Below are 115,343 nucleotides of genomic sequence, written 5' to 3' on the forward strand. Positions count from 1 at the left end.
TTTACGAATCAAACCTTCGGGACTACGGCGTGAAATATCTTTCGCGCTAAAGACCTGGCTAATATCGACACCACGGAAGAAGGTGCGTACATAATCATTGGCCGGATTATTCAGGATTTCATCTGGCGTGCCGACCTGGACCACTTCACCGTTTTGCATAATGGCAATTCTGTCGCCAATACGCATGGCTTCGTCGAGGTCATGCGATATAAAGACCACGGTACGTTGATGCTTCGCCTGTAGTTTTACCAGTTCATCCTGCATCTCAGTACGAATTAATGGATCGAGGGCTGAGAAGGCCTCATCCATTAATAAGATGTCAGGGTTAATGGCTAATGCGCGGGCGAGGCCTACACGCTGGCGCATCCCCCCGGAAAGTTCATCCGGGTAGCCGTGAGCATAATTCTCCAGACCAACCTGGCGCAGCGCATCTAACGCTTTTTCACGACGTTCATCCGCACCAACACCGGCTAATTCCATGCCGAATGCCGTATTGTCGAGAACCGTCATGTGCGGCATCAGGGCAAAGGACTGGAACACCATCGCAATCTTTTTTCTGCGCACCTCGCGAAGCTCAGCATCGGATATCCGGGCGATGTCTACGCCGTCAATCAATACCTGCCCGCGGGTGGGTTCAATCAGGCGATTGAGAAGGCGTACCATTGTGGATTTACCCGAACCGGATAATCCCATGATGACAAATATCTCGCCTTCTTCAATGGCCAGACTGGCGTTCTTAACGCCAAGCGATAGCCCCGTTTTATCCAGAATCTGCTCTTTTGAAAGTCCTTTTTCAATATATTTGAAGGCTCTCTGGGGATGCTCTCCAAATATCTTATAGAGATTTTTAACTTCTAATTTAATTGCCATGCAATAGAATGATTCCTGTTATTTGTTTATATCGATATATTACCTGATGGAAATAGTGACCTTTTTCTACCCTAACATACTGAGAATCTGAGACAACCCTGAATTTGGTTGTGGCATGAATATTGCCAAAGGCCAAGTGGCGGGACTTCCCGTGATATAAGGGCTGAGCGCGAATGTGAACGGGTTAATATTTTTTGTAAATGGCAATGAAAAATCGCCTGAATTGCTGGAATGCAGGCGAATAATGCGGCTGATATTGAGTGTAGATCACACAATTATATTTGCACGACAAAAGTGTGATCCTGTTAAAATATTTCCGCGAAAAATGTACGGTATTTTCCGTGAAAATGAGTGCTAGAAATTCCAGTCGTCATCTTCGGTTTCGACCGCTTTTCCCATCACATAAGATGAGCCGGAACCCGAGAAGAAATCGTGGTTTTCGTCAGCGTTGGGCGACAGTGCGGCAAGGATTGCCGGGTTAACCTCCGCCATTTCAGGCGGGAATAGCGCCTCATATCCCAAATTCATTAATGCCTTATTGGCGTTGTAACAAAGGAAGGCTTTGACGTCATCCACCCAGCCGGTTTCTGCATACAACTCTTCAGTATAACGCGCTTCGTTATCATACAATTCCATCAGCAGGTCAAAGGCAAAATTCTTTAACTCCTCGCGTGCGGATTCGGAAATATGCTCCAGACCTTTTTGATATTTATAACCAATGTAATACCCATGAACCGCTTCATCACGAATGATCAGACGAATGAGATCGGCGGTATTGGTCAATTTGCCGCGGCTGGAAAAATACATTGGCAACCAGAAGCCAGAATAGAACAGGAAGGATTCCAGAAACACGCTGGCTATTTTTTTCTTCAGCGGTTCGTCGCTGGCGTAATGTGTCAAAACGATCTGCGCTTTGCGCTGGAGTGGGGTATTTTCTTCACTCCAGGCGTAGGCAGCATCCACGTCTTTGGTCTGGCAAAGGGTAGAGAATATAGAGCTGTATGAACGGGCGTGCACCGCCTCCATAAAGCTGATATTCGACAGCACCGCCTCTTCATGCGGCGTTAACGAATCAGCCATTAACGCTGGTGCTCCGGCAACATTCTGAATGGTGTCGAGCAGCGTCAGCCCGGTAAAAACGCGGATTGTTAGCTGCTGTTCGGCGGCGTTCAACGTTTGCCAGGCCGGAATGTCATTGGAGAGCGGGACCTTTTCCGGGAGCCAGAAGTTACTGGTCAGACGGTTCCATACCTCAAGATCTTTATCATCCTCAATCTTGTTCCAGTTGATGGCGCTCACGCGGGATAATGTCATTTTCTCCTCCTTACAGCGCGCATGACACGCAGCCTTCGATTTCGGTGCCTTCCAGCGCCAGCTGGCGTAGTCGGATGTAGTACAGGGATTTGATGCCCTTACGCCAGGCGTAAATCTGCGCTTTATTGATATCGCGCGTGGTGGCGGTATCGGGGAAAAAGAGCGTCAGTGAAAGCCCCTGATCGACATGGCGCGTTGCTTCTGCGTAGGTATCAATGATTTTTTGTGGACCAATCTCGTAGGCATCCTGATACAAGGCCAAATTCTCATTGGTCATAAACGGGGCAGGGTAGTAAACGCGCCCGGTTTTGCCCTCTTTGCGAATCTCCACTTTCGACACGATCGGGTGAATGCTTGACGTGGCATGATTGATGTAAGAGATAGAACCAGTGGGGGGAATCGCCTGTAAATTCTGGTTATAAATGCCGTAGCGCATCACATCTTCACGCAGCTGTGACCACATCTCGCGCGTCGGCAGCGTAATGCCGCTGGCGGCAAACAGCGTGCGAACCTTGTCGGTTTTTGGCTGCCAGTCGCCCTGCAGATACTGGTTAAAATATTCGCCGCTGGCGTAGCGCGACTGTTTGAATCCGGCAAAGGTTTGACCGCGCTCGCGGGCGATCTTCATTGACGTATTCAGCGCATGCCAGGTGATGGTATAGAAATAGAGATTGGTGAAATCCAGCCCTTCCGGCGAACCGTAGGCGATCCCTTCCCGCGCCAGATACCCGTGCAGATTCATCTGCCCAAGACCAATCGCGTGCGACGCGCCGTTTCCGGCCTCAATCGAGGGCACGCTGCGGATATGGCTCATGTCCGAAACGGCGGTTAAGCCACGAACCGCCGTTTCCACGGTACGACCAAAATCGGGTGAATCCATGGTATGGGCAATGTTTAACGAGCCGAGATTGCAGGAAATATCGTGCCCGGTCTGCGCGTAATTGAGATTTTCATCGTAGGTGGAGGCACTGTTAACCTGCAAAATCTCCGAGCACAGGTTGCTCATATTGATCCGACCTGCAATCGGATTGGCGCGATTCACCGTATCTTCAAACATGATGTAAGGATAGCCAGACTCAAACTGGATCTCGGCCAGCCGCTGGAAGAAATCGCGGGCGTTAATGAATTTTTTGCGTACACGTTCGTCGGCAACCAGTTCGTCATACCGCTCACTCACGGCGATATCACCGAAAGGTTTGCCGTAAATCCGTTCCACGTCATACGGTGAGAACAGCGCCATTCGGGCATTTTCTTTCGCCAGTTGAAAGGTAACATCCGGGATCACCACGCCAAGCGAGAGCGTTTTGATGCGGATTTTCTCGTCGGCGTTTTCGCGCTTGGTATCGAGAAAACGTAAAATATCCGGATGGTGTGCGTGCAGATACACCGCCCCCGCACCCTGACGTGCCCCGAGTTGATTCGCATAAGAAAACGCATCTTCCAGCATTTTCATTACCGGTATCACCCCAGATGACTGGTTCTCAATACGCTTAATGGGCGCACCTGCCTCGCGCAGGTTGGAGAGCAAAAATGCCACGCCGCCGCCGCGTTTGGAGAGCTGAAGTGCGGAGTTGACTGCCCGACCAATAGACTCCATGTTGTCTTCAATACGCAACAGGAAGCAGGAGACCAGCTCACCGCGTTGCTGTTTGCCGCAGTTTAAAAAGGTTGGTGTGGCGGGCTGAAAGCGCCCGGAGAGCATTTCATCGGTCAGCTGCATCGCGAGCGCTTCATCGCCCTGCGCCAGCGTGAGCGCCACCATCGTGACCCGATCCTCAAAGTCTTCGAGATAGCGCTTACCGTCGAACGTTTTCAGCGTATAGCTGGTGTAGAACTTCCATGCGCCGAGGAACGTCTGGAAACGGAATCCGCTGGCGTGGGCGTGATCGAATAGCTTCAGCACGAACGCGCGATCGTAGCGGGCTAACACGCTGGCATCGTAATAGCCTTCATCCACCAACGTTTCCAGGCGCTCCTGCTGGCTGGCAAACGCCACCGAGTTTGGGCGGACGTGGGTGGCAAAGAAGGCCTCCACCGCCTGATGGTCTTTGTCGAACTGAATGCGCCCGGCTTTATCGTACAGATTCAGCATGGCGTTCAGGGCGTGATAATCCAGCGTTGGCTGCATTACACGTTCTGCGGTTGTCGTTGCCAAAATTCGCTCACTCCTTTTCGAACGTTGTCGATATCGCTTTGGGTGCCCATCAGCTCAAAGCGATAGAGCCACGGCACGCCGCATTTTTGTGAGATGACATCACCCGCGCGACCGTAGGCGTCACCGAAATTACGATTGCCGGAGGCGATCACTCCACGGATTAACGCCCGGTTGTGCGTATCGTTTAAAAAGCGGATCACCTGTCTTGGGACCGCGCCAGCAGTGCCGCCGCCGCCGTAGGACGGCACGATTAATATGTAAGGTTCGTCTACCCGGATCCGCTCGCGTTCGTTAAGCGGAATGCGGATGGCTGGCAGCCCCAGACGCTGCATAAAGCGGTGCGTATTTTCGGAGCTGCTGGAGAAGTAGACGAGCTGACTCATGCGCTGGCCACACGGTGTTCCGGATGCAGACGGTTGATCATGTCCGGGCGAAACCCTGACCAACTGGTTTCACCCGCGACCACGACAGGTAGCTGGCGAAACCCTTGATCGCGCAGGCTATCAGCCAAATCGGGTTGTGAATCGACGTTTACCATCTCAAAGTCAAAACCACGGCTTTCCATTGCCCGTTTGGTGGCGTGGCACTGAACACAGTTATTGCGAGTGTAAATAATAATACGCATGATTCGTATTTCCATTTAAAAATAAAGGATCGGCGCGATGAAGGGCATCGGGTTGTGTGTGTCCTGATAGGAAAGATACTAGATGTAGTTTTAAAAAGATTCAACCATACAAGATATGGGAATTTTAGATTGATGATGAGCGGGGTGATGAGCGTGGCGGGGGAAGTTGTATGTACCATCGCAGGTTGCCGGATGGCGACGCGTCGCGTCTAATCCGGCCTACCGGAAAGTACTTCCTTGGCCGGATAAGGCATTTATGCCGCCATCCGGCAGCGCAGAATCACATGCGCATCCCCACCGCCAGACGGTTAAAGCAGTTCATCAGACTAATGGCAAATGTCAGGTCGCTAATTTCTTTCGCGCTGAAATGGTCTAGCAGCGGCAGATAAACGTCATCTTCGGCGTGAGTAGTGGCAATCTGGGTGACCGATTCGGCCCACGCCAGCGCCGCACGTTCCTGTTCGCTGAAGTGGTGACTCACCCGCCAGCCTGCCAGTGCGTCCAGTTTGGCCTGCGCAACACCGGATTTGCGCAGTGCTTTACTGTGCATTTCCAGACAAAAGGCGCAGCCGTTGATTTGCGAGACCCGCAGGTAAATCAGCTCCGTCAATGTAGGTTCCAGCGCGCAGTTTTCCAGCGCTTGGCTTGCCTGAACCAGAGCGTTATAGATTTCAGGACTGAGTTCGTAATAGGGCTGGCGTAACATTGTCATGGTATTTCTCCTCGTTTGGATGACCCGCAATGTAGCACTATAATGGACTGCAACAGAGAGCCATATTGTTACCAAAAAAGCAGACCATAAATGCCACGTTATCAGCAAATCGCCCGTCAGTTAAAAAACGCAATTGAGAAAGGTGAACTCAAGCCCGGTACCAGATTGCCCTCCAGCCGGACCTGGGCCCAGGAGCTGGGAGTATCACGCTCGACGGTGGAAAATGCCTATGCAGAGCTGGTGGCGCAGGGCTGGCTCGCGCGGCGTGGACAGGTAGGGACGTTTGTCAGTGAGCAACTGCGACCAGAAAGGGCGCCTGCATCGCCTGCCATCTTCGCCGGAGAAAATCCCAGACCGCAACCTTTTCAGATGGGATTACCCGCACTCGATCTTTTTCCGCGTGAAGTCTGGGCTCGGGTGATGGGACGGCGTTTACGCACCCAAACGCGTTTTGATCTGGCGGTGGGCGATGTATGTGGTGAACGGGTGTTACGCCAGGCAATTGTTGATTATCTGCGCGTTTCACGCAGCATTGAATGCCAGCCAGAGCAGATTTTTATCACTTCAGGCTATGCGGCATCAATGACGTTAATCCTGCGCGCTCTGGCGCATCCCGGTGAGGGAATGTGGGTCGAAGATCCCGGTTTTCCGCTGATCCGGCCCGTGGTGGCTCAGGAACGCATTGAGTTGATGCCGGTAGTGGTGGATGCCGATGGTCTGGATGTCAGCGCCGGGATCCGCGACTACCCGCAGGCGCGTTTTGTACTGCTCACTCCCGCTCATCAAAGCCCTCTGGGGGTAGCACTGTCTTTGGACCGTCGCCACCAGTTGCTGGAGTGGGCGACTCGTGCGCAGGCGTGGGTAATCGAAGATGACTATGACAGTGAATTTCGTTACCACGGTAAGCCGTTGCCGCCGCTAAAAAGTCTGGATGCGCCTCAGCGGGTGATTTATGCCGGAACGTTCAGCAAATCGATGTTTCCGGCTTTGCGTACGGCATGGCTGGTGGTGCCTCTGACCCAGGTTGAACGCTTTCGCCAACAAGCGGCGCTAACGGCCTGTAGCGTTCCGGTTCTATGGCAGCAAACGCTGGCGGATTTCATGCGAGACGGCCACTTCTGGCGACACTTAAAACGTATGCGACAGCATTATGCCGAACGACGACAATGGATGGAAAACGCCCTGACCGAACAAGGATTTAGCGTCATTCCTCAGGAAGGTGGGATTCAACTGGTGATGAGTGTAGACGGAGATGATACTGCGCTGGTGCGCAAAGCGAATCAGGCCGGGTTAGCGGTTCAGGCGCTAAGCCGCTGGCGAATAACGTCAGAAGGAAAGGGGGGAATATTGCTGTCATTTACCAATATCAGCTCGGCGGAAATGGCGCAACAGGCGGCCTACCAACTGCGGTTGGCGCTGACATAAATCTGTACGTTACTTAAGATATTCGTCTCATCGTGTTCACTCGTTTATGGACTTTTCTGAAAGCGTTGCTAATGCTGAATCAGGTAAGGTAAGCCCGCAGTAAAAGATAACGAGGAAAATAATATGTATTTACGACCTGATGAGGTGGCGCGCGTACTTGAAAAAGTGGGCTTTACCGTTGATGTAGTGACGCAGAAAACGTACGGCTATCGGCGTGGCGAAAATTATGTGTATGTTAATCGTGAAGCTCGCATGGGGCGTACCGCATTAATTATCCATCCCACGTTGAAAGAGCGTAGCTCTTCGCTGGCGGAACCGGCAACGGATATTAAAACTTGCGATCATTACCAGCAATTCCCGCTGTATTTAGCCGGAGAGACTCATGAGCATTATGGTATTCCGCACGGCTTTAGCTCGCGTATTGCGCTTGAACGTTATCTGAGCGGGCTGTTTGGCGACGTTAATTCTAACTAATAACGCGACTGGCAGTGCCAGTCGCGAAGAAGCGTGTCAGGCTTTAGCCTGATGATAGCTGCTGACCTTAAACAAGCGGCGGCAATAATCAAGAAAGTAGCCATAGACAGCGCCCATCAGCATTGACACCACGATGTTCGAACTTACTGCAGCCGTAATCTGATGCCAGTCTGCGCCAACCGTCAGCAGAATAATCACATACACCGGCGACTGGAAGGTGACATAAGCCAGCACATCCGCCAGATTTTTTGCCCATCCTGCCTGCGTGGCTTTACGGGCCGCGCGCATGAACAAATCACGATACATGCCGTATGGCCACGCGATCAGTATGTTGACAGGGATAGCGACTAATCTGGAATACAGCGACTGTTCGAAGCTCATTCCAGAAAGGAATATTTCGATCAACATGTTCACGACAGAACAATAAACAACCATCGCGAACGTGTCTGCTACTGCATGACGCAAGCGTGACTGCGGAGAGAACATGTTAATGCTCCTTGTAAAAAGGGGAAAAAAGGTTTTGAATACCTTAACTGCTAGTGATTTGTCTTGCTGCTTTCGCGTTTTAATAGGATATCTGCCTGGATAATAACTAGCAACTAGCTGAAAATTTTTATTTATTGTCTTTTTGTCGATAAAATGCTCTGTAATGGTTTGTTTTTTGTTCGTTTTGGTGTTTTCGTTGCTGTGTTAATTAAAGTCTTTTTAGATCAAAGAGTTATTGTTGCTTGTTTTTCTGAATTTTTTGCGCTCCTTTTCTGAATGTTGACTGATGTGCAATATGTATACTCGTTGGTTCCACGAGATGCCGTGGCTTGTTTCTTAAGTGACGCGCTGAGATACCTTGCAGGTATATTCAAAGCTGCAATCAGGGTAATAGAATATATTGTCTGGGCGATAGCAGAATGGATGCTATAAATATCAGAGTTGGCTATTTGTTTAATGATAAACGAATAAATTAGACTGGAAATATAATAATTGGTTGCATACAATATTTAGCGTAATACCGTTTTTATGTTTTACGTTAAAGAGGTTTTGTTAATATGAGTTCAATGTTAAAAAACTTAAATAATATCCGCTCGCTGCGTGCAATGGCTCGTGAATTTTCCGTTGATGTACTGGAAGATATGCTTGAAAAATTCAGAGTAGTGACCAAAGAACGGCGCGATGAAGAAGAACACCTACAGCGCCAACGTGCGGAACAGCAGGCAAAAATTAATGCCTTGCTGGCGCAGATGCAGGCAGACGGGATCAGCCCGGAGGAGCTGCTGAGCATAACACCTGCGACGGCACGTTCAGTTAAAAAACGCCAACCGCGCCCGGCGAAATATCGTTTTATCGATCTCAATGGTGAAACGAAAACATGGACCGGACAAGGTCGCACACCGAAGCCAATTGCCCAGGCGCTGGCTGCCGGTAAATCTCTTGATGACTTTTTGATCTAATTGCGAAGGCGGTGAGGAGATCCTCACCGCTTATTTTCAGCAAACGCCGAAATCACCCTCTTCGGTATATCGCGTGACATCAGCTGCTTTCAGCGTGAATTTATCACCGCTTTCATTACTGGCTTGTACCGCCACAATTTGATCGTCATTGACTTCAACAACCTTCAGTTTTGGACCGCCCATACGCGGTTGAACCAGATCGCCAGGTTTAAACATAATGTTGCGCTCCTTTATTTATCATTTATCGCAGAACTCACCATAGATCACGTCAACCGGCGGGTACAGTGCTGTTTCAATGATTACCGCTTAATGAGTACGTCGGTTCCAGGGCATGATGTCCAGTAATCGCGCCATACCGCAAAAGCCGGTTACGCCAGCGAGTATCAGCCCGGCGCCCACAAAACCGCTCAGCAAGAAGAAGGCGCTGCTAACGCTATAGCCCAGAATAACGCCGAGTAGGGCAAGGCTGCCTGCGGCTATCTGCACCTGACGCATCAGCGGTAACGGTTGTGAACTGTCTTTCGCCACCGGCAACCCCGCGGCTTTCCAGCCGTCAATTCCACCTTCCAGCAACCAGACCTGCGCGGGTGCGGCGATGGCGCTCAGTTTTGTTGCCGCATTTTGTGTACGTTTGCCTGACTGGCAGTGAAAAATCACCTGCTCGGCGCGTAAATTCGCTGGCAGCGATCCCTGCTCAAGCGCGGGTAATGGCGCCAGATGTGCCTCAGGAATATGCTCGTGCAGATACTCGTCAGCATCGCGGATATCAATCAGTTTTGTACCCTGCGCGACCAGTGTCTGCGCCTCGCGTGGGGAAATCTTCCCAATAGTCATGATGGCTCCTTATGGGCAATACAGTGTTTTTAATGTGGCGATCAGCGAATTCACGGCCGCATTTTTAATGGAGTAGAGGATGCGCTGGGCATCGCGCTGGCTTTCTATCAGACCTTCTTCACGCATACGCGCCAGATGCTGGGAAGTGGCGGAAGGACTAAGGCCGGTAACACGGGCTAACTCACCCGCGCTGGTACCGGGTGAACCACAGAGCATGCACAAAATCAGCAACCGTTTCGGGTTACTCATCGCTTTTAGCAGGGCGGCAGCCTGTTCAGCGCTGGCCTGGAGTTGTTCAAGTTCAGTCATATGTATTTAAGTGTTGTCTAAATTAAGTATATTCTAAAATAAACGGCCAACGTACGCCAGCGTAAAGAGCGTAAAGGAGGGTAAAACAGCAGGGCGAGACGGGAGGAGTTAGCTACACTGATTAATCTTAGAGATAAAATCTCTTTTTAAACAATGATTAATTTTTGCTTGTAGGGAGTGTGTATGGGTTTCTGGAGAATCGTTTTTACTATTATTCTGCCCCCGCTTGGCGTGCTGCTGGGGAAGGGATTCGGCTGGGCATTTATCCTCAATATCGTTCTGACGCTGCTGGGCTACATTCCTGGTTTGATCCATGCCTTCTGGATACAGACGCGTAATTAATTCCTTTCTACTACGGCGCTTCGGCGCCGTTTTCTTTGTGTCCCTTTCTCCTCTGCTACACTTTTGGGTGTTGATTGTTAATTACCGAGGTGGATATGGGACTCTTCAATTTCGTAAAAGATGCAGGTGAAAAACTGTGGGATGCGGTCACTGGAAACCATGACACAGCCGATCTGGCAAAAAGAGTGCAGGAACACCTGAACAAAACCGGCATCCCTGATGCGGATAAAGTGGACGTGCAAATTAATGAAGGCAAAGCCACTGTTTCTGGTGATGGATTAAGTCAGGAAGCGAAAGAAAAAATTCTGATCGCGATTGGTAATATCTCTGGTATCGCCAGCGTAGATGATCAGGTTAAAACTTCTGCACCCGCGAGCGAAAGCCAGTTTTATACCGTGAAATCAGGGGATACCCTGAGCGCTATTGCCAAACAGGTTTACGGTAATGCCAACCTGTATAACCAGATATTTGAAGCGAATAAACCAATGCTGAAAAGCCCGGATAAAATCTATCCTGGGCAGGTTTTACGTATTCCGGAACAGTAATATTATTCAGGCTTATTGCGTCAGCAATTTACCGCTCATAGCCTGTTGAATAATCGGAATCGGCGTCAGCAAGTGCTGGCGCATTAATTCGCTGGCGCGCGCGGCATCACGTGCCAGAATCACTTCGGTCAGCGTCTTGTGCTGATCGTGTTTGTCTTCCAGCATTTCAACCGACAGTACCGTTTTACGCAGCCAGATAAACCGGTAGCGCGCCGCCAGAGAAAACAGCCGTTCACGCATTTGCAGCAGATATTGTGAACCACAGCCGGCGACAATCGCCGAGTGAAACGCCTGATGGCGCTGATCCCACTCGTCGAGCATCTGTTCGCTGGCATCAATGGCTTCAAGCTTACTGAGCATATGCGCGCGCGCCAGAATTTCAGCTTCCCAGGCGTCGTCGCCGCGTTCAATGGCCAGCGCGACCAGCATGGCTTCCATATTGGCGCGGGCATCGAAAATATCGAGCAACTCCTGCTCTGACATCGGGGCGACACGATACCCTTTCTGATTAACCACCGTCACTAACCGCTCGGCAACTAACTGCGAAAGCGCTTCGCGCAGCGGTCCCACGCCTAGCTCATAGCGTGAGGTTAGCAGACTCATACGCAGTTTTTCATCAGGCTGATACACACCGCGGATGATGTCGTTCTTCAGCCAGCGGTATCCATCAATGGCCGTCGGTTGGGGAATGGCGGTCATGGTCATACTCCTGAAAGGATTTCCCGGCCTGCGCCGGGAACAGGTTTAATGCGTATTTTGCAATGGTGCTTTTTGCCACGATAGCAGTTTTTTCCAGCGTGACATAATGGGCACGGTGCAAATAATTCCTATGGCTAACAACCCGGTAGAGATAACTTCCAGCTGTTGGGCCGGGCGAAACAGCATGACCACCAACACAAAGATAATAAACGCGATGACCAGCCAGGTAAGCCACGGATAGAGCCACATTTTCAGTTTAATTTCACCGCCTCGCGCCAGCAGGATTTTGCGCATCCGCAGTTGAGAAACGGCAATGACCAGATACACCAGCAGCGCGATGGCACCGGAGCTGTCGATCAGGAATTTAAATACCTTGGCCGGGGCGTAATAGTTGACGATGACGGTGAGGAACGCAGCACCTGTCGACAGTAACACCGCCACATAAGGCGTTTTGCTGCGGTTCGTTTTACCCATAAAGGCGGGGGCATCGCCACGGCGGCTAAGGGAGTAGAGCATACGCGATGACGTATACAGTGCGGAGTTAAGACAGCTGGTCACCGACAGTAAAATGACGCAGTCCATGATCAATTTCGCGTGCGGGATATGCAGTAGCTCCAGCACCGAGCGATAAGAACCGACTTCTTTCAGGCCCGGCATGTTCCACGGGATCAGCGCCACCACCACAAAAATAGAGCACAGATAGAAGATAGAGATACGCCAGATAACCGAGTTGGTGGCGCGAACGATATGTTTATCCGGGGTATCGGATTCGGCGGCGGCGATGGTAACTATCTCTGCGCCCATAAAGGAGAACATGGTGATTAACATCGCGCTGATCACGGCGCCAAAACCGTTGGGCATAAAGCCGCCCTGATCCCACAGGCGTGAAACTCCGCTAACCTCGGCATAAGGGTAGAAACCGCTAATCGCCGCCGCACCGAGGGTAATAAACGCCAGAATGGCAACCACTTTGCACAGCGCCAGCCAGAACTCGAACTCACCGTAATTTTTGACGCTCAGCAAATTACTGCCGGTTAACGCCAGCGTGATAACCAGAGAAAACAGCCAGATAGGAATACCTGGTACCCAGGAGTGCAGAATGATGGCGGCGATATTCGCTTCCAGAGGGATAACTAACACCCAGAACCACCAGTACAGCCAGCCGATGGTATAACCTGCCCACGGGCCAATGGCCTTATCGGCGTAAGTGGAAAAAGAACCGGTATCCGGGGTGGCAACGGCCATTTCGGCCAGCATGCGCATAATCATCACCACCAGCAATCCGGCGAACAGATAGGCTAATAATACTGCGGGACCGGCTTCTGCAATCGCCACACTTGAACCGACGAACAGACTTGCGCCGATTACCCCGGCAATAGACAGCATGGTGACGTGGCGTGATTTCAGCCCGCCCCCTAAATCATGTGATTGTGACACTTGCCCCATCTTTAAACCTCGTTATTGTTATTGACGTCGCTTCCTGCACCTTACCCGTAGGCCCGGTAAGCGTAGCGCCACCGGGCATCACAACATTGCCGGATGGCAGCGCTTGCGCTTTATCCGGCCTACAATTTCCCGTTTTTATTCGGGGGTTTAACCCTGCTTTGCCTCGGCAAAACACTGGGCGATAATGTCCAGCCCCTGGCGGATTTGCGCATCTTCAATAGTCAGCGGGACAAGAATGCGCAGCACGTTGTAGTAAGGTCCGCAGGAGAGCAGGATCAGTCCTTTCTCGCGTGCACGCGCCACCACTTCCGCAGTCAGTTTGGCGTCTGGTTTCGTGTGGTCGCCGTTTTCGAACAGTTCGATAGCAATCATCGCGCCCAGCCCGCGTACGTCGCCAATCTCGCGATGGGTTTCCGCGATAGCCAGCAGGCCTTCGCGCAGGGTTTGTCCCAGCTCGTTGGCTTTTTGCAGCAGATTTTCCTGTTCAAAAATGTTCAGTACCGCCAGCGCGGCGGCGCAGGCAATTGGGTTACCGGCATAGGTACCGCCCAGACCGCCCGGTGGGATTGCGTCCATGACTTCGGCGCGTCCGGTCACGCCCGCCAGCGGGAAGCCTCCGGCGATGGATTTGGCGAAGGTGGTGAGATCGGGCGCAACGCCCATCTGCTCCATGGCAAACAGCGTACCGGTACGGCCCGCACCGCTCTGTACTTCATCGGCAATCAGCATGATCCCGTGTTCGTCACAAATGGCGCGCAGCCGTTGCATAAAGGAAGGAGAGGCTGCGTAAAAGCCACCTTCGCCCTGAACGGGTTCAATCACGATGGCGGCGACGTCTTCTGGCGCGGCATCGTTTTTGAAAATGCGGTGAATGCTGGCGATAGCATCATCTTCACTGATGCCGTGCAGAGGGCAAGGATAAAGCGCGCGATACACGTGGCCCGGCATCAGCCCCATTCCGGCGGAGTACGGATTGACTTTCCCGGTCAGTGACAGGGTGTAGTGGGTACGACCGTGGTAAGCGCCGCTAAAGGCGATAGTCCCCGTACGCTTGGTGGCGGCGCGGGCGATTTTCACCGCGTTTTCTACCGCTTCAGAACCGGTGGTCACCAGCAGGGTTTTCTTGGCGAAATCACCCGGCACTTTCTTATTCATGATTTCACACAGCTCCAGGTACGGCTCATAGGCCAGCACCTGGAAACAGGTATGGGACAGCTTTTTCAACTGCGCTTCTACCGCAGAGACGATCTGCGGATGCAGGTGACCGGTGTTCAGCACCGCAATACCGCCAGCAAAGTCGAGGAATTCCCGGCCTTCAACGTCCCAGACCCGACAGTTTTCTGCCCGCTCGGCAAAAATAGGGTGGATCTGTCCTACGCCACGGGGAACGGCGTTGCTGCGACGTTGCATAAGTTCTTTGTTGGTGCTCATCAGGTGTTCTCCAGTATTTGTTTTATTAAAGGCCGATGCACATATATTTGATTTCTAAGTAGTCTTCGATGCCGTATTTCGATCCTTCACGGCCAAGACCGGAGGCTTTTATCCCCCCAAACGGGGCGACTTCGTTGGAGATAATGCCGGTGTTAATCCCGACGATGCCGTACTCCAGCGCTTCGCCAACGCGGAAGACGCGGCTTAAATCACGGGCGTAGAAATAGGCGGCCAGACCAAACTCGGTGTCGTTGGCCTGAGCGATGACGTCAGCTTCGTCTTTAAAACGAAACAGCGGAGCCAGCGGGCCGAAGGTTTCCTCTTTGGCGACCTTCGCGTTATCAGGCACATCTACCAGAATGGTGGGCTGGAAGAAGTTACCGCCGAGCGCATGAGGTTTACCGCCCGCGATAATGCGTGCGCCTTTATCCAGAGCGTCGGCGATGTGTTCCTGCACTTTGGCAACCGCTTTCTCGTCGATCAGCGGTCCGGTGGTGACGTCAGGTTGCAGACCATCGCCGAGATGCAGCTTGCTCACCGCCTGCTGGAGTTTTTCAGCAAAGCGCTCATACACGCCGTCCTGCACGTACAGGCGGTTGGCGCAGACGCAGGTTTGACCAGCGTTACGGAACTTCGATGCCAGCGCGCCTTCCACGGCTTTATCAAGATCGGCATCGTCAAAGACGATAAACGGCGCATTGCCGCCCAGCTCCAGCGATACTTTTTTGATGTCTTTGGCGCATTGCTGCATTAACTGACGGCCGATTTCGGTCGAGCCGGTAAATGACAGCTTGCGTACCAGCGGGTTGCCTGTTAGCTCGTTGCCGACCGCGCTCGCAGAACCAGTCACCACGCTGAAAACGCCAGCCGGGATCCCGGCGCGATTAGCCAGTTCTGCCAGCGCCAGTGCGGAGTAGGGGGTCTGGCTGGCGGGTTTAAGCACCATCGTACAGCCTGCTGCCAGCGCCGGACCGGCTTTACGGGTGATCATCGCTGAGGGGAAGTTCCACGGCGTAATCGCGGCGGTAACGCCGATCGGCTGCTTAATGACGATCAGGCGTTTATCAGCCTGATGGCCAGGGATCGTATCGCCATAGATGCGTTTGCCCTCTTCGGCAAACCACTCAATAAATGAGGCTGCATAGGTGATTTCGCCTTTGGCCTCCGCCAGCGGTTTACCCTGTTCCAGGGTCATCAAGCGGGCGAGATCGTCCTGATGCTCAATCATCAGGTTGAACCAGCGGCGCAGGATATTGGCTCGCTCTTTGGCGGTCAGCGCACGCCAGGCCGGCAGGGCGCGGTTAGCGGCGTTAATCGCTTCGCGGGTTTCATCTGCCCCCATTTTAGGTACGCTACCCAATTGCTGACCGTTGGCGGGATTGGTCACCGCGATGGTCTCGCCGCTGTTGGCGTCACGCCAGTTGCCGTCGATCAGTGCCTGCTGGCGAAATAAGGTTGGATCGTTAAGTTGCATGATTGCTTCCTGTCTTAATCGGTTTAACGGGTAAATGCGGCGTGTAATGTCTCCACGCTACGTGCCGCACGCAGCGTGCGTCCGGGGTTACTCTGGTTCTCCAGCAGCGCATGAACTTTGCTGACAATATGTGCGCCGATAGGGATTGCCGACGTTGCTGCCGGAGAAGGGGCGTTACAGGTGTGAATTGAGCGTGGCGTGGTGACAAACAGAAAATCGTCGATAAGCTTGCCATCAGGTGATACCGCCTGTGCCCGTACGCCCGCAGGCCACGGTTGCAGATCCTTAAGCGTCAGGCTCGGGCAGTACTTTTGTACCAGCCGCAGATAACCGCTTTTGCATAGCGAATTCTTCATTTCGCCAAGCCCTGAGCGCAGGTTGTTTTGCAGCACGCGGCGAATACCAGAAGAGCCGAGGATCTCCAGCGTATCGCTGAGCGAGAAGTCACGTTTACGATAGCCTTCACGTTTAAATGCCAGTACCGCGTTGGGGCCGACGGTGACGCTGCCGTCAATCATCCGGGTCAGATGAACGCCGAGAAACGGCATCGCCGGGTCGGGGATGGGGTAGATCAAATGGTTAACTATCTGATTATGTTCTGGCGCCAGGCGGAAATATTCGCCCCGGAACGGACAGATGATAAAGCCAGGTTCAACGCCGAGCATTTTTACCAGTCGGTCCGCCATCAGGCCAGAACAGCTAATCAGCGTCGCGCCTTCATATTCCTGGCCCTGACGGGTACGGACAATCACGCCCGCGGCATGTTCTTTCAGCGCGCTGACCTCGGCGTTGTAAATAATCTCACCGCCTTTAGCCTGGAAAATCTTCGCCATCGCGGCGGTGACTTCGCGGTAGCTGACAATCCCGCTCGACGGGACAAAAATGCCGCCCAGTCCGGTGATATTGGGTTCACGCTCGCGAAGTTCCTGCGCATTCAGCCATTCGCGCTCCAGACCGTTAGCGGCGGTGCGATCCCAAAGCGCGCGCATGCGCTCCATTTCCAGAGCGGAGGTGGCAACCAGCATTTTTCCGCAGACGTCGTAGCGGATGCCGTTTTGGTCGCAAAAGGCTTTTGTGGCGCGATTTCCGGCCAGGCAAAATTGTGCCTTCAGGCTGCCGGGGGTGTAATAGACCCCGGCATGAATGACGCCGCTGTTGTGGCCTGTCTGGTGGCAGGCCGGGCCGGACTCTTTTTCCAGTAGCGCGATTTTGGCGTCCGGATAGACATCAATCAGTTGCATGGCGGTCGACATGCCGATAATGCCGCCGCCAATAATCACAAAATCATACATCCGCTTTTCCTTCGCGCTTACTGATGGGTCTGGTAGTGGTTGGTCGCGTACGCAAAATAACCACGCTGGCGCATCAGTTCGCGGCGCAAGTCCGGATGCGAAGTGAAACGATCGCGCCCGTGCAGCCAGAACAGGTTGTTGATCAGCAGGAATTTACCCACTGAAACCGGAACGGAAATAATGCTCTTGCTGGTTTCCAGCGCATCGGACAGGTCGCTCAGCCAGACGCCTTCTTCATAGTCTTTTGGCTGGACGAACTGGTCGATGTAGCGCATTACCGGGCGGCCCTGCTGGTCAACGTCAAATACCGGATGGAACACTTCCTGACTGACGTTTTTGCTTGGCGGTGCGGCAAAGCGCATGGCGCGACGTGCCAGAGGATGGGTAAAGTACTGCTCCAGATGCTCCCAGTCGTCGAGGTGCAGCAGCAGCGAGTTACCGCCGGTCATGTTCTGCTCGTCGATCTTCATCATCAGCACGTAATCGGTGATTTCTTCGAGGTAGGTTCCGTCGTTGTGCAATTCCATTACTCGGTGAGGCTGGCGCAGATAGCTGTCTGAGTTATCGACGTTTTTCACCACAAAACGTGCGTAATATTGACCGCTCATCGCATCAAAATTAGAGCGTCCGATGAGGTGCGCTACCGCCGTTGCCAGCTTGACCATCTCTTCCGCCTGCGCCACGTCGTCTACGCCAACGGCATTGATTAGCAGTGCGCCTTCGGCACGATCGAGCAGGGTTTTCAGCAGCAGGGGCTGTAACTGATTGCCGCACAGGTCGTCGAGGATCTTGCCCACTTTGAAGCGCAAGAAGGATTTGTATTCCAGCGCCTGAACCGGCCACTGCGCGACGGCCTGCAGAAATTGCTCAGTGGTCTCAGCAGAAAAAGTCAGCTCCAGCAGGCGTGGGGATTGGGCTGACGGTTTCAGCGTGAAACCGCTGTAGTGCTGGGCTGGATCTTCAGCGTTCGGTTTTACGGCAGTCAGTGCGTTCATCAAATCGTTCCTCTCAGTAGATTGTCAGGGAGATATGGCGCAGCTCGTTTCGTAGCCATAAATTAAAAATATCTACATTTTTGAAAAACGCGCACAGAATGAGCTTGTTTGTTTATTATTTGTGATCAAAAGCAACAATTATTTAACATTATGAAGGGTGTGGGTTAATGCGAGGAAAAAGATAAAGTATTTTAAAACAGTGGGTTAATCACGCTGCCGTTGGTGATGTGTCAACGGCAGCGGCAAAGTCAGTAACCGACTTTATAAATACGCCCGGTTTGGATGCCTTCCACACTGCGGCGGTAGGCGTTGGCGACGGTGGTGGCGGGCACGCTTTCAAAGCCCGGGAAGAAACTGTCGTATGCTTCGGCGGACTCACTCAGCACGGTCGGACTTATCAGGTTAATGCGTTGACCATGGCCTAGTTCACAGGCCGCGGCGCGAACAAATCCTTCCAGCCCGGCATTGATCGTTGCGGCGTTTGTCCCCTGGGCGATGGGCTCGTGGGCGATAATGCCGCTAATTAACGTTATCGATCCGCCATCATTCAGGAAATGCTGCCCGGTTAATGCCAGGCGTATCTGGCCTAATAGTTTATCCTGAAGCCCCTGATTAAAGTCCTGGTCGGTCATTGTCGACAGCGGCCCAAAGAACAGATTACCGGTGGCGGAAACGATCGCATCTACCCGACCGACTTTTTCAAACAAGGCCTCGACACTCTCCTGCGAGGTGATATCGACCTGGTAATCACCCTGAGTGCGACCCACGCGGACCACCTCATGTTTACGGCTCAATGCTTGCGTAACTGCGCGACCCACTGTACCACTGGCACCAATAATGACGATTTTCATAACCACCTCCGCAATAGTGTGAGCCGCTATTCTTTAATGAAAATGAAATCAGATAAACTGGCTAAAAGTTAGATGATTACTAACCAGGGGTTTGTAATATGGATAAACTGCGCGGCATGGAAACGTTTGTCGCCGTGGTGGAGAGTGGGAGCTTTACTTCTGCGGCGACGAGGCTCGAGATGTCTGCGGTGATGGTGGGAAAATATATCACCCAACTGGAAGCGCAGCTCGGCACGCGTTTGCTGGAGCGCAATACGCGCCGCCAGAGTCTGACCGATGCCGGACGCGTCTATTTTGAAGAAGCCCGTCGCGTGCTGGAGCAGGTATCGATAGCCGAACGTTCGGTAGAGCGTCTGCGGCTGGCACCTGCGGGGACGCTGCGCATTAGCGCGCCCACTTCTTTTGGCGCTTGCGTGATCTCGCCGCTGGCCGCTGCGTTTTTACAGACCTGGCCAGAGGTGCGTATTGAACTGGATCTCACCAACCGGATGGTTGATCTGGTGAATGAAGGTGTCGATCTGGCGATCCGCATTGGCGATATCCATCAGACTGACGTGGTGGCGAAATACCTGTGTCCCTACCGTATGGCAATTTGTGCTTCGCCAGATTATCTTGCTCGCCATGGCACCCCCCGGACGCCCGCGGATCTGGTGGATCATCTGTGCCTGTCTCATACCGTGTGGACGGCTCGAAACGAGTGGATACTGCCTGGCGTGACGGGGGAGGTCAGATGGAAGCGCGATGCGATCCTGCGCTGTAACGATGGTCATGGCCTGCGTATGGCGGCAGTAGCGGGGGCTGGGCTGTTATTGCAACCTGAGGTGCTGCTGGCGCAAGAACTGGCTACGGGGAAATTGATTCGGATCCTGGAAGGGTTTACGCCGCAGCCGCGGCCAATTCATTTGCTGTGGCGACAGGATTTGCGTCCGTTGCCTAAGCTGACACGGTTTGTTGAGCATGTGCTGGAAGGAACGCAGGGGCTGCGCGGAAAATAAAAATGCCGGATGGCGTTGCACTTATCCGGCCTACAACCGAGCCAAATTGTAGGCCGGATAGGGCGCAATAGCGCCGCCATCCGGCATATTATTAACCGATATCCACCTGCGGTTTGCTGTTGCGTTTACGGATCATGCGCAGCACCGGCGGGACCACGATAACCAGTACCGCCATCACCAGCAGCACTTTCGCCACGCCGCTGGCCCACAGAATATCCATACTGCCGTTACTGATAGACAACGCCCGGCGCAGGTTCTGCTCCAGCATTTCCCCGAGAACGAAGCCCAGAATCAATGGCGACATTGGGAAGTGCATTTTACGCAGGATGTAGCCCAGCACGCCGAGGGCGACCATCAATACCAAATCGAAGGTGGTGCTGTGAACGGCGTACACGCCAACCGCGGAAACTGCCGCGATAGCCGGTACCAAAAACCACAGCGGGATGGTCAGCATGCGGGTAAACAGACCGATCAGCGGAATGTTCATCACCAGCAGCATTACGTTAGCAATCAGCAGCGCTGCAATCAGCCCCCAAACGATATCCGGCTGCTCGGTAAACATGGCTGGACCCGGGGTGATGTTGTACAGCGTCAGCGCGCCCATCATCACCGCCGTAGTACCGGAGCCCGGCACGCCGAGCGTCAGCATCGGAATAAAAGAGCCACAAGCCGAGGCGTTATTGGCGGCTTCTGGCGCCGCTACGCCACGAATATCCCCCTTGCCAAAGCTGTCGCTGTTGCCGCTGAGCTTTTTCTCGGTCATGTAGGTGATGGCACTGGCAATGGTGGCGCCAGCGCCAGGCAGAACGCCGACGAAAAAGCCGATCACTGATGAACGCAGGGTGGCCCCTACGCACTGTGCGCCTTCTTTGGCGTTGAACAACATGCGGCCCGTTTTACGCACCAGCGTCTGGCCACTGCTGGTATGTTCCAGCATTAACAGTATTTCAGAGACAGAGAACAGCCCAATCACCACCACGATAAACTGCACACCGTCAGAGAGATGGACACTGTCAAAAGTAAAGCGATAAACCCCGGTGTTGGCGTCTACGCCGACGGTCGCAAGTCCGAGACCGATAAGCGCTGCCAGAAATGATTTCAGCGGATTTTGCGCCATCATGCTGCCGAGACAGGCAATGGCGAAAACCATTAAGGCAAAGTATTCCGCCGGACCGAAGGCCAGCGACCATTGGGCTAACGCCGGGGCAAACAGAATGATGCCACCGATGGCGATAAGCGAACCAAAGAAAGAGCTGACCGCCGAGATAGAGAGCGCCACGCCGCCGCGTCCTTGCTGCGCCATCGGGTAACCATCCAGCGCGGTCATAATCGCCGCCGCATCGCCAGGAACATTCAGCAGAATGGAGGAGATGCGCCCGCCATATTCACAGCCTATGTAGACTGTAGCCAGCAGGATCAGCGCGGATTCTGCGGGCAGATGCAGCGCAAAGGCCAACGGCAGCAGAATCGCCACGCCGTTGATCGGCCCAAGGCCAGGCAACAAACCCACAATGGTGCCGACAAAACAGCCTATCAAGGCGATGACCAGGTTTTCCGGCGTCATTGCCACCGCGAAACCCTGAGAAAGATAAATCCAGGTATCCATCGTTTCTCCGTTAACCCAGCCAGGCGCCGAGTGGTAAGGTGACGTCAAGCAGTCGGTCGAAGGCAAACCACAGCAGAATGCCGAGCACCGCGCCGGAAATACCCGCAGCCGGGATGGTTGCGCCGAACAGCATGCCAATCACCACGGTGAGAATGGCGGTGGCGATGGGAAAACCGAGCCACTCAAAACCCCAGGCGTACATCAACAGAACAATGACCATCGTCAGCAGCTTTTGCAGCACGTGGCGACGGGGCCAACTGATGGTGTCCGGATGGCGCAACAGCAGCGCCACGGCGCAGACCAGCATCAGACTGATAATGCCAAGCGGGAAGGGACGCGGCCCTACGGGTTCATAGCTGTATTCGCTGCTGATTTGCCAGGCCACGAACAGCCCGGCTATGCAGAGCAACAGCCAGATACCTGCGAAAATACGATCGCTCATCATCTTTGCCTCTGCGTTTACTTCGCCAGACCGAAGGCTTTCGCCTGCTCACGATAATCCGTGACCTGCTTTTTCACGTAGTCGTCGAGCTGTTTGCCGCTCATGTTGAACTCAAACAGACCGCGCAGATCGCGCTGCTTTTTAAACTCATCGGTCTGCTGGAGTTTGTTAAAGGCATCAACCCACCACTGATACTCGGCGTCGCTGACTTTTGGCCCAACGTAGAAGCCACGAATGATAGGCCACACGAGGTCATAACCCTGCTCTTTAGCGGTTGGTACGTTGGCTAACTGGCCCGGCAGGCGTTCATCAGAGAACACTGCGAGCACGCGGATTTTGTCGCCGCTGAGGTAAGGCACCATCTCACTAAGATCGCCGGAAACCACCTGTACGTGATTTCCCATCAATGCGGTAACCGGTTCGCCACCGCCTTCAAAGGCCACGTAGCGCATCTTGTGCGGATCGACATTGGCTTTTTGCGCCAGCAGCGCCGACTTCATCCAGTCCTGGCTACCGATAGAGGCGCCAGCACCAATGACCACGCTGTTGGGATCTTTTTCCATGGCTGTCAGCAGATCTTTCAGCGTCTTCCATGGCGCGTCCTGACGTACGGCAATCATGCCGTAATCGGTACCCACACTGGCCAGCCAGCGGACATCATCCACGCCGTAGCGACCAAACTTGCCCTGTGACAGATTCAGCAAGGAGCCGCCGGAGAAGGCCACCACGGTGCCTGCTTCAGCCGGGCGTTGGGCAACAATCGCGTTATAGGCCACAGCGCCAACGCCGCCGGGCATGTATGTCACGCGCATCGGTTTTTCGATAGCGCCGGTTTCCATCAAACTCACCTGAATCAGCTTACAGGTGAGATCGAAACCACCGCCGGGTTTAGCAGGGGCGATACATTCAGTGCGCGACGGCGCTTGTTCCGCCAGTACAGAGGTACTCATCAGTAAAATGCTTGCAGTAAGGGTACGAAATAACTGTTTTTTCATTGTTTATCCTCACACCGGAAAACCGGATTTTCAGGTACGGAAGAAGATTTTTTTGATTATGTGAGCCGATGTGTAGCAGTTCGGTTGCGTGATTGTTAAAACATTAACCTTTCAATTCCCTTTCAATGCGGCAGAAACTTTACAGGATGTGATATGCGTCTCTTATTAGCGGAAGATAACCGTGAGTTAGCTCACTGGCTGGAGAAAGCGCTAGTGCAAAACGGTTTTGCCGTTGACTGCGTGTTTGATGGCCTGGCAGCCGACCATCTTTTACATAGCGAAACGTATGCGCTGGCGGTGCTGGACATCAATATGCCGGGGCTGGATGGCCTGGAAGTCGTTCAGCGGCTGCGCAAACGCGGGCAGACGCTTCCTGTCCTGCTGCTGACGGCGCGTAGCGCGGTGGCCGATAGGGTGAAAGGGTTGAACGTCGGAGCCGATGATTATCTGGCAAAGCCGTTTGAAATCGAGGAACTGGATGCCCGGCTGCGGGCCTTGCTGCGTCGCAGTGCGGGACAGGTGCAAGGCATACAGCAACTGGGGGAGCTGGCGTTTCACGATGAAGGCTATTTTCTGTTGCAGGGGCAGCCGTTGGCGCTCACGCCACGTGAACAGGCGCTGTTGACGGTGCTGATGTACCGTCGGTTGCGACCGGTTTCACGTCAGCAGTTGTTTGAGCAGGTCTTCAGCCTGAGTGATGAGGTTAGTCCCGAAAGCATTGAGCTGTATATCCATCGCTTACGTAAAAAGCTACAGGGAAGCGATGTGCGTATTGCTACGCTGCGTGGTCTGGGCTATGTGCTGGAGCGTAGCGATGAAGTGGGTTAAACCCCAATCGTTGTACCTGCAACTGCTGATGTTTCTGGGCCTGCCGCTAATGTTGCTGTGGGGACTATCGGCATTTAACAGCTATGTCAGTGCGCTACAAGCGGCGACCCAGGCGTATGACCGGACGCTGCTTTCATCCGCCAGGACCGTCTCCGAGCGGCTGGTGGTGCGCAATAAACAGCTTGAAGTGAACGTGCCATGGGTGGTGCTGGACAGCTTTGAACTGAATATGAACGACCGACTGTATTACAAAGTGGTTGATCCGGCGGGGAAGGTTATCTCGGGTTATGACGATTTACCGGCGATGCCGCCTGCTACCTCGCGCACGCGGCTTTATCCGGCGCTGGCATGGTTTTATCACACCGAATATCGCGGTGAGGCAATCCGCGTGGCACGTCTTCTGCAGCCCGTCAACGAAGGCGGCATTGTCGGCATGGCGGAGATTTATGTTGCTGAAACGCTGCAATCGCGGCGTTATCTGGCGCGACAGCTGCTGTTTTCCTCGTGGGTTTCGCAAGGGCTGCTGGTGCTACTGACTCTGGTGCTGGTTGGCTGGCTGCTGCGCCGGGTGCTACGCCCGATGCGCCAGCTGTCATCGCTGATGGTGCGTCGTGAGCCAGGCCTGCTGACGCCGCTGCCGGAGCTGCTGCCATGGTCGGAAACCCGTCTGCTGATTGTGGCATTCAACCGTTATCTGGACCGACTTCGCGGTCTGATCTCTCGCCAGGAGCGCTTCAGCGCGGATGCTTCCCATCAGCTCAAAACGCCGTTGGCGGTACTGAAAACTCAGGCATCGGTGGCTCTCGCCAGCGCCGAACCGCGGCAATGGTATGAGAGTTTACAAGCCATGAGTAGCACGCTCGATAATACCATTCAACTGACGGAGAGGCTGTTGCAGCTGTCTGCGGTGAAGCGCAAAGAGCAGGGGGAAAGGCATTTCTCGCCGGTTAATCTGTATGAGGTGGTGCAAACCAGCTGTTTTACCCGACTGGCGCAGTCGCGTAGTAAAGGGATCGATCTGGGCTATGAAGGGGAACAGGACGCGGTGTGGGTCGAGGGAGATGAAGTGCTGCTCGGTGAACTGTGTGGGAATCTGCTGGATAACGCACTGAAATACACGCCGTCGCAGGGGATGGTGACCGCCCGGCTGCAACGAGAAGGAGAGGCCGTGGTGCTGGTAGTCGAAGATAGCGGGCCGGGCATAGATGAGCAGATGGTTCATCAGGCTCTGCTACCGTTTCATCGTCTTGATAACGTAGGCAATCTCCCAGGCGCCGGGATCGGCCTGGCGCTGGTCAATGATATTGCTCGTCTGCATCGCACGCATCCTCAGCTAACGCGTAGTGAGACATTAGGTGGGCTGAGGGTTCGGGTACGCTTTTTAAGCGTTACCGTATGAGGTATTCATGGCGATGATATTTGTTGTTTAATTATAATAAAAAGTAATTAATTGTATTATTAATATCATTTGAAATGTTGTCGTAAGGCAGCTGTTTTTTATTTTAATTACGGTATTAAACAGCAACTCTAAGGTGATTCAACGTCACTGAAACAATACTTTTGTGCAATTTATCATACATAAAACACTTTTTCATAGACCATGAGATGTTATCTGTCAATAGCGAAAATGTTGTTAAAGGTTATCTTTTTTGCTGAGGTAGATAAAACTTCTATTGATGTCATCTGCATTAAAATCATATAGATACGATTTCACTGGGGGGTGTTGTCACAGTAATGAGTATTATTTTTTACATTTACTGACAATGTACCATTGCGTTTTTTAGACTTGTGATATAATTAGCAACATGAAATGAGAAAAAAACAATTAAAGATCAATAAATAATGGGCTGAGATATGCTTAAAAAATCGCTAAAGATTAGCAGCCAGGGATATCCAGTCTTTTTAAAACTGGTCGATTTCATTGTTATCAATGTGACGTTAATTTTTAGCGCCCATCTGCTGGGTTTGGTGCCCTTTAACACCATTGCCATTTTGAGTCTTCTCTTCTCAATCTTTTTCTTGCTGTTTGCTGAATACATTAAAATGTACCAGCAAAAGATTAAGACGATCGGTTTACGTAATCAAAAGCGCTTGGTTTTTTGTACGCTGCTGGCGATTTTTTTTAACGAACTGGTCAGTATGACGGTGGCTGAACCTGAGTCACTGGGCTACTTAGACAGACTGCCTTCCCCTTTTTATTCAGCCATTATTTACTGGTACTTCATTCCATTACCTTTTCTTTACTACATTCGTTTTTTTATTTTTAAGTATTCAACGAAAAAGAGTATCCGTGTGGCGATTATTGGTCTGACCGACAATGGTCTGGCCGCAGAAACCGCTCTAATGAATGAATACGCCAATATCACATTAGATCTGGCCTTTTATGATGAGCGCGCCTTATCTCGCTGTGGCGATGTCGTTGATAAGGTTAAAAGCCCCTTTCGTGGTCCGGTGATCAATCTGGTCGAGGAAGCCAAGAAGGGAAACATAGACGAAATCTATATTGCTTTACCGATGGTTGCTTTACATCGCATTCGTCACTTTTTGGCCATGATGTCAGACACCACCGTAGATACCTATATTGTTCCTGACTTTTATACCTACAGTAACAACATGTCCAAGTTACGCTCCATCCACAATCTGCAAACTATCGGTATTTTCAGTTCACCGTTCGAAGGGGCTGGCTCGTTTATTAAGCGGGCGGAAGATTTGGTTCTTGGCAGCATCATTATGGTGATGATTTCCTCCCTGATGCTGGCGATTGCCATTGGTATCAAACTCACGTCCCGTGGGCCGGTTTTTTTCAAACAGGACCGCTATGGCTTGAGTGGGCAAAAAATTAAGGTCTGGAAATTTCGTTCTATGCGCGTCATGGAGAATTCCGATACGGTTATTCAGGCCACTAAAAACGATCCGCGGGTAACCAAATTCGGGAGCTTTTTGCGCCGCACTTCGCTGGATGAACTTCCGCAATTTATTAATGTTTTGCAGGGAAGTATGTCGATTGTCGGTCCCAGACCTCATGCGGTTACGCATAATGAGCAGTACCGCAAACAGGTCGAAAATTACATGATTCGCCATAAAGTTAAGCCAGGGATCACTGGGCTTGCGCAGATCAACGGATTCCGCGGGGAGATCGATGCGCTTTATAAGATGGAAAAAAGGGTTCAGTACGATATTGAGTACATTCAAAACTGGTCGTTATGGCTGGATATAAAAATTATTATTAAAACTATTTTCAAAGGATTTGTCGGTAAGAATGCATACTAAATTACTCGTTATTACCGGAATCGTGATATCGCAGTCCGCATGGGCTGATTTAACACCGAAATCACACATTGGCTTTGCGGGGATAGACTTCCAGGGCAAGGTCGCTGTGGACTACGGTTATAATGATAACGTGTCTTATCAGCCACATAGCAGTGATGCTATCGGTTCCTCGTTTCAGAGTGCGGCGCCCGTTCTGAGTATGATTGGAGAGCGTGGTCAGGATAAGTATTTGCTGATGTACTCCGGGGATTATCGTAACTACTCAAGCGATTCTGCTGATAACTACAACGATCATTTTTTCCGTTTTAACGGTGCCTGGCGGTATGGGCTCAAGCATGGCTTAACCCTCAATCTGGAGGATTCGCTTGGGCATGAATCCCGCGGCCGTGGTATCACTGAGGGTTTTTTACCGAGCCAGTTTGAACAGTATGGGATTAAATCTCCGCTGACGACGAATTTTATCAATAGTGAATTGCGCTACAGCTACGGTGCACCTGATGGTCGCGGCAAAGCGGAACTGGCGTTGTTATACAAAAAACTGACTTTCGGTAACACTTCTGATGTTCAGGACAGTAGTGAAGACTTCTACAATTATATTCAGGAACAGGAATGGCATGAAAATAGCCTGATAGCGGAAGTTTTTGACCAATACTCATCCAGAACGCGATTTCGCTATAGCTTTATTACTAACCAGCGTCGTTATGATAACAACTCAGAAAAAGACACTAATGAGTATTATTTGCTGTATGGCCTGAAGTCGCAGTTGACGGGGAAAACCAATGTCGACATGAATATTTCATGGCTGTATAAAACATTTGAAAACAACGCAAACTCGCATGATTTTAATGGTCTAAACTGGGACATAAAAGCGGAGTGGAAGCCGTTACAGCAGTCTGTTTTCACGGCCCACTCTGCGCAAAGCATTAAAGACCCATCGGAAGTTGGGGGATATATTTTAGTGACCCAGTATGGCCTTTCTTACCAGCATTTCTGGTTAGGCACTCGTTTTTCTACTTTATTGGACTACTCATTCACTTCGGAAGACTATAAAAAACAGAACAAGGATCGACATGATAAAGATGGCGTGTTTAGCGTCACCATGAGCTATGACTACACACCGTCGGTTAATTTTGAGATTAAATATCAGATAGATACATTAAATTCGAATAAGGATACTGACTCGTTTTATATCGGTCCCAACGACAATCAGGAAGTCATTAGAACGTTGGGTTATGATAATTCTATGATTATGCTTAAAGCTAAGGTTCAGATCTAAAATGAAAATAATAGAACTGTGCGCGGTTTTGCTATTCAGTATCCTGTTGGTCGGATGCACAGCGTCCAGCCCGCGATTAATGGACGATCCTGCTACTGTTCAGCAGGATTACCGACTTGGGGCGGGGGATACGGTCAATATCGCTGTTCATGGTCAACCCGATATGACGATGCGGTTTATTTTGGATAAGAGCGGGGAAATTAATTTCCCGTTTGTTGGTGCTCTTAAATTACAAGATAAAACCGTTGATCAAGTGACTAAAGAATTAACTCAACGCCTGACCGGAGATTATTTTACATCTCCAATGGTGACGGTGAGTATTGCTGAGTTCCGCAAATACTATGTTTCAGGTGAGGTAAAAAGTCCAAATGGCTTCGCTTATGAGCCAGGGCTTACCGTCGAGAAATCTATTGCGCAGGCGGGTGGATTTACAGATCGTGCTGACCGAAAAGATATCAACATTCGCCTGTCAGGGAGCAATCAGCTGCTTGAGAATGTCGATTTAACGCACTCTGTTCATCCTGGGGATGTCGTGATTATTGGCATGGGGTTCTTCTGACGATGAAACTATCAATAGTGGAAAACGGCAAAAAACGAGAAAGCAGTGTCGAATTCTCCCGCTTTGCCAAAGAGCTGAAAAAGAACGCCTGGAAAATCGCGCTGGCCGGTATCGTTGCCGGGGTCGTCGCATATCCGTTAATCAGCATGATGTCTTCAAAGTATGTTTCAACGGCGACGGTGCTGATTAAGGCGCAGGCTGATAACGTTTCTCCGTTTCCACAGGTTGATGGTTTCGATTCAACACGCAGTGGTTACTACGAAACACAATATGCGTTGATGCATTCACGTATTGTGCTGGAGCAAGCCGTACGTGATATGAAGCTGGATGAAAACCCGGAGTTTACCGGGGAAAAAGCCGGTGCTCAGGGGGCTGATAGCAATGAAAGTCGGCAACTGAGAATGGAGCAAGCGCTGAAAACGTTATCGAAAAACCTGAATGTCATCGGTATTCGCACGACGAACCTGGCTTCCATTACCTATGAATCAACTTCGCCTCAGGTTGCGGCTGATATTGCCAACGGCGTCGCGCAGGCTTTCATCAACTATACGGTGGAGCAGAAACGTCTGAAGGTGGAGAAAGCTCGCGAACTGAATTTTGAAAAAATGGAAGAGATTCAGAAGTCGATAGCTAAGCAAAAAGACGAGATGGACAGCTATCTGAAAAATGCCGGGCTGCTGACCTTCCGCGGTATCGATGGTTTTGAAACCGAGCAGTTAAGTATCGTAACTAATCGCCTGGCCGATGCGACCCAGCGTCGGGTTGCCGCTGAATCCGTCTATAACGAGGTGAACGGGGGAGGTAAGTCCCTTGAGAGCGTTATCTCGCTGCCTTCGGTCTCTAACCACGCTCAGATCCAGGATTTGCGCATCGCGTTGATTCAGGCGCAACGAACGTTGTCCGAACAGCGTAAAGTCTATGGGCCAAAAAATCCCGCCATTTTAAAAGCAGAAGCCGATGTTCAGTCGATCCAAAGCCAGACCGGGCGGGTATTGGGCGAGCTGAAAGTCGGTTTACGTCAGCAATATCTGGCGGCGCTGGCGGACGAAAAAAACTATCAACAGCAAGTGATTGAGCAGAAAGAGATCTTCCAGAAAATGGCGTCAAAACGGGATGCCTGGAACAGTCAAAAGCTGTCGTTAGATAAAATGGAAGACCTGTATAAATCGCTTTATCAACGTACTCAGGAGTTGTCGCTGTCCGGCGTGAATGCCGATGCGGTGTTATACGACCCTGCGGTACCCGCGTTAAAACCGGCGAAACCGAATAAATCTTTATTGTTGCTGATGGTGGTCATGCTGGTGGTGGTGTTCAGCATCATGTATTTCATTGTCAAAGCGGCAATGGATAACTCAATCGGTACCCTCAGTCGCATGAAAAAACGGCTCAATGTTGTTCCGTTGGGTGAAATTCGTCGTTTTAGCGGAACCTCAGGGCGCGCACAGGTGCGGGACATGATCATGAAGAACCCGCTTAATGCCGATATTGTGCACGGTATCCGTACCCGGATTATGCTGGATAATCGACCTTTACAGACGCTCGCTATGGCGTCGACGGAGCACGGCGATGGGCGTTCTTTGTTGGCGAATCTGTTAGCGAACTCTTTTAGTTTCGACCAGAAAACACTGCTTATTGATGCAGATTTCTTTAACACTGGTGGGCTCACATCCGAGCTGGCGTCAGCTACATCCGCAGGCTTAGCGGAACTGCTGCGCGGGGAGACAGAGCTTGAACAGGCGAGGATCAAACTCAGTGATAACCTCGACTTTATTCCACACGGCAAGAACACCATCTCATCTTTACTGATGCTGTCGTCGGAGCATGTTGAACTCTTAATGCGCGAGTTGAAATCGCATTATCAGCGCATCATTATTGATGTTGCTGCCGTGAACCAGAGCCAGGATGTTCAACTGATCAAACGTGCCGTCGATGGCGTTGTTTTCATTGTGAAAGCCGGGGCGGGGTCCGCGGGACAAATAGCCAACGCGCTGGATAAGATCGAGGAAAATAACGGCGTGGTGATTGGTGCGGTGCTCAATGCAGTTGAAGAAAAGGATCTTGAGACACAAGAGGGTCTGCGTTCACTGAACTTCAGTACCGATCAACTGATGGCAACGCCAGGCCGCGTATGAGTCTACTGAAGAGCGCTTCCACAATAGCCGGTTCATCAGTCATCTCGCAGTTGATTGGTGCACTGTCTATTTGGTTGATTTCACACAAGTACGATATGGCTGAAGTGGGGCTTTATGCGCTCAACTACAGCATCGCCGTGGTGGGCGCTCAGGTGTGTACCTTTGCATCACAGCTGTTAATTCCTAAACAGCAGGATGACGAACTGGTGCAGAATGTTGTGTTTTGCCTGATCCAAAGCACGATCATTGCCTTACCGTACGCTGTGCTGACCGCGTGGCTGTTTCACCAGAACATTCTGTTCCTCTATTTACTGACGCTGGCAACGGCGTGGGTTTTAATCTCGGAAAACCTGTCACTACGCACGGCTAACTTTCGTTTTCTGATCTTCCAGCGCATTTCTGTTTCTGTGGTCGTTGTACTTTCCGTCCTTCTTACGCACCATGTACAGCTGTTTTATTGGTCGTGGGCCTGCGCGACGATGGTGCTGACCATAAGCTGTATTTTGCATTCGTTTGATATTCGTTCGGTGGCGGCCAGACATCTGCGACCCGCCAGTAATTGGCATTTTTTCAAACAGAATATTCATCACATTACCAAAGTGGGCAGCGCGGAAGTGCTGGCGATGGCCAGCAGCAATTTGCCTATTATGCTGATTAACTTTTGGTTCTCGGCGCTGACGGCGGGTTATTTTTCCGTGGTTAGCCGCTTTTGCCTTGCTCCGGTGGTGATCATCGGGAATGCGGTGCGCAATACTATTTTTTCCAAATGGTCTATCGACTTCAGAAATAATACCTTTAACTATCAAGAGTATACCAAGGTACGTATGCTATTGCTGGTACTAGGGGTTATCTGTACCCTTGGGGTTTTTATTTTCTATCCGATTGTGATGCGCCTCGGTTTTAGCGAAGACTGGATAAACTCCATTGAGACGTCACGCTACATGTTGCCCTATTTATTCCCGGCGCTGGCGATAAGCCCTCTGACGGTGATAGAGCTTATTTTTGGTTCCCATCGCTATTTTCTGCGTATCCAACTGGAACAGCTGGCGATTGTACTCTTCGCTTTTGTTGTGACGCCCTATTTTTATAAAGATTATGCAACGTCGGTCATCTTGTTTTCTTCACTGACATTTATTCGCTACGCCTTCATTTATCTGAAAATGAATAAGCGAGCCAATCTCCTGAAAGACAAGCCGGTGATACTATGACGCTGAATACCGGATACTATTTACAGGTTTATACCTTTGTCACGCTGATCCTGTGTGGCCTGGTGCAATACTTTACCGGCATGCAGTCAGTGCTGTGGATACCTTTTTTCCTGACCCTGTTGATGGTGGGATTATTGGTGATGCAGACGCGTGATGGCTCCTTACATCTGGATGCCCAGGAGACGATTGTCCTGGCGTTGTACTTTTCGTTTCTGGTGCTGGCTGGAGCATCGACGCTGATTCAGGGCGGGATCACCGTAGCGATTGTGGCATTTAAAAACGAAATTGCGCTGTCGCTGGTGATGATCTGTTTGCTGCTTGGCTTTTGCCGGGAATCACAGATTTACCGCGCAACGCGCTATCTGTATTGGGTGTTTTACGCACAGATTCCGGTAATGATATATCAGGTTTTACTGGTTGTTCCCCAGCGCGTTGCGGTGCGCGGCGAAGATGAGAAATGGGACTCCGTGGTTGGCACGTTTGGCGGTGACCCTATGGGAGGCGGGAATACTGCCGCAATGGGTTTGTTTTGCCTGTTAATTATGTTGTTAAAAGTCTCCGAATATAAGCATGGGCTCACCACGTTCAAGTCCATGGCGCTGCATATTGTTCTCGGTATCGGGTTATGCATCATTGGTGAAGTGAAGTTTGTCATCCTGCTATCGCCTATATTCCTGGCGTGGGTGTGGCTTTCACCGAGCTACGTCAAAGACGTTAGTAAGGTCAATCTGAAGACGTTGTTGGTTATTGTGGCGGGAATGCTGTTGCTTATTAGCCTGTCGATTGTGATCCTCGCGTACTATTATTCTACGGCGTTCGGCGGCGATCCGTCGAAAAGCTCGTTAAGTATTTTTATCGACTCCTTAAGCTATATCTTTGATCCGAACTATATTATGTCTACCGGTGAATTAGGGCGCTTTACGACGTTCCTGTTCTGGTTGAAAAATAACGATCTGTGGGGGCTTTCAGGAACGTTATTTGGCTACGGTCTCAATGCAACTAACAGTGGTAGTACGGTGTCGCCGGGCTTTTTGAATATTATCTACAACTTAATTCTCGACTCGACTTCCCTGAGTATGCTGCTGTGGGAAGTTGGGGTGATCGGCACGTTACTCTTTATTAGCTTATTCATTTATATCCTGAAAGTTTGTCAGCCAAAGCCATTACTGACGCTTGAACAACTGGACCAGCAGGATCTCCAGTTATTGAGCTTTGCACCGGCGTTTAACGCTTTTGCTATCAGTTGCTTAATTAGCTTACCTTACAGCCAGATACTGATGATTACACCGATGTTACAATTCCTGTTCTATTTATCACTAGGATCAAGTTTAGTGATTCGTCGAACCGTCCTTCGCTGTGTAGGGTAATTGTATGGACCAAAAACCGTTTATTTCAGTGAGTATTAAAACACTCAATGAATCTGAATGTATTGAGAAAACGATCGACAGTATTCGCCGGCAGCTTGTTGATTATCCGCATAAAATTATAGTGGCAGATAGTCTGTCAACGGATAACACCCAACAGCTTGCTATCGATAAAGGGGCGACCGTGGTGTCCTTAACTAACCCAGACGATCGCTGCTGCGGCGTCGGGCATCAGTTAGGTTATCTGTATAGTGAAGGGGAATATCTGCTACTGATGGACGGCGACATGGAGCTGGAAGAGGGCTTTGTGGATCAGGCCGTCGCGTTTTTGCAGGCTGAGCCGGAATATGCAGGCGTTGCGGGAACCGTTGAAATGGACGATGCTGTTAACTATGAATTTAAATCGCGTAAGCAGCGTATTAATAAAATTTATCCGCTCGGAGATAGTGACCATTTAGGCGGTGGCGGGTTATATCGCCGATCTGCAATTGAAAAAATTGGTTATCTTACCAACCGTAATTTGCATGCTTATGAAGAAGCCGAACTGGGCCTGCGTTTGCGCGATGCGGGTTATAAACTGCGTCGTCTGAATATTCCGTATTTTATTCATACTTCCCATACTATGCCGACCTTTCAGATGCTCAAACACCGCTGGAAAAGCGGATACTATCAGGCTCCGGGCGAGCTTTTACGTTGTGCCTGGGGAAAACCTTATTTCGGCAAAGCGTTAAAAATGGTCAGGAACGAAGCGATTTTTTCTGTTTATCTGATTGCTTTGTTCATTGCGGCGGTGACCTTCAATCTCGAACTTTTCGACATTGCCTTTTTGCCGTTGCTTGCGTTTATTGTCCTGAAAACCGTGCAGAATCGATCGTTATTGAACGGATTGCAGAGCGTAATGAACCTGGCCGTGCTTTCAGCCGGGCTGGTTAAAGGCTTGACTAAACCAGTACGCGATCCGTTGACTCCGCCTGACAGTAAAATCATTCATGAATAACTAAGGCTGGCGCAATGAAAGTTTTATTAGTGAATAAGTTTTTTTTCATTAAAGGCGGCGCGGAAACGGTTTATTTTCAAGAGCGCGATATGCTGAAACAGGCCGGAGTGCAGGTTATTGATTTCTCTATGCTTCATGAGAATAATTTCCCCTCGGACTATACGGATCATTTCGTCAGTAATGTGGACTACCACAAAGCGAGCAATCTGCTGGGTGGTATCAAAACGGCGGTTAACTTTATTCATAATTCGCAGGCCTGCAAAAAAATGCTGGCGTTATTAGAAAAAGAGCGCCCGGATATTGTCCACTTTCACAACATCTACCATCAGTTAACACCGGCGTTGATTAAAGTTGCGCGCAATTTTGGCTGCAAAACGGTGCTGACTGCGCATGACTATAAGATTGTGTGCCCCGCGTATTCCATGCTGCGCGACGGCAAAGTGTGTGATTCCTGTATTACCGGAACGGTTTTCAATGCCTTCAGGTATCGTTGTCAGGAAGGTTCAGCCTCAAAAAGTTTACTGCTCTCCCTGGAGGCAACCTGGCAGTACATTGCACAAAACTATCAGGCACTGGATGTGATTGTTTCACCAAGCGTTTTTTTACGCGGTGTCTTGCTGCGTACGCTGCCGAATTCGCGCATTGATGTCATCGTCAATGGCGTTGATGACAGCCGTCCCCTGGCCGAAGTAAGCGATGAGGGCTATATGCTGTACTTTGGCCGTCTGAGCCGTGAAAAGGGCGTGGCAACGTTGTTGGCAGCGCATAAAAAAATGCAGAACAAAGCGCCGCTGAAAGTTGTAGGGCACGGTCCGTTGCATGATGAATTAGCCGCCAAATACCCTGATGTTGAGTTTTTAGGTTATGTGCAACAAGGGGAAGCCCTCGACAACCTTATTAAGCATGCGCGAGCGGTGATCCTGCCTTCAGAATGCTATGAAAACTGTTCTATGGCGATATTAGAAGCGATGTCCTTAGGCAAGCCGGTTATCGGATCGCGCATCGGCGGTATACCAGAACAAATTCGTGACGGTATCGAAGGGATTTTATTCGAACCGGGCAATGCGCAGGAGTTAGCCAATGCGATGGATGCCCTGGCCGACTCGCCAGAGAAAGCGAGGAATATGGGTTTACATGGCCGTGCGCGGTTGAGTGAAAAATATGCGCTGAGTAAACATATGGATACCCTACAGGCGCTGTATAAAGAACTGCTGAGCAGGCCATAGTATGAGTAAAAAAATAACGGTTTTTGGAACGCGTGGTATTCCCGATGTATTGGGCGGTGTGGAGACACACTGTCAGAATCTATATCCTGCCATTAAGCAGCAGTTCGACGTGGATATTTGCGTGATTGCTCGCTCGCCATATGTAAATTACAAACGATCGGTATATAAAAAAGTCGAAACCTACGCGCTGTGGGCACCCAAAAAGCGCTCGCTGGAAGCGATTGTCCATTCCGTTATAGCGGCGTTTAGGACACGTATCGACCATTCAGATATTGTGCATGTCCATGCTATCGGCCCTGGCCTTGTGATCCCACTCTTACGCGTGATGGGTAAGAAGGTGGTTTTTACCCACCATGGGCCCGATTACGATCGCCAGAAATGGGGATTTGTAGCCAAAAAAATATTGTTGCTGGGTGAGCGTTGGGCGGTGAGATATGCCAACGAGGTGATTGTGATTTCTGACGTTATTAATCAACTGATCCAGAAAAAACACGGTCGCTATGATGCGCATTTAATTCACAATGGCGTGAACGAGCCGCGGTTATTATCACAGCTCACCATCGACAATACGCTCTCCCGCTTTGGACTGCAGCCGAAAAACTACCTCGTGGTGGTTGGGCGGTTTGTGGAAGAAAAAGGGATGCATGATGCCATCGCCGCTTATCAACACAGTGGTTTGACCATGCCGTTAGTGTTAATTGGCGATGCGGATCATCCGACCGAATACAGCGTGCGCCTCAAAAAGCTTGCCGCCGACACGCCAGGTGTTGTGATGACTGGTTTTTTACGTGGTGACGAACTTCAGGCGGTGTTTTCGCAGGCTAAATTGTTTGTGATGCCCTCATACCATGAAGGATTGCCCATTGCGCTGCTGGAGGCAATGTCATTTTCTCTTCCGGCCATCGTCAGTGATATTCCGGCTAACCTTGAAGTTCAACTGCCCGCCGAGGCCTATTTTAAGGTGGGAGATGTAACCGGTCTGGCTGAAAAATTAGGCCAAGGGGCAACAGCAAATAGCGTGGACTATGGTGTATATTTGCAAAACTACAATTGGCATGAAATCGCCAAAAAGACGGTTAACGTCTACCACTCCATTGATAAAGATATAGGTTAATTTTGACCAGTCCTCAAAATCGTCCTCCTGCCATCGAACGGTTTTACGCTCACCTTGATGAGCGGATAGCGGAGGAATTGACCCCTGAACAAAAAGAAGGGGTGGAAAAAGCGCTCCTTGCTACAACCCTGACTTCGCGGCATCAGATCGATATTCGCAGAAGCTTTCCTTTTTTCAGTAAGCGTTATTATCTGGTTTTTTTATTTGGCAGAGATTTACGCCGCCAGCATCGCCAGGAATCAACCCTGTCGAGAATGTTACTCACTTTTTTGCTGCTGATTGCCGTGCTATTCGTCACCTGCTGCATATTGCTGACGCTGTATATGATCAAATCCGCGTTAGGTATTGATGTGTTCCAAAATTTTCACGTAGGTATCTGGGACTGGTGGTTAAGCCTGAAAGACCGCTAGCGTTAACAAATTGGTGGAGGACGTCATTGCGATGAAGCGTAAATGGGTTTGTGCGTTGTTGAGCATGTTTTTCCCGCTGACGGTTATGGCCGCATTGACGACCGTCACCCCCAAAGGATTGACGGGCCCGTTAACCAATCCGGGGATTGGCGTGGCAAGTTTTCATCAGGGATACGGTGAAACGCTGGGGCTGGCGGACTATCCCAATACCGGATTTGAATACGAGCGTTTTTACTGGCGGGATCTGGAGCCAGTCGAAGGCCAGTACAATTTTGCGTTGGTGGATGATGCCTTCAAATACGCGGCGGCACATCGTCCTGCGATGAATGTCGGGTTACGATTTATGGCGCTTGCCGACCCGGCGGATGGCACTAAAATTCCCGACTGGCTAATTAAAAAAGGCGTAAAAGGAACCTGGACGTCTGATAATAAGACGTTTATACCGGATTTAGACGATCCTCTGTTTATTCAATACAGCCAGCGTCTGTTGAACGCATTTGGTAAGCGCTACGATGGTAATGAGAATCTCGCGTTTGTTGATATTGGCATGGTGGGGTCGTGGGGAGAATGGCATAACAGCAACTTCCCGAACCTGAAGCCATTACTGGAGCGATACACCACGGCGCAACTGGATCGCTACGTCGCGATGCACTTTTCTGCTTTCCCGGTGACACCAAAAATAATGTTGATAAGCGGCGGTCAAAGTCTGGCGAATGCGGTGGCGCGTGGGGCTGGGTGGCGTGCGGACTGTTGGGGGGACCTGCGCGTATTTTCGGACACCTGGAACCATATGGCTGATGATTACCCGCAGCGATTGCTGGCTGCGCAGCAGAGTTATTCAGGGTTCAACGACGTCTGGAAACGTGCGCCGGTGAGTCTGGAGATCTGCTCGTATATGCAGGACTGGAAGAACACCTTTCACTATACACGTGCTGAAGTGCAGGGGATTTTTGACTGGGCGGTCAAGCAGCACGCCAGTACCATTAACCTGAAATCGAGAACGATACCCAGCGACTATCGACCGATTGTCGACGATGCGCTGACCAAATTGGGCTATCGATTTCGCCTTGCGTCCCTGAGCCATGAGTCCGTGTGGGACAGCGGACAAACGCTGACATTAAACAGTACCTGGTACAATGAGGGTGTCGCACCGATTTATCTGCCTTACATGCTGGCATTCCGGGTCGTAGACAGCGCCAATAAGGTGGTGGCACAGGGGAATTCCGCGGAGGATATTCGCCGCTGGCTCCCCGGTAAGTATCAAGTCAGTTATGCGTTATCTATGCCAGGCCGACTGGCGAAAGGGCAATATGCGATTGAGGTTGCGATGCTGGATAAATCCGGTTTCGCGAGAATCAACTTTGCCAATGAAGGGAAGCAGAGCAACGGCTGGTACCAGGTATCAACAATAACGGTACGCTAGTCAGACACAGCAGCGAGCCTGACGGTCAGGCTCGCTGCTGAGAACATTAAATTTGATACCCATTCGGGTTATTTTTTTGCCAGTTCCAGGTGTCACGCATCATTTCATCAAGGTTATAGATGGCCTTCCAACCTAGCTCTTTGTATGCCAGCGATGGGTCAGACCAACATTCGGCAATATCTCCGGGTCTTCTGGCGACAAACTGATAATTAATTTTTGTCTGTGCCGCTTTTTCAAATGCCTCAATGAGGTCAAGTACGGAATACCCGACTCCAGTACCGAGATTAATCACTTTGTAAGCCGCGCCTTTGTTCTGGCAATCAAGTGCGGCTAAATGACCGGTCGCCAGATCCATGACGTGAATATAATCACGCACACCGGTACCATCAGGGGTTGGATAATCATTACCGTACACCGACACGGTTTCCAGCTTACCAATCGCGACCTGGGAAATATACGGAACCAGGTTATTAGGGATACCGTTAGGATCTTCACCAATCCGACCTGATGGATGGGCGCCAACCGGGTTGAAATAGCGCAGGCAGGTAATGCGAAAATCGGGTTGTGCACGTGAGAAATCGGCCAGAATTTGTTCGACCATCAACTTAGACGTGCCGTACGGATTAGTGGTACCACCCGTGCGCGATTGCTCGCTCAGCGGCACGCTTTCTGGATTACCATATACCGTGGCAGATGAGCTAAAAATGAAACGATTAACGCCAGCGGCCAGCATCTCATCCAGTAAAACCAGCGTTCCGGTAACGTTGTTTTCATAGTAGGCGAGGGGCTCTTTTATCGACTCTGAAACCGATTTGAGTCCCGCAAAATGAATGACATCGGTGATGTTATGGTCGGCGAAAATGTTTTTTAATGCCTGCCTGTCGAGAACATCGGCGATATAGACAATGGGCTCTCTTCCGGTGAGTTCCGCGACCCTGTCCAGCGAGATTCTGCTGGCGTTCGCCAGATTATCGATGACTACGACATCATCGCCTCTTTCCAGTAGCGTTAACACAGTATGTGAACCAATATAACCTGCACCACCAGTGACAAGAATTGCCATACAGACTCCAGAAAAATGCTATAAACCCGAGCGATTTTCTACCAATGCCACCCGAGGATCCAGTGAATCAGTTATTTTGCCGGGTAAGGTAAGTGTTTCTGTATTTTATCATACATTTATATGATATTTTTTTAAAGATTGCCAACAGACTGAACTTATTAATTTTTGTATCATAAACAATATAGTTATTTGAGAAGTTCAGCGTGTGGACGCCATCACTGTGGTTGATCGACGAATTGATTTGTTCGATCAGAGCTTCAGCAAAATTAGCGTCATTCAGCGTCACTAATTCTTTGATATAGATTGATTTTCCATAAGTTTCAGGCGTGCATTCCTGAGTAAGGAAGTATATTTTGTTATCAACATGATAAGGGGCACCCGCTCCCCGATGATGAGGATTGCTCACCTTCAACGCCGGGGTAATCCGCTGCCATTGTCCATAAATATGATCTGTCGAATGAATAATTATTTCGTTATCCATCGTGGTGGACAACAGATAACAGGTTTCATTAATTGAGATAAATACGTTGTCGGTTAATTTGGTATCAGAGATTAAAACTTTAACTTGCTTCCAGCGTGCAGGGAACTCAATTGACTGAAACAGTATTACCTCTTTTCTTTCTGAAGACTCGGGGATCATGAACAGTTGATCGTTGATATGTATCAGATAAGGGAAAGACAAATGACACTTTAAGTCGTCAAAGCCTTCAAGCCTAATATCTTCAAGTTCAACCAGATCACGGTCAAGAACGCGACATCGTAGCGTGCCTTTTGAGTTACGAAAGCTAAAAGCTTCATAGAAAACATACAGTTTATCGTCTTTTTCAATCAGAAAAGGATCGGCCTGAAATGTATATTTCTTTTTTAACTGCTGCGCAGTGGAATTGCTTAATATCTCCAGAGTGTTGTCGGGGAATAAGTGTGTACCATTATCCTTAATAAGCATGATATCCCACGACTCATGATAAAATATCATATTTATTATTTTTTTTATTTTTGCTTGCATTCGTACCGGCTCCTTTTTATCGCCTGCACCATGTATGAACAGCTGTCTGTACTCTGTGCATGAGACCTGTCGCAATATTTTATAATATGTGCGAAATCCGATGTAGGAACACCAGTAGCTATTTTAAAGCTAGTCGCAAGTCTGTGCTTTGTCTATAGCACAAAAGTAGGTAAAAGCTATCCAGAGCATCCTTGCTCCAGTGGGGGAATTACTCGAAATGCACCTGCGGGTTATCTGCAAGGGAAACGTAGGTTTTGCTGTTTTTATCCAGGGTACGGATTTCACCGCTTTCGATGTCATACACCCAACCGTGCAGACGAAGCGCATTATTGCGCAGCCCAACCGCGACACAAGGATGCGTTTTAATGTTGTTAAGCTGTGCGATAACGTTTTCTTCCACCATGGCGTTAACTTTATCTATTGGGTTATCCCAGGTTTTTTTATCGACCACGGCTTTCGCGGCATCGGCATAGTGCAGCCAGTGAGCGACAGCGGGCATTGGATCCAGGGGCTGGCTATCGGCAATGGCTTTCATTGCGCCACAATTAGAGTGACCGCAGATGACGATATCCGTTACGCCAAGTGCGACAACCGCGTATTCGATGGTTGCGGATACACCACCCGGTTCCGGACCAAATGACGGTACGATATTACCGGCGTTGCGGATAACGAAAAGCTGTCCTGGATCTTGCTGAGTAACGAGTTCTGGTACCAGACGGCTATCGGAACAGGAGATGAAAAGTGCCTTAGGATTCTGGCTGGATGCCAGGCTGCGGAAGAGTTCCTTGCGTTGAGGGAAAATCTCTTTTTGGAAGTTGAGGAAGCCCTCGATGATATGTTGCATAGCAGTGTCTCTTGTCTCTGTTTAAGCAGGTTATGATGAAGATCACACTTTCCAGTTTAACACCAGCCGACAGAAGGGAAAGACTTTATAGCAGTTCAGCAACATCTTTGGATAATTTTGCCCCACCGTGGCAGGGCAAATCGTGTGATATACGCTATGCGTTCTGCCATTTCTGGTATGCCGCTTTTAGCCTGTTCATCGCGTCTACCAGTACCGGGCGCGGGCAGCCAACGTTGAGTCTCATGTGCCCCTCTCCACCGGGACCGTATTGCGCCCCAGGTGACAGGCCAAGCCTGGCGTCATGCACAAAAAAAGCGCTTAGCTGCTCATCGCTGAGATCCATTTTTTCCGCATTCAGAAATAACAGATACGACGCGCCGCCATACACTATTGAGATCAAAGGACAGTGCTTTTCAATTTCACTTTTCACAAACGCTACATTGTCGGCCAGATAGGCCAATAATTTCTGGTGCCAGTCGGCGCAATGGGTAAAAGCGCTATAAATGGCCGCCTGCTGCAATGAATGCGTCTCGGCAAGGTAGCAGTTATCCAGAAAGTGGTAGAACTGATGGCGTAATTCATCATTCTTAATAATGGCGATTCCGCCCTGGATCGCCGCCGTATTGAAGGTCTTGCTGATGGAAGTAAGCACGATTGACCGACTATCTGGCGCTTCATCAACAGTAAAAAACGGCAAATGGCGCTTTCCTGGCAGGGTTAAATCACTGTGCACTTCATCAGACAGAATGATGACGCCAGCCTGCTGGCAATAGTGGCTTATTTTTTCCAACGTTTCCCGCGACCACACCATTCCACCTGGATTATGCGGTGAAGGGAACAAAAACATTTTGCACTGCTTGAGTTTCTCTCTGAAATCATGCCAGTCAAATTCATAGTGCCCGTTTTTCTCAATGAGGCGCGTCTGAATCAAATTCCTACCGCTGGTGTTTACCAGATTAGGATAGGGATCATAGATTGGCGTACAGGTTAAAATATTATCGCCTGGACGGGTAAGCGCCATTAAAGAGAGTACGATAGTTTTTATAACACCGGGAATAAAATGTAACCAGTGTGCCTTGATATCGGCATCATACTGTTGTGCATACCAATGAATAACAGATTCTTTCCATTGTGGATAATCCAGGTTATAGCCTTGCACAGGCTGCGACACCACCGAACGCAGCGTGCTCATGATTGGCTCTGGTGTCGCAAAATCCATATCTGCAATCCACAGCGGTAATACATCGGTGGTACCGTACATCTGTTGTAATTGCCCGTATTTACGACAATTAACATCCCTTGTGACAATATCATCAAACAAAGACATTGTTGACTCCTGGAAAGTCTCTGAAAATAGTGTAAGCAACGCAAAAGCGAAGAATGTTTATGTATATCTAATGGATATATTTAATTTACCCTGGTGATAGCTAATATTTAGCTATTTAGTAGTCTATGATTTTTGCTCAACCATATTCTCAGTGGCTTCATTGGGCTCATATTTAGCAATGCCAATACCGGTTGCCGCCCACAGTAGGGCAAAGATGACACCGCTGTAACAGAGGATTGCCCAGGGCAAGTAATCAAGCGTGGCAACGCCCAGCATAGTGGCGCAGTAAACGCCTGAGGCAGACCATGGGATAATCGGTTCGACAACGGTTCCGGCATCTTCAGTGGTTCGCGAGAGGTTTTTTGCCGCAAGACCTCGCTTTTTGTACTCCTCTTTAAAGGCATCACCGCACAGCAGTAACGGTAAGGTCCCATTTGCCGTGCAGGCACAGATGGTAAATGTCGTCACAATCGTGGTAGCCACCAGGCGGAATGTGGATTTAACGCCTTTTGTCAGTGCGTTTATCACGGTGTGCAGAGAGCCTGTCGCACTCATTGCCCCGGCAAAGCTGAAGGCGCTGAAAACGGTAACGAAGCTGCTAAACATTGAAATAGCGCCGCCTCGCTCCAGTAAGCGGGAAACATCGGAAGACAGTGTCGGCAGATTATCTCCGGTAAGCATTGCGAGCTTAAAGCCACTGACCACGGATTCGCCGACAGAGGATGCCGTGAATTGCTGAAAGACTAACGCCAAAATCATTGAGACTATCGTAGATAAAAAGAGCATCGGAATGGGCGGTCTTTTTGACAGTGAGCCATATAAAACGATGATCGGCGGGAGTAGCAGCAGAATATTAAAGTGATAAATCTGACCAATAGAATTCATTAAGTTGGTGATATTTTCTGGCGCGCTGGACGAGGCATCAATGCCCATGCCCATATAGCTGTAAACGACGCAGCAAATAATAAAACCCGGGCCGGTAGTCCACAGCAGGTGGCCGATATGCGAGTACAGGTTTACCCCGGCAGCCAGTGCAGCCATGTTGGTTGAATCAGAAACCGGTGAGAGCTTATCACCAAACCAGCAGCCTGAAACAATAGCACCAGCGGCAATGGGCAGCGAGACATTCAGACCAATCGCTACGCCAATCATGGCAATACCAACGGTCCCTATAGAACCCCAGGAGGTACCGGTGCATACTGAGATCAGTGCTCCCAGCATAAATGCCGAAATATAGAAATATTGAGGGTTAATCCACTTCAGACCATAATAAATCATCATTGGAATAGTACCTGACACCATCCATGCGCCAATTAAGAAACCGATACTGGCGACGATTAATATGACCGGCAGCGCTTCAGATATTTTATTGCAAATAGATTGTAGAATGTCATCCCACGTGTAGCCGTGAGCGATGGCGATAAACGAGGCGGCTGCCGTTCCCATCAGGATCATGGGTTCAGCACGAATATTGAAGATAAAATATCCGATGCTAATCCCGCCCAGCATAACTACCATGGGTAAAACTGACCAAAAGAAAGACAATGGCTTTCTGTTGTTGGGGGTACAGTTATTTAATTCCATAATTTCATCCCAATCATTAATGGTTGAACACGTCAAATAAATACCTGCTACAGGTCACTCATGTCTGAGTAACATAGTTGCCAGAGTTCATGGCTGAACCCTATTTTATTAACTGTTGCAGATTATCTTTTTTGACCTGCTATTCTGGTACTTATATTTTAGTAGTAAGGTAAGAGAACGTTTGTTGAATAAATTACCCCTCGGCATAAGGTGAATGATGTCGGCGTTGTTGACTCAATTTTCGATACTGCTGTGGCGGCATGCCGACGTATTTATGGAACGAACTGTAAAATCGACTGCTGGAGCGAAAACCTGCAATTGTAGCGATATCCAGAATTGTTTTATCCGTATCACTGAGTAAAGCCCGCACATGGTTGATGCGCATCGCGGTAATATACTGTTTCATCGTCAGTTGCATCACCCGATGAAAAATACCCATCGCATAATTGGGATTGAGCTTAACGTGTTCGGCAATAGCATCAACCGTAAGCTGTTTGTCGCAGTTGGCGGCAATAAACTCCAGCATCTGGCTGACGTAAAACTGTGAATGCCGTGAAATACTGTTTTTCTGGGTGCGCGACGTTTTGTTACCCAGTACCGGCCGCCAGCCAGCGAGGCTAAAGCGCTTGAGCATCAGCGCGATTTCATCAATGGCTAACTGGCGAATTTGTTCGTTATCGCTATTGAGTTCATTCTGCCAACGCCGTACTTCAAACGCGCTCAGCTGCTGTGAAGCCAACGAAGTAATCACCATCCCGTGGGTTACGTGATTAATCAGCTCCCTGTCCAGCGGCCAGGATAAAAACAGATGCATCGGTAAGTTGAAGATGGCCATCTGTTTACAGTGTCCGGCATCCGTGAGTTGATGGGGAGTACAGGCCCAGAACAAGGTGATAAAACCCTGTTTGCTCTTCACCACTTCGTCATTAAAAAGATACTCCACATCACCATCAAATGGCACGTTCACCTCAACCTGGCCATGCCAGTGGCTGTAGGTCATAGCCAGCGGCGCCCGCAGTTCGACATCCATACGCTGATACTCGGAATAGAGCGCCAGCGGACTTCGCGACTTTTTCTCATAGCTACGACACATATGAGGGTCGAGCGGCAGCTGCGGGGTACTTTTTGCCATTATGGTTGGGTTCCTGGATAGTGATTCCGGCCATGGGGTAACGCCAAAGCATGAACATAGCTTAACCGAAAAAAAACGTCGTTTTCTCTCCATTTTCGCGAAGTTATTCCCAAAAACTCAGATCCTGTGCCTGTCGCTTGCCGATCTGAGATAGCGGGAATGGCGAGCTGTAATCTCAAAAACGCTCAATCTGGGGAGCCCATGGCAAAGCAACATCCTTAACGTGGCCAGGCAGTATGCCGTCAGATACGGTCTAACGGGCTATAAGTCACTGCCTCCAGGTATTGCCAAAAATCTGGCGCGAGGAAAACCGCTTCCTCCGGGGATCGCCAGGAAGAGCGTTCCGCCATCAATGTTGAATCAACTTCCGTATTACCCGGGCTATGAATGGCAGGTTATTGGCGATAATCTGGTGCTGATTGCACTGAGCACGGCGATTGTCACCGCTGTTATTAATGGTGTGTTTGATTAAGTTTCAACACCATGTCCAGACGAAAGGCCATGTTATTAACATGGCCTTTTTGTTGTGCATAATTCACTAAGGATCACCTGCATAATCAAAGAATTATATTTTGCACATTTCCCAGTTAATATCTGATAGTTCCGACATGGATCACAATCGCAGTTAAATGAGTTGGCTTGCCGTTGGAGCATCTCCATTATGTGCCTTTTCTTAACAAGGATTACGTTTTATGAACATTCGGCCTCTCCTCGCCTTCACTTTCATCGGAATATTGTGGGGTGCGGGATCTTCACAGGGACAAGCAAAAGAGTGGAATAAAGAACCTGTGGCTGTTTTACAGCAGGGTGCTGAGGCGGGAGATGCGCAGGCGCAGTTTGTGCTTGCAACCGTGTACTTAAAAGGTAAAGAGGTAGAGCAGAATTTCAGTAAAGGCAGCGAGTGGCTGACCAAATCGGCTGAGCAGGGTAATGCGAGTGCTCAGCATCTGCTTGCACTGATGTACTACGAGGGCAAAGGCGGCCTGAAAGATGACAAGAAAGCGGCCGAATGGTTTAGCAAAGCGGCGGCCCAGGGGAATGTCGATGCCCAATACTATCTCGGTGTGCTGTATTTCGAAGGTAAGGGCGTGCAGCAGAATGACAAGAAAGCTGTTGAATGGCTGACCCGTGCGGCTGAGCAGGGCAATCTCGATGCGCGTTATCTGCTCGCCTTAGTCTACTTTGATGGTGAGGGCGCGCGCTGGTATGACGGTAAGGTCATTGAGTGGTTTGACAACGAAGTCGGAAAAGGCAATAAGCAGGCCCTAGAGTGGTTAAGCATTGCTGCCGAGCGCGGAAACTATCATGCCATTGAGTGGCTCCATCGTGCGGTTGAGAAGGGCAATCCTGACGCAAAGCGTTTCCTTGAAAGTAAGGCGTCGCTATTAGAGGGCTACAACACCGTTAAGTCATTGAGTAAAGCGGCTGAACGAGGGGATGCCAAAGCGCAGGGATTACTGGGCAGAAAGTACTTTGAAGGTGATGGTGTCGGTCTGGATACTGACAAAGCTTTCGCGCTGTTTAAACAGTCCGCCAGCAAAGGGGACGCGCTGGGCCAGAGCATGCTCGGCGCGATGTATTACCTTGGCGAGGGGGTTGGCGTGGCTCAGGACCACAAAAAAGCGTTTGAGCTGTTTAATCAGGCTGCTCTTCAAGGGGATATGCTGGCCCAGGGCATGCTTGGCATGATGTACGCAAAAGGAGAGGGAACGGTCCAGGACAGTAAAAAAGCGGTGGAGTGGCTGGATAAAGCCGCGGCCCAGGGAGATGCAGGCTCGCAGAAAGATCTTGGCTTGATGTATTTAGAAGGTAATGGCGTCGCTCAGGATGATAAAAAAGCCGCTGAGTGGTTTGAACAGGCCGCAAGAAAGGGAAATGCGGAAGCTCAGGGGATGCTGGGAACCATGTACCTTGAAGGCAAAGGGGTAACTCAGGATTATGCTCAGGCGTATATCTGGAGTGCGGTGGCCTTTGCTAATGGGAATTCTGATGCACAAAATGGACTGGATATCGCGCAGAAGAACCTGAATCCGACAGCCCTGAAAGAAGCTGACGACAAGGCCAGACGCTATTTCGAGCAGCATCGAAATCAATCGGCCCTGTAACGCGCTCGGTTGCACAGTATGGTTTTACGTGAGCCTCTTCGTTAAGAGGGGGAGGCTCACAAACCGTACAGTTTTATTTTTCTATAGAGCGTGGCAATGCTGATCCCCAGTTCTGTCGCGGCTTGTTTTTTCCCCTCAACGCTTGAGCCGAATCGCTGGATGACGTTTTCGATAGCTTCCCTTTCCGCCTGTTTTCCTTTGCTGGCAAGCTGACGGGGTTGCGCGGTCATCGTCGTTTTTCTACCGTCAGCGGCGGTGAGCAGGTAAGGGGGAAGATGGCTGGCGTTGATCCCGGCGGCTTCTCCGCGCATCACAAAAATGTATTCGATCACGTTGCGTAATTCACGAATGTTGCCCGGCCAGTGCCAGGCATAAAGGCGGTTAATAACGTCATCAGGCAGTTTTTGCGGTGGTCGCTGGTAACTGACCGAGAACTCATCGGCAAAATACTGTGCGAGGACCGCGATATCAGCCCGGCGTTCACGCAGGGAAGGAAGTACCAGAGGGACCACGTTCAGCCGATAGAAAAGATCTTCGCGAAACTGATTATTCTCCACCATCGCATTAATGTTTTTGTTAGTTGCAGCAATAATGCGCACATCAATATTGATGGTGTTATTAGAGCCAACGCGGGTGATCGCCTTTTCCTGCAAGACCCTGAGCAGCTTGGCCTGCAGATGCAACGGCATATCGCCAATTTCATCCAGAAACAGGCTGCCGCCGTTGGCCAGTTCAAATTTTCCCATTCGTCCTTTGGGATCGGCCCCGCTGAATGCGCCACGAACATAACCAAACAGTTCGCTTTCCAGCAGTTGTTCGGGGATAGCCGCGCAGTTGATTGTCACGAAAGGCGCGGCTTTACGTGGACTGCTTTGGTGAATGGCAAAAGCCACGACCTCCTTCCCCGAACCACTTTCCCCGGTGATGAGCACGCTGGCGTAACTGTTGGCGATTTTACCGATGGTGCTTCTGAGTTGCTCCATTGAGGGAGAGTGACCAATCAGTCGCACCTGCATGTCGGACTCATAAGGGGATGGAGTAAGGTTACTCAGGTAGTCGTGTGCATCACGAAAGATAACCATGGTTAAGCGATCGTTATCCTGTGAGGAGAGCGAAATTTGTTTGCACAGTACATGATGTTTCTGACCTTCAAGCGTCAGCCACGCTTCTTCATCGCCATACAGGCTATCCCCGGTTGTTTCAATGGTCAGTGGTAATCCCTGAACCTCACGGTTGAGGATGCGATCGGCTGAATGATTGGCATGCCAGATAAGACCCTTGCCATCAATTGCCACCACGCCGCGGTCCATAGCATCGATCAGACGCCGAAATGCGCCAAGCGTTTCCTGCGCGCGTAAACGCTCCAGGCATTCAAAGACCTTACTGGAGATCATTACGGCAATTTGCTCAATAAAGGTGACAAATTTATCAATCTGGCTCAGTAACGTGTCACGCTGTGCCTGGGTTGAGCAAATAATCCCGATCACGCCAATCACGCGATTATTGAGAAAAATGGGTGCGTTCAAATCCAGCATTTCAGAACAGTAGTGGTGTTTTTCACATAACTGGCACAGCGGATGCTCGCCGGGATTTTTGATCAGTACCGTTTCTCGCACCTGCAAAACGTGACGATAGATGTAGCCATTTTTGGCCACGTTCTCATTGAGCATATGCCGATATTTCCCGGTACCCGCGATGCGCATTAAATATTCATCAATGATTTCAACGTCCGTGCCCGTTATGCCAGAAATAGCATCGGCATAATTGCATATATCATCCTGAATATTGCTGAGTACTGAAATCATGGTACTTCTCCGGCAGTGTGTCGCATTTCTCAAGGAAAATGATAAATAGGCGAAGCAATGCAAAAATGATTTGCGAAAAATCAATATATCACGCTGTTTTTGGATGTTTTTCTTATTTTATCTTCAGCGATCACACTATTTATCAATAATGAGAATTTATCAAAATGAGGCGATAAACTGACGCAGTGATATTTTTTGGTGTCAATTTTTATTTCTATTTAATTTATTGAAATTAAAGCCTTTATTAAAATATCCATAAGAATTTACTCGGTTAATAAAAAGCTGGTAAGCATTTTGCTCTATTGCCAATACCGATAACGGAAATATCTCTGTATTGCACCGATTACAGGGAATGAAATACCAGGACAATGAGGTTTTATGATGCAGGAAAACTTATCATTTTTTATTAACCAGACACCGTTTACCGAACATCCGAACGCGCCGTTGGCACCGTTTAGCCGCCAGGAACTGGTAAAAGCGTTGAATTTTCATCGGTCTATTCCGGGTTACGCGCCGACGCCGCTGTATACGCTACCGGCGCTTTCACAAAAACTGGGCGTAAAAAATATCTACCTCAAAGATGAATCTCAGCGTTTTGGCCTGAAAGCCTTTAAAGCGCTGGGTGGCTCCTATGCGATGGCGTGCCATATCGCTGAATTAGTTGGTAAGGATATCAGCGAACTGCCGTTTGACGTGATGACCAGCGAAGAGGTACGCCACGATCTGCAAACCGTCACGTTTGCCACCACTACTGATGGCAACCACGGTCGCGGCGTGGCATGGATGGCGCGCCAACTGAAGCAAAACGCCGTGGTGTATATGCCGAAGGGCTCTTCGCAGCAACGTCTGACCTCTATCCGTAACGAAGGCGCTACCGCTGAGATCGTCGATATGAACTATGACGATGCGGTTCGTATGACCGCAGAACAGGCCGAAAAGTATGGCTGGATTGTGGTGCAGGATACCGCGTGGGAAGGATACGAAAAGATCCCGCAGTGGATTATGCAGGGCTACGGCACGCTAATGCTGGAGGCGATAGATCAGCTGCATCAGGTTGCGCCGACGCACATTTTTGTGCAGGCAGGCGTCGGCTCGTTTGCCGGAATGGTTCAGGGAATGGTGACGGCAGCCTGGGGGGAGAATCGCCCGAAAGTGATCGTCGCCGAAGCGTTAATTGCCGATTGCCTCTACCGCTCAGCCCGTTCGAAAGAGGGGGATGCCATTGCGGTGGGCGGTGATTTACAAACCGTGATGGCCGGTCTCGCCTGCGGTGAGGCGAACAGTATCGGCTGGAAACTGCTGCGCGATTATGCCAACGCATTTGCCTCCTGTCCTGATGAAGTTGCAGCGTTGGGCATGCGCATGTTGGGCAACCCGCTGGCAGGTGATCCACAGATTATTTCGGGTGAGTCAGGTGCGGTTACTACCGGTCTGCTGGCGCTGCTGATGACCTCGCCTGAACTGGCGCAAACGCGTGAGCAACTGGGGTTGGATGCGCACTCTCGTGTGCTGTTAGTCAGCACCGAAGGGGATACCGACCCGCAACAATATCTGGATATTGTCTGGGGCGGTCAGTACCCGGGCATCAACAAATAATTCCCTGATTGAGAGATATAACGGAGAAACCCATGTTATCTGCAAACCGCATTGAAGAAGTCATTAAAAATTGTCAGGCGCTGATCCAACAAAAAAGTTATTCCGGTCAGGAAGGGGAAGTGGTTAATGCCATAAAAACAATGATGCAGCATTACCAATTCGATGACATCCACGTTGATAAGTACGGCAACATTGTTGGCGGCATTGTCGGCAACCAGCCGGGGAAAACGCTGGTTCTCGATGGACATATCGATACCGTGCCGGTGAATGAAGAGAAGTGGTCCCGCAACCCATACGGCGGCGATATTGAAGATGGCAAAATTTATGGTCGCGGCACAACAGACATGAAAGGCGCCGTGGCGGCGATGATCTCCGCCGTGGGCTTTTTCGGTCAGGACAATCAGCGAAATTTTGCCGGGAAAATCTACGTTGCGTGCATCGTGCATGAAGAGTGTTTTGAAGGTATTGCTGCCCGCCTGGTCAGCGAGCGCTATAAGCCAGACTACGTGATCATCGGTGAAGCTTCCGAGTTAAACCTGAAAATTGGTCAGCGTGGCCGCGCTGAGATTGTGGTCGAAACCTTTGGTAAGCCCGCGCACTCCGCTAACCCACAGGCGGGGATTAACGCGGTGTACAAAATGGCGCAATTGATCGACAAAATTCGCACGATCACGCCGCCGACGCATCCGGTTCTGGGGCCTGGCATTCTGGAACTGACCGACATTAAATCTTCGCCGTACCCGGGAGCCTCGGTGGTACCGGATTACTGTCGCGCAACCTACGATCGCCGTTTGCTGGTGGGTGAAACCAAAGAAAGCGTGATTGCTCCGCTGGAAAATGCGCTTGCTGAACTTATTGCTCAGGATCCGCAGTTTAAGGCCCGAGTGTCCTACGCGGTGGGTCAGGAGTCTTGCTATACCGGCGCCACGATTGAGGGAGAGCGTTTCTTCCCCGGCTGGGTGTACGACGAGTCCGACGAATTTGTGCAGGCAGCGTTAGTGGGCATTCGCGAGGCTGGCTTTAATCCAACCATTACGCAGTACTCATTTTGTACCAACGGTAGCCACTATGCGGGCGAAGCGGGAATCAAAACCATCGGCTTCGGTCCTTCACGAGAAAACCTGGCACACACCATTGATGAGTATATCGAGATCGATCAGTTAACCGGCTCGGCCAGCGGCTATTACAGCATCATCCAGACACTCTATCGCCAATAAAAATAAAGATAACCACCTCTTACCTTACAGGCGGTGTCGCTCAGCAGCACCGCCATGGAGAATAACGATGAAAACCATTTTCAAAAACGGAAATGTAATCGATGGGACAGGCAGTGAAGGCAGAATTGCCGATGTGATGGTTGATGAAGGACGTATTGTCGAAATCGGTCAAATTGAAGTTGGCATCAATGAACAGGTAATTGATGCAACAGGAAAAATTATTTGCCCTGGCTTTATTGATACCCATACGCACTCTGACCTGTCGGCCATTATTAACCCCGCGCTGTCGGCAAAAATTCGTCAGGGTATCACCACCGAACTGTTGGGCCAGGATGGCGTCGCCTTAGCACCGCTACCTGAAGAATATATTCCAGCCTGGCGTAAAAATATCGCCGGGCTGGACGGTGACACCGACAAAATTGACTGGAAGTATAAAAATACAGACGGTTATCTCAATCTGCTGGCATCACGTCATCCGGCGACAAACCTCGCGTATTTAGTTCCTCATGGCAACGTGCGCATGGAAGCGATGGGTCTGGATGGGCGTCCTTCGACCCGTGAAGATGTGGCGAAGATGTGTGAAGTCCTTGAGCGGGAGCTAAAGGCTGGGGCATTTGGACTTTCCACTGGACTTATCTATATGCCTTGCGCCTTTGGTGATACTGCCGAAATGATTGAACTGTGTAAGGTCACGGCGAAATATGACGGGATCTTTGTGGTGCATCAGCGCAGTGAAGCTGACGATATTATCAACTCAACCCAGGAACTGATTGATATCGCCAAAGCCACCGGCGTCTGGCTACATATTTCGCATATGAAGGTTTGCGGCAAGAAAAACTGGGGGCTGATCGACCAGATGCTGGGCATGCTGGAACAGGCGCAGGAAGAGGGAATTCGTATCTCTTTCGACCAGTATCCGTATGTGGCGGGCAGCACGATGCTTGGCGTGATCCTGCCGCCCTGGGTTCACTCCGGTGGTACGGACAAATTACTTGAGCGTCTCGCCTCGCCCGAACTGCGCGCCAAAATGATTGATGATATTCAGCAGGGTATTCCTGGCTGGGATAACTTTATCGATTTTGCCGGCTTGGACCAGATTTTTGTCACCAGCGTGAAAACGGCAAAAAATCAGGATGCTGTCGGTTTGAACCTCGTCCAGTTGGGCGAGCTGCGCGGAAAAGATCCGTATAACGCCACCTTCGATCTGCTCTTTGAAGAGGAAAACGCCGTGGGGATGGTCGACTTCTACGGTACCGAAGAGCACGTGATTAAGTTTCTCTGTCGACCTGAGCAAAACGTCTGTACCGACGGCTTAATGGGGGCTGGCAAACCGCACCCGCGCGTGTTTGGCGCATTCCCTCGCGTACTCGGTAAATATGTCCGTGAAGAGGGATGTCTGAGCTGGGAAGCGGCAATCCGCAAGATGACGGGGAAACCTGCTGAAGTATTGGGTTTGCAGGATCGCGGACTGCTGAAGGTAGGTTATGCAGCGGATATTGTGATGTTCGATCCGAACACAATTACGGATAAAGGCACTTTTGTGGAACCCAATCAGTACCCGGAAGGGATTGAAATTGTCATGGTTAATGGGCGCATTGCCTTAATCAATGGCACGGAAAGTTATGCCTGTAGCGGTACGGTTATTAGAAAACAATATTAATAAATAACGCTAAACACGCATGGATCTATCGCGACTATTTATGGCCGCGGTAGATCACTACACCCTAAGGACATCACAATGAACCTACAAACGTCTTTACCTTCAGGTAAACCCAAGACCTGGAAAGCAAGATATACCGTCCTGACCCTGATCTGGCTGGCGTGGCTGCTCTCTTTTCTCGACAGAATGGTGATGAGCGTTTCGCTCCCTTATATTGGCAAAGATTTAAATCTTGATACGACTCAACAAGGTTTAATTATTAGCGCCTTTTTTATTGGTTATGCTGCGTTTCAAATTCCCGGTGGATTACTGGCGGATAAATTTGGCTCGCGCAAAATCATGGCCATTGGTATTGCATGGTGGTCTGTGTTCACCAGCTTAACCGGCGCTGTGCTGACGCTGCCGCTGATGTTAGCAGTACGATTCTTCTTTGGTATCGGTGAGGGATGTTTCCCGTCGGCCTCATGGAAGATGATATCAACCTATTTCCCGTCGAAAGAGCGTGGTCGCGCCACGGCGATTCAGTCAACGGTTAACACCTTAGGCCCAGCGCTGGCGGTAGTTGTGGCGGCAAGCATCATCGGGGCATTTGGCTGGCACATGGTTTTTATCGTGCTGGGTATTCCCGGTCTGTTTATCGCGGCAGGTATCTACTTATTTACGCGTGACAACCCGAAAGATCACCCTGCCATTACGCAGCAAGACCTGGCGGAGCTGGCTGCTGACGATCAGGGGAGCCTGCAAAACACCAGCGCTATCGCGTTTAAAGACGTACTCAAAATGCCAGTGCTCTGGCAAATGGCCAGTATCTGGTTTTTATTTGATATCACCTTTTGGGGTTTTTCAACCTGGCTACCAAGCTACCTGATTACCGTACGAGAGTTTTCTCTGGCAAAGACCGGTGTCATGGCGGCCATTCCCTTCCTGTTCGGGGCAGGCGGAACATTATTAGGCGGTTATTGCTCGGACAAATTCAAACCCCAGCGTAAAACGCTGTATGTCGTAACCTCTGTTATTGCCGCGGGATTCCTGTATCTGACTTTCAGCGTGAGCAGTGCAGATATGGCGGTGGTTTATCAGTGTGTCTCAGCCCTGTTCATGTTCTTTGCCATGGCGACGTTCTGGGGCATTCTGATGGATACGATCCCGAGCAACATCATGGGGCGGGCATCCGGTATTGTTAACTTTGGCGGCCAGATGGCAGGAGTTGTATCAGCGCCCATCATCGGCTGGCTTATCCAAAGCAGCGGCGGAAGCTATAACAGCGCCTTTATCTTTATGATTGCTGCACTGTTGTGCTCAGCTGTCGTTACACTGACAGTCAAAAGCTCGCAGGCAGTGGGAGCGTTGCCCAGTAAAGCCTGATTAATGCCTCTCTTGTGGCTCTGTTGTTCCAGAGCCACATTAAGGATGACGGAAATAAGTGATTAAGAGCCTATCCCATTAGGCTCTTAGTGGAAACTCAGGAATCGGTTTGAAAGAAATGCAGAGGATCTTTTAATCGTTTTCTCTAAGGAAAACAGTATAGGATTTTGTAAACTACAAAAATGAGATGTTTTGTTATCTCTTTTATCTATAACAGGAAAGGGGTAAAAAACCTTATTTTTAGGGAAGCATTCTGTATAAATGCTCATATGGTTTAATACTTCGCTGTTCAATGGTTTGGCCTTGTTACATATCTCGTTGGCGAATGCGCTGCATTTGCTGCAATTACAACGACATGCAGAATAGTCAGTCGAGATGAGGGAATCATTATTGCCAATGTTAAATCCTAGCTTTCCTCGCCGGATATAAGCATCCATTATTCCACTGGCTTCATATTTTAGCAGTAATCCCTCCCGTTCACTCCGCGTTAAAGATGGCGATAATATATAACTCAGCAATAAGGTGGTTCTTTCATTTATGGATGGATATAGATTTAACTTGTTGATCTGTTTCGTCTTAATGATGAAATAGGACGCGATGACAAAGCCAAGGCATCGAGCGGTACTCATCTGCAGATCCCAGCTGTCTTTTTGTACGGTATATTCGTAAGTTACAGGCATGAGTGAATGTTCGTACGCTAGAAAGTCGGCAATAAACTCCATGGTCCTGATATACGGAAGTTGGTTGCCATTCATCTTGATGTATTGATGCTGGCAACACATCAAATGAACCAATTCATGAAAGAAAACGAAGTTCATAAAAGAGCGGGCGGTGTTAAGAGATACCTCTACTGAATGTATGTCAACGCGATTGGCTATAATACATAGCGCTGTATCGGCTAAGGCTGTGTGTTTAAATATGGAGGCAAGATCGAGACTGATGTTTAAGTTGTATGTTCCTGCAACAATAATTACCCATGAATAGAATCTGTGATTAATTGCAATATATGCAATATCTTCGTGGATAACTATCTGGATTAATGGTTCATTTTCGTTCACAAAACCCCATACGGTTTTGTTCACCGGGATGAGTGAGTCTTTACCCAGCCAGGCTTCGATCATCAAATCCAACTCAGTAAATGAGTACCATGTAATATCGGTATCAATATTTTCAGGTGAACACCAGGATTGATAAGGCCATGCGTCAGGCATTGTGTCAGGGAATGCAACATTGTTTAATGATTCTCGTATTTGATTCATTTTGCTATACGCCATCAATCAATTGCTTTGCTTACTACCAGAAGAGAAGCGTAACTTGCTGTTCTGGTAACCTATTTTTCTCCTTAGAATGTGAAAGTGGTGCTTTTAACGTTGGCCGGTTTTTCTTCCCGCCAGGTTGTGCCAGTGTACGATCCTTCTGGATTTACAGTTTCTCCAAAATTCAGGTTAGTAAAATTGTTATCACCCGAAAGTATGAAAAAATGCTCTATCTTATTTTTTTAGCAGCGCATCGATGTAACCTGGGAAATTTGAAATGCGCTGTTTCTGCTTTATTTAAGCATAAAGACAAGTGTAGGATAATTTCATATAGAAATAAAATTAACAAAGAACTGTCGTAGGCAACGTATTGAAAATAATATTTGTTTTTAATGTAAAGTTGCTGGCATAGAAATGTGCATAGGAATGTCCAACGTAAACGGCTATTTGATGGCGGCTTTCCACCATGCCATCCTAACGGGAGGTTCGTCAGATGAGGGGCATTTTCCGTATTTTTACGGTTCTAATGCTTACTACGCTATTGATATTAATAACTTTGTTAAGAATGAACCCTAATAAATGAAAGACCTGTCCTACATGTGTAGGAATTTTCCTTTACGTTGTGTTAATGATTTGATATTTACAAAGGTTCAAGGTTTAATTTTTGTAAATTAAAATGTTACTTTTATGATTTATTCATTCGAATTATGAAAAAATAATAAAATATACGCGTGGCTATGCTAGAATTTTCCTCTTAAAGTCTTGCGTTTATAAAACATAATATTGAAGACTCATCTGCTCTATAGCCATCGCCTCTCTTTATTTATCGGGATTCTTATACGCAATGAACGCGATAATCGTTGACGATCACCCATTGGCTCGCATTGCCATCCGCAACTTACTCGATACCAATGGTATCGCTGTGACCACCGAACTCGACAGTGGGGATCAAGTGGTTCAAACCGTTGAAAAAACTAAACCGGAGCTGTTGATTATCGATGTGGATATTCCGGGTATCAGTGGCATCGAAGTGCTGGAGCAACTGAGAAAGCGGCACTATGCTGGTGTAATCATTATCATTTCAGCCAAAAATGAATTTTTTTACGGCAAACGTAGCGCCGAATACGGTGCTAACGGATTTGTGAGTAAAAAAGAAGGTATGAATAATATTCTTGCCGCAATTGAAGCAGCAAAAAATGGCTATAGCTATTTTCCCTTTTCCCTTGAGCACTTTACTGGTTCATCCGTCAGCGAGCAGGATAAGCTTGATACGTTGTCGAACCAGGAAATGAGAGTATTGCGTTATATCCTTAATGGCATGGATTACAGCACAATTGCCAGCAAAATGAATATCAGTAATAAAACGGTAAGTACCTATAAAAGCCGGTTGATGGAGAAATTAGATTGTTCATCATTAATGGAAATTTATGATTATGCGCAGAGAAATAAAATAGGATAGAGTAATGCTGGAACGCTTTTTTATTTTTTTGATGGTCATCTTTACCATCGGGTTGTCTACGGGTGTAAGCTCAGCTCGGCAAGTTGAGCTAAAAAGTAACTATAATACCTCAGTGCAAAATATCGGCTTGAACAGGGAAGAAACAAACTGGTTAGCGCATAAAAAAACCTTGGTTGTTGGCACCTGGTTACCGGAAGTCTCCCCCATTGTTTATCAAAATAGCGGTGAATATTATCGGGGCGTCAACGCGGATTACCTTGCGTTAATGCAAAAGAACCTCAATCTAAAAATCATTATAAAGCAGTATGATAATGAGCAAGAGGCGCTGGCCGCGCTCGCCAATAACGATGTTGATACGCTGATAACCCAACTGTCCCGACGCCAGGATGTTGGTGGAAATCTGTTGCGCACTTCGGCATTGCTGACCACGTGGCCGACGCTTGTAACATCGCTAAAAAACACTATGCTGCCGCTGACCTCGAACCATCAGGTTAGCGTCGCGTGTGTGCGGGATTGTCCTTTTCTCGATGTTATCCAGGGGGCTTTTCCTGAGGCTAAAGTCTCATTTTATGACGACGAGTATCAGGCTATGGCGTCGGTAGTGAATGGCGATAACCAATATTATATTGGTAACAATATCACCAGCAGTCATTGTATCTCTCGATACTTCTCACAATCACTGGTTATTACGCACTACTTTGATAAGCAAGAACAATATAATTATTTTGTCGTTAACGAAGATCAGCCTGTATTAAGAAATATTCTTGATGGTTTCATTACGTCAATCAGTAATGAAATTCATATGCAAGTCATGCAGAACTGGCTGAACCGCGGCAACCTTGCCTATCTGAATGCGCCTATTCCTTTCACCGATCAGGAAAAAGCGTGGTTGAAGAAAAAGCATGTTATCCGCATTTTAATCAACCCAGATTACTCGCCCTATACGCTGGTCGATCGCAGTGGTGAGTTACGCGGTATTATTGGTGATTTGCTGAATATTATTCATCTGCAAACGGGGCTCGATTTTGAACCCATTTTAGCTAGCTCCAAAAGTGAGCAGACAAAGCAAATAAGCGGCGAACAGTGGGATATGTATCCCACTATCACGCTAACTCATCAAAACCCGAGCAATTCGGCCTTTAGCGATCCGCTGATGAATGTGGCATTTGTGATGATCACTTCCCGTGAGGAAACCGCCGAATCGCTACTGGAGAAGCCGATACGCATTGCTTTGCCTGCCGGGCATGTGCTGGAAAGCGAGCTGAAGCAACGCTATCCGCAGGCCACCTGGGTGAATGCGGATACTGGCAGTGTTGCGATGGCCATGGTCAAGGAGGGCAGCGTTGATGCGGCAATCGCTACCGAATTGTCGGCAAGATTTATGGTCGATCATTACTACCAGAAAAATATGCACTTTTTTAGGCTTACAGATATGCCTGGTGCGTCGGTAAGTTTTGCAATCTCTCCCCGCGAGCCGATGTTGAAGTCTGTTATGGATAAAGCGCTACAGGCCATACCGCCACGTGAAATTTTGCAGATGACGGAGAGGTGGTCGAAAATTTCCAATACGCAGGTCGATTTCTGGAGTCGATATAGCAAACAGTTCTATCAACTGGGGATATTCGCGCTGCTGCTGATAGCAATTAGCCTGATCTGGGGGATCTCACTCTCCCGTGAGGTAAATAAAAGGAAACAATCGCAGCGGCTACTGGAAGAGCAGCTTCATCTCAAAGAAGCATTATCTCAAGAACTGGAAAACGAAAAGAATAAAGCGATTGAAGCAACCAAGGCCAAAAGTCGCTTTCTGGCGAGTATGAGCCATGAATTACGTACTCCGGTAAGTTCGATTGTTGGCTTTGTGGAATTACTGTCGAGTTCAGAACTCAGCCCGGCACAGCGAAAAGAGGCGATTGCCCTTACCGGGGCGACGGCCCAGTCATTGCTTGGACTGATCGGTAAGATTCTGGATGTGGATAAGATTGAGTCTGGTAAATACCAGGTTGTTCCTCAATGGACGGATCTCTCGCAGCTCATTGAATTGCAGTGCCACTCTTTCGATGCCTTAGCCAGACAGAAAGGCATTACGCTTGCCTGCGTTAGCCAGTTGCCGGCGAACGAGCGGGTATTTGTCGATCAGCAGGCTTTGCGGCAAATTCTCACCAACTTGGTGGGTAATGCGTTGAAGTTTACCGAGCAGGGCAGCATTCATGTGACGGCCCGTTTGATGCCTGAGGGGGAGAATCACGGTACCCTGACTATTGCCATTAGCGACACCGGTTGCGGGATTAGTGAAGAGGAGCAGGCGGGGCTGTTTCAGCGTTACGCTCAGGGACGCTGCGGGCGCCAACAAACCGGTTCTGGTCTGGGGTTATTTATCTGCAAAGAACTGGTGACGTTGATGGGCGGGACGCTGGAGTTGATGAGCGTCCCGTTGCAAGGAACCACGTTTACCATAACGCTGCCGGTTGAAACGGCTCGTCAGTCGATTGTATCGGATGGCGATGCGCCCGGTACTCTGTTACCGCTTCCGTGTCTGTCTATTTTGATAGCTGACGATAATCCAACCAATCGCCTGCTGCTCAAGCGACAGTTGAATGCCATTGGCTACAGCGTGGATGAAGCGTGTGATGGGGAGGAAGCAGAAGCCAAACTGGCGAAGAAATCGTACGATCTGCTGATAACCGATGTAAATATGCCGAAAAAAGACGGGTTTGATCTTGCGGCTTCGCTACGTCGTCAACAGCCGAATTTACAAATATGGGGACTGACGGCCAGCGCACTTCCACAGTCACGCGATCGATGCCTGCAAAATGGTATGAACTTGTGCCTGTTCAAGCCTGTGTCGATTCAGACACTGACCCATGAATTGAGTAAAATCGAAACCGGTTATGCGTCTCCTTGTACAATCCGGCATTTGAAATTCAATGTGTTGACGGAAAATACCGGCGGCGATCGCGCACTGATGAACGAGATTCTCGAGACATTTCGCGAGGCAACGCTGAATGATATACAAGCGGCTGAGAAAGCCGTTCTGCAAGATGAACCTCAGCTGTTTTTGCGAGCTCTTCACCGGTTGCATGGCTCGGCGCAAATTCTGGGTATCACTGCGCTACAGAACCTGTGCGAACCTTTCGAATCCAGACGACATGACGATCTTCCTCTGACAGTACGCGAGGAGGCATTGCAGAAGATTATTGCTGTTATGCGGGAAATTGAGATTGAGATAGACAGTCTGATTAGCCATTAATCCCCCTGATCGGGTAGCTGTAGCTGCCCGATCAGGAGAGAAAGTCCTGGTTCAACACTCCGTAGTGCTGAGTACTACTGGCCTGCGCCGATCATCTCGCTATCGACCACAATGCCATCTTCAGCACCTTTTAACACAAGGTTTGCTTCATAGTATTTACCGGAAGTCAGCAGTTTTTGCGCGCTGGCAACGGCTTTACGAGTCTGATTCAGAGGCATCAGGTATTGGGTCTGAAGCACGCTGATACCAGCCAGTTGCAGAGTATCCACTGCACCTTTCCAGTCGCCTTTGGCCATTTTGCCATTCGCTGTTTTGATAGCGGATTCTTTGGCCGGAGTCGCAATATAGTCTTCTGACAGCGCGACCGTAGCGTTAATAACCACGTACTGATCGTCAATCATCTTGGCTTTAGGCGCAGCTTTTACAAATTTCGCCCAATCTTTGCTGTCGCCTGCCAGTAGGGAAGCCGCGTCATCGGTTAATTTTTTAGCGCTGTCAGGCTGTCCATGAAACAGGGCCAGACGAGCAAGCTGAATATCACGCATCGCATTTGCGCCTTGCACTGCGACCTGCATAACATCGGCAGCTTCTTTTTGTACATTTGCGGTAGCAGCTTGCGCCGGAGTGGTTGTGGTAGCAGTAGCAGCCATCACTGGTGCTGAACCCATCATGGTTGCAAGCACACCCGCAAGAATAATCTTTTTCATTACTTTCTCCTGAATAAATTTGGTATATGTCACCAAACGCAATAAGCATATTAAATAATGTTAAAGAGAGGAATCAGAGCCAAGATAGAATAATGACCGTTTAATCCTACAAGTGTCAGATGTCTGACATGTGTAGGAATATACGCATAGCGACATTCTCTTGTTCTTATATACGCTTCCTTAGTGGAAGTCTTATCATTCCACTGTAAGTAACATATGTTGAGTGAGTAATAATTCTTGTGTCAACAGGTTACATTGCGTTTATGTATAACGGAGGATGTATGTTTGTTTTTAATCAGCGTAGCCTGAGAGCGTTTAATGAAAAAACACTCGTTCATTATAAAAAGCACGCGACGATTATGGCGGTGTTGATGTTGATTTGTGGCATCTGCTGCTTGATTTATCCGATTGCTGCAGGTGTTTATTTAAGCTATGCAACCGGTTTTATGTTCCTGGTATGTGGTTTCTATTCTATTTATAGCCTGTTTAGTTCAGGTAAAAAGCAATTGAAAGCCAAATTTACCTATGCCTTTTTTGCTATCGCGTGGTTACTGCTGGGTTACTGTTTCCTCGTGAATCCTGTGATAGGCATGAATTCACTGGCAATGGTATTTTGCTGCCTGTTTATTCTGGGGGGGATTTTTCGTATCGCCTCTGGGGTCAAACTGTTCCGTAGTCCGGGTTATGGATGGAACATTTTTATTGGTATTTTTGACCTGCTTATTGCCGGCGTATGGCTGAATATGGATCCCGACAGATCGTATGTATTTACCTCAATTTTTATTGGTGTCGAGATGATCTTTAGTTCTTTAGCTTTTATCAGTCTGCGTAGAAATGCGACGCTGGTTAAAACTGATAAGCTCGCCGATAAAAATTAATGCTAACTCTGGAGCGCATAGTGAATATTAAGATGATGGTTTCTGCGGCTATTCTTGTGACCTCTGTTATGGCACCAATGACCAGTGCTTTGGCTACTCAGGCAACGGAAGCTGCGCCACAAGATATGACCTGTAAAGAATTTGTTGATATGAGTCAGCAATACAAGACGGCAATTGCCTTTGTGATTGTTAATAAAAATTCTGACTTTAAAGGCGATGATTATGTTCCCCTGCATGAGGTGGAAACGGAAGCTGTACCGAAAATGGTTAAAATGTGCCATCAGCATCCGAATACAAAACTGGGTGAACTGGCTGTAAATCTGAAAGGTTCCGGTCTGCACTATTGATTAACCGTTTTGATAGCCTGGCTTTAGTTAGAATTGACAACCTCTGTTCCTACCCTCAGTCGTTCCTTATAAAAAATCCGCGTAATGCTTACCCTGCTATCCACGAGAAACTCGCTGGATAGCCGTGCCCGCTAATAACCGTAGACCTGACAAACGAAGCCCCATCCCTGGGAATTTAATAATCTAAACCCAAGGATAGGGCAGGGGATCAGCGTCGAGCTTTAAATCGCGCTAACGTATTTTCAACGAGGACAAAGAACACTGGAACAAAATAGATTGCCAGTACCGTCGCGGCCAGCATCCCACCGATAACCCCCGTACCGACGGCATTTTGCGCACCAGAGCCCGCGCCGTTGCTTATTGCCAGTGGAATAACCCCCAGGATGAAGGCGAGTGAGGTCATCAGAATTGGACGTAAGCGCATTTGCGCGGCTTCCACTGCGGCTTCAAGCGGCGTTTTCCCTTCTTTCTGCATAATCTCGACGGCAAACTCGACGATCAGAATGGCGTTTTTAGCCGACAGCCCCATGGTGGTGAGCAGGCCGACCTGGAAATAAACATCATTGCTCAGACCGCGCAGATCGGTAGCCAGCAAAGCGCCGACCACCCCGATTGGCACAACCAGCATCACCGAGAACGGGATCGACCAGCTTTCATACAGTGCCGCCAGCGCCAGAAACACGACGATCAGCGAAATGCCGTACAGCATAGGTGCTTGGTTTGTGGATAGCGCCTCCTGATAAGACAGACCGGTCCAGGCATAGCCGACGCCTGCGGGCAGTTTATTAATCAGCGATGCCATAAATTTCATCGCATCACCGCTGCTTTTCCCTTCAACCGGCTGGCCCAGAATTTCCATTGCTGGTTGACCGTTGTAGCGTTCAAGGCGAGGAGAACCGTAGGTCCACTCGGTGGATGAGTAGGCGGAGAGCGGGGTCATGGAACCGGAGGCGTTACGTACGTACCAGTGGTTGATATTGTCCGGCAACATACGGAACGGCGTATCGGCCTGGACATACACTTTTTTTACGCGCCCCTGGTTCAGGAAATCATTGACATAGCGACTACCAAACGCGGTGGAGATGGTCTGATTAATATCCGATAACGCAACGCCCATAGCTTCAGCCTTTTTGGCGTTGACGTGAATGCGGAACATCGGTGTATCTTCCAGACCGTTCGGACGCACCCCGTCGACCTCACCGGAGGACTGGTTGGCCAAAGCCAGAAGCTGGTTCCGCGCCTGCATCATTTTTTCATGCCCAAGATTACCGTTATCCAGCAGCTCCATATCAAACCCTGATGCGGTGCCCAATTCTGCGACCGCCGGTAAATTGAACGGATAAACGACGGCATTATTGATGGTGCTTAAGGCCATCATGGCCCGTCGAATAATGGCGGTAACCGAGTTTTCTTCGCCAACGCGTTCTGACCAGGGCTTCAGGCTGATAAACGCCAGACCGTTGTTTTGTCCCTGGCCGCTGAAACCAAATCCGCCGACGGTGAAAACAGAAGCAACGTTTTTCTGCTCTTTCGTCAGGTAGTAGTCGGTTATTTCCCCGAGCACTTTACTGGTGTTCACCATCGTTGAACCCGAAGGCAATTGTGCCGTGGTCATGAATACCCCCTGATCTTCTTCAGGCAGAAACGAGGTCGGAGTGCGTAAAAACAGCATAATCATGCCCGCGCCAATGACTAAATAGACGACCATATAACGGCCTGTGCGACGTAGCAGTCTACGGGTGCTGTCCGTGTAGTGCTGAGTGCATTTCTCCATGAAGTGATTGAAACGGGTAAACAGAAAATGTGTGTTTTCCTTTTCTCCTTCGTGGGATTTCAACAACATAGCGCAAAGTGCAGGCGTCAGGCTCATTGCCACAAATACCGACAGCAGCATGGAGGAGATTAAGGTGATGGAAAACTGACGGAAAATTTCACCCGTTGCCCCGCTCATAAACGCCATCGGCATAAATACGGCGGATAACACGACGGCAATACCAACCAGCGCCCTCTGGAGCTGGCCCATTGCTTTATGCGTTGCCGCTTTTGGAGACAAGTGCTCTTCAGCAATAATACGTTCTACGTTCTCAACCACCACGATGGCATCATCGACCAACAGCCCTATCGCCAGCACCATGCCAAACATCGTGAGCGTGTTAATCGAAAAACCGGCAACGTCGAGTATTGCAAAGGTTCCGAGGATAACCACCGGAACGGCGATAGTGGGGATAAGCGTCGCACGGAAACTCTGTAAAAACAGATACATGACGAGGAATACCAGAATGATTGCCTCGATCAAAGTATGAAAAACACCCTGAATCGAAATCTCGATAAACGGCGTGGTGTCATAGGGATAAACGGTTTTCATACTGGCCGGAAACCAGGCCGATAATCTGTTCAGCTCTTGTTTGACCGCCTGGGACGTTGCCAGGGCATTGGCACCAGCGGCAAGTTTAATCGCAATCCCGGCGGCGGGTTTGCCGTTGTAACGTGCAACCGTTGCATAATTTTCCGCACCCAGCTCAATGCGCGCGACATCGCGCAGCAGAACCTGAGAACCATCTTGCTGAACTTTAAGGAAGATCTTGCCAAATTCATCGGTCGTTTGCAGACGCGTCTGGACGATTATCGACGCATTTAACTGCTGATCGGCTGACTGAGGCATACCCCCCAACTGCCCGCCAGATATCTGATTATTCTGCACTTTGAGCTGGGTAATGACGTCCTCGGGAGTGAGGTTATACTTGTCGAGCTTTTGTGGATCCAACCAGATGCGCATGGCGTATTGCGAACCGAATAACTGTACGCTCCCCACCCCGGCAGTGCGGCTTAGCGGATCTTTAATGTTCGAGGCTACATAGTCGGCAATATCATATTGGCTCAGGCTGTTATTATCAGAGATAAAACCGGCAACCATTAAGATATTGCTGCTGGATTTATCAACGCTGATCCCTTGCTGTTGTACTTCCTGTGGCAAGGAAGGCATCGCCAGCTGCAGTTTATTCTGTACCTGAACCTGCGCAATATCGGGTGACGTACCCGTTTTGAAGGTCAGGATAATCGAGGCATTACCTGCCGCATCGCTGGTGGATGACATATACATCAGGCCATCAAGACCATTCATATTCTGTTCAATCACCTGGGTGACGGAGTCTTCAACGGTCTTTGCGTCAGCCCCTGGGTAGGCAGCGCTGATGGTAATGGTTGGGGGCGCAATTTGTGGATATTGGGCGACAGGCAGGTTCATTATCGCGATACCGCCCGTAAACATCATGATAATAGCGAGCACCCAGGCGAAAACCGGGCGCTCAATAAAAAAGTTGGCCATGAAGAAAGTGTCCTTAATGCCTGAAATATTACTGTTCAGCTACCGTGTCAGGTGTGTTCAGTTTTGAAGGGAGGACCCGGGCTTTGATTCCCGGACGAATTCTTTGTAATCCGGACACAATGACCCGATCGCCAGGATGTAATCCCGCGGTCACTAACCATTGATTACCAACGGCCTTCACTGCGTTTATTTCACGCAGTTGCACTACGTTTTCCTGGTTAAGGATCAGCGCGGTGGCTTTTCCTTGCTCGTTATGCGTAATTCCTTGCTGGGGGACCATCAACACGTTTTGTTGACTGCCTTCGTCCAGCAACGCCGTGACATACATACCGGGTAAAATTTCACCTTCAGGATTGGGAAATACGGCGCGCAGGGTTACCGAACCGGTGGTCTCATCAACAGCGGGATCGGAAAACTCAAGCGTACCGGTATGGCGATAGGGCTTGCCGTTTTCCAGCATCAGTTCAACCGGAATTTTGCCTTGTTGCTGGGCGATTTGGCCGTTGGCTTTCTCTTCTTTCAGGCGTAAGAAGTCCTGTACTGACTGGGTTAAATCAACATAAATCGGATCTAATTTCTGAACGGTGACCAGCGCGTTTTCCTGATTGGCAGTAACCAGGGCACCCACGGTCACGGAAGATTTGCCGCTAATGCCATCAATGGGCGAGGTAACATTGGCGTATCGAAGATTGATGGTGGCTTGTTCAAGATCCGCTTTAGCGACGGCAACATTGGCTTGCGCTTCATTAAGCTGTGAACGCGTCGTGTCATAGTCCTGGCGGCTGACGTAATTAGATTTTATTAACGCTGACTGCCGATTGAGTGTCAGACGAACATTATTGGCGGTAGCCTGTGCTTTTGCCAACGCGCCTTTGGCTGAGTCCAGTCGTGCCTGCAGCGGGGCAGGATCAATTTGATACAGTGATTCTCCTTTGCTGACTTTATCGCCTTCAACAAAGTTGCGTTTTATGATGATCCCACCAACCTGAGGACGGATTTCGGCGATCTCGAACGCAAGCGCGCGGCCCGGAAGTTCACTTTTAATATTTACTGAGGAGGGCGCTAAGGTAACAACGCCGACCTCGGGCTCCATGGCGGTTTTTACTGCAGGTTTATTATCGCAGGCGGTGATGATGACGCTACTAAAGAATAATGGTATCAACAGTAAGCATTTTCTGTTCATAGTAATCCCTGAATAATGTGTAAACACAAATGTTCTTTTATTGCATGCAGGGTGGGGGAGTTGTCGGTAAATAACAAAAGATGGTCAGGCATGAGAAGGGTAAAGCCCATTTCTTCGCTAAAGAATTAGCGGTTAAAAATTATATGTAACAGGAAGAATGCATATTAAGCGAAGGATCTCATGAAGCAGGATGGCGCAATAAGATAAACGCGGGGTGATGAGAAGGGGTGTTTGCCAACACCTGACTCCGGAATATAGTCGCGCCATCTTACCTCTGGGATTATTTCACTAGCTCCGGAGTTACCTGAGTGACTGTATTGGCGTAGTAAGGCGCTCCCCACATCGGCTCAGGCCAGAATGCGCCGTAACCATAATCCCACATGTTATAGGTGGTGTTGACAGACTCAGTTAAATGCCAAACCTGAATTCCTTGTAAATCAACTTTAACAAAGTTGTACGGGACTTTGTTGATGAATCCTGACTCATCTCCTTGAATTGTTCCCAAAATGGTCACGAAATGGTTTCTGTAGTTTACCGGATCGAGGAAACCTTTCTGCTGGGCAAGAATACGTCCCTGATAGCTCGCGTCTATTTGTGGCTTAGCAGAGTCGTTCAGTGGCAAAACGGCGATTTCCAGCAACGTATCATTTTTGGTGTTAATCACATTGATGACTTTACCACCAAAGCGAGCCTGTTGACCGGTATATAAACCGGGCTGGTTATGCACGGAGATAAAGTTTTTTTGGATATCGGGTTGATTATTACCTTTGATATTCTCAGGAATGGAAGCACATGATGCCAGGGTGAAAGCAAGGGCAATAATCATCAACCCTTTTGTATTTTTCATTTTACTTTCCTGCTTAAAAAAGACAGGTCTATAGTAAACCTTTGCGTATTATTGTCAGCATGCGCATTGTTGATTATCTAATATTAATATAATTGTAGCTTATGGTAATAACGGATTGTATTTTATCTGGTCGCTGAATGAGGGCGATATTTTCAACGACCATGAAAGTAACGGCAGACATCACGGTTTCACGTCACGCTGGCGGGAATGTAATAAAGCGGAACGTCAATTTTTGCGGTGCTCATCACCCGACAGAATGACCGCGTTCATTACTCCCGTCACCCAGACGGTAAGCCAGCGCCACCACTAGCGACTGCACCAGGCACAGCGTCGCAGACTGGGATCGAAACGCGTCAACCTGCGCCTCTTTCACCACAAAGCAGAGATCGCTGAATGTTGCCAGCGGGCTTATCTGGCTGTCGGTAATCACGATCTGGCGCGCGCCGGCATTGGCCGCAGTTTCGCTGACCATCAGCGTTTCTTCCGCATAAGGCGAGAAGCTAATCGACACCACGATATCCTGCGCTTTGATGCGGTTAATCTGCTCGCGCAGCATTCCGCCCATTCCGTCGAGCAAAATAGGGCGACATTCAAGATGGCTCAGGGCGTAGGTGAGATAGGCCGCTACGCTAAACGAACGACGCAGACCAGCGATGTAAATGGTGTCGGCTTCTGCCAGCAATTGTACGGCGCGTTCCAGCATTTCAGGTTCGGCACGGGCTGCCAACTGCTGGAGCGCCTGGGTATTCGAACGGGCGAACTCCTGCAGGATATCGAGCGGGGTTTCCGGTACGGCTTCGCTTTCCATCTCACGGAACATGCGCGCGCGGTCGCTGTAGCTGGCGGTTTCCTCTACCAGGTTCATACGAAACAGCTGTTTCATTTCGTTGAAGCCGGTGAAGTCAAAGGCGTTGGCGAAGCGGATAAGCGTAGAGGGTGGCACTCCGGCACGTTCAGCAATGACGGCAACCGTATCAAAGGCCACGCTATTGGTATTATCCAGCACATAGCGGGACACCTGCTGCAGCCTCTTACTCAGGCTATCGTAGCGATCGCGGATTTGCTGCTGCAGCTCGTTCAGGCTGGTTGCTGTTGTCATTTTACCTCCTGGTACATAGTTTTATGATTCTAAACGCAAAACCGCGTCTTTGAAATGTCACTCATTCATCTGGCTGTAAAAACGAAACAAAAGCTTCAGGCTTGTCGTCCGCTGAAACGTTATGCCAGTGCACGCTAATCATGCGATTCCGCTTGTTAACATAAAAACCCATCCTTGATCACATTAATCATTATTTATTTTATTTCAACTTAAAATGGAATGTTTGTTTCATATATAGTACACAGATAACAGTGTTCAGGTAACAGTCACGTATCAACAGCGAGAGGTTAAGGATGGAGACAGTAGCGAATTTTATCCACGGCGAATGTGTCACCGGTTCAGGCCAGCGCGTTCAGGCAATCTTCAACCCGGCCACCGGCGAACAGATCCGCCAGGTGGTGATGAGTACGACACAGGAAACCGAGCAGGCCATTGCGGCAGCGCACGACGCATTCCCCGGGTGGGCGCGCCATTCTCCGTTAAAACGTGCGCGAGTGATGTTCCGCTTTAAGGCGCTGTTGGAAGAAAACATGGAGAGGCTGGCTCGCATCATCAGCGAAGAGCATGGCAAGGTATTCTCTGACGCAGTTGGTGAGCTGACCCGCGGCCTGGAAGTGGTGGAGTTTGCCTGTGGCATCCCACATCTGCAAAAGGGCGAACACTCAGCCAACGTAGGGACCGGCGTCGATAGCCATTCGCTGATGCAACCGCTCGGGGTTTGCGTCGGGATCACGCCGTTTAACTTTCCGGCAATGGTACCGATGTGGATGTTCCCCATCGCGCTGGCAACCGGGAATACTTTCGTGCTGAAACCCTCAGAAAAAGACCCTTCTCTCGCCCTGGCTCTGGCGAAACTGCTGCAAGAAGCCGGATTGCCGGACGGCGTGTTCAACGTCGTGCAGGGGGACAAAGAGTCCGTTGACGTGCTGTTAACTGACCCGCGCGTGCAGGCCGTGAGCTTTGTCGGCTCTACGCCGATTGCGGAATACATTTATCAGACGGCATCGGCCCACGGTAAGCGTTGTCAGGCGTTAGGTGGCGCTAAAAATCACTGCATTTTAATGCCGGATGCCGACATGGATATGGCAACCAACGCCATTATGGGGGCCGCTTACGGCGCGGCGGGTGAACGCTGCATGGCACTTTCGGTCGTGCTGGCGGTAGGAGACAAAACGGCAGATGAGCTGTGCTCGAGACTGGAAAAACAGATTGCGGCGCTGCGTGTCGGGCCTGGTCTTGACCAGACACCGGAAAATGAAATGGGGCCGCTTATCTCCTCTGTACATCGTAATAAAGTGCTCGGTTATATCGACAGTGGGGAATCGCAGGGGGCCAGCCTGCGCGTGGATGGTCGACGTTTTAGCGTTAAAGGCCATGAGCAGGGTTATTTTGTCGGGCCGACCCTGTTTGATAACGTCACGCCGGAGATGACCATCTATAAAGAAGAGATTTTTGGACCGGTGCTTTCTGTGGTGCGCGTAGCAGATTACAGCAGCGCGGTGGAACTGATTAACCGTCATGAATATGGTAATGGCACGGCAATTTTCACACGTGACGGCGGCTGTGCGCGTCGCTTCTGCGAAGAAGTGCAGGCGGGCATGGTGGGCGTAAACGTGCCAATTCCGGTGCCGATGGCGTTCCACTGTTTTGGCGGCTGGAAGCGGTCCATTTTTGGTGCGCTGAACGTTCATGGTAACGATGGCGTGCGCTTCTACACCCGGATGAAAACCGTCACCGCACGCTGGCCGGAGATGTTGCAGGACACAGGGGCCGCGTTCTCCATGCCAACGCTGGGCTGACAGGAGGGTTTATGCAAACCGAACGTATGACCATGGCTCAGGCGCTGGTCAAATTCCTTAATCAACAATATATCTGTGTCGATGGCGTGGAAACGCCCTTTGTCGAGGGCGTCGCCACCATCTTTGGTCACGGTAACGTGCTTGGCATTGGCCAGGCGCTGGAGCAGGCACCCGGTCATTTGCAGGTGATGCAGGGATGTAATGAGCAGGGAATTGCGCACATGGCGACCGGATTCGCCAAACAGCATCGGCGCCAGCGTATTTTTGCCGTGACGTCATCGGTTGGGCCGGGAGCGGCAAACATGGTGACCGCAGCGGCAACCGCGACGGCGAATCGTATTCCGCTGCTGCTGTTGCCTGGCGATGTCTACGCCAGTCGTCAGCCGGACCCGGTATTGCAGCAAATTGAGCAATACCATGACCTTGGCATCAGTACCAACGACTGCTTCCGCCCGGTCTCGCGTTACTGGGACCGGATTAACCGCCCGGAGCAGTTAATGAGCGCGATGCTAAACGCGATGCGAACGCTTACTGACCCCGCAGATACTGGTGCCGTAACTATTTGCCTGCCACAGGATGTGCAGGGGGAAGCCTGGGACTATCCGCAGAGCTTCTTTGCGCGCCGCGTTCATTTGATCGAACGTCGACCACCCGACCCGCAGCGTCTGGCGATGGCGCGGGCGCTGATTGCCCGCAAACGCCGTCCGCTGGTGGTATGCGGCGGCGGGGTACGATATTCCGGCGCGCATGAGGCGTTTCGTACGTTTGTTGAAACGCTGCAACTGCCGTTTGCCGAAACTCAGGCCGGAAAGGGAGCGCTGGTTAGTGACCACCCACTTAACCTCGGAGGCATTGGGGTAACTGGAGGGATGGCAGCGAATCAGCTCGCACCGCAAGCCGATCTGGTGATCGGCATTGGTACGCGCCTCACCGACTTTACCACCGGTTCGAAAGCGCTGTTTTCTCATCCGGAGGTTGAGTTCCTGCTGCTTAACGTGGCGGAGTTTGACGCACTGAAGCTTGATGCCACTGCGCTTATCGCCGACGCCCGTACCGGGCTTACGGCATTAACTGAAACACTGAAAGACTACCGCAGCGATTGGGGGAAGGAGGTCGCGCAGGCGCAAGAGGCCTGGCGCGATGAGTGCCAACGTTTATGGGAGCGCGACTGGCGTCCCGATGACGAACCCGAAGTGGCTGGGCATCTTGACGCTCAGCTGGCGGAATATGGCGACACGCTAAACACCCGGTTGACCCAGACGAAGGTGCTGGGGCTTATCAATCAGCACATTGAAGATAACGCTATCGTCGTAGGGGCCGCCGGATCGCTGCCTGGCGATTTACAGCGTATCTGGCGGGTCAAAACCCCGGACAGCTATCACCTGGAATACGGTTACTCCTGTATGGGCTATGAGATTGCGGCTGCTATTGGAGCCAGGCTGGCGAAGCCGCAGCAGCCGGTATATGCCATGGTGGGGGATGGCTCGTACATGATGCTGCATTCCGAGCTACAAACCGCCGTCCAGGAGGGGATAAAAGTCACTATCCTGCTGTTTGATAACGCCAGCTTCGGGTGTATTAACAACCTGCAGATGGGGCATGGGATGGGGAGCTTCGGTACGGAAAACCGTCACCGTAATCCGCAAACCGGACGGTTGGATGGGCCATTGGTGAAGGTCGATTTTGCTAAAAACGCGGAAAGCTACGGCTGTCGGGCATGGCGTGTACATGACGAGCAAAGCCTACTGGCGGCGCTGGAAGCCTCGCGTGCGCATTCGGGACCTGTGCTGCTGGATATCAAAGTCCTGCCGAAAACCATGACCCACGACTATGCCTCCTGGTGGCGCACTGGCGATGCGCAGGTGGCAGAATCTCCGTCGGTGCGAAAAGCGGCTGAGCAGACGTTTGAGCAGGTGAAAAACGCACGTCAGTACTAAACGATTAATGTCGGATGGCGCCGCGCTTATCCAGCCTACAGCGGATTCTACCCCAGGCCGGATAAGTCGTTAGCGCTGTCATCCGGTAACCTGCGACAACGAAATTTTCATTTCATTTTTCCTTTCTCTTCATCCATCGCCTCCTTCCTGAACGGAAGGGGGCCAATTCCTGCATCTTCCCTGTTGTTATGTTGTGATATTGATAACAGATTTTATCTCGATCATCTCAAAAGTGTTAACTTGAACCCAAAAACATAATTTTCACTATTTATAAAAATGAAATAAATGTTTTATTTAAAGGGTCGTTAGTTCATCGCATTCACCAACACCGGGAGCCGTTATGTTTAACATTGCTTTACTGGGCGCTGGCCGAATTGGCCAGGTACATGCAGCTAACATTGCCAGTCACAGTGCCACTACCCTCTGGTCCGTCGTCGACCCGAATCAGGAATTTGCCACCCGTCTTGCCACACAGTACCAGGCTCGTTTGCAAAGCCTGGATGAGGCGATGACGGACCCTAACGTTCACGCCGTGCTGATTGCCTCCGCGACCGATACCCATGCGGATCTGATTGAAATGGCCGCCCGCCACGGCAAAGCCATCTTCTGTGAAAAGCCGGTCCACCTGGATCTGGCCCGTGTACGCGACTGCCTGAAAGTGGTCAAAGAGTACGACGTACCGTTGTTTATCGGTTTCAACCGCCGCTTCGATCCACAGTTTCGCCGTGTGAAAACTGACGCACTGGCCGGGCGTATCGGAAAGCCGGAATCGCTGCTGATCATCTCCCGCGACCCGTCTCCGCCTCCTGCGGAATACGTGCGTGTGTCCGGCGGTATGTTCCGCGATATGACCATCCACGATTTTGATATGGCGCGCTTTATTATGGGCGAGGAGCCGGTTTCGGTGTATGCCCAGGGCAGCAATCTGGTGGATCCGGCGATTGGCGAAGCGGGCGATATCGACACCGCGTTCATCGTACTGAAATATGCCTCCGGCGCGATGGCGACCATCGTCAACAGCCGCCGTTCTTCTTACGGATACGATCAGCGCCTTGAGCTGCACGGCTCTGAAGGGCTGCTGTGCGCTGGCAACATTCTCGAAAATCAGGTGCAGCACTACGCGAAGACCGGCTGCACCAGCGCGTTACCTGAACATTTCTTCCTGCAGCGTTATAAATCGGCCTATGCCGCGGAATGGGAACACTTTGTTGCGGTACTGCGCGGCGAAGCGGTCCCTGCTTGCAGCGGGGATGATGGCGAGCGTGCGCTGTATCTGGCGGATAAAGCGCTGGAGTCACTGCATAGCCAACGTGAAGTTCTCCTCTGATTGTCACCACAACCTACCCTACACAGAGAGACATAATAATGAAAAAACTGATCTTAGCTGTCCTCATCGCCATGACATCCGGGGCAGCCATTGCTGAAAATGAGCAAATTGTTTTCAGTACGCCAAACCTGGCGATGCCATTTGAAGTTCACATGCAGCGCACGGCGGTGAAAGCCGCAAAAGAGATGGGCGTGAATTTACAGGTCCTGGACGGGCAGGGTAGCTCGCCAAAACAGGTCGCTGACCTGGAAAACGCCATAACTCGTGGCGCACAGGGCTTTATTGTTTCACCGAACGATGTCAACGCGGTGTCCAGCGCGGTAGATGAAATTCAGGATGCGAAACTGCCCGTTGTTACCCTCGACCGCTCCGTTGACAGCCAGAAAAAAGTGCCGCACTTCGGCGCGAACAACTACAAGGGCGGTCAGGCGATTGGCGACTTTGTCAAAACCAAATTCCCTGACGGGGCAGATATTATTCTGCTGACCGGCCAGCCAGGCTCCTCCTCCAACATTGAACGTACTAAAGGCATTCGCGACAGCCTGAAGGCGGGTGGTGAAAAGTACAAGATCGTTGCCGATCAGACCGGTAACTGGATGCGTTCTGAAGGGATGCGCATTGTCGAAAGCGTTCTGCCTTCGTTGCCGAAGCGTCCGCAGGTGATCCTCTCCGCTAACGACGATATGGCCTTGGGCGCGATTGAAGCGTTACAGGGACAAGGACTGAAACCGGGTGAAGTTCTGGTCACGGGCTTCGATGCCGTGCCGGAAGCACTGGCGCGTGTGCGCGATGGCTGGCTGGCAGTGACGGCGGATCAGCGTCCTGGCTTTGCGGTGAAAACGGCTATGAGCCAGTTGGTGAATAACGTCCGTGAGAAGACTGCGATCACCGGGGCTGACTACCCGCCAACGCTTATCACCAAAGAGAACCTGCAGCAGGCCGAGCGTATTAGTGAGGCCGGTAACTGATATGTCCGCAGCCGCCGCGCAAGTGGCGGCTCTCTATGAGGAGGAGCAGACCGATGTCGCAACCCTTACTGAAAGTGACCGACCTGGCGAAAAGCTTTTCCGGCGTTTGGGCGCTGAGCAGCGCACAGCTGACCGTCGGAGCAGGCGAAATTCATGCGCTGTTAGGTGAGAACGGTGCCGGAAAATCGACCCTGCTGAAAGCGCTGGCGGGCGCGCAGCCGCAAACACGCGGGGATATTTGGTTCAACGGCGAAACATTGCCGGTAGAAGACTCTCCGGTTGAGCGGCAGAACAAGGGCATTATCACGATTTATCAGGAATTTAATCTGCTGCCCAATATGACCGTCGCCGAGAATATGTTTCTCGGACGCGAACCGCGCAAACGCAATCTGATTGTTGACGAAAAGGCGGTAAATCAGGAAGCGCAGGTGATTCTGGATTACCTGCAACTGAACGTTGCGCCAACCACGGCCGTGGCCCGACTGAGCGTGGCGCAGCAGCAAATGGTGGAAATTGCGCGGGCGCTGACGCTGAACGCAAAGCTGATCATTATGGATGAACCTTCCGCCGCGCTGAGCGACAGCGAAGTAGAAAGCCTGCATCGTGTGGTGCGGGAACTTAAAGGGCGTGGCGTGAGCATTATCTACGTCACCCATCGCCTGCATGAAGTTTTTCAACTCTGCGACCAGTTCACCGTTTTCCAGGATGGACGATTCACCGGAAATGGCGCGGTTGCACAGACCACCGTAGAACAGCTGATCCGCCTGATGGTGGGGCGCGATGTGGCCTTTAATCGCCGTCCGGCCAGCGAAACTCACCATGAAGATAAACCTGTGCGTCTGGCGGTGAAGGGGCTTAGCCGCGAAAAACCGCCGCTGGATCCGCATGGTATCGCGCTGCACGACATTAGCTTCCACGTGCATGCTGGCGAAGTGTTAGGCATTGCCGGACTGGTGGGTGCCGGGCGCACCGAAGTGGCCCGCTGCCTGTTTGGCGCCGACAGTTTTACTTCCGGCAGCTTTGAACTTGATGGCGTGTCCTATCAGCCGCGCGATCCGCTGTTTGCGCTGGATCAGGGGCTGGCGCTGGTACCGGAAGATCGTAAAAAAGAGGGCGCGGTGCTTGGGCTGTCGATCCGCGACAACCTGTCGCTCTCCAGCCTCTCGTCACTGCTGCACTGGCGCTGGTTCGTGAATACCCGCAAAGAGGATGCCCTGATCGAGTCATACCGCCAGGCGCTGCAGATCAAAATGGTCAACAGCGCGCAAGAGGTGCGCAAGCTCTCCGGCGGGAACCAGCAAAAAGTGATCCTCGCGCGCTGCATGGCGCTTAATCCTCGGGTGTTGATCGTGGATGAACCAACGCGCGGCATCGATGTTGGCACCAAATCAGAAGTCCATCAGGTGCTGTTTGATATGGCGAAAAAGGGCGTGGCGGTGATCGTGATCTCCTCCGATCTGCCGGAAGTCATGGCGGTTTCCGATCGGATCATCACGTTAAGTGAAGGCCGGGTGACTGGCGAGATCCACGGCGACGACGCTAATGAAGAGCGGCTAATGACGATGATGGCCATCAACCACAACGCCCTGAATGCGGCATAACGGAGTGATTCATGACGCAGATTATTTCTAAAACGCAGGTTCCTGCCAAACGCGGCGGACGTCTTGATCCCATTGCCTTTTTTGAGCGCTTTGGGGTACTGATTTTCATGATCCTGCTGCTGATTTTCTTTCAGTTGCAGAACAGCAATTTTCTTTCTGAACGCAATATTTTCAACATTCTGACCGAAGTCTCCATCTACGGGATCATGGCGGTGGGGATGACGTTTGTCATCCTGACCGCCGGGATCGATCTGTCGGTGGGCTCCATCCTGGCGGTCTGCGCCATGACCGCCGCGTATGTGATTAAGGGCGACAACTTCACCACCGTCGACCCGAACGCCTGGGGAGGCATGAGCTGGCTGATTGGCCTTGGTATCTGTATGGCGATGGGCACCGCGATTGGTTTTCTGCATGGCCTCGGCGTGACCCGCCTGCGTCTGCCGCCGTTTATCGTCACCCTCGGCGGGATGACTATCTGGCGCGGCCTGACGCTGGTGATTAACGACGGCGCGCCAATTGCCGGTTTCGACGCGGGATACCGCTGGTGGGGACGCGGCGAACTGCTTGGTATCTCCATTCCAATCTGGATATTCGCGCTGGTGGCGGTAGGCGGTTATCTGGCGCTACATAAAACCCGCTGGGGGCGCTTCGTGTACGCCATCGGCGGCAACCCGGAGGCGGCGCGTCTGGCAGGGGTTAACGTGAAGCGCGTGCTGGTGAGCGTCTACGTGTTAATTGGCTGTCTGGCAGGGCTGGCGGGCTTCATTCTCAGCGCGCGGTTGGGCAGTGCAGAAGCGGTCGCCGGGATCTCTTTTGAGCTACGCGTCATTGCCTCGGTGGTCATTGGTGGTACCTCACTGATGGGCGGCTACGGGCGTATTGGCGGCACCATTATCGGCTCGATCATCATGGGCATCCTGATTAACGGTCTGGTGCTGATGAACGTCTCGGCTTATTACCAACAAATTATTACCGGCTTAATTATCGTTCTGGCGGTGGCGTTCGATACCTACGCCAAGAGCCGTCGCGGCGCATTGTGAGGATCATGATGAAAGAAGTTCGTATTGGATTGATTGGCACCGGGTATATCGGCAAGGCGCATGCCATCGCCTATGCCCAGGCCCCGACGGTGTTTAACCTGCGCGGCAAGCTGGTGCGCGAAATGGTGGCGGAAGTCTCTCCAGAGCTTGCCGCCGAGCGGGCGCAGGCGTTTGGCTTCAATCGCTCAACCGGAGACTGGCGTGCGCTGGTGGCTGACCCGGCCATTGATGTCGTAGATATCTGTTCTCCTAATCATCTGCACAAAGAGATGGCGCTGGAAGCGATTCGCCATGGCAAGCATGTGTATTCAGAAAAGCCGTTGGCGCTGAACGCCCACGACGCACGTGAAATGGTTGAAGCTGCACAGCGGGCAGGAGTGAAAACGCTGGTGGGGTTCAACTATATGAAGAACCCAACGGCGCAGCTGGCGAAAGAGATCATTGCGCGCGGAGAAATTGGTGAGGTGATCCATTTCTACGGCACCCACAACGAAGACTACATGGCCGATCCGCTTGCGCCGATCCACTGGCATTGTTTTAAAGAGACCGCCGGACTTGGTGCGCTTGGCGATCTGGCGGCGCATATCGTCAATATGGCGCAGTACCTGGTTGGGGATATTCAGCAGGTCTGCGGCGACCTGAAGATCGTGGTGCCACAGCGTCCGGCGAAAGTCGGTTCCTCGCAAATGGTGACGGTAGAGAACGAAGATCAGGCCCACGCGATGGTGCGCTTTGCAGGCGGTGCGCAAGGGGTGATTGAAACCTCGCGCGTTGCCTGTGGCCGCAAGATGGGGTTGTCGTATGTGATTACCGGGACCAAAGGAACCATCAGTTTTACTCAGGAGCGTATGGCTGAGCTGAAGCTCTATCTGCATGACGATCCGGTCAACCGCCAGGGGTTTCGCACTTTACTGGTTGGCCCGGCGCACCCGGACTACGGCGCGTTTTGCATGGGAGCCGGGCATGGTATCGGCTTTAACGACCAGAAAACAGTAGAAGTACGTGACCTGGTGGACGGCATTGCCGCCGATGCACCGATGTGGCCGGACTTTGAAGAGGGCTGGAAGGTGTCGCGCGTGCTTGACGCTATCGCACTCTCGCACCAGGAAGGCCGCTGGCTGAACGTGAACGACATTGTCTGAAGAGGTATCAACGTGGAAAAGCAGTTTGATGTGATATGCATGGGCCGCGTGGCGGTTGACCTCTACAGTCAGCAGATTGGCGCACGCCTGGAAGATGTGTCGAGCTTTGCCAAATATCTTGGTGGTTCGTCCGGCAACGTGGCTTACGGCACGGCACGCCAGGGGCTGCGCTCCTCAATGCTGGCGCGGGTTGGCGACGAACATATGGGGCGTTTCCTGCGTGAAGAATTAAACCAGGTAGGCTGCGATACCAGCCATCTGATCACTGATAAAGACCGCCTGACGGCGCTGGTGTTACTCGGCATTAAAGACCGGGACACCTTCCCTCTGATTTTTTACCGTGATAACTGCGCGGATATGGCGATTACCGCCAGCGATGTTGATGAACAGTACATCGCTTCTGCTCGTTGTCTTGCCATCACCGGGACGCATCTTTCTCATCCGCAAACCCGCGAGGCGGTGTTGACGGCGCTCACTTACGCCCGGCGTCACGGCGTGCGTACGGCGCTGGATATCGATTATCGCCCGGTGCTGTGGGGACTTACTTCCTTAGGCGACGGCGAAACACGTTTTATCGCCGCTGTTCAGGTCACCCGCCAGTTGCAGGAGGTGCTGCATCTTTTTGATGTAATTGTCGGCACCGAGGAGGAGTTTCATATCGCGGGCGGCAGTACCGATACGCTGCAGGCGCTGTCGCAGGTTCGCGGCGTGAGTCACGCGACGCTGGTCTGCAAGCGCGGTGCGCTTGGCAGTTCGGTGTATACCGACGCGATCCCGGCCCGGCTGGACGATGGCCTGACGGTGACCGGCGTGCGCGTGGAGGTGCTGAACGTGCTGGGGGCAGGGGACGCGTTTATGTCCGGTCTGCTGCGCGGCTACCTCAACGATGAGGGATGGGAGCAGGCGTGCCGCTACGCCAACGCCTGCGGTGCGCTGGTGGTGTCGCGTCACGGCTGTGCGCCGGCGATGCCGAGCAAAGTGGAGCTTGATGATTATCTTTCTCGCGCCGCAGAGGTTCCTCGTCCGGATCTCGATCCGCATCTCAACCATTTGCATCGCGTGACGACCCGTCGTCGCACATGGCCGGAACTGTGCGTGATGGCCTTCGATCACCGTAGCCAACTGGAAGAGATGGCGTTGCAGTGCGGCGCGTCTTTGAAGCGTATTCCGGCATTGAAACAGCTTATTTTGCAGGCCAGCCGTGAAGCGGCCAACAGCGCCGGGCTGGAGGGCAAGGCCGGGCTGCTGTGCGATGGTACGTTTGGTCAGGATGCGCTGAATGCGATAACCGGAGAGGGCTGGTGGATAGGTCGTCCTATCGAACTGCCGGGGTCGCGCCCACTGGAGATGGAACACGGCAATATAGGCTCGCAGCTCATCAGTTGGCCGCAGGAACATGTGGTGAAGTGTCTGGTCTTTTTCCATCCGGAAGATGCCCACGCGTTGCGTCTGGAACAAGAACAAAAAATCGCTGAGGTGTACCGCGCCTGTTGCCAGTCCGGTCATGAGCTGCTGCTGGAGGTGATTTTACCGGCCAGTATGCCGCGCAGTGATGAACTGTATTTGCGCGCCATTTCCCGCTTCTACAACTTAGGGATCTACCCCGACTGGTGGAAACTCCCACCGCTGACGTCTGCTGGCTGGACGGCGTTGAGTGACATTATCGAACGGCGCGATCCGCACTGCCGTGGCGTGGTGATCCTGGGTCTGGACGCTCCGGCAGAGCAACTGCGTGCTGATTTTAAAGCGGCTGCGGGTCATGGGGTGGTGAAAGGTTTTGCCGTGGGGCGCACGCTGTTTGGCGACGCTTCCCGCGCGTGGTTGAAACACGATATTGACGATGCGCAGCTGGTGGCGCGCATTAAAGATAACTACCTGCAGCTTATCGCCTGGTGGCGCGAGCGCGGACAAGCATAATTCAGGAGAAGATGATGACGGTACAATTAGGTATTAATCCACTGACATGGACGAATGACGATCTTCCTTCACTGGGCGCTGAGACGTCGCTTGATACGTGTCTGAGCGAGGGCAAAGAGGCTGGATTTGCTGGTTTCGAACTGGGTAATAAATTCCCGCGCGAGGCGCGACTGCTCGGCCCCATTTTGCAGCGCCACGACCTGCAACTGGTTTCCGGCTGGTACTCCGGACGTCTGCTGGAACGCAGCGTGGAGGAGGAGATTGCCGCTGTGCAATCGCACCTGACGTTACTGCGCGAACTGGGAGCGAAGGTGCTGGTCTTTGCCGAAGTCAGTGGCTGCATTCACGGCGAGCAGCAGACGCCGGTACATCTGCGTCCGCGCTTCCCGCAAGAGCGCTGGCAAGAGTACGGTGAAAAGCTCACTGAGTTTGCGCGCTACACCCAGCAGCAGGGAGTACAGATTGCCTATCACCACCACATGGGAACGGTGATTGAATCTGCTGAAGATGTGGATAATCTGATGACGAATACCGGTGATGAAGTTGGCTTGTTGCTCGACACCGGGCATTTGACCTTTGCGGGTGCCGATCCGTTGGCTGTGGCGCAGCGCTGGGCATCACGTATCAACCATGTTCACTGCAAAGACGTACGTGCCGACGTGCTGGCGGATGTCAAAAACCGCAAAACCAGCTTCCTCGATGCGGTGCTGAGCGGCGTCTTTACCGTGCCGGGAGATGGCTGCGTTGACTATCCGCCAATTATGGCATTGCTGAAGGCGAACCAGTATCAGGGGTGGCTGGTGGTGGAGGCGGAGCAGGATCCAGCCATCGCGCATCCGCTGACGTATGCGCGTCTGGGCTATAACAACCTTAGCTGTCTGGCACGAGATGCCGGGCTTATCTGAGGAGGTGATATGTCACGTTTATTATCACGCTGGCAGCAGCCGGACGCGCAAGGGTGTACGCAGTCAGTGACGCCGGAAAGCGCCGGATGGGGATATGTTGGCTTTAGAGCGTATGAACTGGAGGAAGGGCAGCAGCTTACGCTGCCCGCCGTCAGCGAAGAACGTTGTCTGGTATTGGTTGCCGGACGCGCGACCGTCACCACGCCGGGCGCAACTTTTACGGATATCGGTGAGCGGATGAGCCCGTTCGAGCGTATCAAACCGTGGGCGGTTTATGTCACTGCTGGTGAAACCATACAGGTTCAGGCGGTGACCAGACTGGAGCTGGCGGTCTGCGCTGCACCGGGGAAAGGCACGCACCCAACACGGCTGATCGCACCTAAGGATATCGACGGGGAAGCGCGCGGCAAAGGTCACAACCAGCGCTACGTGCACAACATCTTACCGGAAGATAAACCCGCAGATAGCCTGCTGGTGGTGGAGGTGTGGACCAACGAAGGTTGTACCAGTTCTTACCCAAGCCATAAACATGACACCGATAATCCCCCGCAGGAAACCTATCTGGAGGAGACTTACTACCATCGCCTCAACCCGCCGCAGGGATTCTGTATGCAACGGGTGTACACCGATGACCGGTCGCTTGACGAGTGTATGGCAGTCTATAACCGCGACGTGGCGATGGTGCCGAAGGGGTATCACCCGGTGGCAACCCTGGCGGGATATGACAGTTACTACCTTAACGTGATGGCCGGCCCGGTTCGCAAATGGATGTTTACCTGGGAAGATGAACATGCGTGGATTAACAGGGATTATCCGGTTGATAAGTAAGGTCATGAATGGCTTTGTTAAAAGTGAGTCGTTTTTTTCCCTCCTTTTGATGAGTAAAAGGGGGAGGAATGGGATGACGGTTGGCGCTATTTAAGTGCTCATTATTCTCATAGCTCGCCTGGCTATGAGAATAATGCAAGCGTCGATATATTTGAGGTTATGGCAGTAGCCGGGGTGCTCTCGAAAACACCCCGGCTATCTTTTGTTTATATCCCGATCAGGAATTTGGTTGATGGTTCTCAACTACCCAGACGGTGAGTACTTTTTCCAACGTTTTATCTCCCGTCGTTGCCTTCGCTCTTACCCAACTTACACCGGCCGTATCCGTTCTCAGTTCAGAGTAAGCATTCCCTAACTTAAAGTTGGTTTTATCCGGCGTCATCGTAAAGGTTCCGCTGCCGGGTTTGGCTTTGCTGCCTGCGCTAAATTCGACACTGCCGTTTAACGGGTTACCGAATTTATCCTGCAACCGTGCCATAAAGCCTACCGGCTCAAGGTTGGCAACGGCATAGCCAGGATCCTGCTCCAGAGTGAGCACTGGATTCTGGGCATCGGCATTCAGCGTTATCGAAGCATTTGCCGAGACATTGCTACCGTGTTCAGCCAATGTGGCGGTCAGCGTGTAACGACCCGCCTTATTACCGTGGACATTTACAGTCGCAGTACCGGAACCATTGGTGGTGACAAGCGTATTGTCAATCACCAGAGGATCGCGTGGCGATGGGCCTGTAGCCGTAATTTTCAGCTTACGGTTGCTGACGCCGTTCCCTGATGTATCGGTCAGATGCAGGGTAAACGCCACGTTATCCACATCACTGACTACGGCGGATGTAGTTGACGGTTCGATCGTCAACGCGGCATTTTGCAGATCCGATACCACCTCAATCGCCTTACTCGCCGTAACGCGTTTACCCTCTTTGATGAAGGTTGCCTGCAATTGATAGTGCCCAGCTTCTGCGGCAATAAAGGTTGTTGATGCCATTCCTTTCTCATCCAATGTCAGTTCGGACTGGCCCAGTTTTAATCCACTGGCAGGGGAACTGGTCAGGTGCACGTCACCACTAAATGGGTTGTTTTCACCGTCGACAACCTGTACCTGAATTTCATGTGCCGCTGATGCGTTTGCCACAATGCTCTCAGACGGTGCGGTCAAATTCAGCACTGCGCTGTTAATATCAGGTACGAATTCCAGGCCAACGCTTGAGGACTCAACGCTGTGCTGCCCATCTGTAACCCTGGCATTAACGGTGTAATGACCTGCCTTAACCGTAGTTAACGTTACCGTCGCGTAACCGTCTTTATTGGTGGTGATTTTGTCCGGGTACACGAGCCCTTGTGGCGTTACGATAAGCTCCACTTTCTGTCCTTCAACCGACGCGGCGGTATTGTTGAGCATGATCTCAAGCGTGGCACCATCGCGACCGTTTGCTGCAATATTGGTGATTGCGCCATTGTCTTTGGCCGTCAGAGACAATGTCGCCCCCTCCATTGCAGAGGCAAATGTTACGCTTAGCGATGAGCTGATGTTCCCCGCGCTTAGCGTAATATCATAAGTTCCCGGCGTTGAACTGGTCAGTGAGAATCTTGCTTCACCTTTGGCATCGGTCTTCACAACGTTCTCCCCATTCGCGATCTTAACCTGTGGCGGTAACGCCAGAGTGACCGTGTATCCGGACAGCGGGTTCCCATAACGGTCGGTCAGGGTAACGACCGCGACATTACTCTGTTTGCCATCCGCCAGCGCATTGTCCCTGGTCAGGTTAAAAGCCTGCACCACCGGCTGCGTTTTGTCGGCAATCCAGTTGGCTTGTTTTTCCAGTCCGGAGAAATCATGTTTTTGTGACGTCACACCAATGCGTGTCGCTTGAGCCAGTTCAGACGTTGCCTTAGCGCTGTACACGCCGTCTTTCTCTTCTACGGCAGTAAAACGGACTTCGCCGCTGGCTGAAACTGCATAAAAACGTAAGCTGTCGTCGCCGGTGATGGCATTCCCGTCTTTATCTTTTGCTTCTAACGCCAGGCTAATCGGGTGTCCAACGACCTGCTCCATGGGCATTACCGTGAATGTCGATTTTGCCGCCTCTGCGGAAACCGCTTTTAGTTTCACCGTCAGGGTTTCTGTTTTACCCAGGACTTTAGCGGTGATGCGTGCCGTCCCCGCCGTTAAACCCGGCGTCAGCGTGGCGGTATACACCCCGGAGCGGGTTTCCTGCACTTCACCAAGTTTTGGAGCCTGTGCTGAACGCTCACGATTTCTCTGTGCGTCAGGCGTAAACGCTAAAGACAACTCAATGTCATGTGCAAGCCCTGTTAACGGATTACCATTGGTATCTTTAAGCACCAGCGTAACCGGATGCTGTGACTTCCCGTCAGCCGCGATGATCGGTTGCTGCTCGCCGTTCAATGTAAAATCCATTGTGCCGACAGAGGCTGAACTCCCCGTCACCGTCACGTTCATCACCGCATAGTTAGAGACATTTCCTTTAACATCTCGCGCCGTTGCACCGATTTGCCAGTGATTAGTGCCGCCTGGTGTATAAGCGGGTAACGTCAGTTGCCATGATGTGCCGCTACCGGAAATGCGTCCGCCAGCGGCGGTAAATGCGCTATCGTTCCACTCTACCGACTGAATGCCCCAGTGGGATTTATCCAGCGAAATAGTCACCGGAATAACGGCGCCACCTTCCCCCTGTACGCTTTCAGGCAGGCGGATTTTCAGAACCGATTTTTTGCGGTATTCCAGAACAATATTGTTATTTCGTTCGACAAAATCGTAGCGTCCGTGCTGAACTTCGCGCATTAACGCAACATTGTCGCTGTCCAACTGCTTCGCCAGCGGGATGCCGGGGCGATAGTTAATCTCTATGCCGAAGCGTGAATCATGAGTATTGCTCTGCCCCTGCTTGTGTTCAGCGGAAAGCGTAACTAGAGGAACCGGCGTATAGCTGATCCCGCCTGTAAAGGCGTACGGATTTTCCTGAAGATGATCGCTGCCAAAGAGGCCGACATTCTTGCCGTAATACTTTTCATATTTAAGCGATGCGCCCAGTTGCGGATACGATGGCAACCAACCTTGGGTATAGATATCCCAGCCATCCGCCGGACGTTCCTGATAATCATCCAGATCGTGAGAATCCTTCCATTTTGATAATCTTAAATAAGCATTTGCGCCTGCGCGTAAATAATCTCGCCAATACTCAACGCCTGCACCCATACGTGCGTGATGACGACTTAAATCGTAGTCATAAAATAAGTTTGCGCCCAGCATTGAATTATCCGCCGTGAAGTAGCGATAACCCATACCGATATTAGTTTGGGTTCTGTCATCGGTACGGTGAAGCGATGTCTGGCTAAATAAAACATGCTGCTTTGTATCAACCCACGGATAAAGGAAATCGAACGCCGAATCTTTCAACGAGAAAGCGTCATCGACGTTGAGTTGAATACGCGCATTACCGTACTTCTGTAGCCACTCTACCACCTCCTTCGTTGCCTGTGCTGAGACGGTATTGGCAGCAAAACTGCCCGCATGGCCGTTTTCAATGCTTCTGCCAGCCTGCGCGGCGAGAGAAGACAGACCGCGCAGTTCTTGCTGTTCTGCGGTGGCCTGCGATGCCTTAACGGCTGACGCATGGCTGATGGTTGGCGTGAAGCTAAGAAGGGCAGGATACAGAGCCTGCAAAGCGATTGTTGACCATGCGACAACCTTATTAACGGGGCCTGTTGCCCCATTGCTCCGCGAAATTTTCTTATTTGACATTTGTAACTCCAATATCAATTAAAAAAATCAAAGGTTATTCCATGTACTGAACGGGATGCGTAATATATGTATTTAGTAGGAAAATTCAAGAGTTGTTCATGGAGAAGTTAACTGGATATTTTTACACTATGCGGCATTGTGGGCTGGCTAACGATGTCGAACGTTTAAATGACGAATGTATTTAATAAATACGTTTATTTTTATCGTGACGATTTTAAGCCTGTAGGGATATTATTTAACCATGGTCGTTCACTGTTAAATAAAAAGAGTTATCATGAAATTAATCTGCCTGTTCGTATTCAGCTATCATCACGTTCTCCGGATTTAAGTCTGGAACGTGTCAACGCTTTCAGGACGGGGCAAAGAGCATAAAAAAGCCCGCATAAGCGGGCTTTTATGTCACTCGGGAGCCGCGGCTCCTTTGCGTATCTTTTTTGTCTCCTCACCGTCTGGTCGGTGTCCAACTGAGACTGCTAACTTCCTGTTATTGCTAGTGCTGTCCTGGCACTATCCAATCATGTTTGGTGGGCTGGCGGAGTCTGAATAAAACATTCAACATTTTAAATATTAAGGCTTTTTCTGTATTCAACTTTCGGTTGTGTACCTAAACGTGTACCAATTAAAAGATCTCAGGTTCAGCAACCTTGCTCCAGCGGAGTCTACTAATAGACTTGAATTTTGCTATGCCTAGCTGATTTCGCTCATTTCTAGACTTTGATCCCGGAGCTTGAAGAGCTGCGACTACTACATCTCGTGATGCTTCATACATGGCAAAAGCATCATAATTTTCATCAAGCAAAACTAAAAGAACAGAATCAAATGGCTTAGATATATCAATAGCACCAATTCTCGCAGAAACTTTTTTACGATCAGGCATGTATCGACCTTTGATTTGAACTCTATGCTCTTTCCCGTCCAAAAGCTCAGTTGCATCATATCCAGACTGACGTGCTGAACACAGTGATAACCCAAGAAGAGTTGCAGCCTCATATTCAGCTATTTCTCCAGTGATTCCGAGAGGCTTATTGGTTAATTTGTAATACCTTAGCGCCACATCTTTAGCTTCATTTAGTATGTTTAAAATTTTTTCATGGTTTTCTTGAAGCAAAATAGTCCCCATAAAATTCCCTCTGGCTTAACACGTTACGAATTAATGTGCTGTCTTGGTTAGGCTTTCAGCTAACTTGGATCTTTCCATAGAGTATGGAGAGCTACATCATACTCAAAAATAGTTTTTTTGCATTTAACTGTTCACACTGTTCACCACGCTGATTTCCTATTTTAAATCATACAGATAAATGGTGATGAGTTGGTGAAGAGTGAACAGTCGACTCTTCACCTTTGTGATTTTTGCTCGTTCTGGATCTGCCCGGTCGGGCGATGTGAGGGGTGATAAAAAGTTTTTTCAGGTTTTACTGTTCACACTGTTCATCTCTGGTTTTTTATCAATAATTTCATGGTGATACAGGGTGAATATACGGTGAAGGGTGAACAGTGGATTGTTCACCTTGTGGCAATGACCAGAAAGGAAAAGACCGGCTGTTGCCGGTCTGAGTGAGGTTATGTTGCTGCGGGGTCGTCGCACTTCGGCAGCCAGTCGCCGTAGCTTTCCTCTTTCAGCGACAGATTGGTTTGTATCCCCTGCTTGGTGTGTCGCTTCTCATAATTCAGGCCGTACTCTTTCAGCATCATGGGTAGCCCCAGCCCGAACATTTTCAGGCTGAGCACGTTCCTGTACCCGTTAGCCTCCATATACGTCAGATACGCGTGATAAAGATATTTACGGTAATTACGTGGGATAATACTGGCATTACCCATAAACATCCCGTTGGTCTGCGGGAGCATTTCCAGATAGCCGCAAAAATCAAATGTCGGGTCAGCATCGCGCTTGATGCTGAGCGCCTCGTCGGAGTTCTGCTGCGACTGGAGCAGTGCGCGGGCGTTCATCGGATCGCTGAACTTCTGCATAAGCTGGCGCACAATGACGGCCAGCTCGCGCGCAATTTTATCCCTGAGCTGCGGGTCGCGTTCCTCCGGGGCAATCTGTTCCGGGAAGTGAATAATCACCCGGCGGCGCGACACACCGCCGCTGCGGTCGGTGAAGCGCATCGGGTTATTGTTCACGGCCAGAATCACCGCCGGAATATGTGTTGAGTAGGGGTTCTGGTATTTCGGGTCAACCGAGACCGCATCGCCGCCGGTGATGGCCTTAAGCCCTGCGCCGTCACCGCTCCATTTTTCCTGGTCAGGCAGACGGATTAGCGAGAAGCCAATCAGGGAGGCACGCTTGCGCGGGTCTTCCAGTGTGTCGATATCGGCTGACGTGGCGTTATCTTCCCCGGCGAGCAGGGTCGCGATTTCAGCCAGAATACTTTTGCCGCTCCCGCCGGGACCGGTGACTTCGAGAAAGAGCTGCCAGTCGTAACGGTTCGCCAGCACCATAAACAGCGCAGCCAGAATCACGTCACGTTTTTGGGGATTTTTACCGGCCGCACGGTCGAGCCAGCGCCAGAAGTTCGGCGCGTGAGTCTCCAGCGTTTCCCCCTCCACCGGCGGGGTAAAATCCACATCACACAGCGTGCGCAGCCAGTGCGATTTGTGGTGCGGGCTGAATACGCCGCTTTGGGTATCAAGTACCCCGTTGCGAAAGCCAATCAGACGACGTGCCGGTGTATCCTGCTGCTGAATAATCAGTTTCAGGGTCTCCACCACCGAGGCAATTTTCCCGGACGAGAACGGGGCGCGCAGACGCTGGAATAAGTCAGCCACATTTCGTGAGAAAGTGGCGGCAGGGATATTTTTCCAGATGCCGTTTTCATAGCGGGACAGGAGCTGGCCGTTCGCATCCACCGCCAGCGCTTCGCCGTAATGCTCATGCACCCGCAAGGCCTTGTCGCTGGCGCTCATGGCGGTAAATTCCGCCTCGCTCATGGTGTCGAACGGACTTTGCGCCGGTGGCCGGATAGCGTCATAAATGGCTTTCCGGGTGGCTTCTTCACCTTTCTGCATAAACGCATCATTCCAGTCACCGAACACCGGCGGCAGGGCAACAATGCCCTCACAGGCATTTGCGGCCGCAGCGGCTTTACTCTGGCCATCGCCGTTCAGGTCACGGTCGGCGGCGAGCACAATCTGACAGGCCGGATATTTCTGACGGGCAAGGCTCGCCAGAGAAAGGAGGTTTACCGACGACAGCGCCACCATGACGGTTTCCCCGGTCAGGTGATGCACGGTGAGCGCGGTCGCATACCCCTCCGCAATCCACAGGCGTTTTCCGGCCTGTTTTTTCCCTTCGATGATATGACATGCCCCTTTGACCTGACCGCCTTTCAGGGTGCGTTTGAGACCGTCTGCATTGATAAGCTGAAGGTTAACCAGTGCGCCGGTATCATCATACAGCGGGACAACCACATCACCGGCGCGGAACGTCACGCCGCCGGTTTTATGTATGGCGGTGAGCGTCAGACATTCCAGAGCGGGGAAACCCTTGCAGGTGAGGTAGGCATTGCCGGTGGCCGGTCGGGTTTTCTCCATGAGCCTGACGGCCAGCGCGGTCGCCGCTTTGCGGTCGGCCTCCGTTTCAGCCTCTGCGGCCGCAATCACTTCCGGGGCAACCGGCGGCAGGTTGCCGGTCACGGCGTTTATCTTTCCGGCAGCCTCTGACGGGGTTACGCCAAACACTTTCTCTACCAGCTTAAGCCCGTCACCTGCGCCACACTGATTGCAGAACCACGTCCCGCGCCCTTCTTTATCGTCAAAGCGGAAACGGTCAGAGCCGCCACACACCGGACAGGCCTGATGGCGGTTTTTAATCACCTTCACACCCAGCGCAGGGAGAATGTGCGGCCAGTGGCCGTACGCCTGTTTTACCGTTTCTGTTACGTTCATTTTCATTGTTGTTTTCTCCCTCAGTGCAGTACCTGCGACGTGATATGACGGGCGCAAAGCTCATCCATCACGGCCAGCCCGAGAAAGGACAGCGACGGGGCGGCTTTCAGTGGTCCGGCTTCCATTAAATCTTCCAGCAGGGCACAGGCAATCTGACGGCCTTTTTCCTCGCCGTGCTGGCGCAGGTAGAAGCCCTCCAGCTCGGCGGCAATGGCGCTTTCCAGTGCATCAAGGGTGAGGTGCGGATAGCGGTGCTGGCGTTCGCACAGGGTCAGCCAGGCACAGGCCACGGCGCGACGATACAGCGCGGCGCGTAATACAGGCGGTAATGGGTTTTTCATACATTGCCCTCCCCGGTCAGCCAGTGCTGATTGCAGCGTTCGACCACGCCATCGAGCTGGGCGGTCATGAGGTAAATCACGGAGGTGAGCTGTAACTGCTGCGCAGGGTCACGACGAACGGTGGCGCAGTCCTGTACCTGCATCAGATCGCCGACGAGCTGGCCGACATTGCGCATATGCTCCAGACATTCGAGGTCACGGGCGGTAATGGTGGTGTGTCTCATGCGCGCTCCTCCGCAACCGGCAGGCGGCCAGCAAACGAGAGGACGTAATCGCGAACGAGGGAAAGGCGTGCGGCGTGCTCGTCATCGGCAACGGTGCGAAGCATACAGATACGGGGTTTACGGTCTGCGCGACGAACAGCGGCAAACACAAAGACAAACTGCGGGTGTGACGGGGTGAGGGTCGTAGCCATGATGGCAACCTCCTGTGAATAGCGGTTATTGCCACCACCGGAGTTCCTACGCTCATGGGTGGTGACCCGAACGGGGGTAGGAATACCGGCTTCACAGAATACCGGCCAGCCCGAAAGCTGCCCCGCCCGGACCACCATTATCTGACAGGGGCTATGGAATAAGCACCACAGCCCGAAAAATGGGTGTGCCTGAGCAACGACGTAAAAAAAGACGCATGGCGCGTCTGTTGTCGCCTGTGAATTACACGGGTTCCTACGCCCGGCTGCCGATTTTGCGGCAGCGGGAAAACTATACCTGGAAACGGCGAAAAGAAGCAAGCCAGAAAAAGAGGCTGTTTGCTGAATGGTCATCATCATGCGTCATAGCCCCGGTTGCGTTCGGCGATGCGATCCGCCATCCATGCGGTGATTTCAGACTGCGCCCACGCCACGTTTTTACCACCGAGGGAGATTTGTTTCGGGAAGGCTTCCCGGCTGATGAGGTCGTAAATGGTCGAGCGGGACAGGCCGCACAGATGCATCACTTCGGGCAGACGGATAAAACGCTCGTGAACGGTATCAGAAACCGGCATCAGCGGCACGGCAGGGGCAGAAGACGGGGAAGAAAAAGCGGTGTGCATCGGGCTACCTCACAAAGTCCATACAGTGCCGGTCGTGTCCGTCCGGCTTCGGGTAGCTCTCTATTTTGTGAATATTTTCCCTCAGGGCAACAAGTCATTTTGTAGTGCTTTACCACACAACAGAACGATTTTTATACAGTGGTAATCGTTGGCAATCTTTTGGTAATTGTTGGCAAACTGATGGCCTATTCATGATTACTTTTATTTATATATTTTCACTTTTTAATCGTTAAAAAGTCTAAGTGATTGGCTGACTGAAAAAAGGGAGGGTGAACAGTGGTGAACAGACGGTGAACAGTCAGCCCCCTAACTGTTCACCACTTATCTTACTGTATTACTTATCTTTTTTCTTAAGTTGAACAGTAGTGAATAGTTAATCGTAAAAAAACAAACAGAGAGAGGGGTTTTCCTGCGACCTTTCTCTGGCCAGCCGGGTTTTGAAGTCCTGTTTGTGCCATGTCTGCTACAACCGCAATGAATCGAGTTGTTGTCTGAGGGACGGCAGAATGGCGTCAGGTTGAAAACACAGAGAGAACCCGACGATGAAACCAGATTTGTTTACCGCAGTAATGAAAACCATCGGCAGCACGCAGGATGAGAAAATCCGCACGGCCATTGACAGCGCACTGGATACCCTTAACGAGAAAGCAAACCAGAACGCCGAGGTCACGATAAATAACGCTCTTGATGTGTTCAGCAAGGCCAAATCCGCACACACGGAAAATATGCTGAAACTGAATGATATTGATGCCGCCATTATCCGCAGCGGGAAAGAGCGTCAGAACGCGCTGAATGAAAGTGCCGAAGCCGAACAGAACTGGCGTACCCGTTTTCGCGAACTGCGCGGCATGATGACCCCGGAACTGAAAACCGAACACAGTCAGCGAGTGGCCGGTCGGGAGCTGGCGGAAGAATTCACCGCCCTGATTGATGAGCTCAACGATGATAAAGCCAGTACCATGCTGGCCGCCTGTACATCAGGAAAAGAATACGTCAGCGCCCATTCAGAGGCGCTTTCTGCCCATGCCCGGAATGAGTGGTCGGCGGTCATGAAAGAGATTCCCCCGGCGCTGGTACGCGCTTTTGCGTTACGCCTGCGTGAGCTCGAAATTAAGGGAGAAGAACACCCTCACAACGTTCTCATTCAGGAGTTGGGTGAGAATGTACTGGCGCAAAGCAGGTTCTACACATTCAACATGGCGCAGGAGCCGGTAATTTCAATAATTGGGCTTCACCGTCCGGCTCTTACCGGCGTGGACATGAAACTCTATAAAAGCCCTGCTCTCAGAATGGCGCGGGCTAAAGAGCTGGCGCAGAAGAAAAAATCACAGGGGGTTAAGCCATGATGCGCTGCCCGTACTGCAAACAGGCTGCCCATGTCCGTACCAGTCGCTACCTGTCGGATAACGTCAAACAGAGCTACCTCCAGTGCGTGAATGTCTTTTGCTCCACGACCTTTCGCACCATCGAGTCTATTGACGAGGTGATACGGCCACCGGCAGAAGAAAAGCCCGAACCACCACAGACGGTATCAGAAACACCGACCCGAATTCTGGACTGCGCCCGCTCATCGCTGCGCCACTGATTCAGGAGAAAAGAAAATGGCACGAGCACTACTGGAACAGGCCTTTGAAACCTGTCAGAAGAATAAATCGGACTGGATGAGCAGCAAGTCAGCACTGGCGCGGGCTGAAATGGCGCTAAAAGAGCTGGAGCTGACCTGTACCCGTTATGAACCGGAGGCAGCACAGGCGCTGCGTGATGATATTGACCTGAAAATATGGGCGGTAAATCAGTCGGCCGGGCAGTACATCCGGTCGCATGAAGCCGTGCAGCGTATCAGTATCCGTCGTCAGCTCCACGCCTTTATGCAGGTAAGCGGCGACGCACTGGCCGCCGTACTGGCACCAGAATTAATGCATCTCAGCGAACAACCTGACATCGTCAGAGAACGGGCTCTCGATCGGGCGGTCGCCAGTGTTCGCGAAGCGCTGTCCGTTCATGTAACCCGCGGAGGAAATATTGATTACGCAGAGGAAGATCGCGACATTCTGACAACCATCGGTTTCCGGCCTGACAGAGCATCGAGAGACGACAACCGGGCAAAATATACGCCTGAACAGAGTCAGATTTTCATACGCCGACAGGCCGCACAGACCCGCAAAAAATCAGCATAAAACACCCCGAAAATACCCGTCTTTTTAATAAAAATAGCCATGCATGCCTACGCTGCATGGCTTTGCATGCAAAAACCTGAATTTTCCACACCCTGCCGCACCAGTACTGGCGCGGCCTGAGCCCCTTCATGCTCCTGCATTAAAAACGCCCCAGGAAGCGGGCAGGCGTGGCGGGGAGAGCATTGCGCGCAAGAACTACAAAGTGTGTGTTTATTTTGGCAGTAAAATACAATGCTATACAGTACTGATTCTTTGGGGGTTGTGATAATGAGAACCTCATTAACCTTATGAAGATACTAGGATGCAGGTTTTGGCATAAAGCAAATATTTACGGAGGGAAACGTAATAAGTAAAATTAGTTATGCGTGTAGATGTTAGATTGGATTAACGCATTGTAATATATAGAATTATTAAAGTGGAATTGTCTTTGCTTTTAAAGTTTTAAATATGCGGATTTACGCCTCCGAATGTAAAAATATCTTGGAGGCGTGTTTTGTATATTAATAATTACCGCTGAAACTCCGTGTCTATGAAGTTTTCATCAGTTATGGCCGTCATTATCTGGAAAAACATTTCTTCTGGCTGGATGAATGCTAGTTCACGGCATAGGATTGTTATGTCATCATTGTAAACTATTCCCATTCTAGGATTGAATAATTCAAACTTTTGGAGAGGGCGTTTTTCTCTGGAGTAGAAGTTAAGTGTAAAATAGATTAGTAATTGTCTTAAATCATATACACTAAATTTCCTATCGCCAGATTTTATTTCTACAAGTGTATTTGGGTAGTAAATGTCTCCGTATGAGTTATTGATTATCCCACAACCTGAAAATAAAGGTGAGGAGATGGTTTGGTATATGCGATACCTATTTAATATATTCCACGCTATACTTTTAATGCTGTTATATTCGGGAACTGATAAAGGTAATTCAAAATTAGAACCGTAGCTAAATTTTCTTAATTCAAGCTCTGTTTTCTCTATAACTCTCGAGAATTCTGGGGCGTAAAAAAGATCATTCGACAAAAGTAATTGCTCGCTAATAATATTGTTATGTATTGCAACATACAGATTAAAACCACACTCATTAACAAAAACATTATTTTCCTTTTTCCCATTTTCATCAAGGGGGGGATAAACATCATCAATCAAACTACCGTTAACTATTCTTATGAAATTATTGGCGTTTGGAAGAAGTTGATTCCAATATGAAGTGAATTTTCTTGAAAAAGTCAATTCAGAAATCATAAAGCATCCTCCAGATTACGTGATGTTTGTCTGTAACTAGCCCAATCTCTGTATATTACTTCAATGAAGTTAAAGGTTGCTTTATTGTGGTCTCTCCAGTGCCTCCCTTCGTCACCGAGTAAGAAACTGGAGATTATCAATAATCTGCGTTGCAAAGGATGTAATCCAGCAAAGTTTTTCTTTATGTCTGAGAGCCAAGGAATTACTCTTAGCTTTGCCATTGATTGAGTTACAGTATTTTTTATCAATTGACTTTCTGGGTTTTTTTTATAAATCTCAGTAAGTATAAGTACTGATTTTTCACTATTTTCTTTAGATAGCATTCTGGCGACATAAGCAATGTTTAACTCTGCTTTGAGAATGTAAGATTCATCTCTAATTAATTGAATTATTTTATCCAGGATAATATTTTTTGTGGTGGTGTCAATTTTTTGCCAATTAGCAGATGCTACTTGCATTATTGTGGTGAATATTGGATATAGTTCATTTAAATTATTGAACATAACTTTAAATGCACTTGAAATAGTTTCATTCGATGTTACGGAAAATGCTTTAATCAAATGCTTGCTAAATGATTGATTTATTTTTGATTTTTGTAGTTCGCTATTGAGCATGGCTAAGAGATCAAAATCTTTTAGAGCCTCTTTAATTTCTTCATACTCCTCAACTGCATTTGCTGAATAAGGGTCAAATCTGATAGGTAAGCTCATGAATTTTGCTTTCATAGGGGCTTCTTCATCTTCCTCGCTTCCATGTAATTTTGCTTTAGTTACAGATAAAAATTCTTCTTTTGAGACAATGTTGGTTTTATGTTTTTGCAACGTCAGACCTTCATTCTCCATTAATTTTTTGCTGATAAAGGTTAATATGTTATGAGCTTCCTCTTTAGATTGGCAAAAAATAATGAAGTCATCAACATACCGTTTATAGCTTATTTGATTCATTGAGAGTAACTGGTCAATGGAGTCTAAGGCAAGTTCAGCAAGTATTCTAGATGCAGGGCATCCTACTGGTACACCATATGATTTTGTTTCAGTGAATAATTGTAGCAGTTTTTTTATTTTATATGAGTATTCCCTTTGCGGATCAATGCGATCTAAGGCGTTCTCTAATCGGTGATGATATATCCTTGGATAGAAATCAGCAATATCACAAGTAAGTATATACTTGATACTATCATCTTGACATTTAGTTATGCTGTCCTCCTGATATTTTCGCCATGATATTCCTTTATCAAAAAGAGTTCCTTCATCTAAGTTAGGAGAAAATCTATATGAGTACACTTTATCTGAGTTCGCTCTTCTGTCTTCAATATCTTTAGATAAACGTATGACAAGCCCTAAGAAAAAAGCGTTCCAGTATGGATCTATTTGAGTTGCCCATCGATAACCATAATAGCCTACACTTGAAAAACTGTTAATTAGAGTCGGCTGATAATCAACTTTATGTTGTTCGAAGTTTTCGAATGTATCCATTAAAGCATCAATGACTATGTCTTTTTTGTCCTCGAATAAACGACTCTCGAAAGGATATGGGAAAATATCAGTATCACCATGTTTAATGATGTTTAATAAAGCCAAATTAAAACAGTCTTCTAACTTATTATTATTAAATACGTTAGGCATTCTTATTTACTCCTAGCTTCTTTGATATATTCTCCCCACCACGTAAGTAGTTGGGTTCTCTGTTCTAAATAAAGAGCATGATTATATGCTCTCCTAACTTCATTTTTATCCGTATGTGCAAGAGTTGATTCTATTACATCTGCATTGAATCCTTGTTCATTTAACGTTGTACTTGCGATAGACCTTAAGCCATGTGCAACAAGTTTTCCACCATAACCGATCCGCTTAAGTGCAGCATTAGCCGTCTGGCTATTCATTGCTTGTTTGGGATCGTTTCTGCTCGGGAAAATATGTTCTCGGTGAGCACTTATAGGTTTCATTATCTCCAAAATATCTAATGCTTGGGATGATAAAGGAACAATATGTTCACGCTTAGCCTTCATCCTATCGGCTGGAATCGTCCAGAGCTTTGTATCGAGATCGATCTCAGCCCACCGAGCGCCAGAAGCCTCAGAAGGGCGCACAACAGTCAGGAGCTGCCACTCAATAAGACAGCGAGTCGGTACAGACAAATTTGACATAATCAAAGAGCGCATGAGCTTCGGCAATTCTTCTGGTCGTAGCGTCGGCATGTTTTGTTTTTTGGGTTTCTCAAAGGCCATACCAACACCTGATGCCGGATTTGCATCGATTAAGCCAGTGTTCACCGCATAAATCATAACCTCATTTACACGCTGTACTAAGCGGCGAACTGTCTCCAGAGCTCCGCGCGCTTTGATTGGCTCCAATGCTTCAACAATCGTTCTGGCCTTTATCTCCTGAACGGGTATTGCACCGATTGCCGGGAACACGTCCTTATCTAAAGAGCGCCATATATCTTTCGCGTAATCCTCTGTGACGCTTTTGCTTTTCATTTTGAACCAGTTGGCGGCCACTGTTGAGAAAATGCTATCCAGCTCAATCTGACGTTGCTCTGATGCTTGCTCTTGCTGCTGTTGTGGATCCATCCCCTGCGCGAGCGTAGCCAAATATTGGTCGCGTATCTGACGAGCTGTTGCGAGTGTAAGGGCAGGATATGAGCCGAGACTCAAATTTGTGCGGCTGCTGCTTCCCGGTCGTTGATAACGGAAGCGCCAGAGTTTTTTACCAGTGGTTTTGACGAGCAAGAACAAGCCATCACCATCATGAAGGGTGAAGTCTTTTTCACGGGGTTTGGCTTTAAGGATTTCATTGTTAGTGAGGGGGCGTGTGATACGCGCCATGTCTGGATCCTTTCCATAATTGGTACACGTTTAATGGACCACAGTATAGCGTGTACCTAAACGTGTACCAATTTTCTCTGGATTTAGCCGGATGTTCTCGGACAACGACAGACACAAAAAAGCCCGCAGGGCTTGTGCCGTGCGGGCTTTCTGTACTTCACCGGACGTATCCGGATCATGATTTGGTGGAGCTGGCGGGAGTTGAACCCGCGTCCGAAATTCCTACATCCTCGGCACTACATGCTTAGTCAGTCTTTACATTCGCCTGGCACCTGCGGACAGACACGCCACTACCAGACTAGCCTGATTAGTTTTAACGCTTCAACCCCAGGCAGGGCCTCCACGCGATCTCTTTTGGGTTTGACCTCTCTTTGATCCCCGTCTTAAGAGCGGAAGCTAGGGAGAGAGGGCTCAGAGCAGGTTATTAAGCTGCTAAAGCGTAGTTTTCGTCGTTTGCGACTATTTTTTTGCGGCTTTTTACGAGGCCAACCGCCCCTCGGCATGCACCTTGGGTTTCGCGAATCCCGTCGAATCCAGAATCAGCCCCAATGTGTTAGAGCAAGTATAACAGACTTGTGACACGCGTGACCAGCCCCCGCAACCCCTAATCCTCAAGGATTTAGCGCTCGCGCAGCGCTTCTTTTGCGCGATTAAACGGTTTGATTAAATAGTCGACGATGTTTTTTTCACCTGTTTTTATATCCACTGTGGCAATCATGCCTGGTACGATGGAGAAATGGCGTCCCAGTTTGTTCTGTAAGAAGTCCTGATGCGTGCGGATAAACACGCGGTAATAGAAGATTTCCGGTTTCACTTTGTCCTGAATGGTGTCCGGAGAGATGGTTTCGACTACGCCTTCCAGACCGCCGTAAATGGCGTAGTCATAGGCGGTAATCTTCACCAGCGCCCGTTGTCCAGGATGGATGAAAGCGATATCACGCGGTGACAGTCGGGTTTCTATTAGTAGATGATCGTCCAGCGGCACAATCTCCATCATCTCGCCGTTGGGCGGGATAACGCCGCCGATGGTGGTGACCTGGATGTTTTTCACAATACCGCGCATCGGCGCGCGTACGGTCAGGCGGGTGACGGAATCCTCGCGTCCTTTTAAAATCGCCGCCAGCATATCCACTTCGGCGTTGGCCTTTGACAGCGCTTCCCGCGCCTGCACGAAATATTGTGAGCGCAGGTCGGTGATTTTTAATCCCAGATCGCTTTTTTGTCGTTGCAGGCGCAGCACTTCTACGTGGCTGGCGGCACCGCTTTTCTCCAGCCGTTGGGTGATGGCCAGTTCTTTATTTACTGAGACCAGTGCATCTTGCAGTTCTGCCATTGAATCCGCAAGCTGCGCGCGGCGGCTTTTATACAGGCGAGTTTCGGAGGCGATGAGGTCCGGCCAGGCGCGCAGTGAATCGGGAAAGACCAGCGGCAGATCGTTAACTTCGGCATTAAGCCTTGCGCTGGAAGCCAATGAGGCGCGATAACGGGCGGCGCTCTCCCCAACATTGGACTCAGAACGGGTGGGGTCGAGGCGGGCGACTATTTGATTGGCCTGCACTTTATCTCCCTCGCGTACAGTAAGCTCGGCGAGAATGCCGCCATCCAGCGACTGCAAGACTTGCTCTCGCGAGCTGGGGATCACTTTTCCGCTGCCGGTTGAGACTTCATCCAGCTTGCCGAAATATGCCCAGATACCCAGGACGGCAAACAGCAGCGTGCTGAGCAGAATAATACGGCTGGCCCCGGAAAAACGGTGCTCGCGGCGGATATCGAGGTCGTCCATGGCGGCATCATGCGGATTGGTTTTCATTTTTCCACTCCCGACCGTGAGTTGGGGCGGGTGCCCGGCTCGCATTTAATGCCTGCGCTTTCGGGGCATCCATAACCAGTTGGCCTTCTTTTAATACCACCACGCGTTCGACCAGCTCCAGAACCGGTACGCGATGGGTGGCGACAATCAATGTGCGGTTGCCCAGCCACTGGTTCAGGCGCTGAATAAACTCCCGCTCGGTATGTTCATCCAGCGAGGCGCTGGGTTCGTCGAGCAGCACGATATTGGGCGATCGCAGCAGCATTCTTGCCAGCAGGATCGACTGCCGTTGTCCACCGGACAAACCGTTGCCGCCCTCCATAATGGGATGCGCCAGCCCTTTGGCGAGCTGTTTAACGAAAGCTGCCGCGCCGCTGACCTCCAGCGCTTCGAAGATCTGCGCGTCGCTGGCATGCGGTGCGCCGAGGGTCAGGTTCTCGCGCAGGGTGCCGAAAAACAGCCGCGCGTTCTGGCTAAGAAAACCGATGTTGCGGCGTAAATCAGCCATATCGATCTGCGCCAGACTCAGGTTGTCGAGCCGGACATCGCCCTGGATAATCTCCACACCACCCGCCATGGCCTGCAGCAGGGTTGATTTCCCTGCACCGTTACGCCCGAGGATTGCCACGCGCTCGCCGGGCATGACCTCCAGGCGCGAGATGCGCAGCGGAACGCGCTGATCGTCGCTGTGGTAGCGAAAGTGTGCGTTCTCAAACAGATAATGGCCGTGAAAAATCTCCTGATGCACCCGGTCTTCGTCGTACTGCGTTTCGGTGGGAAGCTGCATGATGCTGTCTAACCCCATCTTCGCCGCCTTGACCTGTTGCCAGCGGGCCAGCACGCCGCACAGATTAGCCATTGGGGCAATCATTCTGGAACCGAGCATCGAAGCGGCCACCACGGCGCCGGTGGTCATCGTGCCTTCAATGACCATCGGCGCGCCGAACATAATGATCGCGGCGTAGACCAGGCTTTGTACCGACATGCCCCAGCCAATCAGCCCCTGAGTCAGCCTGCGCGTGCGCAGCCCGGACTCTCCGGTAATGCGGATGTAGCTGTTCCACTGCTGTAAAAAGCGGTTTTCCGCCTGCATCAGCTTGATGTCTTCCAGCCCCTGAACGCTCTCGACCAGCACCGCGTTGCGCAGGGTGGATTCATGGGCAGCCTGGTTGGCGAGCACCGCCAGCTTCTTCTGTAACAGCAAACCTGGCAGGATCATCAGCAGGGCCGCGACGGGCGCTATCCATGCCAGCGGCGGGGCGATAAAAGCCAGCACCACGATAAACAAAAAGAAAAACGGCAGATCGACAATGGTCGACATGGTCGAGGAGGTGATCATCTCGCGAACCTGTTCCAGCTCGCGCAGTTGAGAAATGAAGCTCCCCGTCGAGCGGGGGACGGCGCTGTTGCGCAGGCGCAATGCATGGCTGAACACGCGATCGGAAATGCGCATATCGGCGCGTTTGCCGAGCAGGTCCATTATGTGGGTACGCGCTTCGCGCAGCAAAAAGCCAAACAGCACCGCCACCAGAACGCCAGTGGAGAGAACATACAGCGTTGGATAAGACTGGGCGGGGATCACCCGGTCATAAACCTGCATGGAAAAGATAATCCCGGCGAGCGACAGAACGTTAATCAGAAAGGCGGCAATCATGACCGGCAGATAAGGACTAATGTCTTTTAACACCAGTTCGCGCATCCAGTCGGGCTTGAAGCGCGAAATATAGCGGTCTACCCGACTGTCCTTCAGCGCCGACAGCGGGCGCATCGCGGTAATACTCACGATCTCCGGCAGAAGCTCTGCGACCGTGAGCCGGTTACGCTGGCCCTCTTCGGCGATGATAAACACATCCAGTGCATCTTCGCCGTTGAAATGTTCTATCACCATTAGCTGGCCGTCGCGCAGTTCCGCCACCACCGGCAGACGCCACTGACCGAACACCTGCGTGGCGGTATCCAGCGCATGAAATGACAGTCCCGCCTGACGCGCCAGTTGCGACAGGGCCGTTGCCCGGCTTTTTCCCGCAAACCACGGGGCGTTGGCCTGGATTGCGCCGGGAGAACAGGCCACGCGATAGTGATTGGCAATATGCGTCATCGCCTGCGCCCACTGGCTAAGAGCGTGTTCGCTAATCGCATCTTTTGCATGTGAATCGAGGTCGCTCATAGCTTGATCTCCACCGATTGAATGCTGCGATTATTTAAGGCGAACGCCTGGCGAAGCGAGCCAGTGTTATAGAGGCAGTTCAGCTGGAGCTGGCGCAGCTGGTTTTGAGTCTGGAGTTCGGCAAAACGGGCCTGATACACCTCTTGCTCGGCGTTAAGCACGTCGAGCAGCGGGCGCGAACCGAGGTCCAGATACTGCTGTTGATAAAGCTCGCGCGTTTGTTCACTCAGTCGCTGCTGGCGGCGCAGAATCTGCAGGGCGGTGGCGAGGCTCATTGCCTGGCTGCGGGACTCCAGTAATTTTTGTCGTACTTCGAGTCGGGTGCGCTGGATGGAGTATTGTGCAGACTCTACCGCATGGCTGGCGGCGTTGTGCCTGGCGGTGAGTCCGCCCCCCTGATACAGCGGCATCTCAACTTTTACCCACGTTGAGTACTGGGTTTTGTCGAGCACCTCATGGCTGGGGTATTTGTCGTTGAGATAATGCTGCACCGACGGTTCCAAAGAGATGGTGGGCGTCATCTGCGCGTTGGCGTAATCGAGATTTGCCTGTGCCACATTTGCCTGCGCCCAGGCCGCCAGAACCGCGGGAACCAGTTTATCTTCCGGTTTGACCACATCGCAGCTGCTGTCCAGTTTGGCCGGGAATTCGTTGCTGATGCCGTTAAGTGAGTTCCAGCCGAGGTAACTCATCAATGTGGCCTTACTGCTGTCGAGATTGGCCTGATACTGCGCCAGCTGAGAACGCGCAGACTCGATACGCGCATCGGTTTGCACCACGTCGGACAGCGAGGTTGCCCCTTCATCATTGCGTTGTCGGGTCAGTCGACCAATGTCGTTTAAGGCGGTGAGCTGTTCTTCGGCGGCGTCCACCATTTGCTGCCACGTCTGCACCTGGACTATCGCGTTGGCGGTTGCGTGGGCGATGGTATCAATACTGAGTAACACATTCGCCTGCTGTTGTGCGGCTCCGGCGGTCTCGGCGCGGACCTGGCTTGCCACTTTGCCGAAGTCGTACAGCATTTGTGACACCGAAATAACCAGCGCCGGGCTAAAGCCGTGGTCGGTATAGGTATTGCTGTAACCGTTATTCATTCCGGCAGAAACCTGCGGGTAATATTTCGATTTCGCCACGTCGATCTGTTCGTTTTGCGAAAGCAGTTTGCCGATCGATTCACGAATAGAAGGATGCCAGCTCACGGCACGACTTACCGCGTCGTTGAGCATCAGGTTGCCGGGGGCGGCAGCGCTCAGCGGCAGATCGGCAACCGCGCCGTCCAGCGAGGGAAGCATCTGGCTGGTGGCCAGTCCTTCCGGCGTAATAATTTGCGGTTCATCTTCGGCATTCACCCGCAGGGTACAGAGCGTTAATGCCAGAAGTAATGCAACAGGCGCGACATTTCTCATAGTTTATCCCTTACAAAATACGGCAGCGACGACTGTTATTGCCCCGGACGTCATGGCATCCGGGGCTGTAGTTATGGCGCTTTAACGCATTGCGTTAACGTCAGGGCACGATGTGATTTTGTTGCACCAGCTCATCGAGCGTGGTGTGTACGTTCTCCAGCGTTATGAGATTGGTTGAGTGATATGTGTTGCCCGTACCGTCGCGGTCGATGGCAATCACCGTGTTGTTACCGCTGGTGGTTACGGTGAGGTAGTTGCCGAGCGTAGCGTTCTGCCCGTTCCAGCCCACCAGCAGGTCGCCGATATCGATTTTGTCACCCTGGGCCAGTGAGAAGTTGGTCCAGGTGTCGGTAGCACCATTGCTAATGTTGCCGCCGGTAGCGTCGTTGGCGTTGAGCAGGTGATAAATCAGCGTATCGCCGTAGGCCGAACCGGTGATTACGTCATGCTGTGCGCTGCTTGCCATCTGCGGATTCATATTGATGGTCAGCGTTGCGGTGTCCGTATGCCCGTTTTGGTCGTTAAGCGTATAGGTAAAGGTCTCTTTACTGGTGAGCGATGCTACGGTTGTACCCGGTTTTAGCGTGTAGATGTATGAGCCATCCAGGTTCATAGTCAGTGAACCATAATGACCCTGAATTGTTGCGCTACTGGCGCTGCTGGCCGGATTAAGGGTGGCAGTACTGCCGTTAAAGCCAATGACGGTGAGCTGGGTATGGACGGTTGAGAGCTGATCGTGCGCACCTGCGGCATCACTACCATCAAAAATATTGCCATTCACCGTGGTGGCGTTAACGTCATAGGTATTGAGGTGCCATGTCGTACCCGTGACGTTCGGTGTAATACTGACGTTGCCAACTGCCAGTCCTCCCATCGTTCCTGTGAAGCTGATGTTGTAATGGCCTGCGGCTAACTCAGCATTACCCAGTGAGACGGCAATTGAACTGCCTAACAGGCTGATTGAACTGGCGGGTACAGAGCCAGAAAGCGAGAATCCGTCAGGACCTGTTATTGTCCAGGTAATGCCCAGCGTACCGACGGTGATAAGCGTGCCGATATTGAAGTTGAGCGTGGCGCCTTTCAGAACGTCATTTGTCGCGATATCAAACGAACCTGTACCGGTTGCTTTGCTCCCCAGCGTCGGAATTGTCGCTGTTCCCAGCGCGCCGCTTCCGTACGCAGCAGAATCCTGAACGGTACTAACCGCCATCGTGCTGCTGACGTCATTTACTGCATCCAGCGCCTGTGGGGTTGGTTTGATATTCAGCGATGCACTGCCGGTATCGCCGTTTGGCGCTTTGATCTTATACACGAAACTGTCCGGCGTATTGATACCGTCTGCGCCCAGTCCGCTTCTCAGCGTGTAGGTGTAGTTCCCTTTCGCATCAATAGTCAGCGTGCCGTACTGCCCGTTAATGGTGGTTGTACCCGTTCCGTTTACGGTGACACCGTTAACTTCGGTGATAACGGTATTGGCCGGAGCCGAGTCGTTGACCAGCAGGTTTCCATTGGTTGTCGCACTCAGGCTGTCGACGGCGTAGGTGTGATCGGCCTGTATATTCAGGGTATAGCTGGTCAGCAGCGTCAGACCGCCGGAGGCGTTAAGCAGGAACAGATAGTCACCGCCAGGCAGGGTGATGGTGTAATCCGTTGAGCTACCTCCTAGCAGCGCCGTGACCCAGTTGGGCTTCACGCGGAACTGCTCATACTGCTGAATGGACTCGTTGAAGCGATAAACATAGAGGTCAAAACCGCCAACCGTGACGCCGAGAACGCTGGCCTTGACGGTCAACGTGCGGGTTGCGCCATCATCCACATTAAATTTGATCGGATTGGTTAAACCGTTAACCAGACTGACATCCAGCACATTGCCCAGTCCGACGTTGGCGAGGGTGAAGCCGGTTTGCTGTGATGTGCCATGATCAACCGCGATGACCTGCGTCCCGTAAGTCAGCGCAGCCACATCGTCTGCCGCGGTTACCGTACTGGTGGTGGGCGCCTGACCGAGCGTTACCACCAGTTTTGCCGAGGAGTGATCGCTGCCATGCGTCAGCGTGTAGGTGAAACTTTCGGAACGGCCATACACCGAGATTGACGTATTGGTCAGGGTATAGGTGTAACTACCGTTCTGATTGATATGCAGGATGCCGTATTTCCCCTGCACATCAATGCCGCCCGCCGGGATGTTCACGACGTTGCCGTTACCGTCGGTGATGGCGGTGACCAGCGTGCCGGAAGGGGCATTATCCTGCCCGTTGGCGGGATCGGTATCGGTGATGATATTGCCAGACTCGGTAGTACCGCCGGTGATGGTTCCTGCGCTGGCTTTTACCACTGAGACATCAAGGCTGGTGTATGCCCCGGTCGCCAGCAGGTTGGTGTTGTAGCTGACCACGCGGTAATCACCGCCAGTCAGTCCGCTGTAATTGAGCGTTACGCCTGAGGCGCCCAGAGTGAGGAGGCTGGCAAAGTCTGGTTTCCCGGTATCCACCACCGTCACCCAGGCATTCAGCGCGGTGTCAAAGCGCTGGATGACGACTTCAAGTGTGTTTAACAGCGACAGCACCACGCCGGTCGCTGCGGCATTGATTGTAATGGATCCGCTGCCACCAGAAGCGATGCTGAAATTCACGCTTGCCGTATCGTTCCCCAGCACGTTGGCGACATTTCCCAGCGCATTGACCAACAGGAAACCATAATCGCTTTGATGCTCGGTGCTGACGGTGACATCGGTTTGTAGCGGCAGGCTGGTGACATTGTCTTCAGCCAGCAGCGGCAATACTGGTGCGAGAGCGCTTGTCGGCGATGAGGTATTTCCCGCAGCATCGGTCGCCGTGGCGGACAGCGACTGCCCTTCAATCTGGCGAACCGGCAGGTTGACGCTGTAGACACCGCTGCTGTTGGCGATTGCCGTCACGCTGGTGCCGCCGGGCAGAGAAATGGTGACCGTGCTTCCCGCTTCGGCGACGCCGCTGACGGTACCGCCATCGGCGCTGATCAGGAGCGTTGGCGCGGTCGGTGGCGTGGTGTCCACGATCACGCTGAACGAACCGGACAACCCACTTGCGCCGTTGGCGTTGGTTGCCGTGGCGGTAAACGCATGGTTACCTTCGCTGAGTGCACCGGATGGGGTAAAGCTCCAGATCCCGTTACCGTCTGCGGTCGTGAAGCCCATTAGCACACCGTTGTTGTACAGATTGATGACGGCGTTAGCCTGCGCCGTTCCGCTGAGCGTTGGCAGGGTGTCATTGGTGGTTTTACCGGGAGCGACGGGTCCCATGATAGTGCCGACGTCATCGAGCACGCTGGCAATAACAGGCGCAGGCGGTACGCCGGTAAACGGTGCCAGCACGTTACCCGCCGTACCGATGTTGCCTGCGGCATCCTGTGCGCTGACCAGCAGAGTTTGCCCACTGATTTGCGGTGGGTTCAGAGTGAAGGTGAAATTACCGGAGGCGTTGGCGGTTGCCGTGCCGAGCACCGTTCCGCCGCTGGAGGTAATAATGACCGTGCTGTTTGGCTCGGCAACGCCGGTGAGCGCGGTGCCGTTGGCGTTTACCGCCAGCCCGGCTGGAATACCCGGGGCAACGGTATCGACCACGATCGCTGCCGCAGACGATATGCCACTGGTATTACCCGCACTGTCCGTTGCAGTGATGGTAAACGAGTGGGTACCTTGTGCCAACACGGTAGTCGGGGTGTAGCTCCAGTTGCCGCTGCCGTCCGCCGTTACGCTGGTGACAAAGCTGCCGTTATCATAAATATCAACTCGCGCGTTGGCTTCCGTGATGCCGTTTAACGTTGGGCGTGCGTCGTTGGTCGGCTGATTGCTGCCAATCGGCCCGGTGTTTGGCCCGACATCGTCAATAATGCTGCTGATTGAAGGCTGCGTCGGCGCCGTGGTGTCAACCACCACGCTAAAGCCTGCCGTCGCGCCGCTGGTGTTGCCCGCCGCATCAGTGGCGGTGACTGTGAAGGTGTGCGATCCATTAGCCAGCGGTGTGGTTGGGGTAAACGACCAACTGTTATTGCTTTGCACCAGCGCGGTACCCAACAGGGTGCTTCCGTCATAGATGCTGACGGTGCTGCCTGCCTCGGCGGTACCGTTCAGCGTCGGGCGTGCATCGTTGGTCAACTGTCCGTTGCTGAGCGCTGCATTGAACACGCCGCCTGCGATATCATCCACCACCGAGACCAGCAGCGGGACGGATGGTGCAATGGTGTCGACATTAATCGTAAACCCGTCTGAGACAGGGCCCACGTTCCCGGCGGCGTCGGTGGCGATGGCGGTAAACACATGCTGACCGTTGCCAAGTGTGGTGGTCAGATATTCCCAGGTGCCGTCTATCGTCGCAGTCACCGTTGCCAGCAGCGCGCCATTATCGTAGATGGCTACCCGGGCACCGGCTTCCGCTGAACCGCTGAGTACGGGACGGGTGTCGTTGGTAAAGGCTCCGTTCGATAGCGTTCCGGTTCCCGGCTGCACGTCATCAAACGCCTGGATAATCGTTGGCGCAAGCGGGGCGACGGTATCAACAACGATGTTAAATCCCGCAGACGTCGGGCTGACGTTTCCGGCCGCGTCGGTGGCTGTTACCGTCAGCGCGTGGTTACCGTTGCCAAGTTGGGTTCCCGGTGTGAAGCTCCAGGCGCCCATACCATCTACAGGAGCAGATCCGATCAGCGCTCCGTTATCGTAAATTTTCACCATGGAATTGGCTTCTGCCGTACCGCTAAGCGTCGGAAGTGGATCGTTCGTGGCCTGACCGTTGTTCAGATTTCCAATCAGTGGGCCGACATCATCCGCAACCTGAGTAATCACTGGTGCTGTCGGTGCCAGAGTATCGACGGTGAAGGTAAAGCCACCAGAAGGCAGGCTGGTATTGCCTGCGCTATCTGTAGCCGTGACGGTCAGAGTATGCTGGCCGTTACCCAATGCCGCGGAGGGCGTAAAACTCCAGTTTCCGCCTGCGCCGACGATGGTGGTGCCAATGGCCTGACCATCGCTCAGCACGGTAATGGTTGCGCCAATTTCACCGGTACCGCTGAGCGCCGGGCGACTTTCGTTGCTGATTTGCCCATTGGAGATAGGCCCGGTTGTCGGCGCGGTATTGTCCTGCACCGAACTGATGACCGGTATTGACGGGGCAATAGAGTCCAGCTCAATAGTAAACGATGATGATACTCCGCCTGTGTTTCCCGCCTGATCTGTGGCAACGACGGTGAAATTATGTTGCCCCTGTCCCAGCGGAGCATCCGGAGTGAAGCTCCAGTTACCTGACTCGTCCACCTGAGTTGTACCTATTTCAGCGCCGTTATCACGGATCGTGATGATGGCGCCAATCTCGCCTTTGCCGTTCAGGGTAGGCTGCGCATCGTTTGTAAGCTGTCCGTTGGTCAGCGCGGTATTGCCGGGCTGATCGTCAATTACTGAGGTAATGCTCGGTGCGGCTGGCGCCAGCGTGTCGACGACGACCACAAATGGTGGCGTTGTCGGGCTAATGTTACCCGCGTTATCTGTAACACTGGCAGTCAGCGAGTGGCTTCCTTCTCCGAGAGCTGGGGCAGGCGTAAAGCTCCAGTTGCCATTTTCGTCGCTGGTGGTTGTGCCGATTACCGTGCCATTATCGCGGATGGTAACAACCGAATCCGCCTCGGTAACGCCAGCAAGCGTTGGGGTATTATCATTGGTCAACTGCCCTGAGGTCAGGGGCTGGATCGTACCAACGTTGTCCGTGACCGTCACAATAGATGGCGCATTCGGTACCAGGGTATCGACAATGATCCGGAAATCACTGGATGGATCTCCCTGGTTGCCAGCGGCGTCCGTTGCGCGGGCGGTAAAGAGATGATCGCCTTCTCCCAGCGGTGCTGTCGGGGTAAAGCTCCAGAATCCGTTACTGTTTATGGTCGTTGTGGCATAAGCGATACCGTTATCGTAGAGGGTAATGGTTGCCCCGGGTTCGCCAGTTCCGTTGAGCGTCGGACGTGAATCATTTGTAATTTGCCCTTTATCCAACGAGCCAGTGCCGGGGGCAACATCGTCGATAATGCTGGTGATCGTTGGCGCTTGCGGTGCCGTCGTGTCGATGGTGATAGCGTAGTTGGGTGACTGACCGCTGGGTATGCCACCGACGGTTTGCGACACAGTGAAGTTATAGGTTGCACCGTTAGTTAGTGGGGCGGGTAACTGATAACTCCATGCGCCAGAAACAACGTCGGCTATTACCGATGGAACTTGCAAAACACCATTTACATAAATATTAACAGTCGCTCCTGCAGTGGCAGTCCCTTGCAGCAGTGGTAAGGTGTCATTGGTGGTTTTACCGTTGCCAATCACCCCCATGATGGGCGCGATGTCATCAACGATCTCAAGCGTTGGTGGATGAGGAACGCTGGAGGTAGCAGCGCTAAACGTTGTCGGGTCGCTTTGATTTCCGGCGGGATCCTGAGCGATGGCGTTGAGCGCCTGACCGGTTGTTTGCGCTGGCGAAATTGTGACAGCGAAGTTACCTGAATCGTCAGCGATCCCTTGGCCGAGGATCGAAGTACCGCTGAGAATGATGACGGTACTGCCTGGATCGGCAGAGCCGCTAACCAGCGTACCGTTCGGGTCTACGCTGGTAACCGTAGGCGTTGCAGGCGGCAGGGTATCGACAATCAACGTCAGCGGGTTATCTGCTGCCAGTGAGTTACCTGCGTCATCCACGGCGCCGAAAGTCAGTTTGTGAGTGATATTGGGCGTGAGGGGGACATCCACACTCCAACTGCCGTTAGCAGCAACGGTAGCTGTCGCAATGGCGATGGGATTGTTACCATCGAAAATCAAAACCGTACTGCCCGGTGTGCCGGTACCGCTAATGGTTGGCGTTGTATCGTCCGTGACGCTGCCGCTGGTTAGCGAACCGGTAAAGACGCCAACGTTATCCTGGATATCCGTGACCTGCGGCAACGTTAACTTCGTGTTGTTAACCGTAAACGAAATGCTGTTTGAATTGTCGCTGACGTTACCTGCGGGGTCTGTTGCGGTAGCGCTTAATGTGTAGCTCCCGTTTGCCAGCGCAGTCCCGGGGGTAATACTCCAGGTACCGCCTGCCACCGTTGCAGTACCGATCACCGTACCGCCGTTATACAGAGTGATGATGTCTCCATTGACACCTGTACCACGAATGGTTGGCGTGGTGTCATCGGTCACGGCGTTGGGTGCAAGGTCACCCATGATATCGCCGACGTTATCATTGGCGGCGATAATCACCGGCGGCGCAGACGGCGTCGTGTCGATGTTCAGTGTTATAGCTGTTGATGGCTGGCTGACGTTGCCTGCAGGATCGGTTGCGGTGAGGGTTACCTGGTAAGTACCTGGAGTAACCGGTGCTGGCGGAGTAAAGCTCCAGGTTCCGTCTGCACCTACTGTTGTCGTTCCCTGCAAAGGGGGAGTGCCGTTCAGATAAACGGTAATCAAATCTCCGACGTTCCCCGTGCCGCTAAAGGTTGGCGTGGTATCGTTGGTGTTGCCGTTAGTGACCACACCTGTTATTGGAGCCACATCGTCGGTAATGATTGGCGCGGCTGGTTGTGCGGGAGGTGTGTTGTCTACCGTCAAGGTAAAGCTGGCCGATGGGATCCCCGTGTTGCCTGCAACGTCAGTCGCTGTAGCGGTGAATTTATGCGGCCCGTCGGTGAGTGAGGTTGGGGTAAATGTCCAGGTGCCGTCTGGCTGTACGGTGACGGTACCAATGGAACCGCCATTATCATAAATCGTAATCTTCGCGCCGGGCTCGCCGGTTCCGGAGAGTTCGGGATTCAAGCTCTTGGTACTGCTGCCGTTACTCAGCGTTTGTAGATTTGTCCCAATCAGACCTTCTGCGGAGCTGATAACCGGGGCTGCTGGTGGGGTGGTATCAATCGTTAGCGTAAAGGTCCCGGCATTGCTGGCGTTGCCTGCAACGTCCGTGGCAATAGCGGATAAATTGTGTGTGCCTTCACTGAGCGGTTGGTCGAGTTGAATACTCCAGGTGCCTCCGGGCAAAACAGTCGTGCTTCCAATTGGCGTAGCTCCATCATAAAGAGTGATCTTAGAACCGTCTGTTCCGGTTCCTTTCAGCTCTGGCAAGGTATCGTTTGAACGGCTTCCGGTAGGCAGATCGATCGGTGCATTCCCAACGTCGTCGGTAGCAGCCAAAATGACAGGAGCGCCTGGCGGTTGGGTATCTACGGTAACGCTGACCACTGTGGGTGAGGTGATGACATTACCGGCGGCATCAGTTGCCGATACCGTAAACTGATGGGTGCGATCGCTGAGCACCTGATTCCCCGGAACGGTATAACTCCAGGTACCCGAGCTGTCGACAAGAATAACCGTCAATAACTGAATGCCATCGTACAGGTTTACCAGTGAACCTGGCTCACCGGTACCCGAGATGGTTGGCGTATTGTCGTTGGTGACCCAACCGTTATTTGCAACGCTGCCCGTAATGCTGCCAACGTCATCGTTAACCAACGTTATCACTGGAACAGTTGGCGCAATTGTATCGACAATTATTTTCCAGCTTGCCGCGCTGCTGGTGTTATTCGCGGCGTCTGTGGAGGTCACCGTGAAGATGTGAGCGCCCTCGCTTAGCGCCGAGACTGGCGTATAGTTCCAGTTACCGTTGATATCAGCGACAACGGTCGTCAGCAGGGTGCCGTTATCGTAAATTTTGACCTGAGAACCTGCTTCGGCGGTGCCTTCCAGCTTAGGTTTGCTATCGTTGGTGACATCGCCGTTATTGAGAGGGCCCTGATACATGGGCTGGTCATCCGTCACGGCGGTGATGATGGGCGTTCCAGGGGCGGTAATATCCGGAGCCACCGCGGAAGTTGGCTGACTCTCGTTATTGCTACTGTCCGTTGCGGTAACTTTTACCGTTTCGCCGTTCATTTTCGACGGCGTAATCGACACCGTGAAGTTGCCGCCGCTGTCTGCCTGGCCTGTGCCGATCTGAATACCATTGCTGTCTTTTACAGTGACGGTGCTTCCCGCTTCAGCATGTCCGCTTACAGAACCACCGTCCCCGGCGACGGTGACGCCGGTTGGCGCGTCAGGCGCCGTGGTATCCGGGGCGGTAATCGCGCTGTTGCCGCTGGTATTGCCAGCAGCATCCGTCGCGTTGGCGACAAGATGTTCTCCGTTGGTCTGCGGCGGAACCAGCGTGGCGGTGAATTCTCCGTTCGAGCCGGCGGTTACTGTTCCAATTATCGCGCCACCAGGATCCAGAATATGTACCGTACTGTTGGGTTCCGCCATGCCGGTAACCTGATCGCCTGTAGGATTAATCACCAGATTAGCTGGCGGCAGCGGGGCCGTGATGTCTGGCGCGAGCGCGGTTTCCGGTAGGCTTGGGTTCCCGGCAGGATCGGTGGCGATAGCGGTAATGGTTTCACCATTGGTCTGAGGCGGGTTAATGGTGATGGTAAATGAGCCATCCGTTCCGGCGACGCCGCTGCCGATCTGAAGACCGTTATTATTATTGATGGTCACGGTACTTCCTGGTTCGGCTGTACCGGTGACGACAGAGCCGTCGGCAGATACGTTCAGATCGTCCGGCGCTGACGGTGGCTGAGTATCGATAGTGATATTGAATGCCGCTGACGTTCCTCCCGTGCCCAGGTGGTTGGTTGCTGTGGTGGTGAAGGAGTATGTGTCGTCCTGCAAGTTGGTGTTGGAGGTCCAGGTCCAGTTGCCGCTGGAATCGGCAAGCACGCTTACAACAAGCGCGCCGTTGTTATAAATGTTAACCGTGCTGTTGGCGTCTGCGGTACCCGAGATCGTAGGCGTTGGGTCGTTGGTGGCCTGATTATTGTTCAATGGCCCAGTTGAGGGGGTAACATCATCCACAATGCTGATGATAACAGGCACGCCCGGGTAGCCAGAGTTGGTGGCATTGAAGGACGTGTCTGGCCCGACGTTGCCTGCCTGGTCCTGAATCTTCGCGATCAGCGCTTCACCGTGCGTCTGTGAAGGTGAAATCGCGATGACGAAATTGCCGGTTTGATCAACGGTAGTTGAACCCAAAACCTGATTATTACTACCGATGATAATGACCTGGCTTCCTACCTCAGCACTACCGGTTACCTCGGTGCCTTGCAGGTTTACGGAGGAAATGACCGCGCCTTCAGGCGGGGTAGTATCGACGGTGAATGTCGGTACACTCGTTTCCGCGCTCACGTTACCCGCATCGTCAGTTTGCGTCAGCGTCAGATTATGAACACCGTCGCTAAGCGGCGTGTCAGGTGTAAACGTCCAGTTACCATTGTCATCCACCTGAACCATGCCAATCAGAATGCCATTATCAGAAATGCTGATGTAAGAGCCCGCTTCACCAGTGCCTGTGAGGGTTGGCGTGGCATCGTCGGTTACACCGTTATTACCTATCAAGCCTTTAATGGAACCTGAATCGTCAGTTACTTCTGTGACCACAGGGGCGTCGGGGGCAAGCGTATCGACAATAATCTCCCAACTGTCCGACATGTCGCTGATGCCCGTACCGTCTGATGCACTGACGGTAAACTTGTGGGTACCGTCTGCGAGTGGAGAGGATGGCGTAAACGACCAGTTGCCGTTGGCATCGATAGTGACCTGGCCTATTTCGACGCCGTTATCAAAAATATGCAATGTGGCATTTGCGGGACCGGTGCCCTGGAGAGTAGGCGTATTATCGTTGGTGGATTCCTGCTGATTAACAGGGCCAGTAATCAGCTCCTGGTTATCGATTACGCTGGTGATAACGGGTACGTCAGGCATGTTAGGGGTTGTTGTTGGCGGTGAACCACCATCCCCATTACCACCGTTGCCATTACCGTTGCCATTTCCGCCATTTCCGTTGCCGGCGTTATTATCACTCCCGCCGCCACCACCGCCGCCACCCGCCGCGAGGCCAATTCCGCCTGCGACCGCGATCCCACCAAGAACCCACGGCCAGACGGCGCCGCCTTCATGGCTTCCCTCGGCAGTCATTAGCGGAGTGAGATCGTCCAGATGCTGGAAATGGAATGCCCCATCAGTATCCTGAACCCACCACAGCGCGCCATTACTGTCTTCCAGAACAA

At 51.2% G+C, this 115,343-nt stretch carries 88 protein-coding genes, 1 other RNA gene and 1 pseudogene (2 of these 90 running past the window's edge); 42 read left to right on the forward strand and 48 right to left on the reverse strand.

Translation table 11 applies throughout. The features are described 5' to 3' along the window. From proV to BZK40_RS04655, 6 genes are all read right to left on the reverse strand, one after another. A protein-coding gene (gene proV / locus BZK40_RS04625) for a glycine betaine/L-proline ABC transporter ATP-binding protein ProV (RefSeq protein WP_003825980.1) crosses the window boundary here: on the reverse strand, positions 1-870 show its 5' portion. The gene continues 333 nt to the left of window position 1, outside the view; only the first 870 of its 1,203 coding nucleotides appear in the window; its start codon is at positions 868-870; its stop codon lies beyond the left edge, outside the window. Positions 871-1,224: 354 nt separating this feature from the next. Beyond that, entirely contained in the window at positions 1,225-2,184 is a 960-nt protein-coding gene (gene nrdF / locus BZK40_RS04635) for a class 1b ribonucleoside-diphosphate reductase subunit beta (protein WP_048215699.1), read from the reverse strand. A gap of 10 nt (positions 2,185-2,194) precedes the next feature. Continuing rightward, positions 2,195-4,339: a class 1b ribonucleoside-diphosphate reductase subunit alpha gene (gene nrdE / locus BZK40_RS04640; protein ID WP_079934233.1), complete on the reverse strand. Its 2,145-nt coding sequence runs from the start codon at positions 4,337-4,339 to the stop codon at positions 2,195-2,197. Next, a complete protein-coding gene (nrdI, locus tag BZK40_RS04645) occupies positions 4,312-4,722 on the reverse strand; it encodes a class Ib ribonucleoside-diphosphate reductase assembly flavoprotein NrdI (RefSeq protein WP_003825987.1) in 411 nt (136 codons plus the stop codon). The genes nrdE and nrdI overlap by 28 nt, the downstream gene beginning before the upstream one ends. Beyond that, the gene (gene nrdH, locus BZK40_RS04650; protein ID WP_008785607.1) at positions 4,719-4,964 is read right to left on the reverse strand and encodes a glutaredoxin-like protein NrdH; all 246 of its coding nucleotides are present in this window, start codon (positions 4,962-4,964) and stop codon (positions 4,719-4,721) included. Before nrdH ends, nrdI begins: the two co-directional genes overlap by 4 nt. 280 nt (positions 4,965-5,244) lie before the next feature. After that, positions 5,245-5,676 (reverse strand): carboxymuconolactone decarboxylase family protein, encoded by a 432-nt coding sequence (locus BZK40_RS04655; RefSeq protein ID WP_003825991.1) that lies wholly within the window; start codon positions 5,674-5,676, stop codon positions 5,245-5,247. A gap of 90 nt (positions 5,677-5,766) precedes the next feature. Between BZK40_RS04655 and pdxR the strand changes: the two genes are divergently transcribed. Beyond that, positions 5,767-7,101: a MocR-like pyridoxine biosynthesis transcription factor PdxR gene (pdxR, locus tag BZK40_RS04660; RefSeq protein ID WP_079934234.1), complete on the forward strand. Its 1,335-nt coding sequence runs from the start codon at positions 5,767-5,769 to the stop codon at positions 7,099-7,101. 123 nt (positions 7,102-7,224) lie between these two features. After that, positions 7,225-7,575 (forward strand): DUF2002 family protein, encoded by a 351-nt coding sequence (locus BZK40_RS04665; RefSeq protein WP_003037262.1) that lies wholly within the window; start codon positions 7,225-7,227, stop codon positions 7,573-7,575. A 36-nt stretch (positions 7,576-7,611) separates the two neighbouring features. Here the strand turns inward: BZK40_RS04665 and alaE are convergent, their stop codons facing one another. Further along, complete coding sequence (gene alaE / locus BZK40_RS04670; RefSeq protein ID WP_003037259.1) at positions 7,612-8,061, reverse strand: L-alanine exporter AlaE; 450 nt, start codon at positions 8,059-8,061, stop codon at positions 7,612-7,614. 557 nt (positions 8,062-8,618) lie between these two features. Here alaE and stpA point away from each other — a divergent pair. Continuing rightward, positions 8,619-9,020, forward strand: a complete 402-nt coding sequence (stpA, locus tag BZK40_RS04675) for a DNA-binding protein StpA (RefSeq protein WP_079934235.1) — start codon at positions 8,619-8,621, stop codon at positions 9,018-9,020. A gap of 36 nt (positions 9,021-9,056) precedes the next feature. Here stpA and BZK40_RS04680 read toward each other — a convergent pair whose 3' ends face one another. The 3 genes from BZK40_RS04680 to BZK40_RS04690 form a co-directional block, all read right to left on the reverse strand. Then, positions 9,057-9,236: a GDFGVC terminal motif YodC-like protein gene (locus BZK40_RS04680; RefSeq protein ID WP_003825999.1), complete on the reverse strand. Its 180-nt coding sequence runs from the start codon at positions 9,234-9,236 to the stop codon at positions 9,057-9,059. A 90-nt stretch (positions 9,237-9,326) separates the two neighbouring features. Beyond that, entirely contained in the window at positions 9,327-9,854 is a 528-nt protein-coding gene (locus BZK40_RS04685; protein WP_079934236.1) for a rhodanese family protein, read from the reverse strand. Between the two features lie 9 nt (positions 9,855-9,863). Beyond that, positions 9,864-10,163, reverse strand: coding sequence for an ArsR/SmtB family transcription factor (locus BZK40_RS04690; protein ID WP_003037247.1), 300 nt, complete (start codon positions 10,161-10,163; stop codon positions 9,864-9,866). Positions 10,164-10,346: 183 nt separating this feature from the next. Here BZK40_RS04690 and BZK40_RS04695 point away from each other — a divergent pair, with 183 nt between their 5' ends. Together BZK40_RS04695 and lysM are read left to right on the forward strand one after the other, a co-directional pair. After that, complete coding sequence (locus BZK40_RS04695) at positions 10,347-10,505, forward strand: YqaE/Pmp3 family membrane protein (RefSeq protein ID WP_003037242.1); 159 nt, start codon at positions 10,347-10,349, stop codon at positions 10,503-10,505. A gap of 95 nt (positions 10,506-10,600) precedes the next feature. Then, positions 10,601-11,050, forward strand: coding sequence for a peptidoglycan-binding protein LysM (gene lysM / locus BZK40_RS04700; RefSeq protein ID WP_048215704.1), 450 nt, complete (start codon positions 10,601-10,603; stop codon positions 11,048-11,050). Between the two features lie 12 nt (positions 11,051-11,062). Here the strand turns inward: lysM and csiR are convergent, their stop codons facing one another. From csiR to BZK40_RS04735, 7 genes are all read right to left on the reverse strand, one after another. Next, positions 11,063-11,749, reverse strand: coding sequence for a DNA-binding transcriptional regulator CsiR (gene csiR, locus BZK40_RS04705; protein ID WP_048225222.1), 687 nt, complete (start codon positions 11,747-11,749; stop codon positions 11,063-11,065). Positions 11,750-11,794: 45 nt separating this feature from the next. Continuing rightward, positions 11,795-13,195, reverse strand: coding sequence for a GABA permease (gene gabP / locus BZK40_RS04710; protein ID WP_032944690.1), 1,401 nt, complete (start codon positions 13,193-13,195; stop codon positions 11,795-11,797). Positions 13,196-13,342: 147 nt separating this feature from the next. Next, positions 13,343-14,626 (reverse strand): 4-aminobutyrate--2-oxoglutarate transaminase, encoded by a 1,284-nt coding sequence (gene gabT, locus BZK40_RS04715; protein WP_008785600.1) that lies wholly within the window; start codon positions 14,624-14,626, stop codon positions 13,343-13,345. 25 nt (positions 14,627-14,651) lie between these two features. Beyond that, entirely contained in the window at positions 14,652-16,100 is a 1,449-nt protein-coding gene (gene gabD, locus BZK40_RS04720) for an NADP-dependent succinate-semialdehyde dehydrogenase (RefSeq protein ID WP_032944689.1), read from the reverse strand. Positions 16,101-16,123: 23 nt separating this feature from the next. Beyond that, positions 16,124-17,392 (reverse strand): L-2-hydroxyglutarate oxidase, encoded by a 1,269-nt coding sequence (lhgO, locus tag BZK40_RS04725; protein WP_032944687.1) that lies wholly within the window; start codon positions 17,390-17,392, stop codon positions 16,124-16,126. A gap of 17 nt (positions 17,393-17,409) precedes the next feature. Beyond that, complete coding sequence (gene glaH / locus BZK40_RS04730; RefSeq protein ID WP_003826020.1) at positions 17,410-18,387, reverse strand: glutarate dioxygenase GlaH; 978 nt, start codon at positions 18,385-18,387, stop codon at positions 17,410-17,412. A gap of 248 nt (positions 18,388-18,635) precedes the next feature. Next, positions 18,636-19,238: a short chain dehydrogenase gene (locus BZK40_RS04735; protein WP_008785596.1), complete on the reverse strand. Its 603-nt coding sequence runs from the start codon at positions 19,236-19,238 to the stop codon at positions 18,636-18,638. Positions 19,239-19,336: 98 nt separating this feature from the next. Here BZK40_RS04735 and BZK40_RS04740 point away from each other — a divergent pair, with 98 nt between their 5' ends. Then, on the forward strand, positions 19,337-20,233 hold the full coding sequence (locus BZK40_RS04740; RefSeq protein WP_032944682.1) for a LysR substrate-binding domain-containing protein: 897 nt from the start codon (positions 19,337-19,339) through the stop codon (positions 20,231-20,233). A gap of 91 nt (positions 20,234-20,324) precedes the next feature. Here BZK40_RS04740 and BZK40_RS04745 read toward each other — a convergent pair whose 3' ends face one another. From BZK40_RS04745 to BZK40_RS04755, 3 genes are read right to left on the reverse strand one after another with little or no spacing between them, the layout of a single operon-like run. After that, complete coding sequence (locus BZK40_RS04745; RefSeq protein WP_003826025.1) at positions 20,325-21,839, reverse strand: tripartite tricarboxylate transporter permease; 1,515 nt, start codon at positions 21,837-21,839, stop codon at positions 20,325-20,327. Positions 21,840-21,849: 10 nt separating this feature from the next. Then, positions 21,850-22,284, reverse strand: coding sequence for a tripartite tricarboxylate transporter TctB family protein (locus BZK40_RS04750; protein WP_095533105.1), 435 nt, complete (start codon positions 22,282-22,284; stop codon positions 21,850-21,852). Between the two features lie 14 nt (positions 22,285-22,298). Continuing rightward, the gene (locus tag BZK40_RS04755) at positions 22,299-23,276 is read right to left on the reverse strand and encodes a Bug family tripartite tricarboxylate transporter substrate binding protein (protein WP_008785593.1); all 978 of its coding nucleotides are present in this window, start codon (positions 23,274-23,276) and stop codon (positions 22,299-22,301) included. A gap of 153 nt (positions 23,277-23,429) precedes the next feature. Here BZK40_RS04755 and tctD point away from each other — a divergent pair, with 153 nt between their 5' ends. The 13 genes from tctD to BZK40_RS04825 all read left to right on the forward strand — a co-directional run bounded on the left by tctD (position 23,430) and on the right by BZK40_RS04825 (position 39,083). After that, entirely contained in the window at positions 23,430-24,104 is a 675-nt protein-coding gene (gene tctD, locus BZK40_RS04765) for a transcriptional regulator TctD (protein WP_003826032.1), read from the forward strand. Beyond that, complete coding sequence (locus BZK40_RS04770; protein WP_060683347.1) at positions 24,091-25,503, forward strand: sensor histidine kinase; 1,413 nt, start codon at positions 24,091-24,093, stop codon at positions 25,501-25,503. The genes tctD and BZK40_RS04770 overlap by 14 nt, the downstream gene beginning before the upstream one ends. Before the next feature lie 455 nt (positions 25,504-25,958). Next, entirely contained in the window at positions 25,959-27,374 is a 1,416-nt protein-coding gene (locus BZK40_RS04775; protein ID WP_008785590.1) for an undecaprenyl-phosphate glucose phosphotransferase, read from the forward strand. Beyond that, positions 27,364-28,650: an outer membrane beta-barrel protein gene (locus tag BZK40_RS04780; protein WP_079934237.1), complete on the forward strand. Its 1,287-nt coding sequence runs from the start codon at positions 27,364-27,366 to the stop codon at positions 28,648-28,650. Before BZK40_RS04775 ends, BZK40_RS04780 begins: the two co-directional genes overlap by 11 nt. Before the next feature lies 1 nt (position 28,651). Beyond that, on the forward strand, positions 28,652-29,209 hold the full coding sequence (locus BZK40_RS04785; RefSeq protein ID WP_003826038.1) for a polysaccharide biosynthesis/export family protein: 558 nt from the start codon (positions 28,652-28,654) through the stop codon (positions 29,207-29,209). 2 nt (positions 29,210-29,211) lie between these two features. Continuing rightward, positions 29,212-31,341, forward strand: a complete 2,130-nt coding sequence (locus BZK40_RS04790) for a GumC family protein (protein WP_032944675.1) — start codon at positions 29,212-29,214, stop codon at positions 31,339-31,341. Continuing rightward, positions 31,338-32,549: a lipopolysaccharide biosynthesis protein gene (locus tag BZK40_RS04795; RefSeq protein WP_003826042.1), complete on the forward strand. Its 1,212-nt coding sequence runs from the start codon at positions 31,338-31,340 to the stop codon at positions 32,547-32,549. Before BZK40_RS04790 ends, BZK40_RS04795 begins: the two co-directional genes overlap by 4 nt. Further along, entirely contained in the window at positions 32,546-33,916 is a 1,371-nt protein-coding gene (locus BZK40_RS04800; RefSeq protein ID WP_008785587.1) for a hypothetical protein, read from the forward strand. The genes BZK40_RS04795 and BZK40_RS04800 overlap by 4 nt, the downstream gene beginning before the upstream one ends. Before the next feature lie 4 nt (positions 33,917-33,920). Next, positions 33,921-34,910: a glycosyltransferase family 2 protein gene (locus BZK40_RS04805; RefSeq protein ID WP_079934238.1), complete on the forward strand. Its 990-nt coding sequence runs from the start codon at positions 33,921-33,923 to the stop codon at positions 34,908-34,910. A gap of 14 nt (positions 34,911-34,924) precedes the next feature. Further along, on the forward strand, positions 34,925-36,136 hold the full coding sequence (locus BZK40_RS04810) for a glycosyltransferase family 4 protein (RefSeq protein ID WP_079934239.1): 1,212 nt from the start codon (positions 34,925-34,927) through the stop codon (positions 36,134-36,136). A gap of 1 nt (position 36,137) precedes the next feature. Beyond that, entirely contained in the window at positions 36,138-37,250 is a 1,113-nt protein-coding gene (locus BZK40_RS04815; RefSeq protein ID WP_079934240.1) for a glycosyltransferase family 4 protein, read from the forward strand. A 2-nt stretch (positions 37,251-37,252) separates the two neighbouring features. After that, on the forward strand, positions 37,253-37,660 hold the full coding sequence (locus BZK40_RS04820; protein ID WP_003826052.1) for a hypothetical protein: 408 nt from the start codon (positions 37,253-37,255) through the stop codon (positions 37,658-37,660). 31 nt (positions 37,661-37,691) lie between these two features. Then, positions 37,692-39,083 (forward strand): DUF4832 domain-containing protein, encoded by a 1,392-nt coding sequence (locus BZK40_RS04825; protein WP_079934241.1) that lies wholly within the window; start codon positions 37,692-37,694, stop codon positions 39,081-39,083. A 46-nt stretch (positions 39,084-39,129) separates the two neighbouring features. Here BZK40_RS04825 and galE read toward each other — a convergent pair whose 3' ends face one another. The 6 genes from galE to melR all read right to left on the reverse strand — a co-directional run bounded on the left by galE (position 39,130) and on the right by melR (position 46,039). Next, positions 39,130-40,146: a UDP-glucose 4-epimerase GalE gene (gene galE, locus BZK40_RS04830; protein WP_079934242.1), complete on the reverse strand. Its 1,017-nt coding sequence runs from the start codon at positions 40,144-40,146 to the stop codon at positions 39,130-39,132. A 67-nt stretch (positions 40,147-40,213) separates the two neighbouring features. Then, positions 40,214-41,152 (reverse strand): glucosamine inositolphosphorylceramide transferase family protein, encoded by a 939-nt coding sequence (locus BZK40_RS04835; protein ID WP_079934243.1) that lies wholly within the window; start codon positions 41,150-41,152, stop codon positions 40,214-40,216. Between the two features lie 208 nt (positions 41,153-41,360). Then, on the reverse strand, positions 41,361-41,996 hold the full coding sequence (locus BZK40_RS04840) for a carbonic anhydrase (protein ID WP_003826059.1): 636 nt from the start codon (positions 41,994-41,996) through the stop codon (positions 41,361-41,363). Between the two features lie 154 nt (positions 41,997-42,150). After that, the gene (locus BZK40_RS04845) at positions 42,151-43,323 is read right to left on the reverse strand and encodes a MalY/PatB family protein (protein ID WP_079934244.1); all 1,173 of its coding nucleotides are present in this window, start codon (positions 43,321-43,323) and stop codon (positions 42,151-42,153) included. Positions 43,324-43,446: 123 nt separating this feature from the next. Continuing rightward, positions 43,447-44,907, reverse strand: a complete 1,461-nt coding sequence (nhaC, locus tag BZK40_RS04850) for a Na+/H+ antiporter NhaC (protein ID WP_079934278.1) — start codon at positions 44,905-44,907, stop codon at positions 43,447-43,449. Positions 44,908-45,100: 193 nt separating this feature from the next. Continuing rightward, the gene (gene melR, locus BZK40_RS04855) at positions 45,101-46,039 is read right to left on the reverse strand and encodes a transcriptional regulator MelR (RefSeq protein WP_079934245.1); all 939 of its coding nucleotides are present in this window, start codon (positions 46,037-46,039) and stop codon (positions 45,101-45,103) included. Between the two features lie 223 nt (positions 46,040-46,262). On the opposite strand from melR, the pseudogene BZK40_RS04860 reads away from it, so the two are divergent. Both BZK40_RS04860 and BZK40_RS04865 read left to right on the forward strand, forming a co-directional pair. After that, positions 46,263-46,511 (forward strand): annotated as a pseudogene (locus tag BZK40_RS04860) (anti-virulence regulator CigR family protein); the annotation flags it as partial. A gap of 220 nt (positions 46,512-46,731) precedes the next feature. After that, complete coding sequence (locus BZK40_RS04865) at positions 46,732-48,144, forward strand: tetratricopeptide repeat protein (protein ID WP_079934246.1); 1,413 nt, start codon at positions 46,732-46,734, stop codon at positions 48,142-48,144. A gap of 56 nt (positions 48,145-48,200) precedes the next feature. Here the strand turns inward: BZK40_RS04865 and BZK40_RS04870 are convergent, their stop codons facing one another. After that, complete coding sequence (locus BZK40_RS04870; RefSeq protein ID WP_079934247.1) at positions 48,201-49,949, reverse strand: sigma-54 interaction domain-containing protein; 1,749 nt, start codon at positions 49,947-49,949, stop codon at positions 48,201-48,203. Between the two features lie 381 nt (positions 49,950-50,330). Between BZK40_RS04870 and dpaL the strand changes: the two genes are divergently transcribed. From dpaL to BZK40_RS04890, 4 genes are all read left to right on the forward strand, one after another. After that, the gene (dpaL, locus tag BZK40_RS04875) at positions 50,331-51,545 is read left to right on the forward strand and encodes a diaminopropionate ammonia-lyase (protein WP_020996285.1); all 1,215 of its coding nucleotides are present in this window, start codon (positions 50,331-50,333) and stop codon (positions 51,543-51,545) included. A 32-nt stretch (positions 51,546-51,577) separates the two neighbouring features. After that, positions 51,578-52,762, forward strand: coding sequence for a YgeY family selenium metabolism-linked hydrolase (locus tag BZK40_RS04880; RefSeq protein WP_008785574.1), 1,185 nt, complete (start codon positions 51,578-51,580; stop codon positions 52,760-52,762). Positions 52,763-52,829: 67 nt separating this feature from the next. Next, positions 52,830-54,422 carry an N-acyl-D-amino-acid deacylase family protein gene (locus BZK40_RS04885; protein ID WP_008785573.1) on the forward strand — a complete coding sequence of 531 codons (1,593 nt, stop codon included), beginning with the start codon at positions 52,830-52,832 and terminating at the stop codon, positions 54,420-54,422. Between the two features lie 78 nt (positions 54,423-54,500). After that, positions 54,501-55,787: an MFS transporter gene (locus BZK40_RS04890; RefSeq protein WP_032944659.1), complete on the forward strand. Its 1,287-nt coding sequence runs from the start codon at positions 54,501-54,503 to the stop codon at positions 55,785-55,787. A gap of 86 nt (positions 55,788-55,873) precedes the next feature. Here the strand turns inward: BZK40_RS04890 and BZK40_RS04895 are convergent, their stop codons facing one another. After that, a complete protein-coding gene (locus BZK40_RS04895) occupies positions 55,874-57,046 on the reverse strand; it encodes a hypothetical protein (RefSeq protein WP_139762110.1) in 1,173 nt (390 codons plus the stop codon). Between the two features lie 841 nt (positions 57,047-57,887). Here BZK40_RS04895 and evgA point away from each other — a divergent pair. After that, a complete protein-coding gene (gene evgA / locus BZK40_RS04900; protein ID WP_008785570.1) occupies positions 57,888-58,502 on the forward strand; it encodes an acid-sensing system DNA-binding response regulator EvgA in 615 nt (204 codons plus the stop codon). Positions 58,503-58,506: 4 nt separating this feature from the next. Continuing rightward, the gene (locus BZK40_RS04905; RefSeq protein ID WP_079934249.1) at positions 58,507-61,749 is read left to right on the forward strand and encodes an ATP-binding protein; all 3,243 of its coding nucleotides are present in this window, start codon (positions 58,507-58,509) and stop codon (positions 61,747-61,749) included. A 74-nt stretch (positions 61,750-61,823) separates the two neighbouring features. Here the strand turns inward: BZK40_RS04905 and BZK40_RS04910 are convergent, their stop codons facing one another. Then, positions 61,824-62,456 carry a YfdX family protein gene (locus tag BZK40_RS04910; RefSeq protein ID WP_003826081.1) on the reverse strand — a complete coding sequence of 211 codons (633 nt, stop codon included), beginning with the start codon at positions 62,454-62,456 and terminating at the stop codon, positions 61,824-61,826. Between the two features lie 281 nt (positions 62,457-62,737). Between BZK40_RS04910 and BZK40_RS04915 the strand changes: the two genes are divergently transcribed. Continuing rightward, complete coding sequence (locus tag BZK40_RS04915; protein WP_003826082.1) at positions 62,738-63,334, forward strand: DUF308 domain-containing protein; 597 nt, start codon at positions 62,738-62,740, stop codon at positions 63,332-63,334. Then, the gene (locus BZK40_RS04920) at positions 63,334-63,681 is read left to right on the forward strand and encodes an HdeA/HdeB family chaperone (protein ID WP_060683356.1); all 348 of its coding nucleotides are present in this window, start codon (positions 63,334-63,336) and stop codon (positions 63,679-63,681) included. The genes BZK40_RS04915 and BZK40_RS04920 overlap by 1 nt, the downstream gene beginning before the upstream one ends. Before the next feature lie 208 nt (positions 63,682-63,889). Here the strand turns inward: BZK40_RS04920 and BZK40_RS04925 are convergent, their stop codons facing one another. The 4 genes from BZK40_RS04925 to BZK40_RS04940 all read right to left on the reverse strand — a co-directional run bounded on the left by BZK40_RS04925 (position 63,890) and on the right by BZK40_RS04940 (position 70,135). Next, positions 63,890-67,006, reverse strand: coding sequence for an efflux RND transporter permease subunit (locus BZK40_RS04925; protein ID WP_079934250.1), 3,117 nt, complete (start codon positions 67,004-67,006; stop codon positions 63,890-63,892). 28 nt (positions 67,007-67,034) lie between these two features. After that, the gene (locus BZK40_RS04930) at positions 67,035-68,189 is read right to left on the reverse strand and encodes an efflux RND transporter periplasmic adaptor subunit (RefSeq protein ID WP_079934251.1); all 1,155 of its coding nucleotides are present in this window, start codon (positions 68,187-68,189) and stop codon (positions 67,035-67,037) included. A 280-nt stretch (positions 68,190-68,469) separates the two neighbouring features. Next, positions 68,470-69,036 carry a Slp family lipoprotein gene (locus BZK40_RS04935; protein WP_003826090.1) on the reverse strand — a complete coding sequence of 189 codons (567 nt, stop codon included), beginning with the start codon at positions 69,034-69,036 and terminating at the stop codon, positions 68,470-68,472. A gap of 244 nt (positions 69,037-69,280) precedes the next feature. Then, entirely contained in the window at positions 69,281-70,135 is an 855-nt protein-coding gene (locus BZK40_RS04940) for a MurR/RpiR family transcriptional regulator (RefSeq protein WP_048236593.1), read from the reverse strand. Between the two features lie 293 nt (positions 70,136-70,428). On the opposite strand from BZK40_RS04940, the gene BZK40_RS04945 reads away from it, so the two are divergent. From BZK40_RS04945 to iolB, 10 genes are all read left to right on the forward strand, one after another. Next, the gene (locus BZK40_RS04945; RefSeq protein WP_079934252.1) at positions 70,429-71,934 is read left to right on the forward strand and encodes a CoA-acylating methylmalonate-semialdehyde dehydrogenase; all 1,506 of its coding nucleotides are present in this window, start codon (positions 70,429-70,431) and stop codon (positions 71,932-71,934) included. Positions 71,935-71,945: 11 nt separating this feature from the next. Further along, complete coding sequence (gene iolD, locus BZK40_RS04950) at positions 71,946-73,871, forward strand: 3D-(3,5/4)-trihydroxycyclohexane-1,2-dione acylhydrolase (decyclizing) (RefSeq protein WP_079934253.1); 1,926 nt, start codon at positions 71,946-71,948, stop codon at positions 73,869-73,871. A gap of 340 nt (positions 73,872-74,211) precedes the next feature. After that, positions 74,212-75,198, forward strand: a complete 987-nt coding sequence (iolG, locus tag BZK40_RS04955; RefSeq protein ID WP_079934254.1) for an inositol 2-dehydrogenase — start codon at positions 74,212-74,214, stop codon at positions 75,196-75,198. Positions 75,199-75,236: 38 nt separating this feature from the next. After that, a complete protein-coding gene (locus tag BZK40_RS04960; RefSeq protein WP_003839787.1) occupies positions 75,237-76,166 on the forward strand; it encodes a sugar ABC transporter substrate-binding protein in 930 nt (309 codons plus the stop codon). A gap of 53 nt (positions 76,167-76,219) precedes the next feature. Further along, positions 76,220-77,767, forward strand: coding sequence for a sugar ABC transporter ATP-binding protein (locus BZK40_RS04965; protein WP_079934255.1), 1,548 nt, complete (start codon positions 76,220-76,222; stop codon positions 77,765-77,767). 11 nt (positions 77,768-77,778) lie between these two features. Further along, entirely contained in the window at positions 77,779-78,807 is a 1,029-nt protein-coding gene (locus tag BZK40_RS04970) for an ABC transporter permease (protein ID WP_003826102.1), read from the forward strand. Between the two features lie 8 nt (positions 78,808-78,815). Then, positions 78,816-79,949 carry a Gfo/Idh/MocA family protein gene (locus BZK40_RS04975; RefSeq protein WP_060683361.1) on the forward strand — a complete coding sequence of 378 codons (1,134 nt, stop codon included), beginning with the start codon at positions 78,816-78,818 and terminating at the stop codon, positions 79,947-79,949. A 12-nt stretch (positions 79,950-79,961) separates the two neighbouring features. After that, the gene (locus BZK40_RS04980) at positions 79,962-81,866 is read left to right on the forward strand and encodes a bifunctional 5-dehydro-2-deoxygluconokinase/5-dehydro-2-deoxyphosphogluconate aldolase (RefSeq protein ID WP_060683362.1); all 1,905 of its coding nucleotides are present in this window, start codon (positions 79,962-79,964) and stop codon (positions 81,864-81,866) included. A 14-nt stretch (positions 81,867-81,880) separates the two neighbouring features. Then, complete coding sequence (gene iolE / locus BZK40_RS04985) at positions 81,881-82,771, forward strand: myo-inosose-2 dehydratase (RefSeq protein WP_079934256.1); 891 nt, start codon at positions 81,881-81,883, stop codon at positions 82,769-82,771. Positions 82,772-82,780: 9 nt separating this feature from the next. Then, positions 82,781-83,599 (forward strand): 5-deoxy-glucuronate isomerase, encoded by an 819-nt coding sequence (gene iolB / locus BZK40_RS04990; RefSeq protein ID WP_079934257.1) that lies wholly within the window; start codon positions 82,781-82,783, stop codon positions 83,597-83,599. 217 nt (positions 83,600-83,816) lie between these two features. On the opposite strand, the gene BZK40_RS04995 is transcribed toward iolB, so the two are convergent. The 7 genes from BZK40_RS04995 to BZK40_RS05025 all read right to left on the reverse strand — a co-directional run bounded on the left by BZK40_RS04995 (position 83,817) and on the right by BZK40_RS05025 (position 92,623). After that, the gene (locus BZK40_RS04995) at positions 83,817-87,359 is read right to left on the reverse strand and encodes an inverse autotransporter beta domain-containing protein (RefSeq protein WP_079934258.1); all 3,543 of its coding nucleotides are present in this window, start codon (positions 87,357-87,359) and stop codon (positions 83,817-83,819) included. Between the two features lie 619 nt (positions 87,360-87,978). Next, a complete protein-coding gene (locus tag BZK40_RS05000; protein ID WP_079934259.1) occupies positions 87,979-88,479 on the reverse strand; it encodes a DUF6998 domain-containing protein in 501 nt (166 codons plus the stop codon). Between the two features lie 440 nt (positions 88,480-88,919). Continuing rightward, complete coding sequence (locus BZK40_RS05005; RefSeq protein WP_079934260.1) at positions 88,920-91,253, reverse strand: primase-helicase zinc-binding domain-containing protein; 2,334 nt, start codon at positions 91,251-91,253, stop codon at positions 88,920-88,922. Positions 91,254-91,267: 14 nt separating this feature from the next. After that, on the reverse strand, positions 91,268-91,588 hold the full coding sequence (locus BZK40_RS05010) for a DUF5375 domain-containing protein (protein WP_079934261.1): 321 nt from the start codon (positions 91,586-91,588) through the stop codon (positions 91,268-91,270). Next, positions 91,585-91,812: a hypothetical protein gene (locus BZK40_RS05015; protein ID WP_001216598.1), complete on the reverse strand. Its 228-nt coding sequence runs from the start codon at positions 91,810-91,812 to the stop codon at positions 91,585-91,587. The genes BZK40_RS05010 and BZK40_RS05015 overlap by 4 nt, the downstream gene beginning before the upstream one ends. Continuing rightward, complete coding sequence (locus BZK40_RS05020) at positions 91,809-92,360, reverse strand: host cell division inhibitor Icd-like protein (protein ID WP_079934262.1); 552 nt, start codon at positions 92,358-92,360, stop codon at positions 91,809-91,811. The genes BZK40_RS05015 and BZK40_RS05020 overlap by 4 nt, the downstream gene beginning before the upstream one ends. Further along, complete coding sequence (locus BZK40_RS05025) at positions 92,357-92,623, reverse strand: helix-turn-helix transcriptional regulator (RefSeq protein WP_079934263.1); 267 nt, start codon at positions 92,621-92,623, stop codon at positions 92,357-92,359. Before BZK40_RS05025 ends, BZK40_RS05020 begins: the two co-directional genes overlap by 4 nt. 542 nt (positions 92,624-93,165) lie before the next feature. Here BZK40_RS05025 and sid point away from each other — a divergent pair. The 3 genes from sid to BZK40_RS05040 are packed head-to-tail and all read left to right on the forward strand — an operon-like array spanning position 93,166 to position 94,800. Continuing rightward, a complete protein-coding gene (gene sid, locus BZK40_RS05030) occupies positions 93,166-93,969 on the forward strand; it encodes a capsid size-determining scaffold Sid (protein WP_079934264.1) in 804 nt (267 codons plus the stop codon). After that, positions 93,966-94,208 (forward strand): ogr/Delta-like zinc finger family protein, encoded by a 243-nt coding sequence (locus BZK40_RS05035; protein WP_079934265.1) that lies wholly within the window; start codon positions 93,966-93,968, stop codon positions 94,206-94,208. Before sid ends, BZK40_RS05035 begins: the two co-directional genes overlap by 4 nt. Before the next feature lie 16 nt (positions 94,209-94,224). Then, on the forward strand, positions 94,225-94,800 hold the full coding sequence (locus tag BZK40_RS05040) for a phage polarity suppression protein (RefSeq protein ID WP_079934266.1): 576 nt from the start codon (positions 94,225-94,227) through the stop codon (positions 94,798-94,800). Positions 94,801-95,307: 507 nt separating this feature from the next. On the opposite strand, the gene BZK40_RS05045 is transcribed toward BZK40_RS05040, so the two are convergent. The 8 genes from BZK40_RS05045 to BZK40_RS05080 all read right to left on the reverse strand — a co-directional run. After that, a complete protein-coding gene (locus BZK40_RS05045) occupies positions 95,308-96,045 on the reverse strand; it encodes a hypothetical protein (protein ID WP_079934267.1) in 738 nt (245 codons plus the stop codon). Continuing rightward, the gene (locus BZK40_RS05050) at positions 96,042-97,670 is read right to left on the reverse strand and encodes an RNA-directed DNA polymerase (protein ID WP_079934268.1); all 1,629 of its coding nucleotides are present in this window, start codon (positions 97,668-97,670) and stop codon (positions 96,042-96,044) included. Before BZK40_RS05050 ends, BZK40_RS05045 begins: the two co-directional genes overlap by 4 nt. Before the next feature lie 2 nt (positions 97,671-97,672). Further along, positions 97,673-98,872, reverse strand: a complete 1,200-nt coding sequence (locus BZK40_RS05055; RefSeq protein ID WP_079934269.1) for an integrase domain-containing protein — start codon at positions 98,870-98,872, stop codon at positions 97,673-97,675. 183 nt (positions 98,873-99,055) lie between these two features. Continuing rightward, positions 99,056-99,419: a transfer-messenger RNA gene (gene ssrA, locus BZK40_RS05060) on the reverse strand. A 72-nt stretch (positions 99,420-99,491) separates the two neighbouring features. Continuing rightward, positions 99,492-100,655: a beta-barrel domain-containing protein gene (locus BZK40_RS05065; protein WP_095533108.1), complete on the reverse strand. Its 1,164-nt coding sequence runs from the start codon at positions 100,653-100,655 to the stop codon at positions 99,492-99,494. 7 nt (positions 100,656-100,662) lie between these two features. Next, positions 100,663-102,849: a type I secretion system permease/ATPase gene (locus BZK40_RS05070; protein WP_079934271.1), complete on the reverse strand. Its 2,187-nt coding sequence runs from the start codon at positions 102,847-102,849 to the stop codon at positions 100,663-100,665. After that, entirely contained in the window at positions 102,846-104,255 is a 1,410-nt protein-coding gene (locus BZK40_RS05075; protein WP_079934272.1) for a TolC family outer membrane protein, read from the reverse strand. The genes BZK40_RS05070 and BZK40_RS05075 overlap by 4 nt, the downstream gene beginning before the upstream one ends. A 100-nt stretch (positions 104,256-104,355) precedes the next feature. Next, positions 104,356-115,343, reverse strand: partial view of a BapA/Bap/LapF family large adhesin gene (locus BZK40_RS05080; protein WP_079934273.1) — the 3' portion only. 223 nt of this gene lie beyond the right edge of the window; the window shows 10,988 of its 11,211 coding nt (coding positions 224-11,211); its start codon lies beyond the right edge, outside the window; its stop codon occupies positions 104,356-104,358.

Origin of the sequence: Citrobacter portucalensis, from assembly GCF_002042885.1 — a bacterium.
Lineage (GTDB): Bacteria > Pseudomonadota > Gammaproteobacteria > Enterobacterales > Enterobacteriaceae > Citrobacter > Citrobacter portucalensis.

Bases quoted from the DNA above. Each gene is read 5' to 3' on its own strand.
- nrdF (WP_048215699.1), bottom strand. From the start codon at position 2,184: ATGACATTATCCCGCGTGAGCGCCATCAACTGGAACAAGATTGAGGAT.
- nrdI (WP_003825987.1), bottom strand. From the start codon at position 4,722: ATGAGTCAGCTCGTCTACTTCTCCAGCAGCTCCGAAAATACGCACCGC.
- nrdH (WP_008785607.1), bottom strand. From the start codon at position 4,964: ATGCGTATTATTATTTACACTCGCAATAACTGTGTTCAGTGCCACGCC.
- BZK40_RS04655 (WP_003825991.1), bottom strand. From the start codon at position 5,676: ATGACAATGTTACGCCAGCCCTATTACGAACTCAGTCCTGAAATCTAT.
- pdxR (WP_079934234.1), top strand. From the start codon at position 5,767: ATGCCACGTTATCAGCAAATCGCCCGTCAGTTAAAAAACGCAATTGAG.
- BZK40_RS04665 (WP_003037262.1), top strand. From the start codon at position 7,225: ATGTATTTACGACCTGATGAGGTGGCGCGCGTACTTGAAAAAGTGGGC.
- alaE (WP_003037259.1), bottom strand. From the start codon at position 8,061: ATGTTCTCTCCGCAGTCACGCTTGCGTCATGCAGTAGCAGACACGTTC.
- stpA (WP_079934235.1), top strand. From the start codon at position 8,619: ATGAGTTCAATGTTAAAAAACTTAAATAATATCCGCTCGCTGCGTGCA.
- BZK40_RS04680 (WP_003825999.1), bottom strand. From the start codon at position 9,236: ATGTTTAAACCTGGCGATCTGGTTCAACCGCGTATGGGCGGTCCAAAA.
- BZK40_RS04685 (WP_079934236.1), bottom strand. From the start codon at position 9,854: ATGACTATTGGGAAGATTTCCCCACGCGAGGCGCAGACACTGGTCGCG.
- BZK40_RS04690 (WP_003037247.1), bottom strand. From the start codon at position 10,163: ATGACTGAACTTGAACAACTCCAGGCCAGCGCTGAACAGGCTGCCGCC.
- BZK40_RS04695 (WP_003037242.1), top strand. From the start codon at position 10,347: ATGGGTTTCTGGAGAATCGTTTTTACTATTATTCTGCCCCCGCTTGGC.
- lysM (WP_048215704.1), top strand. From the start codon at position 10,601: ATGGGACTCTTCAATTTCGTAAAAGATGCAGGTGAAAAACTGTGGGAT.
- csiR (WP_048225222.1), bottom strand. From the start codon at position 11,749: ATGACCGCCATTCCCCAACCGACGGCCATTGATGGATACCGCTGGCTG.
- gabP (WP_032944690.1), bottom strand. From the start codon at position 13,195: ATGGGGCAAGTGTCACAATCACATGATTTAGGGGGCGGGCTGAAATCA.
- gabT (WP_008785600.1), bottom strand. From the start codon at position 14,626: ATGAGCACCAACAAAGAACTTATGCAACGTCGCAGCAACGCCGTTCCC.
- gabD (WP_032944689.1), bottom strand. From the start codon at position 16,100: ATGCAACTTAACGATCCAACCTTATTTCGCCAGCAGGCACTGATCGAC.
- lhgO (WP_032944687.1), bottom strand. From the start codon at position 17,392: ATGTATGATTTTGTGATTATTGGCGGCGGCATTATCGGCATGTCGACC.
- glaH (WP_003826020.1), bottom strand. From the start codon at position 18,387: ATGAACGCACTGACTGCCGTAAAACCGAACGCTGAAGATCCAGCCCAG.
- BZK40_RS04735 (WP_008785596.1), bottom strand. From the start codon at position 19,238: ATGAAAATCGTCATTATTGGTGCCAGTGGTACAGTGGGTCGCGCAGTT.
- BZK40_RS04740 (WP_032944682.1), top strand. From the start codon at position 19,337: ATGGATAAACTGCGCGGCATGGAAACGTTTGTCGCCGTGGTGGAGAGT.
- BZK40_RS04745 (WP_003826025.1), bottom strand. From the start codon at position 21,839: ATGGATACCTGGATTTATCTTTCTCAGGGTTTCGCGGTGGCAATGACG.
- BZK40_RS04750 (WP_095533105.1), bottom strand. From the start codon at position 22,284: ATGATGAGCGATCGTATTTTCGCAGGTATCTGGCTGTTGCTCTGCATA.
- BZK40_RS04755 (WP_008785593.1), bottom strand. From the start codon at position 23,276: ATGAAAAAACAGTTATTTCGTACCCTTACTGCAAGCATTTTACTGATG.
- tctD (WP_003826032.1), top strand. From the start codon at position 23,430: ATGCGTCTCTTATTAGCGGAAGATAACCGTGAGTTAGCTCACTGGCTG.
- BZK40_RS04770 (WP_060683347.1), top strand. From the start codon at position 24,091: ATGAAGTGGGTTAAACCCCAATCGTTGTACCTGCAACTGCTGATGTTT.
- BZK40_RS04775 (WP_008785590.1), top strand. From the start codon at position 25,959: ATGCTTAAAAAATCGCTAAAGATTAGCAGCCAGGGATATCCAGTCTTT.
- BZK40_RS04780 (WP_079934237.1), top strand. From the start codon at position 27,364: ATGCATACTAAATTACTCGTTATTACCGGAATCGTGATATCGCAGTCC.
- BZK40_RS04785 (WP_003826038.1), top strand. From the start codon at position 28,652: ATGAAAATAATAGAACTGTGCGCGGTTTTGCTATTCAGTATCCTGTTG.
- BZK40_RS04790 (WP_032944675.1), top strand. From the start codon at position 29,212: ATGAAACTATCAATAGTGGAAAACGGCAAAAAACGAGAAAGCAGTGTC.
- BZK40_RS04795 (WP_003826042.1), top strand. From the start codon at position 31,338: ATGAGTCTACTGAAGAGCGCTTCCACAATAGCCGGTTCATCAGTCATC.
- BZK40_RS04800 (WP_008785587.1), top strand. From the start codon at position 32,546: ATGACGCTGAATACCGGATACTATTTACAGGTTTATACCTTTGTCACG.
- BZK40_RS04805 (WP_079934238.1), top strand. From the start codon at position 33,921: ATGGACCAAAAACCGTTTATTTCAGTGAGTATTAAAACACTCAATGAA.
- BZK40_RS04810 (WP_079934239.1), top strand. From the start codon at position 34,925: ATGAAAGTTTTATTAGTGAATAAGTTTTTTTTCATTAAAGGCGGCGCG.
- BZK40_RS04815 (WP_079934240.1), top strand. From the start codon at position 36,138: ATGAGTAAAAAAATAACGGTTTTTGGAACGCGTGGTATTCCCGATGTA.
- BZK40_RS04825 (WP_079934241.1), top strand. From the start codon at position 37,692: ATGAAGCGTAAATGGGTTTGTGCGTTGTTGAGCATGTTTTTCCCGCTG.
- galE (WP_079934242.1), bottom strand. From the start codon at position 40,146: ATGGCAATTCTTGTCACTGGTGGTGCAGGTTATATTGGTTCACATACT.
- BZK40_RS04835 (WP_079934243.1), bottom strand. From the start codon at position 41,152: ATGCAAGCAAAAATAAAAAAAATAATAAATATGATATTTTATCATGAG.
- BZK40_RS04840 (WP_003826059.1), bottom strand. From the start codon at position 41,996: ATGCAACATATCATCGAGGGCTTCCTCAACTTCCAAAAAGAGATTTTC.
- BZK40_RS04845 (WP_079934244.1), bottom strand. From the start codon at position 43,323: ATGTCTTTGTTTGATGATATTGTCACAAGGGATGTTAATTGTCGTAAA.
- nhaC (WP_079934278.1), bottom strand. From the start codon at position 44,907: ATGGAATTAAATAACTGTACCCCCAACAACAGAAAGCCATTGTCTTTC.
- melR (WP_079934245.1), bottom strand. From the start codon at position 46,039: ATGGCAAAAAGTACCCCGCAGCTGCCGCTCGACCCTCATATGTGTCGT.
- BZK40_RS04865 (WP_079934246.1), top strand. From the start codon at position 46,732: ATGAACATTCGGCCTCTCCTCGCCTTCACTTTCATCGGAATATTGTGG.
- BZK40_RS04870 (WP_079934247.1), bottom strand. From the start codon at position 49,949: ATGATTTCAGTACTCAGCAATATTCAGGATGATATATGCAATTATGCC.
- dpaL (WP_020996285.1), top strand. From the start codon at position 50,331: ATGCAGGAAAACTTATCATTTTTTATTAACCAGACACCGTTTACCGAA.
- BZK40_RS04880 (WP_008785574.1), top strand. From the start codon at position 51,578: ATGTTATCTGCAAACCGCATTGAAGAAGTCATTAAAAATTGTCAGGCG.
- BZK40_RS04885 (WP_008785573.1), top strand. From the start codon at position 52,830: ATGAAAACCATTTTCAAAAACGGAAATGTAATCGATGGGACAGGCAGT.
- BZK40_RS04890 (WP_032944659.1), top strand. From the start codon at position 54,501: ATGAACCTACAAACGTCTTTACCTTCAGGTAAACCCAAGACCTGGAAA.
- BZK40_RS04895 (WP_139762110.1), bottom strand. From the start codon at position 57,046: ATGAATCAAATACGAGAATCATTAAACAATGTTGCATTCCCTGACACA.
- evgA (WP_008785570.1), top strand. From the start codon at position 57,888: ATGAACGCGATAATCGTTGACGATCACCCATTGGCTCGCATTGCCATC.
- BZK40_RS04905 (WP_079934249.1), top strand. From the start codon at position 58,507: ATGCTGGAACGCTTTTTTATTTTTTTGATGGTCATCTTTACCATCGGG.
- BZK40_RS04910 (WP_003826081.1), bottom strand. From the start codon at position 62,456: ATGAAAAAGATTATTCTTGCGGGTGTGCTTGCAACCATGATGGGTTCA.
- BZK40_RS04915 (WP_003826082.1), top strand. From the start codon at position 62,738: ATGTTTGTTTTTAATCAGCGTAGCCTGAGAGCGTTTAATGAAAAAACA.
- BZK40_RS04920 (WP_060683356.1), top strand. From the start codon at position 63,334: ATGCTAACTCTGGAGCGCATAGTGAATATTAAGATGATGGTTTCTGCG.
- BZK40_RS04925 (WP_079934250.1), bottom strand. From the start codon at position 67,006: ATGGCCAACTTTTTTATTGAGCGCCCGGTTTTCGCCTGGGTGCTCGCT.
- BZK40_RS04930 (WP_079934251.1), bottom strand. From the start codon at position 68,189: ATGAACAGAAAATGCTTACTGTTGATACCATTATTCTTTAGTAGCGTC.
- BZK40_RS04935 (WP_003826090.1), bottom strand. From the start codon at position 69,036: ATGAAAAATACAAAAGGGTTGATGATTATTGCCCTTGCTTTCACCCTG.
- BZK40_RS04940 (WP_048236593.1), bottom strand. From the start codon at position 70,135: ATGACAACAGCAACCAGCCTGAACGAGCTGCAGCAGCAAATCCGCGAT.
- BZK40_RS04945 (WP_079934252.1), top strand. From the start codon at position 70,429: ATGGAGACAGTAGCGAATTTTATCCACGGCGAATGTGTCACCGGTTCA.
- iolD (WP_079934253.1), top strand. From the start codon at position 71,946: ATGCAAACCGAACGTATGACCATGGCTCAGGCGCTGGTCAAATTCCTT.
- iolG (WP_079934254.1), top strand. From the start codon at position 74,212: ATGTTTAACATTGCTTTACTGGGCGCTGGCCGAATTGGCCAGGTACAT.
- BZK40_RS04960 (WP_003839787.1), top strand. From the start codon at position 75,237: ATGAAAAAACTGATCTTAGCTGTCCTCATCGCCATGACATCCGGGGCA.
- BZK40_RS04965 (WP_079934255.1), top strand. From the start codon at position 76,220: ATGTCGCAACCCTTACTGAAAGTGACCGACCTGGCGAAAAGCTTTTCC.
- BZK40_RS04970 (WP_003826102.1), top strand. From the start codon at position 77,779: ATGACGCAGATTATTTCTAAAACGCAGGTTCCTGCCAAACGCGGCGGA.
- BZK40_RS04975 (WP_060683361.1), top strand. From the start codon at position 78,816: ATGAAAGAAGTTCGTATTGGATTGATTGGCACCGGGTATATCGGCAAG.
- iolE (WP_079934256.1), top strand. From the start codon at position 81,881: ATGACGGTACAATTAGGTATTAATCCACTGACATGGACGAATGACGAT.
- iolB (WP_079934257.1), top strand. From the start codon at position 82,781: ATGTCACGTTTATTATCACGCTGGCAGCAGCCGGACGCGCAAGGGTGT.
- BZK40_RS04995 (WP_079934258.1), bottom strand. From the start codon at position 87,359: ATGTCAAATAAGAAAATTTCGCGGAGCAATGGGGCAACAGGCCCCGTT.
- BZK40_RS05000 (WP_079934259.1), bottom strand. From the start codon at position 88,479: ATGGGGACTATTTTGCTTCAAGAAAACCATGAAAAAATTTTAAACATA.
- BZK40_RS05005 (WP_079934260.1), bottom strand. From the start codon at position 91,253: ATGAAAATGAACGTAACAGAAACGGTAAAACAGGCGTACGGCCACTGG.
- BZK40_RS05010 (WP_079934261.1), bottom strand. From the start codon at position 91,588: ATGAAAAACCCATTACCGCCTGTATTACGCGCCGCGCTGTATCGTCGC.
- BZK40_RS05015 (WP_001216598.1), bottom strand. From the start codon at position 91,812: ATGAGACACACCACCATTACCGCCCGTGACCTCGAATGTCTGGAGCAT.
- BZK40_RS05020 (WP_079934262.1), bottom strand. From the start codon at position 92,360: ATGATGATGACCATTCAGCAAACAGCCTCTTTTTCTGGCTTGCTTCTT.
- BZK40_RS05025 (WP_079934263.1), bottom strand. From the start codon at position 92,623: ATGCACACCGCTTTTTCTTCCCCGTCTTCTGCCCCTGCCGTGCCGCTG.
- sid (WP_079934264.1), top strand. From the start codon at position 93,166: ATGAAACCAGATTTGTTTACCGCAGTAATGAAAACCATCGGCAGCACG.
- BZK40_RS05035 (WP_079934265.1), top strand. From the start codon at position 93,966: ATGATGCGCTGCCCGTACTGCAAACAGGCTGCCCATGTCCGTACCAGT.
- BZK40_RS05040 (WP_079934266.1), top strand. From the start codon at position 94,225: ATGGCACGAGCACTACTGGAACAGGCCTTTGAAACCTGTCAGAAGAAT.
- BZK40_RS05045 (WP_079934267.1), bottom strand. From the start codon at position 96,045: ATGATTTCTGAATTGACTTTTTCAAGAAAATTCACTTCATATTGGAAT.
- BZK40_RS05050 (WP_079934268.1), bottom strand. From the start codon at position 97,670: ATGCCTAACGTATTTAATAATAATAAGTTAGAAGACTGTTTTAATTTG.
- BZK40_RS05055 (WP_079934269.1), bottom strand. From the start codon at position 98,872: ATGGCGCGTATCACACGCCCCCTCACTAACAATGAAATCCTTAAAGCC.
- BZK40_RS05065 (WP_095533108.1), bottom strand. From the start codon at position 100,655: ATGGACGACCTCGATATCCGCCGCGAGCACCGTTTTTCCGGGGCCAGC.
- BZK40_RS05070 (WP_079934271.1), bottom strand. From the start codon at position 102,849: ATGAGCGACCTCGATTCACATGCAAAAGATGCGATTAGCGAACACGCT.
- BZK40_RS05075 (WP_079934272.1), bottom strand. From the start codon at position 104,255: ATGAGAAATGTCGCGCCTGTTGCATTACTTCTGGCATTAACGCTCTGT.